The sequence below is a fragment of the Staphylococcus sp. Y174-1 genome (assembly GCF_049897865.1).
Lineage (GTDB): Bacteria > Bacillota > Bacilli > Staphylococcales > Staphylococcaceae > Staphylococcus > Staphylococcus saprophyticus.
The window spans coordinates 602,965-718,307 of record NZ_JAFCXB010000001.1 but is presented as its reverse complement, the minus strand read 5'-3'; the positions used below and the strand labels follow the sequence as shown (position 1 = coordinate 718,307).

100 protein-coding genes, 3 pseudogenes and 1 riboswitch (2 of these 104 only partly in view) are annotated in these 115,343 nt (G+C 32.6%); of the genes and pseudogenes, 93 read left to right on the top strand and 10 right to left on the bottom strand.

Annotated elements, in window-relative coordinates:
- The 8 genes and pseudogenes from ACP7BT_RS03525 to ACP7BT_RS03490 all read left to right on the top strand — a co-directional run.
- A protein-coding gene (locus ACP7BT_RS03525; RefSeq protein WP_426303729.1) for a phage tail protein crosses the window boundary here: on the top strand, positions 1-3,015 show its 3' portion. It extends 75 nt beyond the left edge of the window; only the last 3,015 of its 3,090 coding nucleotides appear in the window; its start codon lies beyond the left edge, outside the window; it ends in the stop codon at positions 3,013-3,015.
- A gap of 11 nt (positions 3,016-3,026) precedes the next feature.
- A complete protein-coding gene (locus ACP7BT_RS03520; protein ID WP_041080389.1) occupies positions 3,027-3,953 on the top strand; it encodes a phage tail domain-containing protein in 927 nt (308 codons plus the stop codon).
- A gap of 11 nt (positions 3,954-3,964) precedes the next feature.
- Positions 3,965-5,821, top strand: a complete 1,857-nt coding sequence (locus tag ACP7BT_RS03515; protein ID WP_041080391.1) for an SGNH/GDSL hydrolase family protein — start codon at positions 3,965-3,967, stop codon at positions 5,819-5,821.
- Between the two features lie 14 nt (positions 5,822-5,835).
- Complete coding sequence (locus tag ACP7BT_RS03510) at positions 5,836-7,743, top strand: hypothetical protein (RefSeq protein WP_080773302.1); 1,908 nt, start codon at positions 5,836-5,838, stop codon at positions 7,741-7,743.
- Positions 7,743-9,608, top strand: coding sequence for a phage baseplate upper protein (locus ACP7BT_RS03505; RefSeq protein ID WP_041080393.1), 1,866 nt, complete (start codon positions 7,743-7,745; stop codon positions 9,606-9,608). The genes ACP7BT_RS03510 and ACP7BT_RS03505 overlap by 1 nt, the downstream gene beginning before the upstream one ends.
- The gene (locus ACP7BT_RS03500; protein WP_041080394.1) at positions 9,608-9,940 is read left to right on the top strand and encodes a DUF2977 domain-containing protein; all 333 of its coding nucleotides are present in this window, start codon (positions 9,608-9,610) and stop codon (positions 9,938-9,940) included. Before ACP7BT_RS03505 ends, ACP7BT_RS03500 begins: the two co-directional genes overlap by 1 nt.
- Before the next feature lie 55 nt (positions 9,941-9,995).
- A pseudogene (locus ACP7BT_RS03495) lies at positions 9,996-11,882 on the top strand (glucosaminidase domain-containing protein).
- A 34-nt stretch (positions 11,883-11,916) separates the two neighbouring features.
- A complete protein-coding gene (locus ACP7BT_RS03490) occupies positions 11,917-12,204 on the top strand; it encodes a DUF7365 family protein (protein WP_041080395.1) in 288 nt (95 codons plus the stop codon).
- 248 nt (positions 12,205-12,452) lie between these two features.
- Here ACP7BT_RS03490 and ACP7BT_RS03485 read toward each other — a convergent pair whose 3' ends face one another.
- On the bottom strand, positions 12,453-12,551 hold the full coding sequence (locus ACP7BT_RS03485; RefSeq protein ID WP_104013924.1) for a hypothetical protein: 99 nt from the start codon (positions 12,549-12,551) through the stop codon (positions 12,453-12,455).
- Positions 12,552-12,604: 53 nt separating this feature from the next.
- Here ACP7BT_RS03485 and ACP7BT_RS03480 point away from each other — a divergent pair, with 53 nt between their 5' ends.
- From ACP7BT_RS03480 to ACP7BT_RS03425, 12 genes and pseudogenes are all read left to right on the top strand, one after another.
- Positions 12,605-12,862, top strand: a complete 258-nt coding sequence (locus ACP7BT_RS03480; RefSeq protein ID WP_041080397.1) for a phage holin — start codon at positions 12,605-12,607, stop codon at positions 12,860-12,862.
- 427 nt (positions 12,863-13,289) lie between these two features.
- Complete coding sequence (locus tag ACP7BT_RS03475; RefSeq protein ID WP_041080556.1) at positions 13,290-14,237, top strand: peptidoglycan recognition protein family protein; 948 nt, start codon at positions 13,290-13,292, stop codon at positions 14,235-14,237.
- 277 nt (positions 14,238-14,514) lie between these two features.
- The gene (locus ACP7BT_RS03470; RefSeq protein ID WP_041080399.1) at positions 14,515-15,597 is read left to right on the top strand and encodes a hypothetical protein; all 1,083 of its coding nucleotides are present in this window, start codon (positions 14,515-14,517) and stop codon (positions 15,595-15,597) included.
- Between the two features lie 18 nt (positions 15,598-15,615).
- Positions 15,616-16,413 carry a hypothetical protein gene (locus tag ACP7BT_RS03465; protein WP_041080400.1) on the top strand — a complete coding sequence of 266 codons (798 nt, stop codon included), beginning with the start codon at positions 15,616-15,618 and terminating at the stop codon, positions 16,411-16,413.
- Positions 16,414-16,644: 231 nt separating this feature from the next.
- Positions 16,645-17,109 (top strand): hypothetical protein, encoded by a 465-nt coding sequence (locus ACP7BT_RS03460; protein ID WP_041080401.1) that lies wholly within the window; start codon positions 16,645-16,647, stop codon positions 17,107-17,109.
- A 185-nt stretch (positions 17,110-17,294) separates the two neighbouring features.
- Positions 17,295-17,494 (top strand): annotated as a pseudogene (locus ACP7BT_RS03455) (hypothetical protein).
- 539 nt (positions 17,495-18,033) lie between these two features.
- On the top strand, positions 18,034-18,141 hold the full coding sequence (locus ACP7BT_RS03450; RefSeq protein WP_011303344.1) for a putative holin-like toxin: 108 nt from the start codon (positions 18,034-18,036) through the stop codon (positions 18,139-18,141).
- Positions 18,142-18,226: 85 nt separating this feature from the next.
- A complete protein-coding gene (locus ACP7BT_RS03445) occupies positions 18,227-18,910 on the top strand; it encodes a helix-turn-helix domain-containing protein (protein ID WP_002483560.1) in 684 nt (227 codons plus the stop codon).
- Positions 18,871-19,317: an IS3 family transposase gene (locus ACP7BT_RS03440; protein WP_152609427.1), complete on the top strand. Its 447-nt coding sequence runs from the start codon at positions 18,871-18,873 to the stop codon at positions 19,315-19,317. The genes ACP7BT_RS03445 and ACP7BT_RS03440 overlap by 40 nt, the downstream gene beginning before the upstream one ends.
- A 3-nt stretch (positions 19,318-19,320) precedes the next feature.
- A complete protein-coding gene (locus tag ACP7BT_RS03435) occupies positions 19,321-19,779 on the top strand; it encodes an IS3 family transposase (RefSeq protein WP_115340627.1) in 459 nt (152 codons plus the stop codon).
- A gap of 140 nt (positions 19,780-19,919) precedes the next feature.
- Positions 19,920-20,234: an ArsR/SmtB family transcription factor gene (locus tag ACP7BT_RS03430; protein ID WP_041080402.1), complete on the top strand. Its 315-nt coding sequence runs from the start codon at positions 19,920-19,922 to the stop codon at positions 20,232-20,234.
- 192 nt (positions 20,235-20,426) lie between these two features.
- Positions 20,427-22,784, top strand: coding sequence for a heavy metal translocating P-type ATPase (locus tag ACP7BT_RS03425; protein ID WP_256121637.1), 2,358 nt, complete (start codon positions 20,427-20,429; stop codon positions 22,782-22,784).
- 558 nt (positions 22,785-23,342) lie between these two features.
- Here the strand turns inward: ACP7BT_RS03425 and ACP7BT_RS03420 are convergent.
- A pseudogene (locus ACP7BT_RS03420) lies at positions 23,343-23,940 on the bottom strand (LysE family translocator).
- Positions 23,941-24,347: 407 nt separating this feature from the next.
- Between ACP7BT_RS03420 and ACP7BT_RS03415 the strand changes: the two are divergent.
- The 4 genes from ACP7BT_RS03415 (at position 24,348) to ACP7BT_RS03400 (ending at position 28,563) form a co-directional block, all read left to right on the top strand.
- Positions 24,348-24,851, top strand: a complete 504-nt coding sequence (locus ACP7BT_RS03415) for a DNA topology modulation protein (protein ID WP_002483555.1) — start codon at positions 24,348-24,350, stop codon at positions 24,849-24,851.
- A 277-nt stretch (positions 24,852-25,128) separates the two neighbouring features.
- On the top strand, positions 25,129-27,012 hold the full coding sequence (locus ACP7BT_RS03410; protein ID WP_041080404.1) for a glycosyltransferase family 2 protein: 1,884 nt from the start codon (positions 25,129-25,131) through the stop codon (positions 27,010-27,012).
- A gap of 598 nt (positions 27,013-27,610) precedes the next feature.
- The gene (locus tag ACP7BT_RS03405; RefSeq protein ID WP_002483553.1) at positions 27,611-27,745 is read left to right on the top strand and encodes a beta-class phenol-soluble modulin; all 135 of its coding nucleotides are present in this window, start codon (positions 27,611-27,613) and stop codon (positions 27,743-27,745) included.
- Positions 27,746-27,879: 134 nt separating this feature from the next.
- Entirely contained in the window at positions 27,880-28,563 is a 684-nt protein-coding gene (locus tag ACP7BT_RS03400) for a YjjG family noncanonical pyrimidine nucleotidase (protein ID WP_041080405.1), read from the top strand.
- A 114-nt stretch (positions 28,564-28,677) separates the two neighbouring features.
- Here ACP7BT_RS03400 and ACP7BT_RS03395 read toward each other — a convergent pair whose 3' ends face one another.
- Positions 28,678-29,118, bottom strand: a complete 441-nt coding sequence (locus ACP7BT_RS03395; RefSeq protein ID WP_037538588.1) for an N-acetyltransferase — start codon at positions 29,116-29,118, stop codon at positions 28,678-28,680.
- A gap of 263 nt (positions 29,119-29,381) precedes the next feature.
- On the opposite strand from ACP7BT_RS03395, the gene bshC reads away from it, so the two are divergent.
- The 31 genes from bshC to ACP7BT_RS03240 all read left to right on the top strand — a co-directional run bounded on the left by bshC (position 29,382) and on the right by ACP7BT_RS03240 (position 63,951).
- A complete protein-coding gene (gene bshC, locus ACP7BT_RS03390; RefSeq protein WP_041080406.1) occupies positions 29,382-30,995 on the top strand; it encodes a bacillithiol biosynthesis cysteine-adding enzyme BshC in 1,614 nt (537 codons plus the stop codon).
- A gap of 149 nt (positions 30,996-31,144) precedes the next feature.
- On the top strand, positions 31,145-31,576 hold the full coding sequence (gene mraZ / locus ACP7BT_RS03385; protein WP_011303330.1) for a division/cell wall cluster transcriptional repressor MraZ: 432 nt from the start codon (positions 31,145-31,147) through the stop codon (positions 31,574-31,576).
- Between the two features lie 14 nt (positions 31,577-31,590).
- Positions 31,591-32,526 carry a 16S rRNA (cytosine(1402)-N(4))-methyltransferase RsmH gene (rsmH, locus tag ACP7BT_RS03380; protein WP_041080408.1) on the top strand — a complete coding sequence of 312 codons (936 nt, stop codon included), beginning with the start codon at positions 31,591-31,593 and terminating at the stop codon, positions 32,524-32,526.
- Positions 32,527-32,540: 14 nt separating this feature from the next.
- Positions 32,541-32,933 (top strand): cell division protein FtsL, encoded by a 393-nt coding sequence (gene ftsL / locus ACP7BT_RS03375; protein ID WP_037538581.1) that lies wholly within the window; start codon positions 32,541-32,543, stop codon positions 32,931-32,933.
- Positions 32,914-35,148 (top strand): penicillin-binding protein, encoded by a 2,235-nt coding sequence (locus ACP7BT_RS03370; protein ID WP_041080410.1) that lies wholly within the window; start codon positions 32,914-32,916, stop codon positions 35,146-35,148. Before ftsL ends, ACP7BT_RS03370 begins: the two co-directional genes overlap by 20 nt.
- Positions 35,149-35,341: 193 nt before the next feature.
- Positions 35,342-36,307, top strand: coding sequence for a phospho-N-acetylmuramoyl-pentapeptide-transferase (mraY, locus tag ACP7BT_RS03365; protein ID WP_041080411.1), 966 nt, complete (start codon positions 35,342-35,344; stop codon positions 36,305-36,307).
- A 1-nt stretch (position 36,308) separates the two neighbouring features.
- The gene (gene murD, locus ACP7BT_RS03360; RefSeq protein WP_002483544.1) at positions 36,309-37,658 is read left to right on the top strand and encodes a UDP-N-acetylmuramoyl-L-alanine--D-glutamate ligase; all 1,350 of its coding nucleotides are present in this window, start codon (positions 36,309-36,311) and stop codon (positions 37,656-37,658) included.
- A 15-nt stretch (positions 37,659-37,673) separates the two neighbouring features.
- Positions 37,674-38,561, top strand: coding sequence for a cell division protein FtsQ/DivIB (locus ACP7BT_RS03355; RefSeq protein WP_002483543.1), 888 nt, complete (start codon positions 37,674-37,676; stop codon positions 38,559-38,561).
- Between the two features lie 104 nt (positions 38,562-38,665).
- On the top strand, positions 38,666-40,096 hold the full coding sequence (ftsA, locus tag ACP7BT_RS03350) for a cell division protein FtsA (RefSeq protein WP_037538572.1): 1,431 nt from the start codon (positions 38,666-38,668) through the stop codon (positions 40,094-40,096).
- A gap of 29 nt (positions 40,097-40,125) precedes the next feature.
- A complete protein-coding gene (gene ftsZ, locus ACP7BT_RS03345; protein WP_002483541.1) occupies positions 40,126-41,298 on the top strand; it encodes a cell division protein FtsZ in 1,173 nt (390 codons plus the stop codon).
- A gap of 435 nt (positions 41,299-41,733) precedes the next feature.
- The gene (gene pgeF, locus ACP7BT_RS03340) at positions 41,734-42,522 is read left to right on the top strand and encodes a peptidoglycan editing factor PgeF (RefSeq protein ID WP_041080412.1); all 789 of its coding nucleotides are present in this window, start codon (positions 41,734-41,736) and stop codon (positions 42,520-42,522) included.
- 17 nt (positions 42,523-42,539) lie between these two features.
- Entirely contained in the window at positions 42,540-43,214 is a 675-nt protein-coding gene (locus tag ACP7BT_RS03335) for a YggS family pyridoxal phosphate-dependent enzyme (protein WP_041080413.1), read from the top strand.
- 5 nt (positions 43,215-43,219) lie between these two features.
- The gene (locus ACP7BT_RS03330; RefSeq protein WP_041080414.1) at positions 43,220-43,825 is read left to right on the top strand and encodes a cell division protein SepF; all 606 of its coding nucleotides are present in this window, start codon (positions 43,220-43,222) and stop codon (positions 43,823-43,825) included.
- 13 nt (positions 43,826-43,838) lie between these two features.
- Positions 43,839-44,129, top strand: a complete 291-nt coding sequence (locus ACP7BT_RS03325; protein WP_002483537.1) for a YggT family protein — start codon at positions 43,839-43,841, stop codon at positions 44,127-44,129.
- A 56-nt stretch (positions 44,130-44,185) separates the two neighbouring features.
- Positions 44,186-45,016 carry an RNA-binding protein gene (locus ACP7BT_RS03320; protein WP_052463700.1) on the top strand — a complete coding sequence of 277 codons (831 nt, stop codon included), beginning with the start codon at positions 44,186-44,188 and terminating at the stop codon, positions 45,014-45,016.
- A 139-nt stretch (positions 45,017-45,155) separates the two neighbouring features.
- On the top strand, positions 45,156-45,758 hold the full coding sequence (locus ACP7BT_RS03315) for a DivIVA domain-containing protein (RefSeq protein ID WP_041080416.1): 603 nt from the start codon (positions 45,156-45,158) through the stop codon (positions 45,756-45,758).
- A 242-nt stretch (positions 45,759-46,000) separates the two neighbouring features.
- Complete coding sequence (ileS, locus tag ACP7BT_RS03310; RefSeq protein ID WP_041080417.1) at positions 46,001-48,751, top strand: isoleucine--tRNA ligase; 2,751 nt, start codon at positions 46,001-46,003, stop codon at positions 48,749-48,751.
- 251 nt (positions 48,752-49,002) lie between these two features.
- Positions 49,003-49,797: a VOC family protein gene (locus ACP7BT_RS03305; RefSeq protein ID WP_002483533.1), complete on the top strand. Its 795-nt coding sequence runs from the start codon at positions 49,003-49,005 to the stop codon at positions 49,795-49,797.
- A gap of 194 nt (positions 49,798-49,991) precedes the next feature.
- A complete protein-coding gene (lspA, locus tag ACP7BT_RS03300; protein ID WP_041080420.1) occupies positions 49,992-50,468 on the top strand; it encodes a signal peptidase II in 477 nt (158 codons plus the stop codon).
- A gap of 12 nt (positions 50,469-50,480) precedes the next feature.
- Complete coding sequence (locus tag ACP7BT_RS03295) at positions 50,481-51,398, top strand: RluA family pseudouridine synthase (protein WP_002483531.1); 918 nt, start codon at positions 50,481-50,483, stop codon at positions 51,396-51,398.
- Positions 51,399-51,882: 484 nt separating this feature from the next.
- Positions 51,883-52,410 carry a bifunctional pyr operon transcriptional regulator/uracil phosphoribosyltransferase PyrR gene (pyrR, locus tag ACP7BT_RS03290; protein ID WP_002483530.1) on the top strand — a complete coding sequence of 176 codons (528 nt, stop codon included), beginning with the start codon at positions 51,883-51,885 and terminating at the stop codon, positions 52,408-52,410.
- 273 nt (positions 52,411-52,683) lie between these two features.
- A complete protein-coding gene (locus tag ACP7BT_RS03285; RefSeq protein WP_002483529.1) occupies positions 52,684-53,991 on the top strand; it encodes a uracil-xanthine permease family protein in 1,308 nt (435 codons plus the stop codon).
- Between the two features lie 33 nt (positions 53,992-54,024).
- Complete coding sequence (locus ACP7BT_RS03280; RefSeq protein ID WP_041080422.1) at positions 54,025-54,927, top strand: aspartate carbamoyltransferase catalytic subunit; 903 nt, start codon at positions 54,025-54,027, stop codon at positions 54,925-54,927.
- Positions 54,924-56,198: a dihydroorotase gene (locus ACP7BT_RS03275; RefSeq protein ID WP_041080423.1), complete on the top strand. Its 1,275-nt coding sequence runs from the start codon at positions 54,924-54,926 to the stop codon at positions 56,196-56,198. The genes ACP7BT_RS03280 and ACP7BT_RS03275 overlap by 4 nt, the downstream gene beginning before the upstream one ends.
- On the top strand, positions 56,198-57,298 hold the full coding sequence (locus tag ACP7BT_RS03270; protein ID WP_002483526.1) for a carbamoyl phosphate synthase small subunit: 1,101 nt from the start codon (positions 56,198-56,200) through the stop codon (positions 57,296-57,298). The genes ACP7BT_RS03275 and ACP7BT_RS03270 overlap by 1 nt, the downstream gene beginning before the upstream one ends.
- Positions 57,291-60,464, top strand: a complete 3,174-nt coding sequence (gene carB, locus ACP7BT_RS03265) for a carbamoyl-phosphate synthase large subunit (protein WP_041080425.1) — start codon at positions 57,291-57,293, stop codon at positions 60,462-60,464. The genes ACP7BT_RS03270 and carB overlap by 8 nt, the downstream gene beginning before the upstream one ends.
- Before the next feature lie 97 nt (positions 60,465-60,561).
- The gene (pyrF, locus tag ACP7BT_RS03260) at positions 60,562-61,254 is read left to right on the top strand and encodes an orotidine-5'-phosphate decarboxylase (protein WP_002483524.1); all 693 of its coding nucleotides are present in this window, start codon (positions 60,562-60,564) and stop codon (positions 61,252-61,254) included.
- A gap of 1 nt (position 61,255) precedes the next feature.
- The gene (pyrE, locus tag ACP7BT_RS03255; protein WP_002483523.1) at positions 61,256-61,867 is read left to right on the top strand and encodes an orotate phosphoribosyltransferase; all 612 of its coding nucleotides are present in this window, start codon (positions 61,256-61,258) and stop codon (positions 61,865-61,867) included.
- Positions 61,868-61,889: 22 nt separating this feature from the next.
- The gene (locus ACP7BT_RS03250) at positions 61,890-62,075 is read left to right on the top strand and encodes a hypothetical protein (protein WP_002483522.1); all 186 of its coding nucleotides are present in this window, start codon (positions 61,890-61,892) and stop codon (positions 62,073-62,075) included.
- A 521-nt stretch (positions 62,076-62,596) separates the two neighbouring features.
- Positions 62,597-63,451 carry a YitT family protein gene (locus ACP7BT_RS03245; RefSeq protein ID WP_041080426.1) on the top strand — a complete coding sequence of 285 codons (855 nt, stop codon included), beginning with the start codon at positions 62,597-62,599 and terminating at the stop codon, positions 63,449-63,451.
- A gap of 92 nt (positions 63,452-63,543) precedes the next feature.
- Entirely contained in the window at positions 63,544-63,951 is a 408-nt protein-coding gene (locus ACP7BT_RS03240) for a VOC family protein (protein ID WP_011303306.1), read from the top strand.
- Between the two features lie 102 nt (positions 63,952-64,053).
- On the opposite strand, the gene ACP7BT_RS03235 is transcribed toward ACP7BT_RS03240, so the two are convergent.
- Positions 64,054-65,751, bottom strand: coding sequence for an Rqc2 family fibronectin-binding protein (locus tag ACP7BT_RS03235; RefSeq protein ID WP_011303305.1), 1,698 nt, complete (start codon positions 65,749-65,751; stop codon positions 64,054-64,056).
- A gap of 159 nt (positions 65,752-65,910) precedes the next feature.
- Here ACP7BT_RS03235 and gmk point away from each other — a divergent pair, with 159 nt between their 5' ends.
- From gmk to ACP7BT_RS03160, 15 genes are all read left to right on the top strand, one after another.
- A complete protein-coding gene (gmk, locus tag ACP7BT_RS03230; RefSeq protein WP_002483518.1) occupies positions 65,911-66,534 on the top strand; it encodes a guanylate kinase in 624 nt (207 codons plus the stop codon).
- On the top strand, positions 66,534-66,746 hold the full coding sequence (gene rpoZ, locus ACP7BT_RS03225) for a DNA-directed RNA polymerase subunit omega (protein WP_002483517.1): 213 nt from the start codon (positions 66,534-66,536) through the stop codon (positions 66,744-66,746). Before gmk ends, rpoZ begins: the two co-directional genes overlap by 1 nt.
- Before the next feature lie 236 nt (positions 66,747-66,982).
- Positions 66,983-68,191: a bifunctional phosphopantothenoylcysteine decarboxylase/phosphopantothenate--cysteine ligase CoaBC gene (gene coaBC / locus ACP7BT_RS03220; protein WP_041080427.1), complete on the top strand. Its 1,209-nt coding sequence runs from the start codon at positions 66,983-66,985 to the stop codon at positions 68,189-68,191.
- 1 nt (position 68,192) lies between these two features.
- Positions 68,193-70,601 carry a primosomal protein N' gene (gene priA / locus ACP7BT_RS03215; RefSeq protein ID WP_041080429.1) on the top strand — a complete coding sequence of 803 codons (2,409 nt, stop codon included), beginning with the start codon at positions 68,193-68,195 and terminating at the stop codon, positions 70,599-70,601.
- A gap of 376 nt (positions 70,602-70,977) precedes the next feature.
- Entirely contained in the window at positions 70,978-71,316 is a 339-nt protein-coding gene (locus ACP7BT_RS03210) for a hypothetical protein (RefSeq protein ID WP_228481169.1), read from the top strand.
- Complete coding sequence (locus ACP7BT_RS03205; RefSeq protein WP_002483513.1) at positions 71,241-71,936, top strand: GNAT family N-acetyltransferase; 696 nt, start codon at positions 71,241-71,243, stop codon at positions 71,934-71,936. Before ACP7BT_RS03210 ends, ACP7BT_RS03205 begins: the two co-directional genes overlap by 76 nt.
- Before the next feature lie 299 nt (positions 71,937-72,235).
- Positions 72,236-72,724 (top strand): peptide deformylase, encoded by a 489-nt coding sequence (locus ACP7BT_RS03200; protein ID WP_041080430.1) that lies wholly within the window; start codon positions 72,236-72,238, stop codon positions 72,722-72,724.
- Entirely contained in the window at positions 72,717-73,649 is a 933-nt protein-coding gene (gene fmt, locus ACP7BT_RS03195) for a methionyl-tRNA formyltransferase (RefSeq protein ID WP_002483511.1), read from the top strand. Before ACP7BT_RS03200 ends, fmt begins: the two co-directional genes overlap by 8 nt.
- 2 nt (positions 73,650-73,651) lie before the next feature.
- Entirely contained in the window at positions 73,652-74,959 is a 1,308-nt protein-coding gene (rsmB, locus tag ACP7BT_RS03190; protein ID WP_235304934.1) for a 16S rRNA (cytosine(967)-C(5))-methyltransferase RsmB, read from the top strand.
- Between the two features lie 3 nt (positions 74,960-74,962).
- Positions 74,963-76,057 carry a 23S rRNA (adenine(2503)-C(2))-methyltransferase RlmN gene (gene rlmN / locus ACP7BT_RS03185; protein WP_037538561.1) on the top strand — a complete coding sequence of 365 codons (1,095 nt, stop codon included), beginning with the start codon at positions 74,963-74,965 and terminating at the stop codon, positions 76,055-76,057.
- Positions 76,058-76,061: 4 nt separating this feature from the next.
- On the top strand, positions 76,062-76,805 hold the full coding sequence (locus ACP7BT_RS03180) for a Stp1/IreP family PP2C-type Ser/Thr phosphatase (RefSeq protein ID WP_002483508.1): 744 nt from the start codon (positions 76,062-76,064) through the stop codon (positions 76,803-76,805).
- On the top strand, positions 76,802-78,856 hold the full coding sequence (pknB, locus tag ACP7BT_RS03175) for a Stk1 family PASTA domain-containing Ser/Thr kinase (protein ID WP_002483507.1): 2,055 nt from the start codon (positions 76,802-76,804) through the stop codon (positions 78,854-78,856). Before ACP7BT_RS03180 ends, pknB begins: the two co-directional genes overlap by 4 nt.
- A 286-nt stretch (positions 78,857-79,142) precedes the next feature.
- A complete protein-coding gene (rsgA, locus tag ACP7BT_RS03170) occupies positions 79,143-80,018 on the top strand; it encodes a ribosome small subunit-dependent GTPase A (protein WP_002483506.1) in 876 nt (291 codons plus the stop codon).
- Positions 80,019-80,663 carry a ribulose-phosphate 3-epimerase gene (gene rpe / locus ACP7BT_RS03165; RefSeq protein ID WP_041080432.1) on the top strand — a complete coding sequence of 215 codons (645 nt, stop codon included), beginning with the start codon at positions 80,019-80,021 and terminating at the stop codon, positions 80,661-80,663. It begins immediately after the preceding gene.
- Between the two features lie 5 nt (positions 80,664-80,668).
- Complete coding sequence (locus tag ACP7BT_RS03160) at positions 80,669-81,304, top strand: thiamine diphosphokinase (RefSeq protein WP_037538558.1); 636 nt, start codon at positions 80,669-80,671, stop codon at positions 81,302-81,304.
- Between the two features lie 98 nt (positions 81,305-81,402).
- Here the strand turns inward: ACP7BT_RS03160 and rpmB are convergent, their stop codons facing one another.
- Positions 81,403-81,591, bottom strand: coding sequence for a 50S ribosomal protein L28 (gene rpmB, locus ACP7BT_RS03155; RefSeq protein ID WP_002483503.1), 189 nt, complete (start codon positions 81,589-81,591; stop codon positions 81,403-81,405).
- 250 nt (positions 81,592-81,841) lie between these two features.
- Here rpmB and ACP7BT_RS03150 point away from each other — a divergent pair, with 250 nt between their 5' ends.
- The 5 genes from ACP7BT_RS03150 to recG all read left to right on the top strand — a co-directional run bounded on the left by ACP7BT_RS03150 (position 81,842) and on the right by recG (position 87,815).
- Positions 81,842-82,213, top strand: coding sequence for an Asp23/Gls24 family envelope stress response protein (locus ACP7BT_RS03150; protein WP_002483502.1), 372 nt, complete (start codon positions 81,842-81,844; stop codon positions 82,211-82,213).
- Positions 82,214-82,227: 14 nt separating this feature from the next.
- Positions 82,228-83,886 carry a fatty acid kinase catalytic subunit FakA gene (gene fakA, locus ACP7BT_RS03145; RefSeq protein WP_002483501.1) on the top strand — a complete coding sequence of 553 codons (1,659 nt, stop codon included), beginning with the start codon at positions 82,228-82,230 and terminating at the stop codon, positions 83,884-83,886.
- 333 nt (positions 83,887-84,219) lie between these two features.
- Positions 84,220-84,885 carry an L-serine ammonia-lyase, iron-sulfur-dependent subunit beta gene (gene sdaAB / locus ACP7BT_RS03140; protein WP_002483500.1) on the top strand — a complete coding sequence of 222 codons (666 nt, stop codon included), beginning with the start codon at positions 84,220-84,222 and terminating at the stop codon, positions 84,883-84,885.
- A gap of 12 nt (positions 84,886-84,897) precedes the next feature.
- Complete coding sequence (sdaAA, locus tag ACP7BT_RS03135) at positions 84,898-85,767, top strand: L-serine ammonia-lyase, iron-sulfur-dependent, subunit alpha (RefSeq protein ID WP_041080433.1); 870 nt, start codon at positions 84,898-84,900, stop codon at positions 85,765-85,767.
- Positions 85,768-85,769: 2 nt separating this feature from the next.
- Complete coding sequence (recG, locus tag ACP7BT_RS03130; RefSeq protein WP_011303289.1) at positions 85,770-87,815, top strand: ATP-dependent DNA helicase RecG; 2,046 nt, start codon at positions 85,770-85,772, stop codon at positions 87,813-87,815.
- Positions 87,816-87,978: 163 nt separating this feature from the next.
- On the opposite strand, the gene ACP7BT_RS03125 is transcribed toward recG, so the two are convergent.
- On the bottom strand, positions 87,979-89,541 hold the full coding sequence (locus ACP7BT_RS03125; protein WP_041080434.1) for a M4 family metallopeptidase: 1,563 nt from the start codon (positions 89,539-89,541) through the stop codon (positions 87,979-87,981).
- Between the two features lie 356 nt (positions 89,542-89,897).
- Between ACP7BT_RS03125 and fapR the strand changes: the two genes are divergently transcribed.
- The 10 genes from fapR (at position 89,898) to ffh (ending at position 101,277) form a co-directional block, all read left to right on the top strand.
- Positions 89,898-90,467, top strand: coding sequence for a transcription factor FapR (gene fapR, locus ACP7BT_RS03120; protein WP_002483496.1), 570 nt, complete (start codon positions 89,898-89,900; stop codon positions 90,465-90,467).
- Complete coding sequence (plsX, locus tag ACP7BT_RS03115) at positions 90,460-91,446, top strand: phosphate acyltransferase PlsX (RefSeq protein WP_002483495.1); 987 nt, start codon at positions 90,460-90,462, stop codon at positions 91,444-91,446. Before fapR ends, plsX begins: the two co-directional genes overlap by 8 nt.
- Entirely contained in the window at positions 91,439-92,365 is a 927-nt protein-coding gene (gene fabD / locus ACP7BT_RS03110) for an ACP S-malonyltransferase (RefSeq protein ID WP_041080436.1), read from the top strand. Before plsX ends, fabD begins: the two co-directional genes overlap by 8 nt.
- Entirely contained in the window at positions 92,358-93,092 is a 735-nt protein-coding gene (gene fabG / locus ACP7BT_RS03105) for a 3-oxoacyl-[acyl-carrier-protein] reductase (protein WP_002483493.1), read from the top strand. The genes fabD and fabG overlap by 8 nt, the downstream gene beginning before the upstream one ends.
- A gap of 243 nt (positions 93,093-93,335) precedes the next feature.
- Positions 93,336-93,569 (top strand): acyl carrier protein, encoded by a 234-nt coding sequence (locus ACP7BT_RS03100; protein ID WP_002483492.1) that lies wholly within the window; start codon positions 93,336-93,338, stop codon positions 93,567-93,569.
- A gap of 227 nt (positions 93,570-93,796) precedes the next feature.
- The gene (gene rnc / locus ACP7BT_RS03095; protein WP_011303283.1) at positions 93,797-94,531 is read left to right on the top strand and encodes a ribonuclease III; all 735 of its coding nucleotides are present in this window, start codon (positions 93,797-93,799) and stop codon (positions 94,529-94,531) included.
- Positions 94,532-94,775: 244 nt separating this feature from the next.
- Entirely contained in the window at positions 94,776-98,345 is a 3,570-nt protein-coding gene (smc, locus tag ACP7BT_RS03090; protein WP_041080439.1) for a chromosome segregation protein SMC, read from the top strand.
- Complete coding sequence (ftsY, locus tag ACP7BT_RS03085; protein WP_002483489.1) at positions 98,342-99,562, top strand: signal recognition particle-docking protein FtsY; 1,221 nt, start codon at positions 98,342-98,344, stop codon at positions 99,560-99,562. The genes smc and ftsY overlap by 4 nt, the downstream gene beginning before the upstream one ends.
- Positions 99,549-99,881, top strand: coding sequence for a putative DNA-binding protein (locus tag ACP7BT_RS03080; RefSeq protein WP_011303280.1), 333 nt, complete (start codon positions 99,549-99,551; stop codon positions 99,879-99,881). Before ftsY ends, ACP7BT_RS03080 begins: the two co-directional genes overlap by 14 nt.
- Positions 99,882-99,909: 28 nt before the next feature.
- Entirely contained in the window at positions 99,910-101,277 is a 1,368-nt protein-coding gene (ffh, locus tag ACP7BT_RS03075; protein ID WP_041080441.1) for a signal recognition particle protein, read from the top strand.
- A 125-nt stretch (positions 101,278-101,402) separates the two neighbouring features.
- On the opposite strand, the gene ACP7BT_RS03070 is transcribed toward ffh, so the two are convergent.
- Both ACP7BT_RS03070 and ACP7BT_RS03065 read right to left on the bottom strand, forming a co-directional pair.
- Positions 101,403-102,701, bottom strand: a complete 1,299-nt coding sequence (locus ACP7BT_RS03070) for an LLM class flavin-dependent oxidoreductase (protein ID WP_041080442.1) — start codon at positions 102,699-102,701, stop codon at positions 101,403-101,405.
- Positions 102,702-102,722: 21 nt separating this feature from the next.
- Positions 102,723-103,475, bottom strand: a complete 753-nt coding sequence (locus tag ACP7BT_RS03065; RefSeq protein ID WP_041080443.1) for a 3-oxoacyl-ACP reductase — start codon at positions 103,473-103,475, stop codon at positions 102,723-102,725.
- A 106-nt stretch (positions 103,476-103,581) separates the two neighbouring features.
- A riboswitch (TPP riboswitch) is annotated at positions 103,582-103,680 on the bottom strand.
- A gap of 213 nt (positions 103,681-103,893) precedes the next feature.
- Here ACP7BT_RS03065 and rpsP point away from each other — a divergent pair.
- The 4 genes from rpsP to rplS all read left to right on the top strand — a co-directional run bounded on the left by rpsP (position 103,894) and on the right by rplS (position 106,083).
- Positions 103,894-104,160 (top strand): 30S ribosomal protein S16, encoded by a 267-nt coding sequence (gene rpsP / locus ACP7BT_RS03060; RefSeq protein WP_002483484.1) that lies wholly within the window; start codon positions 103,894-103,896, stop codon positions 104,158-104,160.
- Positions 104,161-104,385: 225 nt separating this feature from the next.
- Positions 104,386-104,892 carry a ribosome maturation factor RimM gene (gene rimM / locus ACP7BT_RS03055; RefSeq protein WP_002483483.1) on the top strand — a complete coding sequence of 169 codons (507 nt, stop codon included), beginning with the start codon at positions 104,386-104,388 and terminating at the stop codon, positions 104,890-104,892.
- On the top strand, positions 104,892-105,629 hold the full coding sequence (gene trmD, locus ACP7BT_RS03050) for a tRNA (guanosine(37)-N1)-methyltransferase TrmD (protein WP_002483482.1): 738 nt from the start codon (positions 104,892-104,894) through the stop codon (positions 105,627-105,629). Before rimM ends, trmD begins: the two co-directional genes overlap by 1 nt.
- A 103-nt stretch (positions 105,630-105,732) precedes the next feature.
- The gene (gene rplS, locus ACP7BT_RS03045) at positions 105,733-106,083 is read left to right on the top strand and encodes a 50S ribosomal protein L19 (protein ID WP_002483481.1); all 351 of its coding nucleotides are present in this window, start codon (positions 105,733-105,735) and stop codon (positions 106,081-106,083) included.
- A 139-nt stretch (positions 106,084-106,222) separates the two neighbouring features.
- On the opposite strand, the gene ACP7BT_RS03040 is transcribed toward rplS, so the two are convergent.
- Both ACP7BT_RS03040 and ACP7BT_RS03035 read right to left on the bottom strand, forming a co-directional pair.
- Complete coding sequence (locus tag ACP7BT_RS03040) at positions 106,223-108,844, bottom strand: YfhO family protein (protein ID WP_041080444.1); 2,622 nt, start codon at positions 108,842-108,844, stop codon at positions 106,223-106,225.
- A 42-nt stretch (positions 108,845-108,886) separates the two neighbouring features.
- Positions 108,887-111,466, bottom strand: coding sequence for a YfhO family protein (locus ACP7BT_RS03035; RefSeq protein WP_041080445.1), 2,580 nt, complete (start codon positions 111,464-111,466; stop codon positions 108,887-108,889).
- Positions 111,467-111,833: 367 nt separating this feature from the next.
- Between ACP7BT_RS03035 and ylqF the strand changes: the two genes are divergently transcribed.
- The 4 genes from ylqF to sucD form a co-directional block, all read left to right on the top strand.
- On the top strand, positions 111,834-112,694 hold the full coding sequence (gene ylqF, locus ACP7BT_RS03030) for a ribosome biogenesis GTPase YlqF (RefSeq protein WP_037538552.1): 861 nt from the start codon (positions 111,834-111,836) through the stop codon (positions 112,692-112,694).
- Positions 112,695-112,700: 6 nt separating this feature from the next.
- Complete coding sequence (locus tag ACP7BT_RS03025) at positions 112,701-113,471, top strand: ribonuclease HII (protein WP_041080446.1); 771 nt, start codon at positions 112,701-112,703, stop codon at positions 113,469-113,471.
- A gap of 107 nt (positions 113,472-113,578) precedes the next feature.
- Positions 113,579-114,745 carry an ADP-forming succinate--CoA ligase subunit beta gene (gene sucC, locus ACP7BT_RS03020; protein ID WP_002483476.1) on the top strand — a complete coding sequence of 389 codons (1,167 nt, stop codon included), beginning with the start codon at positions 113,579-113,581 and terminating at the stop codon, positions 114,743-114,745.
- 21 nt (positions 114,746-114,766) lie between these two features.
- Positions 114,767-115,343: the 5' portion of a succinate--CoA ligase subunit alpha gene (gene sucD, locus ACP7BT_RS03015; RefSeq protein ID WP_002483475.1), read on the top strand. 329 nt of this gene lie beyond the right edge of the window; 577 of the gene's 906 nt are visible here — the first part of the coding sequence; the start codon lies at positions 114,767-114,769; the stop codon falls past the right edge of the window.

Here is a 115,343-nt window from a genome sequence, read left to right as displayed (position 1 = left end):
TTGGCAAAAACTTCAGTACCTGATGAAATAAATGTAGATGTTACTGCTGATTTAAGAAAGCTGCAAAAAAAGTTAACTAGAGCTAAAGGGATACTTACTACCATCCCTCCTCGAAAAGAAATAGACATAGTCGCAAAAGTGAAAAAAGCTCAATACAACATAAAAAAGGTAACTCAAAATTTATATAGATTACCTAACAATAGAAATATTAATGTTGATGCACATATCACAAAGGCATTGATCAAATTAAAAAAAGTTACACAATCTTTGAGAATGATGCCTAAAAAGAAAACAATAAAAATTGATGCTGATACAACGTCTACTTCTAAATTACAACGTCTGTTTAGAAATGTTGAAACGCAAGTTAATCATTTCAAAAATAATGTAGATAGATTAGCTGGAGATATCAAATCATTTGGTATTGTTTTTTCACAAACTTTTAAAGGGATAATGTTAACGTCTATACAAGCATTAATACCTATTATAGCTGGATTAGTTCCAGCGCTATTTGCAGTATTAAATGCAGTTAAAGTATTAACTGGTGGCGTAGTAGCATTTGCTGGAGCGGGTGCTGTTGCTTTTGGTGGTTTTGTTGCATATGCAGGAATGGCAATAACAGCAATTAAAATGTTAGAAGATGGAACGATTGAAGCTAGTTCAGCTACACAAAAATACCAAACGGCTTTAGAATCAGTTAAAAGTACATGGCAAGATATAGTTAAACAAAACGCAAATGCAATATTTGAATCTATGGCTAATGGTTTAAATACAGTTAAAAGCGCTATGAAATCATTAACACCATTATTAAAAGGTGTGGCTGACGGTGTGAACGTTGCCAGTAAGAAAATGTTAGAATGGGCGGAAAATTCAAAAGTAGCACAAAAATTCTTTGAAATGATGAATACAACCGGGGTTTCAGTATTCAATAAATTATTAAGTGCATTGGGTCGCTTTGGTGACGCTATAATTAACGTATTTACACAATTAGCTCCTTTATTCCAATGGTCAGCTAATTGGTTTGATCGCTTAGGACAATCTTTTCAAAAATGGGCTAATAGCGCAAATGGTCAAAATAGTATTAAACAATTTATAGAATATACTAAAAAGAACTTACCTATTATCGGCAACATTTTTAAAAATGTGTTTGCCGGTATTTTTAATTTAATGAAAATATTTGGACAAAATTCAACTACTATTTTTGAATATTTAGATAAAATAAGTGCAAAATTCCGTAATTGGTCAGAAACCATTGGTAAATCGGAGGGCTTTAGAAAGTTCATTGATTATGTACAAAAAAATGGTCCAGTTATTATGCAGTTAATAGGTAATATCGTGAACTTATTAGTAGCCTTTGGTACAGCAATGGCACCAATTGCAAGCACACTTTTAAAAGTAATTACTCAAGTCATAGGGTTTACAGCTACTTTAATGGAAAATCACTCTTGGATTGCTCGATTGATTGGTATATCAGGAATATTATTAGGTGCGATTTGGTCATTAGCAGTTCCATTGATGGCAGTGAATAGCTTTTTAGGATTGTTCGGAACATCTTTATTAGATTTAGCACAGAAATTTATTACATCAGGTAATGCAAGTAAGATATTCACTGGGATAATTAATATTCTTAAAGGAGCAATAGGGTTTTTATTAAACCCAATCGAAAATATATTTAAACTTTTACCATTATTAGGCACTGCATTTACTGCACTAACAAGTCCTATTGGCATTGTAGTTGGCATCATAGCAGTTTTAGTTGGTTCTATTGTTTATTTATGGAAAACAAATGAAGATTTCAGAAATTTCGTCACTAAAATGTGGCAAGATTTGACTAATACTATCAGTGGTGCGATTCAAGGAATCATTTCATGGTTCCAAGAATTGTGGGCTAGTATTCAATCTACATTGCAACCAATTATGCCTATTTTAGAGGTTTTAGGCCAATTTTTTAATAAAATATTTGGTATTCAAATTATGTTGATAATTTCTCAAGTCATTACTGCGTTTCAAGGATTGTGGACTACCATTCAAATTGCGGCGCAATTAATAGGTGCGGCTATTTCAATAGCTGTAAATATAATCATCTCCTTATTTACAGCATTAATTCAACTTTTGACAGGCGATTTTAGCGGAGCCTGGGAGACTTTAAAGAATATGGTAACTACAAATTTACAGTTGATTTGGCAAACGATAGTGAATATTTGGGGAATCATTACTGGGTTTTTATCAAGTACACTAAATAGAATACTTGGAATTTTCGGTACAAGTTGGCAACAAATTTTTGCTACTGTCTCCTCAAAAGTCTCACAAATTTGGTCTAAAATAACTAGCGTATTTAGTGCATTGGTTACTGCGATTGCTGTTTATGTAGGTCAATGGTTAGCAAAAATTGTTAATGGATTTATTCAAATGGTGTCGCATGCTCAACAAGGTATGGGAAGATTTTTAGCTAAAATAGTAGGTGGATTTCTTCGAGTAGTATCTGCTGTTGGTCAAGGCGTATCTAATGCTGTATCAAAAGCGAGAAGTTTTATTTCAGATTTCGCTCAAGCTGGGGTTGATATGATTGCTGGTATGATTCAAGGCGTTATAGATAAAGCTAAAGATTTAGCGCAAGCGGCCTGGGACGCGGCTAAAGGGGCATTAAATGCTGCTAAAAGTGCGTTAGGCATAAAATCACCTTCAAGAGAGTTCAAATCTTTAGGTATGTATTCTATGGTTGGCTTAGGAAATGGAATTGCACAATATGCAAGTAAAGCGGCTAAAGAAAGCAGATTAGCGGCAATGAAAGTAATGGACGCATTTAAAGTAGATTTGTCACCTGGCATAACAGAAGGTTTAGGTGGTTCATTGAATGGTGATGTTAACGCGCATATGAGTAAAGATGTAAAACACAGCTTAGAAGAAAATAATAAGCCAATAGTAAATGTATTAGTTAGAAATGAAGGAGATTCCGAATGGATTAAATCGACTATTGAAGAATTAGGAGCTAGAGAAGCAATCGGAGATAACTTTTAAGGAGGTGGCATATGTTTATAGCACATGATGTAGAAATAAATAAAAATGGCGAATTGTATAGGATTAGTGATAACCCTATTACTGGCCAAAAACTAGAAGTAGTAGAATTCGATGTACAAGGTTCAGAAAAAGAATTGGATTTTAATGAAATTGAGAGAATTAATGGCAGATTTCTTAATTCTAGTGTTGAAAGATATAAAAAAGCAACAATGGTTGTTCGTTATAGTGTTAGTAAGATTGCATATGCATCTCACTTAAAAAATAGTATCCAAAATTTATTTTCTGGTGAATTTTATTTGAGAGAAATGGCAGCTAATGATATCGAGATACCCTTTCAGACTATGTTAGATCCTACGCATGAATTTGAGCTTAATTATGTAGATGGCAAACAGTTATTAGTCACATTGGTTTCTAATGTTTCTTTTGATACGACTAAAACAGAAGGGATTATAACATTAGAATTTGAAACAGTTGAATTACCTTATTATGAGTCCATTGGTTATAGTACGGATTTAGAAAGTGGAAATAATTTAGATTTATGGGGTATGACTAGTGGAATGACTTTCATCAGCAATAATAATCAAAGAAAGTTTACGTTTTATAATACAGATAATGATTTTGTTTATTATGCTGGTGACATACCGATAAATCAGTTCAATCAAAAGTTAACTGTTGAAATTATTATAGGTGAAAACACAAACCATTTTACATTTGACACTGGGTATAAGAGTGAAATGATGACCATAAAAAATATTGATTTAAAAGAAGGAGACGTCATTAAGTATGATGGTATACAAACATATAAAAATGGCATACCTATAAATGGAAAGAAATACGGCACAGGTAACCAACCATCACTAATCCCTGGTTATAATCAATTTCATTTTAACCAAGCTGTGAATAAAGTTGTTTTTAAATTCAAAATGTATTACAGATAGGGAGGTAAATTATGCCTATAATAATAAACAGTATAGTGGGGCGTAGTTTCCCATTATTTGTTAATACAACTACACAGGATAAAGTATCAGAAGAATCAGTATTATCTTTTGAAATTACAGAAGATAGATATAATTATGATTTAGTTACCAGTATTTCTACTATGTGGACAGTATCAAATGTAGGTGGAACTGATGATATTAATGAATATAAAATTATTTATATTAAAAAGAGTAGCATTGGCGAAAATCAGAAAGTATATGTTAAAGCTATTAAAAGAGAAATATTTGATTTGAAAGCTAAACGGATACATGAATCTTATACTGGTAGTTTTACTGGCGAAGAATATTTTAAACTTATTTTTAAAGGTAGTGGTTATAACTTTAAACTTTTAAGTAAAGTTTATGCTTCTAGGTTTGAAAATCTAGGTGAAGGAGATTCAAGACTAGAATTATTTAAAAAGGGTTTAAAACGTTATAATCTTGAATATTATTATGATGAAAAAACGAGAACATTTTATTTGCAAACGTCTGTAGGTAAGGAAGCAAAATATCGAATAGACACAAAGATTAATGCGAATAATGTACAATTAGAAGAAGATGCATCAGAACGTTTTACTTATATTAAAGGGTTTGGTGATTTTGAGGATGAAAAAGAATCGTATATGGAGGGGGTATTACAATTAACATACGTCCACCCAGTAGCAAAGGTAATTGGTGAAATACATGCACCACCTGTTATAGATGGCCGTATTAAACACGAAGATAAGTTGAAAGAGAAAATGGAAAAAGTCATTAACGATAGTATTAAAATTTCCGTTTCAACTGATTTTATACATCTTGAATCATATAAAGAAGCAAAGCCTATGCCTGGTGATATAACTGTATTGAAAGACTCAGTTAATAATATCAATGATGAAGTGAGAATTGTTGAAATTACGACTAAACGTGATGTGAACAATAATATTATTAATCAAGATGTAATACTTGGTGATTTTACATTAACAGAAAGAAATAAGAAAATGGCAAGAAAAGCTGCTAAATATGTAGCAAATTTAGATGTTTCATCTACTGAAACACCAGGTAAAAAAGAGCGTTTAAGAAATAATGATATAAATAGATCAATTAAAGCTATCAACTATTTAGTTGAGTTGAATAAACCAAAACCTGATTTAATTGGTAAAACGATAAAAACAAAAAATGGCACTATAATGATAGACTTTACATCTGTTTCAAGTATACGGAATGTGAAGTCTATTTATGTTATTGGAGATTCGGTAGCAAAAGGTTCTGGTGCAAAAGAAAACTTCGGACAAATGCTTGCTAAAAAAATAGGTGCAACAGTAACTAATGGTGCTGTAGGTGCTGCTACTATGTCTATTAATCGCGAACGAAGTATCTATGAACAAGCTTTAAAGATTAAAGATACCGACTTAATAATAATTCAAGGTACCGATGATGATTGGTTGTGTAACGGTGGCATACCTCTAGGTGAAGATAAAAACGATTTGAAAACTTATTATGGAGCTTTTTATCAAGCAGTAATTGCGATTAAGAAAAACAACCCAAATGGCAAAATTCTTTCTATGACTCCAACAAGACAATGTCCTGTTGATGGAACAAGAATAAGACGTAGAGATACTGATAAAAATAAACTTGGATTAGTTTTGGAAGATTATGTAAATACCCATATTTCAACTTGTACAGAATTGAATATCCCTGTTTATGATGCATATCATACTGATTTAATAGATCCATATAATCCAGCATATAGAGCTAAAAATATGGAAGATGGACTACATCCTAATGAGTTGGGACATGAAGTTATCATGTATGAGCTAATCAAAAATTATTATAACTTTTACGATTAAAGGAGGACTATTTAGTGGAAGAAAAATTAATCACAAGTTTGCATTCTGTGTTTAATGAAAAGTATATAAATCAACATGAATTTAACTATCAAAAGTTAAACCGTTTTATGCAAAACGTTAATTTATATATGTATGCACATGGTAAAACAGATAAGCAAGCACATAATGCCGACCAGATTATTTATCAAAGACAAAGTATTGCAGATTTTTATAAATATTTAGTAGCTAGATTAAACAATTTAGTTTTGGGGCATAATGGTGATGGTATTAATGAAGTTAAAGACGCAAGAGTTGATAATCAAGGTGTTGTTCATTCATCACTTCATGAACGATTAAGACACGAAAATCTATACTACACAAAGTTAATATCTGAACTAACCGAAGAAACAAAACAGAATCATGAAGAATTTTTAAATGCAGAATATCGTTTTGATCCACAGAATCAAGAAATACAATTTATAACTGATTTATCTCCAAGAACAAATGCCGTAATGCAAAGTTTTTGGATAGACTATAGAACACAAATTATTTATATGACACAAGCAAGACCAGGCGGGGATTATATGTTAAGTAGACTTAAACCTAATGGTCAATTTATAGATAGATTATTAGTAAAAAATGGAGGACATGGTACGCATAATGCATATCGATATATTAAAGGAGAGTTATGGATTTATTCTGCAGTTTTAAATACTAATAAAAAGAATAGATTCGTAAGATTTAAATATAAAACGGGTGAAATTAAGTACGAAGATGAAGAAATGCAAGATGTTATGCCTCGTGTATTTAATAATCTTTATACAACTGCTATATATAATTCTAAAGAAGAATTAATGATATTTAGAAGAGAGTATACACAGCAAGAATTTAAAGATAAGAATTCATTAAACTTTATTGAAATAAGAAGTATTAACGATATAGACAATAATGTAGATAAAATACTATATAAATTTGATATACCTGCTGAATATACAAGTGCTACACAACCAATGCAAGGCGTGACTTATGATGATGGTATTTTGTATTGGTACACAGGTGATAGTAATCCCAAAATTCCTAACTATTTACATGCTTTTGATGTCAAAAACGGTAAACATTTATGGCAACGTAAAGTTACTATTGGAGGAATTGATGGAAACTATGTAGGTGACTTCCAAGAAGCTGAAGGTATGGCAATGTACTATGATGAAGATACTGGTAAAAAGGCACTTTTACTTGGAGTAACAACTGGACCAGGTAACAATAGACATCATGAAATTCATTCAATTGCTCAAAGAGATTTAAATGATAGTTTAAAAAATAGAGCTACACCTGTTTTAATGACCGATACTGGAGGAAGAGTTAAACCATTACCTTCACAAGGATTTAGTAAATTAAGTAATGTTACTGACATTGGTCATTATTACTTGTATACAGGAGACACATTAAACATTAAAGATTTTCCTTTAAGTAAAGCTTGGCGTGGTTACGGATGGTTTTTTGATGTGTTACCAGGTGATATTAATGGAGTAGTAAGACAGGTTTTAACTAGATACTCTTTTGGACGAAATACAATGATTTTCACTAGAAACGTTGATGTATTTACTGGTAAAACTTCAGTGGGTTGGAGTTATGTTAAGACATATGGTGAGATGTGGGAAACACCACCAAAAAGTATTAATAAATTAGCTGATTTAAATATCCCAGGATTAGAGATTTATTTAACAGCTGAAGATACAAAACGTTTTGTTGATTTTCCAACTAAATATATAGGAGTAGCAGGTTTTGTATATTTAAGAGTTAAATTGTCCCAAAATCAATATAAAGAATTTTTGTTTAGAAATAACATAATCGCACCACCTGAAACATTAGAACGTACAACACAGGGACAGAAGAAATCTAAGTGGTTTTCTAATGCTGGTAGTTATAAGGAGGTTGGATAATGAGGGAAGAAGCATTTTTAAAAGATGATAATATAGTTCCTTTAGAAGTAACTTCGCAATATAAAAGGTTAACAGATACTAATATTAGATTTTTTAATACTGATAAAGGAACGTCTGTATTAAATTTTATAGTTACAAAGAATGATAAACCTTTTGAAATAGGCTCTAATAATGCTAAGGCTACAATTGATTTAAAAACAGAGAATTATGGTGCTGAAACTGGTGCTCACATATCAGATGATTTGACGTTCGTTGATCCAATCAATGGACGTCTTTCTTATACATTAACTGATGAATTATTAAGGTACACAGGTAGAGTTTTTGGACAAGTATTTTTCACTCAAAATGGTAGTAACAATATTATTGTAATGCGTGAATTTGCATTTAGAATTGATAATGATCAAATTAGTGATTTTGATGGTAAAACAAAGTTAGTTTATATTAAAACACTTAAAGATATAATGGCACAATTTAATGGAGATATTTCGAGATTTAATAAAGCATTAGGCGATTTCCCTACACTTGTAGAAGGCATTGAAAATAAAGTGAATGAAGGTATAAGTGCTATTAAACTTAAGTCTAATGAAGTAGAAACAAACTTAAATAAGATTTATAGTGAGCGAGAAAAAGATTTTGAAAATAAAACAAATGGTTTTGTAGAAAATGTCGTGGTTGTTAAAGAAGATATAAAATCCTATATAGACAATGCCAAGCAAGAAGCAAAAGAACTAGGTGTGTTGAAACAAGGCGATGTTGTAAACTATCAAAAATCAAAATTAACTGATGATTCAGGAGTAACCGAAGAATTAAACGATGTAACTATATATTCAATATTAGAAAATACTACAAGTACAAAATTTGTTCATATTAATAATGCTACCGATGCACCATCATCTAAGTTAGCAAATAATATAAGTGATTCTGAAGTATCAAATATAGATAATGGTAGAGTTGATTCAGAATATGACGAAAATCATGATGAAGAATTACCAGAACATCAAATACATTCTTCTATAGCATCAGGTTTATTAGTTGTATATAAATCCCAAAATACTGGTAGGGCTATTTGGTATCCAGATGATTCAAATGAAATATACACATGTTTTTATAAAGACAATATTTGGTTAAGTTGGCTGAAAGTTAATGATGAAACTATTACAAGAAACTATATTGAATCTTTTGTAGAATCCAAAACATCGGAAAATAAGCAGTTTATGGAAAATCAATTGAATATTGCTGCTATACAAAAACATAGGTTAACCGATTCAGAAGGTAATGCAATTAATATAGATTTAGATTTTTCTCAAAGTGAATTAGTTGAATTAAAAACAGCAAACTTTTACGCAGTTAAAGTACCCGATTTACCAATAGGAATTGAAAGTGCTGAGGGTTATTTACGCGTTACCGCAAAAGACACTGAGAATAAATTATATGAGTTTACACCTAAAGGAACATCAAAAAACTTAGTTAGAATTTTAAATAATTCAAATTTAAGTAGTTGGAGTACCTTTAATGAAGAAAGAAAAAAAGTTTTATTTGACGGTTCTGTAAATGGCGTAGGTAATGACATTGTTTTAACTGATGATTATACAAAATATGATTTCCTTATTGTTTCTGGCTTATATCCAGGAGGAACATTCAACGAGGTAAGTTTAGTATCAATGCCAGGAAGTATTATTGTTTCAAAAAATAATATTCCAGATTCTACTGGCGATGGTGGTGCTTCATATGAAGGTATTATTTCAAAAGTTAATAATAAAACTTTACGTATTGTTAATGATGTTTTTTGGGATTTAGGATTGCGAAAACCATCAGGAGCAAATGCTAATAAGTTTACAGTACAAAAAATAATGGGGTGGAGATAATGGAAATTGCTTTTAATGAATTTAAAGAAATAATTGGATATGCACGCATAGGACATATTGAAAATGCGATTGAAATTTCCGAAGAAGAGTTACCATATGATTTCTATGATAATTATGAACCAAGTAAATATATTTATGAGGAATATGAAGGTGTTATTATTAATCCTAATTATGAGCCACCTAATGAAATTGATTTTACAGAAAGTGCAACGGATGAGGTTAGGTTTAAGGAAGATAAAATTGAAGAATTAGAAAAAGAAAATGAGAAACTTAGAAAAGAATTTAACGAATTGAAAGAAAAAGTGGGAAAAGTGTTATCTACTGAAGCATAAAGACTTCAAATAAATTTTGTAGTCTTTTTATTATGCTATTAAAGGAGGTGAGAATATGGGGTTACCTTCACCTAGTAAACGTAAGCCAACTGTAAGTGAAGTAGTGGCATGGGCTTTGACTATTGCTAAAATAAAAAGAACTATAAATGTTGATGGAAAATGAGGCGGGCAGTGTTGGGACTTACCTAACTATATATTAAAAAAATACTGGGGATTCTTTACATGGGGAAATGCAAATGCAATGGCTCAAAAATCCAATTATCGTGGATACAATTTTAAAATTTATAGAAATACGAAGAATTTTGTACCTAAGCCTGGTGATTGGGCAGTATGGGCTAATCAAAACCCAGGACATGTATCTATCGTTGTTGGTAAGTCCACTAAAGATTATTTTTGGTCAGTAGATCAAAATTATTATACTGGTAATTGGTCTGGAAGCCCTCCATATAAAATAAAACATAAGTACACTGATGCTCCAGGTGGAGTTACACATTTTGTAAGGCCGCCATATCATCCTGAACCGAAGAAAGAAAATCCTAGTAAAGGAAATGAGTCAAGTAAGAATAATACACCAACAGAAACTAAAAAAGATAATATGCCAAGATTCAAAAATATTATTAATATTACCTATACAAGTTTCAGAGATGACAAAGAGAGAGAAAACGTTACACATTACATTGTTGATGGTAATAAGAGAACTTCGCCTATTAAGGGATTATATATCAAAGAAAGTATTATGTTTAGAAGTGTTAAAGATATTTATAAACAACGAAATAAATATAACAACGATATTATTTATCCTCATAGTTACGTAGACAAAGATATGACATGGCATTGCCGACATACTAAATTTCAAGTTGAAAGTTATTATGATTGGATTGTGTTAGAAGTGTGCGGTTCTGAGTCTGAAACGAAAGAAGAATATATGCGTACGTTAATTTATGCAATGATTCATGGTTTGAAAATGTTGGAATGGAACGACCTAAAGTTAAGTGAAAATTCTTTAAAATTGGATGAAAACATTTGGAGAATCATGAAAGATACTACTAACTATGACTTAATTTTAAAAGGTTATCCAGAATTAGAAAAATATCAACTTATTATTGAAAAATTAATAACGATGTATCGTAAAAAAGATGATTTACTTAAACAAGAAATTGTAACTAAAAAATCTAAAAAGAGAATTAAACTTAAACCAGCTACTAATAATGTACTTATCAAAAAACCTAATAATCCACCCACTCAAAATAAAGAGAAAAGTAAGGTAGATATTGAAATTAGTAAATACACGTTTACGCAAGCCTTAAATGCTCAAATGGCAAAGGGACTTCCAGTAGTTAATACTGGTGGTGGATGGTTTAATGCTAGTCGCGCAAAAGTAAGTGCTGCTATGGATCCAAATAAAATATGGAGTGATAGTAAGCAAAAATACCAAATGTTGAATTTAGGTAAATATCAAGGTGTATCTGTAGATAAACTTAATCAAATATTAAAAGGTAAAGGCAAGTTACACGGACAAGGTAAAGCATTTGCTGATTCTTGTAAAAAGCACAATGTTAATGAAATCTATCTAATTTCACATGCCTTTTTAGAAAGTGGATATGGTACATCGAATTTTGCTAGTGGTAGGTATGGTATATACAATTTCTTTGGTATTAATGCCTATGATAATAATCCAAATTTAGCAATTAGTTATGCTAAAAACAGAGGTTGGACAACACCAGCTAAGGGTATCTTAGGTGGTGCTAAATTTGTTAGAGAAAATTACTTTAATAAAGGTAAAAATACGTTATATCGTATGAGATGGAACCCACGAAACCCAGGTACTATGCAATATGCAACAGATATAAATTGGTGTAAACATCAAGCTAGTATGATTTATAGTCTGTATAAAGATGTGGGATTAGTAGGTCTATATTTCATAAGAGATAAATATAAATAGTCAAGATTAAATTGATTAGTTAAGGAGGGGAATAATGGATGAACCAAGTCTCATATACTGGATTTTTAGTATATTAATTCCAATTTTCATAAGTATTTCTACATTTTGGATGAAAATTAATAAGGATAAACGTGAAAATGAAAATAGACTGACATTAATTGAAAGTAGGGTAGATAACCATGATGAAAATTTGAAGGATATAAAAAAGGATTTGAAAAGCCAAAATGAGGATTTGAAGTTACTTCACAAACTCAATACGCAGAGTGATATGATGCTTAAAATGATGGACGAAATTAAACAAGATTTGAGGAAAGAAAATTAATATATATGGTAAAATATTAAAGTGAGCAAGTTGGATAGATGGTGGCTAATCTCTTTTGAATAAGGGGTGATGCCTATGAAATATGGTTTGACTCCTAGAAAGGAGTAACATTGACTGATTATGAAATGTTAATGATTGTCATGACAATCATTGGCTTAGTATTAGTTAGTAAAAATGACCATAAAAAATAACCATCTATAGCTTTGGCGAGCAGATGGTTAAAAGGTTTTATTAATATTTAATTATCTCTATGCCACCGTCTTTTTAACGGGCTCATTTGGGCGATACACATATGTGTGTTGCCCTTTTTCTATATATAAATTAACACAACATAAAAATATTATCAAATTCTATGAGTCGGCACAATCTGTCGGCTTTTTATTATGAGGAGGAAATTTATATGGATGTAAAAGTAACAGTAATTGTGAGAGTTTTAGGATTGGTTTTGGTATTAGTCAATCAATGCTTAGCAAACAAAGGTGTTAGTCCAATACCAGTTGATGAGTCAACGTTAATGACAATTGCAGTAGCATTAATTACGGCATGGAAAGATAACCCACTTACTAATGCAGCTAAAGAAAGTAATAAAGTAATGAAAGAACTAAAAACACAAAATAAATATGAAAAAGTTGTGATGCGAAGTGGCAAAGAAAAGTGATGCATTAAAATATGTTAATTCAAGAATAGGATATCAACATGATGAAGATGGTATATATCCAGGTCAATGTGCCGATTGGGTAATTCATGTATGCAAAAAATATTTTAATTGGCATTTTCAAGGTGATGCTAAAGATATTATTAATGCTAAAAATAGAGCAACTGCACCAAAAGGAACAAAGTTTTTACCAAACACACTAGACTTAGTTGTCCAACCATTAGATATTTGCGTATGGGTAGGTGGACAATATGGCCATGTTTCTATTGGTCTAGAAGGTAATTTAGAAACTTTTTATTCATTGGATCAAAACTGGGGAACATGGAATGGTTCTCCAGTTAAAAAAGTTCTACATGATTATGATAGCTACGGATTTTGGGGAGTCATACGACTCCCTTTTATTAATGATTTAGAAAATGGAGGGGAAAACATGGGCAAAAAAAGAATAGGTACATGGAATGGCGTACCCGTTTATACTGATTTTTTACCAATTGGCACGCGTCGAACAGGACAAAGATTAGAAAGTGGTAAACCACGATTTGCAGTTTTTCATGATACAGGTAATCGTGATTCAACAGCACAACAAAATGTTAACTATTATAGAAATACTTATAATATTGATTGGGCTAGAACAGCATCAGCTCACATTTTTGTAGACGATAGTGAATGTATTATTTGTATACCAGTTACGGAGAAAGCGTGGCATGTATTGTATGATACGCCAATTGATAATCAGTGGTATGGTGACGATGCAAATGATATTGCATTTGGACTTGAAGCTTGTTACTTCTCTAATCGTTCACGAACACTTAAATCACTAGATAATTCATGTCGTATTATGGCAGCATTATGTAATTCATGGGAAATTAACCCACGTAATGAAATGCCTGGACACCAACAAATACAATATGATAAACAAGATCCAGGTAATTTATTAGCAGCAGCAGGATATGGTAGAAATGATATTAGTGTGCTTGATAGTTTAGTTCTTAAACATATGAAAGGTGATTCACCAATACAAAAAGTAGCAAAAGATGTAAAAGAACCTATCAAAGCAAAACCACCTCGTACAGTTTGGGCGTGGAATGGTATATTCACATCTAGTAAAAATAATACGGAACCAATTGTTGTTAGACGTGCAATGGGATTAGATAAAGCGCAAGTAGATAGAGGTTCTTGGATTTATCCTGGGGAATATGTGAAATTCGACCAAGTTATCAAAGATAAGAAAAATGGTTTGTGGTGGATTAGATTTAAATACCAAGCAGATGGAGCAAACAAAAAAGATAATTTCTTTATGCCTATAGGTAAGATTACTGATAAAGAAGAGAAGTTATTAAAAGAAAAAGCATTATGGGGTAAATTAGAAGTTAAATAGAAAATGTATTTATAGTGATAATCTTATATAAGATTAAATAAATAATATATGACGCGAAATTGATTCGTGCTGGCGTGACCGGATGCTTAACTTTGTTCGGACCCACATTTTTATGATTGTATGATTGATCATCATATAATAAGTTTTGATTTAAACCACCCACACATGTCACTGGGTGGTATTTTTATATGTCTGCCTTGTTTTATATTTATCTATCTTTTTATATGAATATTTTGTATTATTATATTAATGAGATGTGAAATGAGGAGATATTTATATGCTAGACTTTAATAATTTAGTGATACCAAACGACTTATCCAAGTTTACTAAAAATGATTTGAGAGATTTAGCTACAGAGTTAAATGTTGCCAGCACTATTAATAATAAAGTAGATTTAGCTATTGCAGTTTATGATAAGTTTAATAAAAATGAAACTCATAACAATAAAGTTAAAGACATAATAAATAACAAGTTACTTGCTGGTAAAACGGCAGTTAAATGGTTTGAATTAGATGAAAACTTAAAATATGATGAGATAGTTAAAAATTTAACTTATATGAATAATAACTTGTTTGACAATATTTCAATCCCTAAAATTGAAGATTTAAGTACGGAACCAACTATTTTTGGTATGGTTTCGAATGATACTTCAAAAGAAATATATATCAGATTGATATATAAAAGTGGAGTTAAATCTGATATGTATGGTACTAATATCAATAAAACCCCAATACCAGCATATGCAACTATATATATTAACTTTAACGAAAAAATATTAGAATATCGTGGTGATGCTAAAAAAGCAAAAAAAACAGTGAATATTTTTATCGATAACATTAATAATACTACTATGCCAATAGTCATAAATGAAAAATTTGAATTTACTGTCGAAGAAGTTGCTGATAAATTACAAGGAGAACTTATTGATACGGTTTCTTTACCAGATATTAATATTGTTGATGACAATGATAAATTTAGTAATGTATCAAAAGTTTTAGACGCAATAGATGATTATTTTAAAGATACGAATATTGATAATTTAGAAGGTGCATTGTATGATGTGAATGAGCTATTTGATAATAACATAGACGAAAATATCATGCCTTTTTCTTCTCTTTTACTTTCAGGTTTAGAAACTGTTGGATTGGGAAGTAATAAAGAATTAAGAAATACGCCACTTTTCAAATACTTAAAAACAAATTTAACACAAACTACTGGTTTTATTAAGATTAAAGTAACTGAAGGTAACGTAATAAATGAATATACTATAAGGGTTGGTATTCAAACTAAAAGTATATTTTTTACTTCTGATGTTAGTGAACATGTAATTAATTATGTTAGGGATATATTATTCAAATAAAGAAAGTAGGGATCACTTATGACTGTCACTTTCATTACTCGAAAAAAATTCCAAGAGTTTTTAGAGAGTCTGTGTTATAGTTCTATAGAAAAGTTTACTGCTAGTAAGTTTGCAAAATACGCTAGTATAGGATTAGACGACTCATTTAAATTGTTAATTGAACATGTAGCTACTAAAGAATTAGAATTGAGTTGGGAACTTAGATGTCCTAATTGTAATAGAGTACTCTCGTTAAATAGCAATAAAGATTTGGAAGAATATGAATGTGATTTTTGTTGTGATATTTTTGATGTAGATGAAAATGATTTATTCCCTAAATTTCAAGTAACAAAAGAATTTAAGGATTATTTAATTGAATCAAATAAAGGTGGAAATTCCGTAAAAAAGACTGAAAAAGCTATTACTGATATTCCAGATAAAAATATACCAATTAGCGACATAATTATAGATGAAGAAACAAAAAAAATATTGCAAGAATTCACCCATCCAACTATAATAAATGTTTTTAATGGAGGTAGCCAAATGAATCAAATTAGTAATAGCTTCAATCACTCTAACCTTAATAATGCTAGTATTCAAAGCACACATAATAGTCAAATTCCAATTGTTCCAGAAGAACATGTTGTGGAATTGCAGGATTATATAAATAATATCGATGATGAAGTTTTACGAAATATGAATGATGAGCATTTAAAAAACTTTAAAGAATCTTTAAAACAACATGATAAAGAAATGGCTAAAAAATATTTATCTTTCATAGGTAAAACTATAGGCACAGTTTCAAGTATCTCAACTATAGCAGGATATTTAAATTAAAATATTCAACTCAATTTTGATACCAGTTAGATGATAAAGAACTTGGAAATAATATTATATATATCATATGTAGAAACTGTATTAAGTAAGGTCGTTTTATTATTTGCAGTGGAGATAATAGAAATACATTTACATTAAGAGGTTAATTTAAAATAGAACTATAAAAAATTACATGATAAAATATTGTGAATCAGTATTTAAAATGAATTTAAAATTGAGGTGTTAATGTATTTGGATGAAGAAACTTTCAAGAAATATATAGAAGAAAAAGAACTAGGAATTAAGTGTTTGAGTATTGTTTATATAATATTAATAACCGCTATATACATCTGTCTCTACTTATATATTAATTCAAATTCTTCAAAAGAAATAATTGGTATACAGTCTTTTTTATTACTTATAGTCACTACTATTTTAGGCAATTATAGTAAAGAGTTATATTTAAATCTGACTAATGTAATTCTTAATTACCAAGAGAAAATGATAACCTCATTAATCAGGAGTTATAAAATGTTTGTTACTGTATGGGTAAATTATATTACCGTAATATTATTATTATCTTATATGGGTAAAGTTATATTAGATTTAAATAATGTTTACTTTCATATAGTAGGTGTTTTATTTAGTATTCTTTTAATGTCAGTAGGAGTTATAACTATTTTTTTTAAAATATCATCCTATGAAGATCAAGAATAGTAACTATATACTATTTTCATAAACAAAACTGGGGATCCTAATTTGTAAAATTACAATATTACTCATTGGGATACAATGAAAATACAAATGAGTGTAAAAAAGCAACTAAGCAGGAAAAGAAAGAATTTGTGATTGGTCTATTTGTAATAGTAGCTATATTATTATTTGTAAAGTGGGTGTTTTAAATGAACGCGATCAATGAGGTGTATGATACAATTCAAAAATTGCTAGAATCAGACAAAACAGCTTATCAAATAGAAAAGATACTGGTATAAGTGGTGCAAAAATTGGTAGATTGAAAAACGGTAAAAACGATTTGAGTAATTTGAGTTTAGAAACTACAGGCAAACTATACGAATACGCAAAAGCCCACCTAAGTGAATAGGTGGGTATTTTTTAGGGCAAAAAAAGACAGATTATTTAAAAAAGTGCAGACGCTCATAGAAATATAACATTTTAAAAGTCTTTTAAAACAGTAATTCCACAAGTCCTTTTAAACATCAATATACAATCGTAAAAGTAATAACAAGAATCTGTCAAGGTGTTTAAAATTGCACAATAATAGATTTAGTAACGTTAAAGATAACGAACTAGTTTCTACCATTAAAATGTAAGAAATATATAATCAATATTTTTATGGCACTGGCATGTCACTAAAACGCTACAAACACTGATAATAAGGGCTGTATAGCAGCCCTCCCAGGACACTAAAAGAATAAATTACATATTATTCAATTAAGAATCTTGCGCTTGCAAGGTTCTTTTTTTATAGAATTAATGTAAGCGGGATAGTAAGCGAAATGGAAAGATTTGAAGAAAGCAGATTAAGGTGAGTAAGTTGGATAGATGGTGGCTAATCTCAGTATAAAGTGAGGTGGTGCTTATGAAAGTACCGACAAAATCTTTAGAAAGGAGACGCCTTGTTTGGTTTCAATTGTAGAAGTGCCGTACTTAATGTTAGGTTTCGGTACATTCATCGTTACCTTGTTAGGTATAGCAATCACAATTGTTAAATCAAGCCATAAAAAATAACCATCCCAACTTTTTTGATACACTCCCCTAAAAGTAGACACTTTAAATATAAAAAGTGAACTATAATTAGGGGAGTGTATTTTTTATGACTACAAATAAGATGCGTTTAGAAAAGCATATTAAAATAGTTGAAGATATAGTTGATGGAAATATATCAAGATATAGTACAGCAAAAAATAATGGAGTTTCTAGCGCTACATTACAAGAATGGGTAAGAAGATATAAAGCTTATGGTGTAGATGGATTAAAACCTTTTAGTAAAAGAAATAAATACTCTGCAGAGATTAAAGCAATAGCTATAGAAGATGTGTTAGAAAGGAATATTCCACTGTATAAAGTTGTTAACAAGTATAATATTAGCTCTATATCAGTTTTAAAATTGTGGTTAAGAAATTATAAAAAGGGAAAATCTAACAAGCACACAGGGAAAGGGTTTTCCACTATGAATAAATCAAGAAAAACAACTTTATCTGAACGTATTGAAATTACTGAAAATGTCATAGCTAAAAATTATAACTATCAAGAGGCTTCCGTGGAATATGGTGTTTCCTACCATCAAATATACCATTGGGTGAAGAGCTATAAAAAGAATGGTATAGATGGATTAAAAGATAAACGTGGAAAAAATAAAAAACAAGAATTATCTGAAATAGAACTAATAAAATTAGAAAATAAAAAACTAAAAACAAGAATAGAATACTTAGAAATGGATAAAGCAATCGTAAAAAAGTGGCAAGAGTTCAAGTATCGAAACAATCATTTTCATTAGGTCATAAAGAACATTTATATCAAATGATATTTGAGCTCAACAGAGAACAAAATTACAGTATTAAAATGTTATACGAGCGTCTAGAAGTCAGCCGTAGTGGTTATTATAAATGGTGTAATAAAGAAATTTCTAATAATGAAAAACGATCTAAATTAATTGCAAAAGAAATTAAGCGTATATTTAAGAACTCTAAAGAAACCTTCGGTGTAGTAAGGATACATTACGCTTTAAAAAGAGAGTGCAATTTAAATGTTAATATAAAATGTATTAGAAGAATTATGCGAATTTTAGGTTTACAAGCACAAATCAGAAAAAAACGTCCTAATTGGACTAGAATCAAACCACATTTCACAGCTGAAAATATATTGAATAGAAATTTTGAAGCCAATAAACCAAATCAAAAATAGTTTATAGATATTAGTTACTTAAATTATGGAAAAGGTCAAAAAGCTTATATTAGCGCTATAATTGATAGGTATGATTTAAGTATAATTGCTTATAAAGTGAGTAAGCGTAATGATTTAAAATTGGTTATGGACATATTGAAATTAGCCTTACAAAATAATGATGCATCTAATACAGTTTTACATAGTGACAGAGGTTTTCAATACACTTCTAAACATTACAAGAACTATTTAGATACACATAACGTAAAAATTAGTATGTCAAAAGCAGGAAGTTGTTTAGATAATCAACCGATAGAAGCTTTTTGGGGTACGTTAAAATCAGAATATTACTATAGAAATCAATTCAGCACATATGAAGATCTTGAAACAGGCATCAGTGAATATATTAATTATTATATGAATAAAAGATATGTTCCAAAATTTGATGGACTAACACCAAATGAATATAGGAACGTATCTTAAGAAAGAATAATTACAGACTAACTAATAAAATTAATTAGGACAAACGAAATTCTAATTAACATTATAAAAAGGATTGAATAACATATTACCAAATGGTAATATGTTATTTATATTAGTTTTAGGTAATATGAGGTGATTAAATGCATGATATTGAGTTAAAAGCACATTTTATACATGGTCTTTCTAATAAAGTACGTTTGATGATATTAGAGCTACTTAAATCGAAAGAAATGACTGTCAATGAGATTGTTAAACATTCTCAAATAAGTCAATCTAGTATTTCTCAACATTTATCTTGTCTCAAAGGGTGTGGTTTGGTTAATTCTAGACAAGAAGGTAAATACGTTTATTACCAAATAAAAAACAATCAAATTTTAGAACTGCTTAAACTTATTGATTCTGTAGTTGAAAATACTGAAGATGATATTCAAAGTTGCCAGTATCATACTATATAACGAAAGAAGATGACTTAAATGAGTACTAATTGCTGTAATAATAAAGCTGAATCTAATACTTGTTGTACAAGTAACTCAGTTAACGAAAATAAGTGTTGTAGTAATGAGCCTAAGGTAGCAAATCAAAATGACGAATGCTGTACAAATAACGGTGAAAGCATCGATTCAACTCATAACATTTCATGTAATGCTATGAGTAATAGTTCTGAAGAAGACGATGAAGTAGCCACCCCATTTTCAAATTATAATTTTAAAGTAACAGGTATGGATTGTAGTTCATGTGCAATAACCATTGAAAAAGCGTTAAGACCTTTAGACGATGTAACTAATCCTAAAGTTAATTTTTCTACAAGTAAATTAAGCGTTGGACTAAAATCTCAAAGTAGTATTAATCAAGTGACTCAAACACTAAAAAAATTGGGTTATGGTATCGAAGAAAATGATAGCAATCAAAACTATACAATATTTTCAATAGAAGGTATGGATTGTGGTAGTTGTGCTAAAAGTATTGAAAAACATTTGAACAATTTACCCTATGTAAATGACACACAAGTTAGTTTTTCAACTGGAAAAATGCAGATTGATTTTGAAGGCAATCAAACTAAAAATATTGAAAAAGAAGTTTCTAAAATCGGTTATTCTGCTACATTACAATCCAGTAATAAAAATAATAATACAAAGTGGCGTTTGTTTAGTAAGCCTATTATATCAACACTATTTCTTATCCTTGGTATTGTTTCATCTATGGTATCACTACCCATTTGGATAACTAATTTGATGTATATCATAGCTATTGTAGTCAGTGGTATAAAACCCTTAAAAAGTGCCTATTATGCTATTAAATCTAAGAGTTTAGATATGAATGTTTTAATGTCTGTAGCTGTTATTGGTGCCATATTAATTGGTGAGTTTTTTGAAGGCGCAATCGTCGTTTTACTATTTACTATTGGCACTTTATTACAAACTATTTCTATAGATAAAACAAGAAATTCTATTCAATCGTTAATGGATATTACACCAGCAGAAGCAAACGTTGTAACAGAGACGGGGATAATTTCAAAAAACTTAAAAGATATTAGTATTGGAGAAATTTTACTTGTAAAACCAGGCGATCGAGTACCACTAGATGGTACGATTATAGAAGGATATTCAAGTTTAAATCAGGCACCTATAACTGGTGAATCTATTCCTGTAGACAAAACGATAAATGAAGAAGCTTATGCAGGTTCTATTAATGAAAACGGGACTTTAAAAATACGTGTTTCAAGATTAGTTAAAGATACCACACTGTCTAAAATCATTCATATGGTTGAAGAAGCACAAGAAAACAAAGCACCTACACAAGCTTTTATCGACCGGTTTTCTGAAATTTATACACCCATTGTATTCATATTAGCATTATTAGTAATGGTAATCCCTCCTATTTTTTCTTTAGGAACATGGGGAGAATGGTTTTATAAAGGACTTGAACTACTTGTCATAGCATGTCCGTGTGCACTAGTTATTTCGACTCCTGTAGCTATTGTTACTGGGATTGGTAGCGCAGCAAAAAAAGGTGTACTTATCAAAGGTGGCAACCATTTGGAAGCTTTAGGTACACTTTCAGCTTTAGCTTTTGATAAAACTGGAACGCTGACTGAAGGACGCCCAAAAGTTTCAGAAATTAAAACAATCGAATCTGACAAAGAAATGTTTTTGAATATTGCGCTAAGTTTAGAATCATACTCAACGCATCCAATTAGCAATGCAATTGTTGATTATGTCTCACAATTTAAATCTATAACATACGATGTTACTGATTTTGAAAATATTGTTGGACGAGGTATTAAAGGTAAAATTGACCATAATATTATTTATGCAGGAAACATAAAGTTAATCGAATCTATAAATGAAAATATTGTAAATTATAAAGAAGAAATATATTCATATGAGCAACAAGGATATACAGTTATTATTATTGCAACAGCAGATAAAATCCATGGCTTTATTACTGTTGAAGACCCATTAAGGTCGGATATTAAGCAAACATTACAACAATTAAATGGAAGTAATATTAAAAATACTATAATGCTTACAGGTGATAATAAAGGAACTGCACATAAAATAGCGCAACTTTCAGGTATCAAAGAGGTTTATGCTGAGTTAATGCCTGAAGATAAATTATCAGCTATCAAAGATTTACAAAGCAAAGGCTATCGTGTAGGAATGATTGGTGATGGTATCAATGATGCCCCTGCTTTAGCACAAAGCGAAGTTGGTATTGCAATGGGCGTTATTGGTTCAGATACTGCAATGGAAACAGCAGATGTTGTATTAATGTCAGATAATGTACATCAACTAACAGACACTATCACTATTAGTAACAAAGCTAAGAATATAATTAAACAAAATATATATTTCTCTATTATTATTAAAATGATTGCTTTTATCTTAGTATTCCCTGGGTTACTAACACTTTGGTTAGCCGTATTAAGCGACACTGGCGCAGCGATATTAGTTATACTAAATTCATTGCGCTTATTAAGAACTAAGAAAAACAATTTATTATAAGTTTGTCCAACAGTTTGAATGAAATAATATTAACTAATACAAAAGCTAGAACAGTAAATGCTATTCTAGCTTTTGTATTTACTTCTATATTAAGTGAAATTATTATAAAAATAAAAGATACGTTCTGTAATTTCACAAATTATTGCCAAACTCTGGAACGTATCTAAATAATTAATTTTATATTTAAGGTGTCTACCTTGACGGTAGTGGTTTATTTGGCAGGTTGATGGTTATTTTTTAACTATAAATTTCAGGAACCGTCTTTTTAACGGGCTCAATTGGGCGATAAACTTATGTGTGTTGCCCTTTTTTCAATATACAAATTAAAACAACACAAAAATATCAACAAATTATATAAGCAAGCAGTTTTATAATATTTTAGTAATTCATTGAACACATAAATCATAGTGTGGTCATATATATGAAAATACTTAGTGGACAATCTACTATGAGTTTTTAAATTGTTTATAAGTTAAGCTATTTTGACTCTAAGACATTTATTTATATATAAGACTCGCAATAACCAAAAAGTAATTAACAAAAAGATATTGTAATCATTTAATGTTTTGTAGTTAATATCTTGAGGGATAATGCAATTAAAGTTGTACCAACGATATAATCGAAACACATTTTAACCTTAGGTTTTTCAAAGATGATTTTTATGTAATTAAAGACCAAAGTACATAAACTAAACCATGTGATTACAGTTATTATAAATAGGATTGAAAATATTGCTACTTGGATACTTTGGTTACTTTGATGGTTTATAAATTGAGGTAATATACTAATATAAAATAGAATTGCTTTTGGATTTAAAATCATAGTGATGAATCCTTGTTTATATGACTTAAATAAATCGGGTTTTTCTGTATTTAAGCCATCTGATTTATCATACTCAAATTTGTGCGCATTCAGTATGTTTTTCAAACCAAGATAAATAATGTAAGGCTGCACCTAATATTTTGATTAATAAAAATATAGTTTGTGAACTTACGAGTATAAAAATAAGTCCAAGTGTTGCTAATGTAGCGTAAATTAAATGGGCACTGGCGATACCTAATGTTGTGGAAATACCGCTTTTAATGCCACCATGTGTACTGTTTTTTATAACTGCAAAAAAACTAGGCCCCGGTACGATAAGTATGAGTAATGACATAATAATAAAGTTAATCCAATGATTCATATGAAATTCCCCCTTATATTGAATTTTAGAAATGAGTTACACCTTGTTTTCATGTTAATTTAATAATATGCAAAATCAAATAAATTAACAACTCATTCAAATAAATAGTTAGCTGTTTTTTAAATTGCGAAAATGGGCGAAATGGTTGGTTGGAAATAGTAAGGACAGAGAAACAATAAAAAATATTCAAAGGCTCTACGTTCTAATAAACGTAAAATATACAGATTTAGTGTTTGGCTATTGTTTCCATTACAGTGATATTTAGTATCATATTCTACAAAATGATTCACAATATATGCTTAATCGTATATGCTTAACGTTACTTACCACTCATATCATAATGTCTATAACTTTCAACATAGTTAAATGGAGGTAGAACGATGGATAAGGTAATGGTTGTTGGGTCTTCTGGATCAGGAAAATCAACGTTTTCACGTCAATTATCAAAGATACTTAAAGTCCCTGTTTATCATTTAGATATGTATTTTTGGAAACCAAATTGGCAGATGATGCATTATGATGAACAAATTAAGATACATAAGCAATTGATTCAAAATAATAAATGGATAATTGATGGCAATTATTCAGCGCTATTTGATGAAAGAATTAATGAAGCAGATACAATCATTTTTATAGATTTACCTAGAGTCGTTTGTTTTTACAGAGTGTTTAAAAGATATCTTTCAAATATAGGAAAAACACGTATAGATATGAGAGAAGGTTGTGAAGAAAGATTAACTTTCACATTCTTAAAATATATTTGGCGCTATCCAATTGATAGAAAACCACAAGTGCTAGAAAAAATTAAAATGCAAAGTAACCATAAACATGTATTTGTATTGAAGGGTCAAAAGCAAATTCGAAATTTTTTGAGGAATTGTTAATTTATATGACGCAATATGATTAAAATTCCAGATTTTTCATCTTATACTTAGAAGGTTGAAATATTGATTTTTCTATTAAATATATTCCTATAATATATTTAATGATTATATGTGTAGTATATGGTTATTGTATGTTAACGTAAGATAAGACTTTCTCAAAAATTAATTTTTAAGTATTCAATTATATCTACAACTTAGATTATAAAAGTGTTAGAAAACATTTAGCATTACCATATATAAGTATCAAACAGAATTTATTTAAAAGGGGATTCATGCAATGAAGAAATTGCTATCTATCATAGTACCTGTATACAACAAAGAGTTATTTTTAGAATCATGTGTAGAGTCTATTAATAATTTAAATATAAATAAAGAAGCCATTGAAGCAATTTTTGTAGATGATTGTTCTAATGATCAGTCTTTAGAAATAATAGAAGAATTTGTGGCTAAATACAATTTTATTAAATTGATTAAATTAAATGAAAATACAGGGAGCCCTTCGGAACCTAGAAATGTAGGGATAAACAATGCGCAAGGTGAGTATATTACGTTTTTGGATGCCGATGATTGGTTAGACGCAGAAGGATTGCCAACATTATTAAATCAAGCAGTGGATCATCATTCAGATGTTGCATTTGGTCAAAGTGTTAAACATACTGAAAAAGCAATTAAAAAATTAGGTAGGTTTAGCTCGTATAAAGTCGCCAATTATTTAGTTCCTTATGAAATTGAACGTATATTTAGAGCTGTAGGTCCACCTGGAAAGATCATAAAACGTCAAATTATTTTAGATAATAATATAAAATTCAAACATATGAAGTATGGAGAAGATAAGTTATTTTTTATAGATGCGATCTCAAGATGTCAAACGGCGTCGATGAATCCGAGTCCGGTATATCATGTTAACCGTTATTCTTATAACCAATCTTTAGTCGGCGAAACGAGCATTATTGAGAAAACACAATTAAACTTATCTGTTTTAGAAGAAGTACTAAAATTAGATATTCCTGAAAACGCTGAATATCAAGCGATTAGTAGAATTATTGAAATGGATTTTATGTCGCGTTTATTTAATAACAAGCGATTTTTAAATGCTGAAGATAAGCAAGCGTTTTATGATTTGTTTAATCAGATGGAGCGCACGCTAGAAACTCATAGTAAAAATTTAGAATACTATTTATTAAATGATAAATTTAGAAATATCTATCACTTTTTAAAACATGAGTCATATCAGGAATTATGTGATTTCATAAAATTGGTTATACAAGGTGGAAACGCTAAAAAGTATGTTAAAGATAACCAAATATATTTTTTAATGTCTGATAATTTAACAGAAGCGTTACCTATCAAAGAACCCCTTTTCGCAGTTTATGAAGGCACACACTTTATCGATAATGAAATGAAAGAGGTCGTTCGTTTATATAAAGATGATAAAAAGGTAATTAACAAGGTTGTAATGACTGAACTTAATAATGAAATCAATACAATAGATGTAGAATTTGAGGAAAAAAATCAATATATTTATTTTAGGACTGATGATTTGAAGCAATGTGATTTTGATTTCAATATTAGTATTATTTACGATGGTTATAAATTCGTAAACGTCAATATGAACTTACCCAATGCAAATACTACTATAAATCTTAAAAGACAAGGATTTAAAGCAGAGTTCATATCAACAACAAAACCGAAGTCCAAAAAAGTGGACGATAATAAATATTTAACATATAAACCTAAAGCGGTTTCTCTTGTGAAACAAGCCAAACTGTATGATGATGTTGAATTTAAACAACCTGCTCAAATAACCATTGAAATGGGGGAATTAATAAATATTAAATCATTGGTATATACGCGAAACGGGACACCAAGACTTCAGACAGAAAAAGGTCACTATTTAACTGCAAATAAGCAATTTATACAAGCAGTTAATAAATCGAAACAAGCCCAATATATTTATAATCAACCTCGAAGCGTTAACATCTTGAAAAAATGTAAGGAATACTCAAACAGAAAATTCGATGGAGAAGCAGTGAATGTATTATCTGTTAGCGATCATGTAGATATTCAAAAAATTGTATTATCACCTAAGGGGACGCCAAGACTCAAAACTTTTAAAGATACATTTATCACTGCTAATCGTGATTTTGTAGAGGAAAGTTAAGATCCAAGAGATTTAAATTTGGTCCATAAAACGAAAAGAAAAAAAACAAAGCGAGCGACAGAAATCGAATGGTCCAATAACGATTTCATAGTTCCATCTAGCCATTCACTGACTGGCTAAAAAGACTAAGCCATTTTTTATGTGCTTAGTCTTTTTTTGTAAATAATGATTAATCTCTAAAACACATTGCTGTTGATGTGCTTATACTGCATTGATTAGGGCATGGCATTTTACTTTATGGCCTCTATTTATCATACTTTTTAAATTAGCATCCATTTTGCGGTTAGATCATGAAAGTAATATTCAATTTCATACTTTAAAATACTAAACAAACTCAAAAGAAATATTTTGTTTACTTAATTTCGCAATATTAAATTGCATATAATATAGTTAGGCATGCGATACTGTTTTGAATTTGAGATAAAAGGACAGTTAAAGCCAATTTATGACTAAGTAAGAAAAATCGCACAATTAAATCACGTCATATCTTATAGTATATATATCGAACGATAGCTAGACGAAATAAGATTTTGTAAATATCGTTCACTACATTAAAAAAAGTCATAATCATCTAATTTTTTATCGAGGGGTGTTTATAATGGAAGGTTTATTCGAAGCAATCAAAAACACTGTACAAGCAGGCATCGCTGGAGACGGCGCGAAATTAGGTACAAGTATCGTAAGCATCGTAGAAAACGGTGTAGGCGTATTATCAAAATTATTCGGCTTCTAGTATTATTAATATCATAAACAATGGTCAGGGTGATAACCTTGGCCATTTTTGTGTTATATAAGAATAATATGGAGAAATTAAAGAATATGATATATTTGAAATAAATATATTTAAGCGTACTAGAGGGTGACAAAATGAGAACGAAAAGTTTACTTATAGATTTTGATGACACATTGGTGGATTTTGATGATGCAGAAGCATATGCATTTTATGAAATGACACAACAATTTCAAATAAAGACCAATCAAAATGATTTGCATACATTTAAAAAAATAAATCAGGCACATTGGGATGCTTTTCAAAAGAATGAATTAACTAAAGATGAAGTTTTAAGTAAACGTTTTGAGGCATACTTTCATTTACATCAAATGAAGATAGATGGTAAGTTAGCTGATCAAATCTTTAGAGATGAACTTGCGAATGCACCGATTAAACATTTTGATCAAACAATTGAAACTTTAAAACAATTAAAAGAACATCACGATTTGTATATAGTGACTAATGGTGTTTTAGAAACACAAGAAAGACGAATTGAAAAAACGAAGATAGGCCATTGGTTTAAAGATATTTTTGTTTCTGAACAAACAGGATACCAAAAACCGATGCCTGAATTTTTTGATTACGTATTTAATAAGATAGGTGAAGATAAACGAGGTTACGCAATGATTATAGGTGATTCTATGTCTTCTGATATTTTAGGTGGGAAAAATGCGAATATCGAGACATGTTGGTTTAATCCAAGAAATAAAATAAATGATACGGAAATTAAACCAGATTATGTAGTGAATTCGTTAAAAGAAGTAATCGCGTATGTTTAACCGTTAATTTAATTATTACTAAACGAATTCAAGTCATATAAAATGCCCTTCAAAGTTTTCATTTTTTAATGATTGCTTTGAAGGGCACTTTTCATTTTATTAGGACCCGTTTGATTATGGAGTCCAAACTAAAACATCATGACCATCTCTATTTGTTTCTTCTAAATCTGTAAAACCTTGTTTAATGAAAAAATCTTTAGATTGATTTCGTGCGATGACTTTGATTGGTAAGCCTTGATCTTTGGCAAAATCTAATAAAGATGTACCGTAACCACGATCTTGAAAATCACGTAGCACTTCTAATTTCCAAATCACGTTATAATCATCAAAGCCCGGGAAATGAGTTTCCTCAACTTCACCTTTACGATATAGTGCCATTCGAGCCCCTAAACGATCACCTACATAAATACCATAAAAAGGTGAATCTGAACTTGCATCAATCATTTCTCCTCGAAGTTCATCTACTAAATACAAATCTTTATTACCGAAGTTTCTGAAATCTTCGAATAGTTCGTCTGTTTTATAATTTATATCAAGACGCTTTACACTACTCATCGCATCTTCCCCCTTTGTTATCATTTATTCTATTATACCTTATTTTTATTGTTTTTTCACAAAAACGATAGTTTAAACATATATGTATAGTTGTTTATATTTATAAAAAATAGATACTGAAGTTTTTTGAAAAATGCAGTGATCCAAGTGTGTACTTATTATATAGGTTATTAAAAATTTGAAAATTATAAGCCGTTAAATTGTCAATGATGTATATAAACTTTATACTAATTAGGAATAGAGTATCATAAGGAGAATTACGCATGGATTGTATGATTACAAAACTTAATGAAAAAGATCAATTTATTTCTAAAATTAAAGATAGTGATTCAAAAATAGGACAGTTTTATCACTTTGATGCTATGCAAGAAAAGAGCTATAGTGAACGTTTATCAATGCCGAATAATGGCAGAGAAGTGGCATTAGCTCAAGTTATTAAAAATTACATGAGCGACTTAACATTAACAGAGAAGCAATTGCAAAATATTTCATTATTAAGCGAAGGCGCAAAAGTCATCATAGGTGGACAACAAGCTGGATTGTTTGGTGGGCCTTTATATACTTTTCATAAAATATTTTCTATTATAACGATGAGTGAAAAACTCTCAAAAGACTATAATACAAATGTAATACCAGTATTTTGGATTGCTGGTGAAGATCATGATTTTGATGAAGTAAATCATACTTATGCCTATAATGCTCAAAATGCAAAATTACAAAAAATAAAATATCATACAATGACGCCACCTGAAGCAAGCGTCTCAACATATTATCCTGATAAAGCGCAATTAAAAGACGCGTTGAAACTATTTTTTAAAGAAATGAATGAAACAACACATTCTAAGCAACTGATTGAAATGTGTACGAAGATTATTGATCAGTATGATAGCTGGACGGATATGTTTAAAGCGTTGTTGAACGAAGTGTTTAAAGCATATGGTTTATTATTGATTGACGCAAACAATACTGAATTACGTAAATTAGAACAACCATTTATCCAAAAAATTATTGAACATCATCAAGATGTAGATGCATCATTTAGAAATAATCAACAAAACACGATTGCTAGTGGATTAGAACAAATGATACAGACTGATACGAATGTACATTTATTTTTACATGAAGATAACATGAGACAGTTACTTACTTTTAAAGATAATCAATTTTACCTAAGTAAATCAGATAAATACATGACTAAAGAGGAATTATTACAAATACTTGAAGTTGAACCAGAACGTTTTTCAAATAACGTAGTCACACGACCAATAATGGAAGAATGGTTATTTAATACAGTTGCTTTTATTGGTGGTCCAAGTGAAATTAAATATTGGACGGAACTGAGTGAAGTTTTTAATACATTGGATGTATCGATGCCAATTGTATTACCACGATTAAGAATTAGTTACTTGTATCCACGAATTGAAAAATTACTTAGTCAATATCAATTAAAACAGCGTTCGATTATAGAACAAGGCATTGAAAAAGATAAGGAAAAATTCATACGTGCGCAAGCATCTCAAACATTTGTTGATAAAGTGGAAGAAATTAAGGTGCAACAAGAAAAATTGTATCAATCACTACTAACTGAAGTTGCTGGTAATAATGATAACCAGTTATTAGTAGAGAAAAACAATCATATACACCAAAAACAATATGAGTATCTAATTAATAGGTATTTATTGAATATTGAAAGAGAAAATGAAATAAGTATGAAGCACTTTAAAGAATTAAGTGAAACACTTCATCCGATGGGCGGATTGCAAGAAAGAATTTGGAATCCACTTCAAATAATGAACGATTTTGGGATAGATGTGTTCAGTCCCTCCACCTATCCCCCACTTTCTTATACATTTGATCATATTATTGTTAAACCCTAGATGTGAAAGGGATTTACCCGATTCATCAAATTGATGAATCGGGTATTTTTTTACGCTTTTTAAGAAAAATTAGTTAAATCTGTATAATTAGTGGAGGATAGTGGTGAGATGTGGTAAATTATATATATGAGAAGGTGAGGTGATTATAAATGTTCATGGGAGAATACGAGCACCAATTGGATACAAAAGGACGTATGATCGTTCCATCCAAGTTTCGCTATGACTTAAATGAGCGTTTTATAATCACTCGCGGCCTTGATAAATGTTTGTTTGGCTACACTTTAGAAGAATGGCAAGTCATCGAAGAGAAGATGAAGACATTACCAATGACTAAAAAAGACGCACGTAAATTTATGCGTATGTTCTTCTCTGGTGCTGTTGAAGTTGAGTTAGATAAACAAGGGCGTATTAATATTCCACAAAATTTACGCCAATACGCGAACTTAAGTAAGGAATGTACAGTAATAGGGGTTTCAAATCGCATTGAGATTTGGGACAGAGAAACTTGGAGCAGTTTCTATGATGAATCTGAAGAAAGTTTTGAAGATATTGCTGAAGACTTAATTGATTTTGATTTTTAAATGGAGGTGCTAAATTGTTTCATCATGTCAGTGTAATGCTTAAAGAGACCATTGATTATTTAAATATTAAGGAAGATGGCGTGTATGTCGACTGTACATTAGGTGGAGCAGGCCACGCACTCTATTTATTAAATCAACTCGGAGACGAAGGTAGACTTATTGCGATAGATCAAGATACAACAGCTATAGAAAACGCAAAAGAAGTATTGAAAGAACACTTACATAAAGTGACCTTCGTCCATAACAACTTTAGAAAAATAACTGAAATTTTAAATGATCTGAATATTGAAAAAGTAGATGGTATTTATTACGATCTTGGTGTTTCTAGTCCGCAACTGGACGTTCCTGAGCGAGGTTTTAGTTACCATCATGATGCAAAACTGGACATGCGTATGGATCAAACACAATCATTATCTGCTTTCGAAGTAGTAAATGAATGGGAATTCGAAAAATTAGTCAGAATATTTCATCGTTATGGCGAGGAAAAATTCTCTAAACAAATTGCCCGACGCATAGAACAAAATAGAGAGCAAAAGCCAATCGAAACGACATTAGAACTTGTAGATGTTATTAAAGAAGGTATTCCAGCTAAAGCAAGACGTAAAGGTGGACATCCAGCTAAAAGAATATTCCAAGCAATTAGAATTGCTGTAAATGACGAATTATCGGCATTTGAAGATTCATTAGAACAAGCAATTGATGCAGTAAAAGTGAATGGTAGAATTTCAGTCATCACATTCCATTCATTGGAAGATCGGTTATGTAAACAAATGTTTCAAGAGTACGAAAAGGGGCCAGATGTACCAAGGGGATTACCAGTAATACCTGAAGCATACACACCTAAATTGAAACGCGTTAACCGTAAACCTATTATCGCAACTGACGAAGATCTTGAAGAAAATAATCGAGCGCGTAGTGCGAAGTTACGTGTTGCAGAAATATTAAAATAAGGAGTGAATGTTGAGTGGCAGTAGAAAAGATATATCAACCTTATAACGACATAGAGACACAAATACCTGAGTCGCCACCGTCGACCCAGACCAAAACCGTAAAACGCAAGGTAGTAGTTCAACTTACAAAGTTTGAGAAGATGTTATACATAGGACTAATAACAGTAATTGCTTTAATAAGTATATATATGCTATCTTTAAAAATGGATGCGTATGATACTCGAGGAAAAATTGCAGATTTAGATACAAAAATCGAAAAACAATCAAGTGAAAACAGCGCAATAGAATCTGAAATTAAAAAGAACTCTTCATATGAACGCATTTACGATAAGGCTAAAAACGAAGGAATGAGCCTTAAGAACGACAATGTAAAGGTAGTGCGTAATAATGGCGAAGCGAAAAATTAGATTTAAAAAACCCAAATTTCAAATAAAACAAAGTAAAATAGGGGCAGTCCTACTCATCCTTGGATTCGGACTGCTCTTTTTTACGTTGGTTTTAAGATATTCATATATTATGTTGACCGGACATTCTTCTGGTGAAGACTTAATAATGAAGGCAAATGAGAAATACTTAGTAAACACCCAAGAACAACCAGAACGAGGGAAAATTTACGATCGAAACGGCAAGGTATTAGCTGAAGATGTTGAACGGTATAAAGTAGTTGCAATTGTTGATAAAAAAGCAAGTGAAGGTAGCGATAAACCTAAACATGTAACTGACAAAAAGAAAACTGCGAAAAAATTAGCTACCGTTGTTGATATGTCGGCTAAAGAAATTGAAGATAAATTAAATAATAAAAAAGCTTTCCAAGTTGAATTTGGTCAAAAAGGTACAGATTTGACTTATCAAGAAAAAGAAAAAATAGAAAAAATGAAACTTCCAGGTATCACACTATATCCTGAAACCGAAAGATTTTATCCTAATGGAAACTTTGCGTCTCATTTAATCGGTATGGCACAAAAGAATCCAGACAATGGAGAATTAAAAGGTGCTATGGGCGTAGAGAAAGTTTTTAATAGTTATTTATCTGGTCAAAAAGGTGCATTATCTTATATTCATGATATTTGGGGATATATAGCGCCAAATACTAAGAAAGAGCAAACACCTAAACGCGGTGATGATGTTCATCTTACACTCGATTCGAATATTCAAGTATTCGTTGAAGAAGCATTGGATGGCATGGTAGAACATTACAAACCAAAAGATTTATTTGCAGTAGTGATGGACGCACATACTGGAGAGATATTGGCGTATAGCCAAAGACCAACTTTTAATCCTGAAACTGGTAAAGATTTTGGTAAAAAATGGGCAAACGACTTGTATCAAAATACGTATGAACCGGGGTCTACTTTTAAATCATATGGTTTAGCAGCAGCTATTCAAGAGGGTAAATTTGATCCAGATAAAAAATATACAGCTGAACCAAGAGAAGTAATGGGTTCAAAAATTTCTGACTGGAATAAAGTGGGTTGGGGTAAAATCCCAATGTCGCTTGGTTTCACTTATTCTTCAAATACATTAATGATGCATTTGCAAGATTTAGTAGGTGCAGATAAAATGAAGGATTGGTACGAGAAATTTGGTTTCGGTAAGTCGACAAATGGTATGTTTGACGGTGAAGCTACAGGCGGCATTGCTTGGGATAATGAAGCTCAACAGAAAACATCTGCCTTTGGTCAATCTACAACAGTTACCCCAGTGCAAATGCTAAGAGCACAATCAGCATTCTTTAATGATGGTAATATGTTGAAACCATGGTATGTTAACAGTATTTCAAATCCAGTAAGCAAAGATACTTTCTTCAAAGGTAAGAAAGAATATGCAGGCAAACCGATAACTAAAGATACTGCTAAAAAAGTTCGTACTGAATTAGATAAAGTAGTTAATAGTGAGGATAGTCACGCGAAAAATTATCAAATTGATGGTTATGATGTAGCTGGTAAAACAGGTACCGCACAAGTAGCTGACTCAGATAACGGTGGTTATGTTAATGGAGAAAATCCTTATTTTGTTAGCTTTATTGGTGATGCACCTAAAGATGATCCAGAAGTGATTGTTTATGCTGGTATGAGTTTAGCTCAAAAAAATGATCAAGAGGCATACGAAATGGGTGTCAGTAAGGCGTTCAAACCAATTATGGAAAACACATTGAAATATCTAAATGTTGGAGATAAAGAATCTAAAGACAAGTCAGATGTTAAATATAGTGAAGTGCCTGAAGTTGAAGGTCAAGAAACTCAAAAAGCGCAAGATAAAATGAATAGCAAATCGTTAGAACCAATCGTTATTGGTGACGGTGAGAAAATTACAAAACAATCGGTAACTGCAAATAAAAAAGTATTACCAAACAGTAAAGTCTTGTTACTCACTGATGGCGATATAACAATGCCAGATATGTCAGGTTGGACAAAAGAAGAAGTGGTAGCATTTGAAAATCTTGCGAATGTGAAGATAACGACTAAAGGTAGTGGATTTGTTTCACAACAATCAACAACCAAAGGTCAGAAAGTAAGCAAAAATGATAAGATTGAAGTAACTTTATCTTCAGAAGCTATTGATGGTCAGTCCTCAGAGAAGCAAGATAGTGAAAAAGATTCGAAAGATAGTAAAGATTCATAGCACATAACGAATACGGTATTACATTGATATTATCATGCATACCGCTGTACTAAATTGAGGTTTTAAACAATAGTGCGAATATTTTAAAGTGGAGTCAACACTGTGGAATGTTCGCCTATGACCTCTATACATAGTTTTAAACACTCAGCATAACGACATAATCCAATTAATTAAGTATATAAAGGAGCATAATATGGTTTATCTACTCGCAATCATCGCACTTTTAATCACATTTATATTAGTCCCAGTATTAATACCGACATTGAAAAGGATGAAATTTGGGCAAAGCATCCGAGAAGAAGGTCCTCAGAGTCACATGAAAAAAACAGGTACACCAACAATGGGGGGACTCACTTTCCTAATTAGTATCATCATAACTTCAATTTTAGCGATTATTTTTATAGATAATTCTAATCCTATTATTTTATTGTTATTTGTAACAATTGGATTTGGTTTGATTGGCTTTATAGATGATTACATTATTGTTGTAAAGAAAAATAACCAAGGCTTAACTAGTAAACAAAAGTTCTTAGCTCAAATCGCGATAGCAGTTATATTCTTTATATTGAGCCAAGTGTTTAATTTAACGGACTTTTCAACAGGAATTCATATACCATTTATCAATTTTGAAATTCCTTTGTCAATTGCGTATGTAATTTTCATAGTTTTTTGGCAAGTTGGTTTTTCAAATGCAGTTAATTTAACAGATGGCTTAGATGGTTTAGCAACTGGACTATCAATTATTGGTTTCGTTATGTATGCAATTATGGCTTATTTCCAAGGTGCAACATCTATTGGTTTATTCTGTATTATCATGATTTTTGCATTATTAGGATTCTTACCATTTAACTTAAACCCTGCAAAAGTATTTATGGGTGACACAGGTAGTTTAGCCTTAGGTGGTATCTTTGCTACGATTTCTATTATGTTAAACCAAGAACTTTCATTGATATTTATTGGATTTGTATTCGTAGCTGAAACATTATCAGTGATGATACAAGTAACATCATTTAAATTAACAGGTAAACGTATTTTCAAAATGTCACCTTTACATCACCATTTCGAACTTGTCGGTTGGAATGAAACTAAAGTAGTAACGGTATTTTGGACAGTCGGTCTAATTACAGGACTAATTGGTTTATGGATTGGAGTGAGTTAACATGCTTAAATATAGAGGATTAGAAAATAAAAATGTTTTAGTCATTGGACTAGCAAAAAGTGGCTATGAGGCAGCGAAATTATTAAATAAACTTGGCGCAAATGTGATTGTGAATGATGGTAAAGATTTAAGTCAGGATGCACATGCAATTGATTTAGAAAATGAGGGTATTAAAGTCATTGGTGGAGAACATCCATTGTCTTTACTGGATAGTCATCCCATTATTGTGAAAAATCCGGGGATTCCTTATACAGTACCTTTGATAGAAGCGGCTGTTGAAAAAGGTTTAACTATTTTAACTGAAGTTGAATTGAGTTACTTAATATCGGAAGCACCAATTATAGGTGTAACGGGTACAAATGGTAAAACAACTGTGACTTCATTAATAGGAGATATGTTCCAAAAAAGTAGAGTGACTGGGAAATTGTCTGGTAACATTGGCTATGTGGCTTCTAAAGTAGCACAAGAAGTGACTGCTGACGATTACTTAGTGACTGAATTATCATCATTCCAGTTATTAGGCATTGATCAATATAAACCTCACATTGCTATTATTACAAATATCTATTCTGCGCATTTAGACTATCATGAAACTTTAGACAATTATCAAAATGCCAAAAAGCAAATTTATAAAAACCAAACTGAAAATGATTATTTAATATGTAATTATCATCAACGCCATTTAATTGAATCAGAGACACTAAGAGCAAAAACGTATTATTTTTCAACACAACAAGAAGTTGATGGGATATATGTTAAAGATGACTACATCGTTTTCAAAGGTTTTAGAATTATCCATAAAGACGATTTAGTATTACCAGGAGAGCATAATTTAGAAAATATTCTTGCTGCTGTATTGGCTGCGCTGCTTTCAGGTATATCCGTTAAAGCCATCATTGATAGTTTGACTTCTTTTTCTGGCATTGAGCATAGATTACAATATATTGGCACGAATAAAACAAATAAATATTATAATGACTCTAAAGCGACGAATACACTTGCGACACAATTTGCATTGGATTCGTTTAAACAACCAATAATTTGGTTATGTGGTGGCTTAGATAGAGGAAATGATTTTGATGAATTAATTCCTCATATGAAAAATGTCAGAATGATGGTCGCTTTCGGTGAAACGAAAGAAAAATTTATCAAATTAGGTGAAAGTCAAGGAAAGTATGTAATTACAGCAAACGACGTGCAAGATGCTGTTGATAAAATTCAGTCAGTTATAGAGCCAAACGATGTTGTGTTACTTTCTCCGGCTTGCGCAAGTTGGGATCAATACAATACTTTTGAAGAGCGAGGAAATAAGTTCATTAAAAGTTTCCAAGCAAATTTACCTTCTTTTTAAAGGGTGTGAAAATGAATGGCTGATAAAGTAAAAGAATTTGATTCGGATTATTTGAAAGAAAAAAGAGCAAAACGACGAAAAAGACAGAAACAAATTCAATATTCAATATTTGGTGTTTTGTTATTCATCATCATTTTAATCTTGATTTATATGTTTACACCCTTAAGCAAGGTTAATAGTGTGAAGATAGCTGGAAACGATAATGTTTCTAAAAGTACGATAGATAAAGCTATTAATGTAAAAAGCAGTTCACGAATGTATACGTATAGTACTACAAAAGCTAAAAACAATTTAGAAGACAATGAGCTTATCAAAAGTGCAGAAGTTAAAAAAGTTTTTCCAAATAAACTATCCGTTAAAGTGACTGAAAAGCAAATCGTTGCGATGGTTCAAAAGAAAGATAATTATGTGCCAATTTTAGAAGATGGATCAGAGTTAAAGAATTATGATGGAAATGCGACGGATGATGGTCCAATTCTTGAAGGGTTCGAAAAAGATAAAAAAGAAAAAATTATTCATGAATTATCAAGCATGCCAGCAAATGTGAGAAGCATGATTGCAGAAATTAAATACGATCCTCAAGAAAATGCGCAAAGCCAAATCAAATTATTTACAACAGATGAAATACAAATAGTAGGTAATTTAAATACAATTACTAATAAAATGAAGTATTATCCACAAATGTCGCAATCCTTAGAACGTGATGAATCTGGTAACTTGAAAAAATCAGGGTATATTGATTTATCAGTAGGTGCATCATTTATTCCATATAGTGATGGAGGTAGTACAAAATCTACGAGTGAGCAAAATGTACAGAAAAAAACAAGCGAAGAAAATGAAGCAAAAGATGAGTTGCAAAGTGCATTAAATAGAATTGCAGATAAGTCAAACGAAAATAATTAAAAATTTAGACAAATACATGTGTTTATAGTTCACAAGCGTTAAAACGTATTGTAAACTGTTAATAGTGTGAACTTGAATAAGTGATTGTCAGGAGGTGCCTATCTATGGAAGAGCATTATTATGTAAGTATAGATATCGGTTCATCAAGTGTTAAAACAATAGTGGGCGAAAAATTTCACAACGGAATAAATGTGATAGGTACAGGACAGACCTACACAAGTGGGATTAAAAATGGTCTTATTGATGACTTCGATATTGCGAAACAAGCGATAAAAGATACAATCAAAAAAGCCTCTATTGCTTCAGGAGTAGATATAAAGGAAGTCTTTTTAAAACTTCCAATAATCGGAACAGAAGTATTTGATGAGTCTAATGAAATAGAATTTTATGAAGATACTGAATTAAATGGTACGCACATTGAAAGTGTGCTTGAAAGTATTAGAGACAAAAATGATGTACCAGAAACTGAAATTATTAACGCATTTCCAATTAAATTTGTTGTTGATGGCGAAAATGAAGTTTCTGATCCGAAAGAACTGATTGCAAGACATAGTTTGAAAGTTGAAGCAGGCGTCATCGCAATTCAAAAATCAATTTTAATTAATATGATTAAATGTGTTGAGTCTTGTGGAGTAGATGTACTAGATGTTTATTCTGACGCATATAATTATGGCTCAGTGCTTTCTGCTACTGAAAAAGAATTAGGTGCTTGTGTAATTGATATTGGTGAAGACATCACACAACTTGCGTTTTATGAACGTGGAGAATTAGTTGATGCAGATGCTTTAGAAATGGCAGGTCGTGATATTACTGAAGATATAGCCAAAGGGTTAAATACTTCATTTGAGACTGCTGAAAAAGTTAAACACCAATATGGACACGCTTTCTTTGAATCTGCATCGGATCAAGATATCTTTACTGTTGATCAAGTAGATAGCGAAGAAGATGTTCAATTTACTCAAAAAGATTTAGCAGATATTATCGAAGCACGAGTTGAAGATATTTTCTTCAATGTATTTGAGGTTTTACAAGACTTAGGACTTACAAAAGTAAACGGCGGTTTCGTAGTTACTGGTGGTTCGGCTAATTTATTAGGAGTCAAAGAATTGTTGCAAGATATGGTGAGTGAGAAAGTTAGAATTCATACACCATCACAAATGGGAATTAGAAAGCCTGAATTCTCATCAGCAATTTCAACAATTTCTAGTAGCATTACTTTCGACGAATTGCTAGATTATGTTACAATTAGTAATCATGACAGTGAAGAATTCGAAGAGGAAGTCATCGAATCTGATGAAAGAGAACACAGTACAAAATCAAGCGGATTTGATTGGTTCAAGAAAAAATCGAACAAGCAAGATGATGAACTTCAAGCTACTTCTTCAGAATCAACTCGAACAAAAGAACCTGTTGTTGATGAAGAAGAACCAGAGGTATACGACGATGAAGTAAATGTCGACCACGATGAAGAACGTAAACCTCAGGAAAAAGAAGAAGGTAAATTTAAAAAACTTATGAAATCTCTATTCGATTGATTGGCCATTAAAACTAGGAGGAAATATAAATGTTAGAATTTGAACAAGGATTTAATCATTTAGCGACGTTAAAAGTCATCGGTGTAGGGGGCGGCGGTAATAACGCTGTAAACCGTATGATTGACCATGGTATGAATAATGTTGAGTTTATTTCTATTAATACGGATGGACAAGCTTTAAACTTATCTAAAGCTGAGTCAAAAATCCAAATTGGTGAAAAATTAACTCGTGGTTTAGGCGCTGGCGCTAACCCTGAAATTGGTAAAAAAGCAGCTGAAGAATCACGTGAACAAATCGAAGATGCAATCCAAGGTGCAGATATGGTATTCGTAACTGCTGGTATGGGTGGCGGTACAGGTACTGGTGCAGCACCTGTAGTAGCTAAAATTGCTAAAGAAATGGGTGCGTTAACAGTTGGTGTTGTAACACGTCCATTTGGTTTTGAAGGTCGTAAGCGTCAAACTCAAGCTGCAGCAGGTGTAGAAGCTATGAAAGCTGCTGTTGATACATTAATTGTTATTCCTAATGACCGTTTATTAGATATCGTTGATAAATCAACACCTATGATGGAAGCATTTAAAGAAGCCGATAATGTATTACGCCAAGGTGTTCAAGGTATTTCTGATTTAATCGCAGTATCAGGTGAAGTTAACCTTGACTTTGCAGACGTTAAAACAATTATGTCTAACCAAGGTTCAGCATTAATGGGTATCGGTGTTTCTTCTGGCGAAAATCGTGCTGTTGAAGCTGCTAAAAAAGCAATTTCATCACCATTATTAGAAACTTCAATCGTTGGTGCACAAGGTGTGCTTATGAATATTACAGGTGGAGAATCATTATCATTATTCGAAGCTCAAGAAGCAGCAGACATCGTACAAGATGCAGCTGACGAAGATGTTAATATGATATTTGGTACTGTAATTAATCCTGAACTACAAGATGAAATTGTTGTAACAGTAATCGCAACTGGTTTTGAAGATAAACCTTCATCACAAGGTCGCAAAGCTTCAAACACAGGATTTGGAAGCAGTGCTACAAGCAGCAATACAACTAAAGAAGACACATTCGCTTCAAACACAACGAATGCGTCTCAATCATCAGATAGTGCTAGTGAAGGTAGAGCACATACTACGAATGAAGATGACATTCCAAGCTTTATTAGAAATAGAGAAGAAAGACGTTCAAGAAGAACTAGACGTTAATTTAAAATCTTTTTGTAATATATGATTATAAATAAAAGTTGAGTCTGAGGCATAAACAATGCTTCAGGCTCTTTTCTGATATGATAAAGTATCGCTTATCCATAGAACTACTTTATAGAACTACTTTTTCATTTATGAATAATAGTAGTTCTTATACATGAGCTTTAGCTCATTTAATCCGTTTTCTTACTGTTTCTTTTTCAAATTTAAAGAAAATAAAATGAGTCTCGGCTTCTAATTACAAATGGATCTACTCATAGATTTACAAATGCTAGTATAAATAGAGATATTTTATTATAATTAAAGTGTGTCTGTAATGTGAATGACAAATGTTTTTCAGATAAGCAGAAAGTTGAAACTAGCCATTATTTTGGAAGGGCATGTTGATTCATAATATTAAAATTGAATAATATAAATTAATGGAGGTTCGTAGTGATGCAAGATAAATTTATTAAAAAGCGTCATATCTTGGAATATGAGGATAAACAATTAATAAATGTAAAACTGGGTATAACAACAAGAGAAGACGGTTTAAGTCCATATCCTCAAAATGCGTTTAATATGGCAAGATATATTGATGATTCTCAGCAAAACATTACGAAACATCAAGAAATGCTTGCAACAGTTATTGGATTTCCAAGAGAACAATGGGTCTTCCCTATCCAAACACATGAAAACAAAGTTGTTAAAGTAACTAGCAACGATAAAGGAACAAATATTGATGCCTTAAATGATGCATTGCATGGTGTAGACGCACTATATACTTATGAACCCAATCTATTACTTACAATGTGCTATGCAGATTGTGTCCCAATATATTTTTACAGTGAAAAACATCATTTTATTGGACTGGCGCATGCTGGTTGGAGAGGCACGGTTGGACAAATCGTGAATGCATTAATCTCAAATATTGATTTTGACTTAAATGATTTAAATGTTGTTATTGGACCTGCTACTTCGACATCATATGAAATTAATGATGATATTAAATCAAAATTTGAAACGCTTCCCATTGATATCAACCAATATATTGATACTAGAGGCACAGACAGACATGGTATTGATTTAAAACGCGCCAATGCATTATTACTTGAAAATGCGGGTGTCCCCAAAGATAATATATATATAACAAATTATGCGACATCTGAAGATTTATCTTTGTTCTTTTCCTATCGAGTTGAAAAGGGGAACACAGGTAGAATGTTAGCATTTATTGGTCAATAATGAAGAGGTGTTTAAAGTTGGATGTACAATATAATTTAGAAAAAATAAATGAAAAAATTGAAGCACATTGTAAAAAAGGTAATATTACAACGAAGCCAGACGTGATAGCAGTGACAAAGTATGTTACAATAGACCGAGCTAATGATGCATATAATGCTGGCATTAGACATTTCGGTGAAAATCGTTTAGAAGGCTTTCAACAAAAGAAAGTAGCTTTACCAGATGATGTTGTGATGCACTTTATTGGTTCATTGCAAACACGAAAAGTTAAAGATGTTATCAATGAAATAGATTATTTTCACGCGTTGGATCGGTTAAAATTGGCAAAAGAAATCAATAAACGTGCTGAACATAAAATTAAGTGTTTTGTTCAAGTCAATGTTTCAGGTGAATCATCGAAACAAGGTGTTTCATTATCTGAAGTAGAAACATTTATAAAAGAATTAAAGCAATATGAAAATATAGAAATTATAGGACTTATGACTATGGCGCCATTAATTGACGATGAGTCATATATTAAACGTTTATTTCAATTATTAAAATTAAAAAGAGATGAAATTAAAGCGCTCAATTTAAATTATGCACCATGTACTGAGTTGTCAATGGGAATGAGTAATGATTTCCATTTAGCGGCTGAAGAAGGTGCATCATTTGTGAGAATTGGGACTAAACTTGTAGGAAAAGAGGAGTGAGCCCCGTGGCTTTAAAAGATTTATTTAGTGGATTTTTCGTGGTTGAAGAGGAAGATGACGAATTAGAAGCACCACCAGAAGAAAATGAGCAACAAGAAAGACAACAACCTAAACAACAAGCGCAGTCTCAAAATCAATTTACAGAACAACCTAGAAATGTGAATTCAGAAAGACTGAGATCGATTCAATCCGTGCCCAAAAAGCAGTCAACTAGATTACAACAATCATCGGGTGAAAGGAAGTATCAAATGAATAACACTACATCAAAAAATAATGCTAGGAACGTTGTGAATATGAATAATCAAGAGCAAGAAAATTATGATTTTACACAAGAAAGTTCTAAAATGTGTTTATTTGAACCACGTGTTTTTTCAGATACACAAGATATAGCTGACGAATTAAAAAATCGTCGTGCAACATTAGTTAACTTACAACGTATCGATAAAGTATCAGCTAAACGCATCATAGACTTTTTAAGTGGTACTGTATATGCGATTGGTGGAGACATCCAACGCGTCGGATCAGATATATTCTTATGTACACCAGACAATGTTGAAGTTGCTGGCAGTATCACGGATCAAATAGAAAATATGGAATACCAAGGTGAATAGAGGTTAAAAATAAATGGATATAGGTTTATTAGCAAATATATTTAATTTTATTTTATTCTTGGTTCAAATTTATTATTATGGAATGATTGTTTATTTCTTTATGTCGTGGATTCCAAATGCACGAGAAAACAGATTTGGTCAATTTTTAGCCAAAATTTATGAACCATTTTTAGAACAATTCCGTAAGATTATTCCGCCGCTCGGAATGATTGATATTTCGTCAATTGTTGCCATCATTGTACTTGTATTATTCAGAAGTGGATTGGCAAGTATCTTCAATCTTATTTTGAGTAAATTAATGTAATGATTAAAGCAATAATTAATATTTAGAGTGAATTTAAAAAACTGCGTATAAAATAAATGATAAGCACCTACGTTCATAGACGCGAGGTGCTTTGTCATGTATTTGGGGTGAGCGTCATAGATATATATCAGCATTTCAGAAAAGAAGAGCATGAATTAATAGATCAACTTATAGATAAATGTAATCGGGCTAATGATCAATATTCGCCTATTTTAACGCCATTTTTAGATCCACGTGGTCAGTATATTATGAATGTGGTGGCTGGCAGTTTTGAAGATTTAGAAGTTACATTTTATGGTGGGCCATTCGCGGAAAGAAAAAGAGCGATGATTGCGCCAAGTTATTTTCAACCAGATGCAGAGGCATTTGAAATTGTATTAATTGAAATAGATTATCCTCAAAAATTTGTAACATTACAGCACCAACACATATTGGGTACAATCATGTCTTTAGGTATTGAAAGAGATCAACTAGGTGACATTGTTGTAGATGATCGAATTCAATTTACTTTGACAAAACAATTAGAATCTTATATTATATTGGAATTAACTAAAATCAAAGGTGCTTCAGTTAAACTTAATTCTATTCCTATAAAAGATATGATACAATCAAAAGAGCATTGGCAATCTTTTGAAACGACTGTTAGTGGTTTAAGATTAGATGTCGTATTAAAAGAGATGGTACGTAAATCACGCTCGATAGCTAAGCAACTTATTGATAAAAAGCGTGTTAAAGTCAACCATACAGTGATTGATGCTGCAGATTTCCAACTAGATAGTGGGGATTTGTTGTCTATCCAAGGATTTGGAAGAGCGATGATTACTGATATTGGTGGTAAAACAAAAAAAGATAAAATGCGCATTTCATATAAAACGCTGTTTAAATAATATGAAGTTTATGAAAGCGAATATAAACACTTTGCACAATTAACTAAATGATATATTATAAAAGAATATTGTAGGAAAAACACTATTTATCTTATTTAATCAAAGCTGATAATAGTGTATTATAGAAGGAGGATCATGTATGCCTTTTACACCAAGTGAAATAAAAAACAAAACATTTACTCAAGTAAAAAGTGGGTTTGAACCTAAAGAAGTTGAAGACTATTTAGAACAATTAAGTAATGAAATTGAACGTCTAAAAGAAGACAAAGCTCAGTTAGAAAAAGTCATTGAAGATAAAGAAACAAATATTCAATCTTACAAGGATGTACATCAATCCGTAAGTGATGCTTTAATTCAAGCAAAACATGCTGGTGAGGAAACTAAAGCAGCTGCTACAAAAGAAGCAGAAGCAACAGTAGCAAAAGCAAAAGCAGAAGCGGATAAAATTGTTAATGATGGTGTGGAAAAAGCACGTCGCTTATCTTTCCAAACAGAAGATATGAAACGTCAATCAAAAATTTTCAGATCGCGTTTCCGTATGCTAGTTGAAGCACAATTAGATTTACTTAAAAGTGAAGATTGGGATTACTTATTAAATTATGATTTGGATTCTGAACAAGTGACTCAAGAAAATATTAATCATTTGAATGAAAAGGATTTAACTGAAGAAAAAAAAGCTATGAAAGCAAAAGCAGAAGCAGATAATACTGCACAATCAAATGATGATTCGAATAAAGCATAAGGATAACAGACACGTTTGAAACGAAACACATATCAAAGCGAGTTAGGAATAGTGAGAGCCTTTCATATGTGCGTTTCTAATATCACTGTTGTCACAACTTATATAACATAAATGAGAGAACTCTAAGTTGAGTTAACCAGGGTGGTAACGCGGTCAATATCGTCCCTGTTAATTGAACTTAGGGTTCTTTTATTGTATAAAATGAACTAACTTAGAAAATCGGAAGAAGGAGTGTATTGAAAATGGATTATAAAGATACGTTGTTAATGCCAAAAACAGATTTCCCAATGCGTGGAGGTTTGCCAAATAAAGAGCCAAAAATACAAGAAGAATGGGATGCCAAAAATATTTATCAAAAAGTATTAGATAAAAATGAAGGTAATCCGTCATTTATTTTACATGATGGACCACCGTATGCGAATGGTAATTTACACATGGGCCATGCCTTAAATAAAATTCTTAAAGATATTATTACGAGATATAAATCCATGCGTGGTTACTATGCACCATACGTTCCAGGTTGGGATACACATGGTCTTCCAATTGAACAAGCATTGACTAAAAAGGGCGTTAAACGTAAAGAACTATCAATCGCTGAATTTAGAAAAAAATGTGAAGCATTTGCATTAGAACAAATCGACAACCAGAAAAAAGATTTTAAACGTTTAGGTGTTAAAGGTGATTTTAATAATCCATACATTACGCTTAAACCTGAATATGAAGCAGCTCAAATTCGTTTGTTTGGTGAAATGGCAGACAAAGGATTAATTTATAAAGGTAAAAAACCTGTTTATTGGTCACCATCAAGTGAATCGTCATTAGCTGAAGCTGAAATTGAATATCAAGATAAACGTTCACCGTCTATTTATGTAGCTTTTGATGTTATAGATGGTAAAGGTATTGTAGATGACGATGCACAATTCATCATCTGGACAACAACACCATGGACTTTACCTTCAAATGTTGCCATTACAGTACACCCAGATTTAACTTATGGTCAATATAATGTTAACGGCAAAAAATATATTATCGGTAAAGATTTAGCGAGTGATGTGGCTGAAGCGCTAGATTGGGACGAAGATACTTTAGAATTAGAAAAAGAATTCAAAGGTAAAGACTTAGAGTACATTAAAGCGCAACATCCATTCTTTGATCGTGAATCATTAGTTATCAACGGGTTACACGTAACTACTGATGCAGGTACGGGTTGTGTACACACAGCACCAGGTCATGGTGAAGATGACTATATTGTTGGTCAAAAATACAATTTACCTGTTATCAGTCCTGTTGATGATAAAGGTGTGTTCACTGATGAAGCAGGTCAATTTGAAGGCATGTTCTATGATAAAGCAAACAAAGAAATCACAGATTTATTAAAAGAAGATGGCTCATTATTAAAATTAGAATTTATTACACATAGTTACCCTCATGATTGGCGTACTAAGAAACCAGTGATCTTTAGAGCGACACCACAATGGTTTGCTTCTATTGATAAAGTACGTGAGGACATCTTAAGTGCAATAGACGATACGCAATTCAAAGTTGATTGGGGTAAAACACGTATCTATAATATGATTCGTGATCGTGGAGAATGGGTTATTTCTCGCCAACGTGTATGGGGTGTGCCATTACCAGTATTTTATGCAGAAAATGGTGACATCATCATGACAAGTGAGACCGTAAACCATGTTGCAGATTTATTTGAAGCAAATGGTTCAAATATTTGGTTTGAACGTGAAGCGAAAGATTTACTGCCAGAAGGTTTTACACATCCTGGTAGCCCTAACGGCGAATTCACAAAAGAAACGGATATCATGGATGTATGGTTTGATTCAGGTTCTTCACACCGCGGTGTATTAGAGGCACGTCCAGAATTATCATATCCTGCAGATTTATATCTTGAAGGTAGTGACCAGTATCGTGGTTGGTTTAACTCTTCAATAACAACTTCTGTAGCTACAAGGGGACAATCACCATATAAAATGTTACTTTCTCATGGCTTTGTCATGGATGGCGAAGGTAAAAAAATGAGTAAATCATTAGGAAATGTGATTGTTCCTGATCAAATCGTTAAACAAAAAGGTGCAGACATTGCACGTCTATGGGTAAGTAGTGTAGATTATTTAGCAGATGTTCGTATATCTGATGAAATCTTAAAACAATCTTCTGATGTATATCGTAAGATTAGAAATACGCTAAGATTTATGCTAGGAAATGTGAGTGATTATAACCCTGCCACAGACGCTATCGCAGAAAAAGATTTACTAGAAGTAGATAAATATATATTAAATAGATTACGTGAATTTACTGCAAACACATTAGATCACTATGATAACTATGATTATTTAGATATTTACCAAGAAGTTCAAAACTTTATCAATGTGGAATTAAGTAATTTCTATCTAGATTATGGTAAAGATATTCTATATATTGAAGAACGTGATTCACACAAACGTCGCAGCATGCAAACGGTGTTATACCAAATTGTAGTAGATATGACAAAACTACTTGCACCGATCTTAGTTCATACTGCTGAAGAAGTTTGGTCTCATATTCCACACGTAGAAGAAGAGAGTGTACATTTAACAAATATGCCAGAGCGCGTAGAAATTGATCAAGCGTTTGTTGATAGATGGAATACATTTATGAACTTACGTGATGATGTTAACCGTGCATTAGAAGTTGCACGTAATGAAAAAGTAATCGGTAAATCACTCGAAGCAAAAGTTGTGATTGGCTCTAATGAAAACTTCGATGCGACGACATTCTTACAACAATTCAAAGATTTACAACAACTATTTATCACTTCTCAAGCTGAAGTTGTCGATAAAGTAGATGACGGTGTTGCATATCAACATGGTGATATCCGTATCGAACATGCTCATGGAGAAAAATGTGAACGTTGTTGGAATTATAGTGAGGAATTAGGTTCAGTAGGTGAATTAGATAACTTATGTCCTCGTTGTCAAGCAGTTGTAAAAACACTTGTATAAGAATTAGAAAGTAAGTAAAAATGATTCAATAAGTTCAAAGGTTACTTATATTTGCATTAAGCAAATTAAGTAACCTTTTCTTATGGCAATAATTGTTGTTATAATTTAGTGAAAATAAAAAGCTAATGGCGCGGATGTACAGTAATATCAATAATGAAGGACGTATGAATTAGCATAGGTAGATAGATAAAAATTAAACGTAAAGTGTCATTTTAATGAATAAGAAATTGGCATTTGGAAAGGTGTTTGTCATGTTTCATAATCAAAGTGCGCATTTTGTAAATGGCATCACATTAAATGTAAGAGATAAAGAATCAATGAAGCATTTTTATCAAGACATATTAGGATTGAATGTAGTGAATGAATCACTATCTATTGTTCATTATGAAATAGGAAATATGAATCATTTTTTAACATTAAATCAAATAAATATGGGGAGAGAGCCATTAACATCGGAAGCTGGCTTATTTCATTTAGCTATAAAGTTACCTTCAAAGACAGACTTAGCAGATTTACTTGTACAGTTAAGTGAATATACAATTCCAGTTAACGGCGGTGAACACGAAACGGCTACCTCAATTTTTCTAGAGGATCCTGAAGGCAATGGACTTGAATTCTATGTCGATAATCCAATGGAAGATTGGTCTTTTGAAAATGGACAAGTTGTATTAGAGACCCAACCGATTAATGTGCCACATCTATTGACTTATGTATCAAATGAAAAGTGGCAAGGCATTCCAGATGAAAGTATTATTGGTTATATTAATCTAAAGACAATAGAGTTAAAACGTATTAAATTATATTACAAGCGATTTTTTGGTTTAGAACCATCCGCTTTAGAAACCAATCATTCAGTATATTTATCATCAAATGGTTATCATCAGCATATCGTTGTGAATAATTGGTACTCTAGTATCAAACGTATTGAAAATGAACGTACCTATGGTTTGGCTTGTGTAGATTACCATTATCCTGAATCGACTCATAAACGCTTAACTGGACCCGATGGGATTCAATTTAGATTCAATTTCTACAAAGTGATATAAAGAAGCGAAATAAAAAATGAAAAGCATAGTTAGAAATTTCCTGATTGCATCGGTATAATTTTAAACGTCAAAATTTCGTATAGGAAATGTAGTTTTTTTACAGATAATGAAACTGTAACTTTTTTTATAAGTTTGAGTAGGATATAATGAGAGTTGTTGTAAAAGCGACTGAACGTAGAATAGGAGGTACGGACATGAAACGTCAGTACTATATTGGTATTTCTTTATTCATAATAATCATTATATTAGTATTAGATCAAATCACAAAATTTATTATTGCTAGTTCAATGAAAGTGGGAGATTCATTTGAAGTTATTCCCAACTTTTTAAATATAACTTCGCATCGTAATGATGGTGCAGCTTGGGGAATTTTAAGTGGAAAGATGAGTTTTTTCTTTATTATCACAATCATTATACTGGTTGTACTCATCGTATTTTATATTAAAGAAGCGAAAAACAATTTATTGATGCAAATCGCAATTAGTTTATTGTTTGCTGGTGCATTAGGGAACTTCATCGATCGTGTGTTACATGGAGAAGTTGTAGACTTTGTAGATACATATATCTTTGGATATAATTTTCCAATATTTAATGTAGCTGACTCAAGTTTAACGATAGGCGTTTTATTAATTATTATCGCTTTGCTAACAGATATGAAGAAAGAAGAATAGGAGAGATATTGTATGGATATACATGAGTTTAAGATTGAAAATCCAGAAGATACAGGCCAACGTATCGATAAATTACTACCTGAATATCATTCGGAGTGGTCACGTACACAAATTCAAGACTGGATTAAAGCTTCTCTAGTAAAAGTAAACGATCAGGTCATTAAATCTAATTATAAGACAAAAATGAATGATCACATTGTTGTAACCGAAAAAGAAACCGTTGAAGCGGATATTCAACCAGAAAATTTAAATTTAGATATTTATTATGAAGATGATGATGTAGCGATTGTATATAAACCTAAAGGTATGGTTGTGCATCCATCTGCAGGTCATTATACCGGTACATTAGTGAATGGTCTAATGTATCAAATGAAAAATTTATCAGGTATTAATGGTGAAATACGTCCAGGTATTGTACATCGTATTGATAAAGATACCTCAGGCTTACTCATGGTTGCTAAAAATGATGTGGCACATCGTAGTTTAGTTGATCAACTCGTTAATAAAACCGTGACACGTAAATATGTCGCTTTGGTACATGGTAATATTCCTCATGATTATGGTACTGTTGATGCGCCGATTGGTAGAAATAAAAACGATCGTCAATCTATGGATGTTGTGGATGATGGTAAAGAGGCGGTTACACATTTTAATGTTTTAGAACATTTTAATAAATACACATTAATAGAGTGTCAATTAGAAACCGGACGTACCCACCAAATCCGTGTGCATATGAAATATATTGGTTATCCATTAGTTGGTGACCCCAAATATGGCCCTAAAAAAACATTAGATATAGGTGGCCAAGCGCTACACGCTGGAATTATTGGCTTTGAACATCCAGTTACACATGAGTATATTGAAAAATCAACTGCATTACCTGAAGATTTTGAACAGTTATTATCAGAATTACGTAGAAGTGATAAATAAAAATGATAAAATTTTATAAAATGGATTATTAAACATTCATAGTGCCTAATTTTTAATTAATCACACTGTCATTTCCACTAAAGATACACATTTTAAATTGAAACAAGCATACCGTTTTCTGTCTCACTACTGTGTTTATTTCTTAAGTGGCTTGCAAGTGAATGCGTTTCATGGTAGTATGGTGACAGTTTAATAAAGAGCGTACGTCTTTAATTGTAAGTCCAGAGAGGCTTCGAAGACATGTATTTATTAAAGGTAGACAAACAATATTTTTCTCATTTGAGAAAAATACCTGTTGTAGTTAGTATCATATAACGCAACGGAAGATACAGTCGTTAGTAAAAACACTGTAAAGAGAAATCAGCTTGGATAAGAAAGCATATGTCTCTTATACGTTTGTCATACACTTTAACAAACCTCATGTCTTAATAAAGACATGAGGTTTTCTTTATATCATCATCATTTTAAAAGGTAGGTGCCTAAGATGTCAGAACGCATTATTATGGATGAAGCGGCAATTCAACGTACTGTGACACGTATTGCACACGAAATTTTAGAATATAATAAAGGTACTGATAATTTAATCTTATTAGGTATTAAGACACGTGGCGCATTTTTAGCAAGAAGAATTCAACAAAAAATTGAGCAAATTGATGAAATTGCTGTGCCTACAGGTACAATCGATATAACACAATTTAGAGATGATTTGAAACAAACGATAAATCAAGTAGATGAAAGATCATATGAAATTGATGTAAACATTACTAATCAAGTAGTCATTATTATCGATGATGTCTTATATACTGGTAGAACTGTAAGAGCGTCACTAGATGCAGTGTTACAGTATGCTAGGCCGAAGAAGATTGGGCTAGCGACACTAGTAGATAGAGGGCATAGAGAGTTACCAATAAGAGCTGACTTTGTAGGTAAAAATATCCCGACAGCCAAGGAAGAAGATGTTTCAGTATATTTAGAAGAAATAGATGAAAGAAATGCAGTTGTAATTGAATAACACCTTTTAATTCGGTACGAGAGACTGAAAAAGGGAAGAGGGTTAAACGGATGCAATAATATCGATAAATGTTTTATTGTAATACATCCGTTTATAAATTAAACAATTAATGAAACAACCTCTTCAATTATCTAACTTTATTTTTAAAGCACATTAATATTATAGAAGTTACATAACTTTTTATATGTGCATGAGTAAATTAGATAATATACTTTTTAGTCTCTTTACATGAATTTAATGTAAAGAGATTTTTTTATGAGAGGAAGCATAACCATGGAAAATGAAACAATGTTTGAACGGACAGTCAAGCCAGTATTAGATGTACAAGATAAACCAAAAATTGGACAGTGGGCATTTTTAAGTACACAGCATTTATTCGCAATGTTTGGTTCGACCGTACTTGTACCATTTTTAACTGGATTACCCATATCATCAGCGCTTTTAGCATCAGGTATAGGAACATTGCTTTATATCCTAATAACAAAAGCTAAGATACCAGCATATTTAGGATCGAGCTTTGCATTTATCACACCGATTATAACAGGGTTAAATTCTCATAGCCTTGGTGATATGCTGATGGCACTCTTTATGAGCGGCGTGATGTACGTATTAATAGGCTTAGCAATTAGATTGAGTGGTACGGGCTGGCTTATGCATCTTTTGCCACCTGTTGTTGTAGGACCAGTGATTATGGTCATAGGATTGAGTTTAGCACCAACAGCAGTTAATATGGCCATGTTTGAGAACTCAGGGGACATGAAAGGTTACAACTTAAGTTACTTGATTGTAGCTATGATTACGTTATTAGTAACAATCATTGTTCAAGGTTATTTTAAAGGATTCTTATCACTCATTCCTGTTCTAATAGGAATCATAACAGGTTACATCGTTTCGGCTTGTATGGGATTAGTCAACTTTGCACCGATTGCTAAAGCGAAATGGCTACAGTTTCCAGAAGTCTACATACCATTTAAAGATTATACACCTTCGTTTCATCTAGGACTCATACTCGTCTTGATACCTATTGTATTTGTGACGGTAAGTGAACATATCGGGCACCAAATGGTTATCAATAAGATTGTAGGACGTAATTTTTTCAAGGATCCAGGCTTAGACAAATCAATCATTGGTGATGGTGTTTCAACGATGTTTGCAAGTATTATCGGTGGTCCTCCAAGTACAACATATGGTGAAAATATCGGCGTTTTAGCAATCACAAAAATTTATAGTGTTTATGTGATTGGTGGTGCAGCAGTCATTGCAATCATTTTAGGATTTGTCGGGAAATTTACAGCACTGGTTTCATCTATACCAACCCCAGTCATGGGTGGGGTATCCATCCTGTTATTTGGCATTATCGCAGCAAGTGGTTTGAGGATGTTAGTGGAAAGTGAAGTAGATTTTGCGAGCAATAGAAACCTAGTCATTGCATCGGTCATACTTGTTATTGGTATTGGCAATCTAGTATTCAATTTAAATGGATTAGGGATTAACTTAGAAATAGAAGGTATGGCATTAGCAGCGTTAGCAGGTATTATACTTAACTTGATTTTACCTAAAACAGCACCAACCAATAATTAAAAGAAATTCTGATGATGAGGGAGCTGAATAAAAATGGATAATTTACTTTCAATGGAATACTTAAATACGACTGAAATTTACGATCTAATACAACGTGCGAGCGCTTTTAAAAATGGTAACGCGCAGCCAGGATGTTTTGAAGATAAATTTGTCGCTAATCTATTCTTTGAAAATTCCACACGTACAAAAAGTAGTTTTTTAGTAGCGGAACAAAAATTAGGACTAAAGTTAATAGATTTTGAGACAAGTACATCATCCGTTCAAAAAGGTGAATCATTGTATGATACTTGTAAAACGCTGGAACAAATTGGCGCCAATGTGTTAGTTATTCGACATTCACAAACAACTTATTATGATGAATTAAAGCATTTAAATATACCTATCATCAATGCTGGAGATGGTAGCGGACAACATCCGACACAAAGTTTACTAGACCTCATGACAATTTATGAAGAATACAAGACTTTTGAAGGTTTGAATGTACTTATCTGTGGTGATGTCAAGAACTCACGTGTAGCGAAAAGTAATTACCAAAGTCTAACAGCATTAGGTGCGCATGTCATGTTCTCTAGTCCAAATGAATGGAAAGATGAAACATTAGAAGCACCTTATGTTGATATTGATGAAGTGATCGATCGAATCGATATTGTCATGTTGTTAAGAGTCCAACACGAGAGACATGAGGATAGTGAAGTTACTAGCTTTGAAGTGAGTCAATATCATGAAAATTTTGGTTTAACGCAATCACGTTATGATTTATTGAAAGATCGAGCAATTATCATGCATCCTGCACCAGTAAATCGCGGTGTAGAAATTGAAGATACATTAGTAGAAGCACCGAAATCACGTATTTTTAAACAAATGGAAAATGGTATGTATATACGTATGGCAGTTATAGATCATATCTTACAAACGGAAGGGGCAACAGCAAAATGAAATTATTAACAAATGCAAAAATCTTAAAAAATGGTGAATTAACGACGGTATCGATTTTAATTGAGGGACAACATATTAAAAAAATCGCACCACACATTGATGATACATCAGAGACTGAAGTCATAGACGTTAAAGGACAATTCGTTTCGCCAGGATTAGTTGATGTCCATGTCCATTTACGTGAACCAGGCGGTGAACACAAAGAAACAATAGAAACGGGTACGAAAGCAGCGGCGAGAGGTGGATTTACTACAGTATGTCCAATGCCGAATACGAAACCTGTGCCTGATTCAGAAGAAAATCTGAATCGCTTAAACCAATTAATTGAAGAAAATGCACAAGTAAGAGTATTGCCATATGCAGCAATCACAGTTAGACAGGCTGGGAAAGAACACGTGGATTTTGAAACACTTGCTAACAACGGTGCATTCGCATTTACAGATGATGGTGTTGGTGTACAACAAGCTAGCATGATGTACGAAGCTATGCAAGCGGCTGCAAAAGTAAATAAAGCAGTTGTTGCACATTGTGAAGATAACAGTTTAATATACGGCGGAGCGATGCACGAAGGTCAGCGTAGTGAAGCGTTAGGTATACCAGGTATTCCAAATATATGTGAAGCAGTACAAATCGCGAGAGATGTTTTACTGGCAGAAGCAGCAGGCGCACATTATCATGTATGTCACGTATCTACAAAGGAAAGTGTCAGAACAATTAGAGATGCTAAAAAGGCAGGCATTCATGTAACTGCTGAAGTCACACCACACCATTTATTATTAACAGAAGATGATGTACCAGGTGATGATGCTATTTATAAAATGAACCCGCCTTTAAGAAGTAAAGAGGATAGAGAGGCATTATTAGAAGGTTTATTAGATGGCACGATTGATTGTATAGCTACGGATCATGCACCACATGCAGCAGAAGAAAAGAATCAGCCAATGACGAAAGCACCATTTGGTATAGTTGGAAGTGAAACAGCGTTCCCATTACTATACACTCATTTCGTTAAAAATGGAGATTGGACACTTCAACAATTGGTAGATTATTTAACAATCAAACCTGCACAAACATTTGATTTACCTTTTGGAAGATTGGAAGAAGGTTATTTAGCAGATTTAACAGTCATTAACTTAGAAGAAGAAAGCGAAATTAAAGCAGAAGATTTTGCATCTAAAGGAACCAATACACCATTTATCGGTTACAAAGTTTACGGTACACCCGTATTAACAATGGTTGAAGGCGAAGTTAAATTTGAGGAGGAAAAATAATGTTGAAAAAACGTTATCTCGTATTAGAAGATGGTTCATATTATGAAGGTTATCCAATAGGTTCAGATCAATTAACATTAGGTGAAATTGTATTTAACACAGCTATGACTGGTTATCAAGAAACAATTTCAGATCCATCATATACTGGTCAAATTATTACATTTACTTATCCATTGATTGGTAATTATGGTATTAACAGAGATGATTTTGAAGCACTTGTTCCAACGTTAAATGGTGTTGTAGTGAAAGAAGCGAGTCGCCAACCAAGTAATTTCAGAAAGCAAAAGACATTCCATGAAGTATTACAAGAATATGATATACCAGGTATTTCAGGTGTAGATACACGTAGCATTACACGTAAAATAAGAAACCATGGTGTATTAAAAGCAGGTTTTACAGATGAAAAAAGTGAAATTGATTCAATGATTGCAAAGCTGCAATCCGTTGAATTGCCGCGAAATGAAGTCACAACTGTTTCTACTAAATCACCATATGTTTCTACAGGTTATGGACTTAGCGTCGTACTAGTAGATTTTGGAAAAAAACAAAACATAGTTAGAGAATTAAACGCGCGTGGTTGTAATGTAACTGTAGTGCCTTATGACACTTCAGCAGAAGCGATTATTCGTATGTCACCTGATGGTGTTATGCTGTCAAATGGCCCAGGTGACCCTGAAGAAGTCCATGTAGCTGTTGAAATGATTAAAGGCATTTTAGGGAAAATACCATTTTTTGGTATTTGTTTAGGACATCAATTATTTGCATTATCACAAGGTGCTACGTCATTTAAGATGAAATTTGGTCATAGAGGGGCTAACCATCCGGTTAAAGATTTAAAAACTGGAAAGATAGCTTTAACAAGTCAAAATCATGGTTATGCCATTGACAAAGCATCTCTAAAAAATACTGACCTAGAAGTGACACATATTGCAATTAATGATGATACGGTTGAGGGCTTGAGACATAAATCATTACCAGCTTTTTCAGTACAATATCATCCAGAAGCATGTCCAGGACCATCAGATTCAAACTACTTATTCGATGAATTTATAGACATGATAAATGAATATAAAACAAAGGAGCTTACAAATAATGCCTAAACGTCAAGATATAGAAACCATTTTAGTAATAGGATCAGGACCAATTATTATCGGTCAAGCTGCAGAGTTTGATTATGCTGGAACTCAAGCTTGTCTTGCGTTAAAAGAAGAAGGATACCGCGTCATTTTAGTGAATTCCAATCCTGCAACAATTATGACGGATAACGAAATTGCAGATAAAGTTTATATTGAGCCTTTAACACATGACTTCATCGCACGTATTATACGTAAAGAACAACCAGATGCATTATTACCTACACTTGGTGGCCAAACTGGTTTGAATATGGCGATTCAGTTGCATGATAGTGGTGAACTAGAAGCGAATAATGTAAAACTATTAGGTACTGAATTGGAATCAATTCAACAAGCGGAAGATAGAGAGTTATTTAGAACACTTATGAACGATTTAGGCGTACCAGTTCCTGAAAGTGATATCGTTAATACAGTTGAACAAGCTTTTGCTTTTAAAGAAGAAGTGGGTTATCCACTCATCGTTAGACCTGCATTCACAATGGGTGGCACAGGTGGCGGTATTTGTCACAATGATGCAGAATTCAAAGAAATTGTAACAAACGGTCTACATTATAGTCCGGCAACACAATGTCTAATTGAAAAATCAATTGCAGGATTTAAAGAAATAGAATATGAGGTTATGCGTGATAAAAACGATAACGCAATCGTAGTTTGTAATATGGAAAATATTGACCCTGTCGGCATACATACAGGTGATTCAATCGTTGTTGCACCAAGCCAAACACTATCAGATGTAGAGTATCAAATGTTACGTGATGTATCATTGAAAGTTATTCGAGCGCTCGGTATAGAAGGTGGATGTAATGTGCAATTAGCATTAGACCCACACTCATTAGATTATTATATTATTGAAGTGAATCCACGTGTTTCAAGATCATCTGCATTAGCTTCAAAAGCAACGGGCTATCCGATTGCTAAATTAGCAGCTAAAATCTCTATTGGTTTAACACTAGATGAAATGTTAAATCCGATAACAGAAACATCCTATGCAGCATTTGAGCCAACTTTAGATTATGTAATTTCTAAAATTCCTCGTTTCCCATTTGATAAATTCGAAAAAGGAGAACGTGTCTTAGGAACTCAAATGAAAGCAACTGGTGAAGTAATGGCAATTGGTAGAACATATGAAGAATCACTACTAAAAGCAATTCGTTCCTTAGAATATGGTGTACATCACTTAGGATTACCTAATGGTGAAACATTTGATTTAGGTTATATTAAAGAACGTATTCAAGACCAAGATGATGAACGTTTATTCTTTATAGGTGAGGCAATTCGCAGAGGTACTACATTAGAAGAAATACATGAAATGACAAAAATAGATTACTTCTTCTTAAATAAATTCCAACACATCATAGATATTGAACACGATTTGAAATCAAATAAAGGTGACATTGATTATTTAAAATTCGCAAAAAATTACGGTTTTAGTGATAGAGTAATCGCACATCGATTCGATATGACAGAAGAAGAAGTGTACGATTTAAGACAACAAAACGGCATTATACCAGTGTATAAAATGGTAGATACATGTGCTGCAGAATTTGAATCTGCTACGCCTTATTATTACGGCACGTATGAATATGAAAATGAATCTGTAGTCACAGAGAAAGAAAAAATTCTTGTCTTAGGTTCAGGACCTATTAGAATTGGACAAGGTGTAGAATTTGATTACGCCACTGTACATGCTGTATGGGCGATTCAACAAGCGGGCTACGAAGCGATTATAGTTAATAACAATCCAGAAACTGTTTCGACCGACTTTTCTATTTCGGATAAATTATACTTTGAACCATTAACTGAAGAAGATGTCATGAACATTATAGATTTAGAGCAACCTAAAGGTGCCGTTGTACAGTTTGGTGGGCAAACGGCCATTAACTTAGCCGATAAACTAGCGAAACATGACGTGAAGATTTTAGGAACATCATTAGAAGATTTAAATAGAGCAGAAGACCGTAAAGAGTTTGAAGCGTTATTACACACGATTGATGTACCACAACCTAATGGTAAAACTGCAACGTCACCACAAGAAGCATTAGAAAATGCACGCAGTATTGGCTATCCAGTCGTCGTCAGACCTTCTTATGTATTAGGTGGTCGCGCTATGGAAATCGTTAATAGTGATGCAGAATTAGAAGACTATATGAATCAAGCAGTTAAAGCAAGTCCAGACCATCCGGTATTAGTCGATAGATATTTGACAGGTAAAGAGATTGAAGTAGATGCGATTTCTGATGGTGAAACAGTGATTATACCAGGTATTATGGAACATATTGAAAGAGCGGGAGTCCATTCAGGTGATTCCATTGCTGTTTATCCACCACAAACGTTAACGCAAGAAGAAATGACAACATTAGAAGACTTTACGATTCGTTTAGCAAAAGGCTTAAACATTGTTGGTTTAATTAACATTCAATTTGTAATTGCGCATGATGGTGTATATGTATTAGAAGTGAATCCACGTTCGAGTCGTACAGTACCATTTTTAAGCAAGATTACGAATATTCAAATGGCACAGTTAGCTATGCGTGCAATCATAGGTGACAAGCTAGTGGACTTAGGATATCAACCAGGCATCCAACCGTATACAGAAGGTGTCTTTGTGAAAGCACCCGTATTTAGCTTTAACAAATTGAAAAACGTCGACATCACGTTAGGACCTGAAATGAAGTCAACAGGTGAAGTGATGGGTAAAGATGCAACTATGGAAAAAGCACTGTTTAAAGGTTTAACAGCTAGTGGGATGGAAGTTAAAGATCATGGTACGGTCTTGATGACAGTCAGCGATAAAGATAAAGATGAAATTGTCTCTATTGCACAACGATTAAATGAAGTAGGATATAGAATCTTAGCAACACAAGGTACTGCACGAAAATTAGCCGAGAATAATATACCTTCAGAAGTAGTAGGAAAAATTGGTGGCGAAGATGATTTACTGACGCGTATACAAAATGGAGAAGTACAAATCGTTGTGAATACGATGACCAAAGGTAAAGAATTCGAACGAGATGGTTTCCAAATTAGACGCGCCTCCGTAGAAAATGGCGTGCCTTGTCTAACATCATTAGATACGGTTGTTGCATTAACACGTGTAATTGAAAGCATGACATTTACAATGAAAAATATGTAGTAATGAATAAGGAGAGAAATGTCACAACAATGAACAATCATTGACTTTGTGATGGATTAGATAAGATGAAATAAAAAAGGTTAGGATGTAGAGCTAGATGAAAAACTTGCCAATTATTGCTTTAGATTTTGATTCAACAGAAGCTGTAGATCAGTTTTTAGACCAATTTAATGAACCACTATTCGTGAAAATTGGAATGGAACTCTTTTATCAAACTGGACCTCAACTGATTGCTTCAATAAAGGATAGAGGACATGACATTTTTCTTGATTTAAAATTGCATGATATTCCTAATACGGTTGGCAAAGCAATGGAAGGCTTAAGCAAATTAAATATCGATCTTGTGAATGTGCATGCGGCAGGTGGTACAGAAATGATGAAACAAGCCTTGAACGGTTTGCAAAAACACAACCCCGATATTAAATTAATTGCAGTTACTCAATTGACGTCAACAACTGAAACGATGTTGCACAAGGAACAAAACATTCAAACTTCAATTGAGGAGGCTGTTTTGAACTATGCAACTTTAGCACAATCATCAGGTTTGGATGGCATCGTATGTTCACCACTAGAAGCAGAATTAGTGAAAAATGAATTAGGTAATGACTTTTTAAAGGTAACACCTGGTATCAGACCAAAAGATGCTAGTTCAGACGACCAAAAACGTATTACAACACCAGAAGATGCTAAAGAATTAGGTTCAACACATATTGTTGTTGGAAGACCAATCACCAAAAGTGAAAACCCAGTAGCAAGTTATCATAAAATCAAAGAAAGTTGGTTAGGTTAATATGGCTAAAGCAATTGCAAAAGCATTATTAGAAATTGAAGCAGTATCACTATCCCCGAATGATCCATTTACTTGGAGTTCTGGTATAAAATCACCAATTTATTGTGATAATCGTGTAACACTTGGATATCCAGAAGTACGTCAACATATTAGAGATGGACTGTGTGACTTAATCGAAACATATTTTGGAGACGTGGAAATAGTTTCAGGTACTGCCACAGCTGGTATACCCCATGCTGCGTATGTTTCTGAAAAATTAGCTTTACCGATGAATTATGTTCGTTCTAAAAGTAAGAGTCATGGCAAACAAAATCAAATTGAAGGTGCTTTAAGTAAAGGAAAAAAAGTAGTTGTTATTGAAGATTTAATTTCAACGGGTGGTTCATCAATTACCGCAGTCGAAGCTTTAAGAGAAGCGGGGGCAGATGTTATTGGTGTCGTAGCTATCTTTACTTACGGTTTAAAAAAAGCAGATGAACAATTCAAACAAGCGCAAATGCCATTTTATACATTAAGCAATTACAATGAATTAATTGATGTTGCAAAAGAAAATGGAGAAATTTCTGATAATGATATTAGGTCTTTAGTTGATTGGAGAGACAACTTGTCATAATATACTAAGTGGAGGGGATGTTATGACAAAAGACCCGAAAGAAGCTTATAATCATTTCGCACATTTGAATAAATTTTTGAATAAAAATGAAGATTATAGAGACCAAAACACATCAGATATTGATTACGAAATGTTAAAGCAAAAATCAGAAGAAAATATATATAAAAAATCTAAATCAACTATAAAGCAAAAAGGGCATATTAAATAATAAGCCAAGCGAATAGACGATTTAAGTTAACAACATGTCAAATAAGTAGGGGCTAACCAAATTTATTTTATTAAATAAGTTTGATTAGCCCTATTTGAAATAAGAATGGGAACAACATTTATATTGATTATCATGAATTGTTGATTTCAATTATAGGTGCCCCGTACGTTATAAATTTTTTAATAGCGTATTAGCGGATCATTATTTTAATGATGATATAGCCTACAAGTAATACAAGGGCTGCAATAAGTAAAGGAATAATATAAAAAGACATGAACATTACCTCCAATGTAATTTAATTTCATTTTAACTATAGAAGTTAAAATGGTAAAAGAAAAAGCTATTAGTTTAAGTATAACAGTTAATAAGTATATTCATATGATATGCTTAGTTTACTAAAAAAAATTATTAAAGTATCAAATGATTTATAAACTATGTATTTAAGATCTATATACTTATTTTAAAATAAATTGTAAAAATAAGATATTAAAGCTTTGATATTTTGGTAAGAGGGGACTTGTATGCAAAAAATTCGACAGTTACTTAAAAACAATACAAAATATATGATCATTTGTCTTATTGGTTCTTTTATTAGTGCTATTGCAGTCAATTGCTTTATTCTAGGGTCAAATTTAGGTGATGGTGGCACCGTCGGCATGTCATTAGCGCTTAAGTACGCTTTCGGTTGGTCACCAGCACTTACATCTTTAATTATTAATACCCTCGTCATTATTGTTGGCTGGAAATTTTTAAGCACAAGAACGGCTATTTATACTGTGGTCGCTAATACTTCCATTTCTATATTTTTAGATTTAACTGAACATTGGAAGACAGGGGTAGATAATTTTGTAATTAATGCAACGTTTGGTGGTGTACTAGTCGGTGTGGGCATTGGGTTAGTTATTGCATCCGGTGGTGTTATAGGTGGTACATCAGTTATTGCAAAAATGCTTAATAAGTATTTTGATATTAAAACAGCACAGGGTATTTTTGTATTAGATGGTTTAGTCGTACTATCATTTTTATTTGTATTGCCACTCACGAACGTGCTATTTACAATTATAATGATTTTCATTACTGAGCGTGCAACCTCATTTATAATTGAAGGTTTTAATCCCAAAAAGGCAGTTACAGTCATTTCTAGTAAAAACGAAACGATTAGTGATAAAATCAACAGTTTCACAGGTAGAGGCTCTACGATACTAAACGGTAAAGGTGGTTATGGTAAACATGAGACAAGCATGTTATACGTTGTTGTGCCACAATCACAAGTAACAAGAGTTAAAAAGTTAGTAAATGAAGAAGACGAAAATGCATTTTTAGTGATTCATGATGTACGTGACGTACTTGGTAATGGATTTATTAACTTATCTTAAATTTAGAAATTTACGAACATAAAATGCATAAATTCGATTTTTGATAGTATATCTTTTATTCTAAAGTGTATAAAGGTTTAGGAGGTAGAATAATGGCAATACCTAAGATAACAACTTTTCTGATGTTTAACGGCAATGCAGAAGAAGCTATTAATTTATATGTTAATACATTTGAGGACGCTGAAATATTAGCGTTGGTAAGATATAGTGAAAGTGATGAAGAACCAACAGGCGCTGTTCAACATGCCATTTTTAGATTAAAAGATCAAGTATTTATGGCAATTGATAATATGAATGGGGTAGATATTGAGATGAACCCTGCAATGTCATTATACGTGACAGTTGATAGCGCAATTGAAATGGAGAGATTATTTAGTAAACTGAAAAGTGGTGGCGCCATTTTAATGCCAAAAACAGAAATGCCACCTTTTAGAGAATTTGCATGGATTCAAGATAAGTTTGGTGTTAATTTCCAATTAGCCTTACCTGAGAAAAATTAAATACTAATATAGAAGCGGGACGATGAAATCAACATTTCTAAAATTGATCTCATCGTCCCGCTTTTGTTTGTTATAGGATACAACCGTAATATTATATCGTATTTACTTTACTTTCATTTTTTGAATGTGATCATAATCGGGTGTTGCATAAAGTGTTTTTTGGTTATCATAAGTTACAAAACCTGGTTTTGCACCTGAAGGCTTATGCACGTGTTTAATTTCAGTAAAGTCAACTGGAATTTGAGCTGAACTACCTGCTTTTGAGAAGTAACCAGATAACATGGCCGCTTCTTTAATTGTTTCTTCACTCGGATCATCACTTAATATGACGACATGTGATCCGGGAATATCTTTCGTATGGAACCAAAGTTGATGTTTCTTAGCTAATTTATTCGTTAAATAATCATTTTGTTTATTGTTTTTACCAACCATGATTGTATCTCCATCTGTAGATACGTATTCTTGTAACTGCATAGTTTGTTTCTTTTTCTTCTTACTCTGTTTACGTTGTTTCATATACCCTTGCTCGGCTAATTCATCGCGAATGTCATCAATATCATTGACTGAAATATGAGCAAGTTGTTGTTCTATACTTTCAAAATAATTAATGTTTTCTTTGGTTAAATCGATTTGATGGTGCAATTCATGTTCTCTTGTCTTTAATTTATTATACTGTTTGTAATAATTTTGTGCATTCACTGCTGGTGCCTTTGTAGGGTTAAGCGGTATAGTGACTTCTTCACCAGTGTAATAATTTAAGGCTGTGACCGATTTGTCACCTTGTTTAATACGATAAATGTTAGCAGTGATAAGTTCCCCATACAATTGTTGTAATTCTTTTTCTTTTGTACCTTCTTGTTCATCAATCAATTTATTTAATTTATTTTGAAATTTATGCAATTGTTGTTGTACAAATTTCACTAAATCATTTGCACGTTGTTTTACACGCTCTCGCTCTCCACGTGCATCATAATAACGGTCTAATAAATCATGTAATGAGTCATATTCTGTTACATCATCATAAAATTGATTTAATTTCATAAAGTAAAAATCTTCTTTACCCGTCTCGTGATTTTTATGAAAAACGGGTGTAGGTGTATGGTTAATTTCATTGATGACTTCATCAAATGCTTCTGGTAACGTATCATTTGTCATAAATCGTTTGCGATTCACAATTTCATTTGTAATTAATGGACTAAAGCCTTCGAAATGATCAAGAAGTTGACGTGCAATTTTGCCCTTATTGAAATCGATATATTGTATGACTTTATTACCAGTTATTTCAAAAGGATTAATTTTATTTTGAGTTGGTGGTGTTTCATATTGAAAGCCAGGCATTACTGTGCGATATTGATTGGTATTCGGTGTTAAATGCTTAAAGCCTTCAATGATTTTACGCTGATCATCAACTAATATTAAGTTACTGTGTTTACCCATAATTTCTAAAATTATAGTTCTATATATTGTATCTCCAATTTCATCTTTGCTTTGAACATCAATTTCTACACGTCTATCATTCCCAATTTGTCTTACTGCTTTAACGATACCACCTTCTATATGTTTACGGAAAACGCGTGCAAACATGGGTGGATCAAATGGATTATCATATTTTTTATTTGTTAAATGCATTCTAGCAAAGCTAGGATGAATAGAAAGTAGAAGCTGATGATTTTTTCGGTTTTGTCGAATAACGACAAGAAGCGTGTCGTTTTCTGGTTGATTTATTTTATGGATTCTTCCGTCTACAAGAAATTGTAACGATTCCACCATTTTTCTTGTAAATAAACCATCATATGCCATTACTATCAGCCACCTTATTTTTAGTCATTCATCATATTGTAACATGGCATAAAGAAATGGTCATGACCAAAGTTTGTGCTGTTGGACGCTATACAACTAAATGAAAATTGTGGTATCATAGTTTAATAATAGAAGAATAGTTTAGAGAGGTAGTAAGTCATGGATAATGAGAAAGGTTTGTTGATTGTACTATCTGGACCTTCTGGCGTTGGGAAAGGTACAGTTAGAAAGAAAATATTTGATGACCCGTCCACATCTTATAAATATTCTATTTCGATGACGACACGTGATAAGCGTCAGGGTGAAGTCGATGGTGTTGATTATTTCTTCAAAGCAAAATCAGAGTTTGAAGAGTTAATAAAACAAGATCAATTTATAGAATATGCAGAGTACGTAGGAAATTATTATGGGACGCCTGTGCAATACGTTAAAGACACTATGGATCGTGGGCACGATGTATTTTTAGAAATTGAAGTAGAAGGTGCAAAACAGGTACGTAAAAAGTTCCCAGATGCATTGTTTATTTTTCTTGCGCCACCAAGTTTAGATCATTTACGTGAGCGCTTAGTAGGTCGTGGTACAGAATCCAGTGAAAAAATTCAAAGCCGAGTGCATGAAGCTCGTAAAGAAGTGGAAATGATGAATTTATATGATTATGTTGTAGTTAATGACGAAGTTGAGTTAGCTAAGCAACGTATTCAATCTATTGTTGAAGCTGAACATTTGAAGAGAGAACGTATAGAAGCAAAATATAGAAAAATGATACTGGAGGCAAAAAAATAATGTTACAACCACCATTAAACCAATTAACATCAAAAATTAATTCAAAATATTTAATTGCAACTACAGCTGCAAAACGTGCGCGTGAAATAGACGAGAAACCTGAAAGTGCATTATTAACAAAATACATTTCAGAAAAACCTGTTGGTAAAGCTTTAGAAGAAATTGCTGACGGTGAAGTTTTCCCAGACGAACTATTCTTAAAAACGTATTAATTAAAAAGCCTAGATATTGAATTTTATATAGCCATCTATGTGTTATTAAATGAATATCTTTCAAGTGCACACCATGCAGTCGCAAGGTGTGCTTTTTTTATTTAACTGATAAATTGTGTATAATGAACAGTAATCGAAAAGTTAATTTAATTATGAGGGACATACATTTTGATTTTCAATTATAAGAGACGTCACCCACGTCTGATCTAATTCAATCGAAGGAGAATGACTATATAATGAAACGAATATTACTTGCTGTTACAGGTGGTATAGCTGCATATAAAGCAATTGATTTAACGAGTAAACTGACGCAGGCTGGATTTGATGTCAGGGTCATGCTTACTGATCATGCTCAGGAATTTGTTACCCCACTAGCATTCCAAGCTATTGGGAGAAATCCCGTTTATACGAGTACATTTATAGAGCAAAATCCTCAAGAAATTCAACATGTTGCGCTGGGTGATTGGGCAGACGCAATTATCGTAGCGCCAGCAACTGCAAATACAATTGCTAAATTAGCAAATGGCATTGCAGATGATATGGTTACGTCAACGTTGTTAGCAACTGAAACGCCTAAATTTATTGCACCTGCAATGAACGTGCATATGTATGAAAATAAGAGGACACAACATAATTTAGCGACTTTAAGTTCAGATGGTTACTATTTTTTAGAACCTGGAGAAGGTTTTTTAGCATGTGGATATGTAGCGAAGGGGCGTATGGAAGAACCTTTACAAATTGTAGAGCGCATAAAGCAATACTTTAATGACATAAAACAAAAAGCTGTGCCAGCATCAAGTAGCTTTATTGGTAAACATGTATTAATTACTGCTGGACCCACTGTAGAAGAATTAGATCCAGTTCGTTTTTTATCAAATCGATCTTCAGGTAAGATTGGATACGCGCTTGCTGAATCTTTAGCTAAACGAGGTGCAGAAGTTACTTTAGTTTCAGGACCGACACATTTAACACCACCGAAGCATGTTGATGTAGTACACGTACAAAGTGCAGAAGAAATGTTCGAAGCGGTTCGAAGTCGTTTTGCTAAACAAGATATCGTTTTTAAAGCTGCTGCCGTGTCAGATTATGCGCCAGTAGAAATGTTGGACCATAAATTAAAAAAACAAGATGGTACTTTATCTGTAGAATTTAAACGTACACCAGATATTTTGAAATATTTAGGAGAACATAAAGAATCACAATACTTAGTTGGATTTGCAGCAGAAACACAAAATATTGAAGCTTATGCACAAAAAAAATTGCATAATAAAAATGCAGATGTGATTATTGCGAATAATGTTGGAGACCGTACGATTGGCTTTAGTTCCGATGACAATGATTATACGATGTATTATAAAAATGGAGACGCTATACCTTTAGGCAAACACAAAAAAGTCGAATTAGCTGAGCATATATTGAATAGTTTAGAAACAAGGTGGAAATAAAATGATAGCAAAAGTAATTGTTGATATACCTTCTAAGAGTGTTGATTTTACATTTGATTATATAATTCCTATAAGGTTACAATCAATGATTCAAATAGGTATGCGTGTCATTGTTCCATTTGGACCAAGAACAATTCAAGGTTATGTTATGAAGATAACAGACCAGCCTGATAGCAATATAGATATAAAAAAATTAAAAGAAATTAAAGAAATTCAAGATATAAAACCCGAATTGACTGAAGAATTAATTCAATTTACTGAGTGGTATAACAATTACTTCGTTACAAAACGTATTTCAATGCTTGAAGTTATGCTGCCAAGTGCAATTAAAGCAAAATATATCAAGGTCTTTTCTATTGAAGATACGAATGCACTGCCTGAAACTTTAGCAGGGAAATTTGACTCATCAGGACACTATGCATTTAAAGCAGCACAGCAAAATGATGATTTAACACAAATTGCGCCATTATTAAAACAAGGTATTGTATCTGAAGTAACCTTACTATCACAAAATGTAAATAAGAAAAAACAACGTGCCATATGTGTTGTTGAAGGATTTAACTATGATAGTGTGCTAAATTCATTAGAAAAATCTAAGAAGCAATATGAATTATATGCCTTTTTATTAGATGAACAACATCGCATCGTTTTACTTAAAGACATAGAAGCAATGGGTTATTCAAAATCTAGTGTAGATACATTAATTCGCAAGGGCTTTGTTGAAAAATATGATGCTGTCGTTGAACGTGATCCATTTGAGACTAGGGTCTTTGAACAAGATGTGAAACAACATCTGACTTCAGACCAACAACGTGCATTTGAAGCCATATCAGAAAAGATACATGCTCATGAACAATGTACCTATTTATTGCATGGTGTGACAGGATCAGGCAAAACAGAAGTGTATTTACAAACAATTGAAGAAGTACTAAATCTTAATAGACAAGCAATGATGTTAGTTCCAGAAATTGCCTTAACACCACAAATGGTATTAAGATTTAAACGTAGATTTGGAGACGAAGTTGCTGTACTACATTCTGGATTATCCAAAGGTGAACGCTATGATGAATGGCAAAAGATTAGAGACGGTAAAGCACGTGTGAGCGTAGGTGCACGTTCAAGCGTCTTTGCACCATTTAAAAATTTAGGGATGATTATTATAGATGAAGAACATGAATCTTCGTATAAGCAAGAAGATTATCCTAGATATCATGCAAGAGATATCGCGCAATGGCGTAGTGAGTATCATCAATGTCCTTTAATATTAGGCAGCGCGACACCAAGTTTAGAATCATTTGCACGAGCTGAAAAGGGTGTATATGAGTTACTATCGTTACCTAACAGAGTTAATCAACAAGCTTTACCTGAGGTAGAAATTGTAGATATGAGAGAAGAATTGAACTCTGGAAATCGCTCTATGTTCTCTAATCAATTACGAGATGCAATACAACAACGCTTAGATAATCAGGAACAAATTGTACTCTTTTTAAATCGACGCGGTTATGCTTCATTTATGTTGTGTAGAGATTGTGGGCATGTTCCACAGTGTCCGAATTGTGATATTTCATTGACTTATCACAAATCAACAGATCAATTGAAATGTCATTATTGTGGTCATCAAGAAGTACCACCTAATCAATGTCCTAATTGTGAAAGTGAGCATATTAGACAAATGGGTACTGGCACACAGAGAGTTGAAGAACTTTTACAAGAAGCGTTTCAAGAGGCTCGTATTATACGGATGGACGTGGATACTACTTCTAGAAAAGGGGCTCATGAAAAGTTATTAAATGATTTTGGTTCAGGAAAAGGGGATATCTTGTTAGGGACACAAATGATTGCTAAAGGATTGGATTTTCCTAATATTACGTTAGTAGGTGTTTTGAATGCTGACACAATGTTGAATTTGCCAGACTTTAGAGCAAGTGAGCGAACATACCAATTGTTAACGCAAGTTGCTGGTCGAGCTGGTCGTCATGAAAAAGAAGGACAGGTGCTTATTCAAACATACAATCCAGATCATTATGCTATTAAAGATGTCCAAGAAAATGATTACACAGCCTTTTTCCAAAAAGAAATGAATTATAGGAAAATTGGAAAGTACCCACCGTATTTCTTTTTAATTAATTTTACTATTGCGCATAAAGAAATGAAAAAAGTTATGGAAGCATCCAAGCATATTCATAAAATATTACTGCAACATTTAACAGACAAAGCACTTGTACTTGGCCCATCTCCGGCCGCATTATCAAGAATCAATAACGAATATCGCTTTCAAATATTAGTGAAATATAAACGAGAACCTGCATTACACGAAGCATTAAAATATTTAGACGATTATTATCATGATCAATATTTAAAAGAAAAATTATCTTTGAAAATAGATATCGCACCGCAAATGATGATGTAATATTAAGCACGTTATATAACGAAGCTAATGTATACTGACTTTTGTATAAAAATATTAGAAAAAAGAACAAATTGTTTTGCTAGGTAAATGATTAGCCATTAAAATAGTTTGTTCTTTATTTTTTAGACAAAAAAACATAAAAGTTAGATATAAATATGAAGTATAGTGATGGCGCTATGGATATAATCTTAACAATTAACTAATATTTATTAAAATTTATAAAAAATAATTTGCTACATTTTTTGCATTTAATATTAATTAAAGTTATATTAAAGAGTAACGAGTCACACATAAATGATTAGAGTACGTATTGAGAACGACAATAACGATTAAGAAAAGCAACCGACTAAGTGAGAAATGAGATCAATATCTTTTTATGTCTAATCTAAGTAGTACGCCTATGAGTTTAATTCGAAATAGAAAAGCAATTGGATTAAGTATCAATGAGTTGTCAAACAGAATTACGTCCCTTTACGATATCGTATTAAATCCAGAGATGATTAAGCAAATTGAACAACAACAATTAACACTCAATCAAAATGACGCTAAAATATTAGCTGTTTTTTTATTACGACTGCGGAAGATTTACTTTAGTATAGTAACGTTAGTTTATGCTTTAGGGAAAAAAGGAGTGTTCATGTGCGATATAATGAGTTTAAGCAACCCATTGGTGAAGAACAAAATGAGTTTAAACAAGCTCATTTACCCAATGTGAAAGTTTTAGAAGGGCAATATTGCAGATTAGAAAAGTTAGCGCAATGTCATATTCAAGATTTATTTAATTATTTTTCTGATGAAGCGGATGCGCCGAATTGGACATATTTACCTGATGAGCAACCTCACGACTTTCAAGCATTTGAAAATTATATAGATAAGAAAATCAATTCTACTGATCCATATTTTTTCGCCATTATTGATAAAGAAACATCTGAAGCAGTGGGCATTTTATCTTTACTTAGAATTGATCGCCATAATGGTTCAATTGAAGTTGGTCATATACATTACGCTAATGTCATGAAACAAACACGTATTGCCACGGAAGTGCAATTTTTATTAGCCAATTATGTATTTCAAACATTAGGTTATAGAAGATATGAATGGAAATGTGATGCTTTAAATGAACCGTCTATTAAAGCAGCTCAACGGCTAGGGTTTAAATTTGAAGGTATTTTTAGAAATCATAAAGTGTATAAAAATCGTAATCGTGACACATATTGGTTAGCAATGATTGATAAAGAGTGGCAGCAAAATAAACTTAAATTTGAAAGTTGGTTAGCAGCACAAAATTTCGATGAACTTGGTAATCAAGTGAATCGGTTAACGATTCTAGATTGATGAAAAACAATAAGCTTAAAGAACGATCAATGCTCAATATATAATGAAAAATGTAAAGGTTTGAAATATGTCTTGTATACTATGAACATCGTTTTAAAGTGCAGTATAGATAAAAAGCCCATTTAAATATGAGCAGATATCTATTTCTGCACTTTTTATATTTTATGAATATAGATTGAATGAAGACTTATCCTACTACTTACTCAATATGTTCAGTAAACTATTCTTTCAATGAATGGTGCAATTTCCACTAAAATAAGTTATAATAATATGATGAATTTTTATGAGGAGAAATCGATATGACAATCAAACAACTTGTAACAAGCAAACACCCTATTCTTAATAAGCCTATACCGGATGTGACAAAATATGATGAAAATTTAGAACAATTATTGTTAGATTTAGAAGATACAATGTATGATGTTGAAGCATCTGCGATATGTGCGCCGCAGATAGGTGTTGCACAAAAAGTAGCGATGATAGATATGGAAATGGATGGATTGTTACAACTGATTAATCCTCAAATTATAAGTGAATCGGATACAAAAGTGACTGATTTAGAAGGGTCTATCAGTATACCTAATGTTTATGGTGAAGTGGAAAGAAGTAAAATGATTGTCGTTAAGAGTAATGATAAAAAAGGTAATGAAGTTGAGATGACTGCATATGATGATATCGCGAGAATGATTTTACATATGATAGATCATTTTGAAGGAAGATTGTTTACTGAACGTGTAGAGAAATTTTTAAGTGAAAGTGAAATGGAGGCGTATTTTGATAATGAGTAAAGTCATTTTTATGGGAACACCAGATTTTTCAACAAAAGTGCTAGAAATGTTAATTGCTGAACATGATGTGATTGCAGTAGTCACGCAACCAGACAGACCAGTGGGTAGAAAACGTGTTTTAACACCTCCACCAGTGAAAGAAGTTGCAATTAAGCACGGTTTACCAGTATATCAACCAGAAAAATTAGCCCAATCATCAGAGTTAGAACAACTTATTGACTTAGAAGCAGATTTAATCGTAACTGCAGCCTTTGGGCAAATATTGCCTGAATCATTATTAAATGCGCCAAAGTTAGGGGCAATCAATGTCCACGCGTCGTTATTACCTAAATATAGAGGTGGAGCGCCGATTCATCAAGCTATCATGGATGGTCAAACAGAAACAGGTATTTCTATAATGTATATGGTTAAGAAATTAGATGCAGGAGATATCATTTCTCAACAAGCAATAGAAATTGAGCACCAAGATGATGTCGGTACCATGCATGATAAATTGAGCTTTTTAGGTGCAGAATTATTAAAAGAGACTTTACCTTCTATTATTAATGGTACAAATAACCGCATTACACAGAATGAAAGTGAAGCTAGTTTTGCTACTAATATAAGTAGAGAACAGGAAAAGATTGATTGGTACCAATCGGCTGAAGTTATTTACAACCATATAAGAGGTCTGTCACCATGGCCAGTAGCTTATACAGTTATGGATGATGGTAACATGAAAGTATATGCATCCCGAATTGAAAAAGGTAAAACAGGTGAACCAGGTACAATTATTGAAACAACGAAAAAAGCAATCATCGTTGCGACAGGTTCCGACGATGCAATTGCATTAACAGATATTCAAGTTGCAGGGAAAAAACGTATGTTAACTGCAAACTACTTAAGTGGCGTGCAAACTTCACTTGTTGGGAAGGTACTAACATGACAATAGAAACAAATGTGCGAGCGTTAGCATTTGAAACCATTCAAGATATTATAAATGATAAAGCCTATAGTAACATCATCATTAATGATGTGTTATCAAATAATGAATTAAATAGAGCAGATAAAGGATTATATACAGAATTAGTATATGGCACGTTAAAAAGAAAATATACTTTAGATTATTTGCTGAAACCTTTTGTTCAAACAAAGTTAAAAGGTTGGGTCAGACAGTTACTTTGGATGAGTATTTATCAATATGTCTATTTAGATAAAATACCTGAACACGCGATTATTAATGAAGCCGTTGAAATTGCTAAATATAAAGGCGGTCCGCATAATGGTAATGTTGTGAACGGTATACTAAGAAATATTATGCGCAGTGACTTACCAGATTTTACTGAAATTAAAGATGACAAAAAACGTATCGCGATTGAATACAGTTTACCCAAATGGTTGGTTGATCACTGGACAACGCATTTTGGTATTGAAAAAACAGAAACAATTGCGCAATCATTTTTAGATAAAGTAACTACAACCGTACGTGTTAACTTAACTCGTATTTCAGTAGACGATGCTATTAGAAGACTCACTGATGATGATTATATTGTAGAACAAGATAGAGAAATCGAAACTTGTCTACATATTAGTGGTAAGTCAATTATTGAATCTCGTATGTTTAAAGATGGACTGATATCTATTCAAGATAAGAGTTCAATGTTTATTGGTGAATTAATGGCATTAAAAGAAGGTGACCAAGTTTTAGATGCTTGTAGTGCACCTGGTGGAAAAGCTTGTCATATTGCTGAAATATTAAATGGTACTGGACATGTTGATGCGACGGACATTCATGAACATAAAATAGATTTAATAGATTTTAATATAAGAAAATTACGTTTATCTAACATTTCTGCATTTGAACACGATGCAACTGAAAAATATGATAAAGTGTATGATAAGATTTTAGTAGATGCGCCATGTAGTGGTTTAGGTGTTTTAAGACATAAACCAGAAATAAAATATGAACAATCGCAACATGCAATTGAATCTTTGGTTGAAATTCAATTGGAAATCTTAAATAATGTGAAATATAATGTGAAACCTGGTGGTACAATGATTTATTCAACTTGTACGATTGAGCAAATGGAAAATGAAAATGTTGTATATACATTTTTAAAAGAAAATAAAGATTTTGAATTCGATCAATTTGAACATCCAATAACTGGAGAAAAAGTAAAAACGATGCAAATTTTACCTCAAGATTTTAACTCTGATGGCTTTTTCATAACTAGGATAAGAAGAAAGGAAAATTAAAATATGATAACTGCAGAAAAGAAGAAAAAAAATAAGTTTCTTCCCAATTTTGAAAAGCAATCAATTTATTCATTAAGATACGATGAGATGCAAGATTGGTTGGTACAAAATGGTCAGCAAAAATTCAGAGCGAAACAAATTTTTGAGTGGCTTTACGAAAAACGCGTCGATGACATTGATGATATGACAAATTTATCTAAAGAATTAAGAGAAGTACTTAAAGATAATTTTACAATGACAACCATGACAACAGTTGTAAAACAAGAAAGTAAAGACGGTACAATTAAGTTTTTATTTGAATTACAAGATGGTTATACAATTGAAACGGTCCTTATGAGACATGAATACGGGAATTCTGTTTGTGTAACCACACAGGTTGGTTGCCGTATTGGTTGTACGTTTTGCGCTTCTACATTAGGCGGTTTAAAACGTAACTTAGAAGCTGGAGAAATTGTTTCTCAAGTATTAACAGTTCAAAAAGCTTTAGATGAAACAGAAGAGCGTGTATCACAAATCGTTATCATGGGTATTGGAGAACCATTTGAAAACTATGATGAAATGATGGATTTCTTAAAAATTGTTAATGATGATAATGGACTAAATATTGGAGCGCGTCATATTACAGTGTCAACTTCAGGAATTATTCCAAGAATATACGATTTCGCTGATGAAGATATTCAAATTAATTTTGCGGTTAGCTTACACGGTGCAAATGATGAAATTCGATCACGTTTGATGCCGATAAATAGAGCATATAATGTAGAAAAATTAATGGAAGCTATTCATTATTATCAAGAAAAAACAAATAGACGTATTACTTTTGAGTATGGTTTATTTGGTGGCGTCAACGACCAAATTGAACATGCTAGGGAATTAGCGCATTTAATTCAAAAATTGAATTGCCATGTTAACTTAATACCAGTGAATCACGTACCAGAAAGAAATTATGTGAAGACACCTAAAGAAGATATCTTTAAATTTGAAAAAGAATTGAAGCGTTTAGGGATAAATGCAACAATTAGACGTGAACAAGGTGCTGATATTGACGCTGCTTGTGGTCAATTAAGAGCTAAGGAACGAAAAGTAGAAACGAGGTAGGGACATGCTAAAAGCACAATTTTTTACTGACACGGGTCGATACCGTGATAAAAATGAAGATGCAGGTGGCGTATTTTATAATCGTACAGAGCAACAGCTATTAGTGCTTTGTGATGGTATGGGTGGTCACCTAGCAGGAGAAGTTGCGAGCCAATTTGTCACTGATGAGCTTCAACGTCGTTTTGAAGTGGAAAATCTTATCGAAGCTGATCAAGCTGAAAATTGGTTGAGAACAACTTTAAAAGCTATTAATCGTGAGTTATATGAAATGTCAGTAGAAAACCCAGAATATAAGGGTATGGGTACAACTTGTGTCTGTGCTTTAGTATTTGATAACTATATTGTAGTCGCAAATATTGGTGATTCACGAGCTTATTTAGTGAATAGTAGAGAGATTGAACAAATTACGAATGATCATTCGTTTGTTAATCATCTCATGATGATTGGGCAAATTACTGCTGAACAAGCATTTAATCATCCTCAACGAAATATCATTACCAAAGTGATGGGGACTGATAAGTTAGTGACGCCAGATATATTTGTGAAAAAAACGAATTTCTATGATTATTTAATGTTAAATTCTGATGGTTTAACCGATTTTGTACGTAACCATCAAATTCAAGAAACATTGGTACAAGCGAAAGAATTAGAGACACACGGTCAAGACTTAATAGAACTTGCACTATCTGAAGATACGAATGACAATGTAAGTATTGTATTGGCTGAGATTGAAGGTGATAAAGTATGATAGGCAAAATAATAAGTGAGCGCTACGAGGTCATTAAAAAACTCGGTGGTGGCGGAATGAGTACTGTCTATCTTGCCGAAGACACAATTCTCAATCGTAAAGTAGCGATCAAAGCAATTAGGATTCCTGCTGGTGAGAAAGAAGAAACTATTAAACGTTTCGAAAGAGAAGTACATAATTTAACACAACTATCACATAAAAATATAGTGAACGTGTTTGATGTTACGGAAGATGATGATAATTTCTATTTAGTAATGGAATATATAGAAGGACCGACATTATCTGAATACATTCAAAAAAACCAACCTTTGGAGACCACAACAGCACTCAACTTTACCAATCAAATTATTAATGGAATTAAACATGCTCATGATACTAAAATCGTACACCGTGATATTAAACCACAAAATATTTTAATAGATAAGCACCAGACTTTGAAGATTTTAGATTTTGGTATTGCGAAAGCTCTAAGCGAAACAACAATGACACAAACGAACCATGTATTAGGTACAGTTCAATATTTATCACCCGAACAAGCACGTGGTGAATCGACAGATAATGGTACCGATATTTATTCAATTGGTGTTGTATTGTATGAAATGCTTATTGGTAAACCACCGTTTTCTGGAGAAACAGCAGTAAGTATTGCAATTAAGCATATCCAAGATCCTATGCCTAATATTACTGATGAACGCTCGGATGTACCTCAAGCACTAAGTAATGTTGTACTGAAAGCAACGGAAAAAGATAAGACGGTGCGTTACCAATCAGTAAGAGATATGCAAAGTGATTTAGAAAATGTATTGTCTGAAAATCGTGAGAATGAAGCGAGGTATCAATCCGTTGAGGAGAATACCAAGACAATTCCTATAAATAAATCAGATATTGTCAACCAGACGAGAGATGAAGATAAAGGAAAAAACATAAAAGAAACAATGCAGATTCCTATCGTCAATCAACAACAATTTCAATCAAGTGAAGAACATATTTATGAGGTACCACAAAAAAAGCGTACAAAGAAAAAGAAGTTTTTCTATACACTTATAATCGTCTTATTGCTGTTTGGTTTATTTGGATTCATGGCAATGGGTATGTTTGGAAATAAATATTTAGAAACACCAGATTTATCAGGTAAGACAGAAAAAGAAGCAGAACATATTTTAAAAGAAAATAAATTACAAATGGGTAATATATCGCGTGAATATAGTGATAAATATCCAGAGAATAAAATTATAAAAACGACGCCTGAGAAAGGGGATCGTTTAGAACAACAAAGTAAAGTTGACATTGTTTTATCTAAAGGACCTGAATTGACGGAAATGCCAAATTTATTTGGTATGACAAAATCCGAAGCTTTAGATAAATTAAAAGATTTAGGCATCAAAGATTCAAAAGTGAAACAAGCGTACACGAAACAAAATATCGCTAAAGGTTTAATTGAATCACAAAATGTGAATCCTGGAGATAAAGTGAAAGTGAATGATAGTAATATAGAGCTTACTGAATCTTTAGGGACAAAACAAGTTTACGTTGATGACTATGAGAATAAAGCTTTTAAAACGGCAAAATCAGAGTTAGAGGCAAAAGGATTCAAGGTAGTTGTCACTCAGGAAACTGAGGACAAGAAAGTTAAAAAAGATAATGTTATCAGCCAATCACCAAAAGATGAAGAAATAGACGAAGGTTCAACAATTGAATTCACCGTTTCAAAAGGCGCTCCAAAATCTGATGATGATAAAGAAGATGAGGAAAAAGACGCTGACGATAAAGATAAAGATGACAAAGAATCTAAAGATGATGAACCAGCGACTAAAGATTATACAGAAACGTATGAAGTTCAATATACTGGTAAAGATGACGACAGCCAAGAAGTAAAAGTGTTTGTAAGAGACAAAAATGGCGAAGGGACATCACCTTCACAAACATTTAAAATAAAAGACAATAAAACCATTAAAATACCGATGACAATAGAAAAAGGTAAAACGGCTGGTTATACCGTTCGTGTAGATGGTAAAGTTGTTGCTGATAAAGATATACCTTATGATTTTTAGCGACACTTAGCGAGCGAAGAGAGCATAGTGTCGCTTATGCAAGAGCGAAAGCTCTAGCGAACCACAAATAGAAGATATAAAATGAGCACCAATTTAGTCGAATTTGGATTAAATTGGTGCTTTTAATTTATTATCTCAATGTCATTCATAGAATAATTAAGTGGAAAAGTATCGTTATCGATATTTACAACTGAAAATTTAGCCGAAATCGTTTCAAATCATATTTAAATCAAAAATGCTTTGCTATAATATAAATGGTAAAAGTATTTAAAAGAGGGGTGCCTAAGTGAAAACAGGACGCATCATAAAATCAATCAGTGGTGTTTACCGAGTTGATGTAGACGGTGAAATGTATGATACAAAACCACGTGGCCTTTTTAGAAAAAATAAATTTTCACCTATTGTAGGTGATGTCGTTGATTTTGAAGTAGAAAATGTAACGGAAGGTTATATACATCATGTACATGAACGAAAAAATGAAATAAAGCGACCGCCTGTTAGTAATGTCGACCATCTCATTCTTGTAATGAGTGCTGTAGAACCAGATTTTTCTACACAGTTACTAGATAGGTTTTTAGTAATTGCGCATTCTTATCATATGCGTCCGCGTATTCTTGTAACTAAAAAAGATTTGACATCTTTGGAAAAACAACACGATATTGAAAAATTGCTAGAAGTTTATGAGAATATGAGCTATAAAACACAATTCATAAGTATTAATGAAGATATTGAACAAGTCTTTTCAAGTTGGGGTGATGGTTTAGCTGTGTTGAGTGGTCAATCAGGTGTTGGTAAATCAACGTTATTGAATAAATATTTTCCTAATATAGAGATTGAAACACAACACATTTCTAAAGCGTTAAATCGTGGTCGTCATACAACACGTCATGTTGAATTGTTTGAGAGAGCTAAAGGCTTTATAGCAGATACGCCAGGCTTTAGTGCTTTGGATTATGATCATATACAAAAAGATGAAATCAAAAATTATTTCATGGAAATACATGAATATAGTGCGACATGTAAGTTCAGAGATTGTAACCATATTAATGAACCGAAATGTAATGTTAAAGCTGAATTGGAAAATGGCAATATTGCCCAGTTTAGATACGATCATTATTTACAGCTATTTAAAGAAATTTCAAATAGAAAGGAAAGATATTAAGTGGCAAAATTATATCCATCATTATTATCAGCAGATTTTTTGAATTTACAACAAGAGTTAACTGCTTTAGAAAAGGCAGGCGTTGATGGGGTACATTTTGACGTCATGGATGGACAATTTGTACCTAACATTTCAATCGGACTACCTATATTGGATTCAGTACGTAAAGGTACAGATTTACCTATTGATGTGCATCTTATGATAGAAGAACCTGAAAAATATGTTGAATTATTTGCTGAGCATGGCGCTGATATGATTTCAGTACATATTGAAGCAACACCCCATATTCACAGAGTGATTGAACAAATTAAGAATAAAAATGTAAAAGCTGGTGTGGTGATTAATCCTGGGACGCCAGTTGATTCAATTCGTCCGGTATTAAAAATGGTAGATTATGTATTGGTTATGACAGTAAACCCTGGTTTTGGTGGTCAAACATTTATAAATGATTGCGTAGAAAAACTGGATCAATTATCTGAAATCAAAAAAGCGCAAGGCTTAAACTTTGATATTGAAGTAGATGGTGGTATTAACAATAACACTGTTGAAACTGTAGTTAACCATGGTGCGACAATGTTAGTTGCAGGGTCATACTTTTTTAAACACGATGAATATCAAACGGTAACTAACACATTGAAAGGTTGACATAGATGAAAGCCAATTTATTATGTGGCAATAGAAATTTGCCCAAGCATATTTTAGTGGAACATAAACATGAACATTGGATTGGTATAGATAGAGGCACCTTGATCTTGCTAGAATCTGGGATTACACCTCAATTTGCAGTCGGTGATTTCGATTCTATTTCTGATTCAGAGAGGAACTTTATACAACAACAGATAGAGATAAATCCTTATAATTCTGAAAAAGATGACACAGATTTAGCTTTAGGCATTGATCAAGCAGTAAAGCGTGGCTATCGAAATATTGATGTTTATGGTGCGACGGGCGGTAGACTAGATCATTTCATGGGCGCCTTACAAATACTGGAAAAACCGGAATATACAAAAATGAATATCAACATTAAATTAATAGATGACACAAATGAAATTCAATTTATACAAAAAGGTCAGTTTAATGTGACATATAGTGAACAATTTCCATATATTTCATTTATACCAGTCATCTATCCAACTGTAATTTCATTGAAAGGCTTTAAATATAACTTACAAAATGAAACACTGAAACTTGGTTCAACGCTTACTATTTCAAATGAATTAAGTCAATCTTGTGGGAATATAGAAATAATTGAAGGCAGTGTATTGATGATTCGAAGTAAAGATTAAATGAGGATTTTTAAATATACGCTGATACCTAAAAGAAAATGAAATAAAAAAAGACCAATCCTCCACATAAGGATTGGTCTTTTCGTGCATTATATTTATTAAACTCTAGTTACTTTACCAGATTTTAAAGCACGTGCAGAAACCCAAACTTTTTTAGGTTTTCCGTCTACAAGAATTCTAACTTTTTGAAGGTTAGCATTCCATCTTCTTTTAGAAGAATTTAAAGCGTGAGAACGATTGTTTCCAGTTGAAGCTTTACGACCTGTTACGAAACATTGTTTGCCCATGAAAGTACCTCCTTTAATAAATATAAATACACGTATCTACTACATACTTGAATAATGTACCACAAATAAGTATAGATAGCAATAAAACGAGAAAAATTTTTCGTTTACATGAATAATACTTTTGTTAATATTAAATTATGGTATAATTGTAAACTGTGGATAAATATAGTATTTTTTTAATAAGATAATCAAGACGCATTGTTTATTATTGACGATTATGATATAACCATAAACTTAGGAGGCCCATTTTATGACATTAGAAATCACAAATGATTACGGTAGTATAGACATTTCAAACGAAGTAATATCTTCAGTTGTGGGTAGTAAAGCAGTAGAATGTTATGGAATTGTAGGCATGGCTTCTAGACAACAAGTTAGAGATGGCATTGCAGAAATACTCGGACATGAAAATTATGCTAAAGGTATCATTGTACGAGAAGATAATGGCGTTGTTGATGTAGATATGTACATTATTGTAAGCTTTGGAACAAAAATATCTGAAGTAGCTAGCAATGTACAATCAACTGTAAAATATACATTAGAACAAACATTAAAAATAAAAGTAAATTCAATCAATATATTTGTACAAGGTGTGCGCATTAATAATGGCACGAAAAACTAGGAGGACATTACGCAATGGTAAGCAAAATAGATGGTAAATTATTTGCCGAGATGATTATACAAGGGGCGCAAAATTTATCAAATCATGCAGACTTAGTTGATTCATTGAACGTTTATCCAGTACCAGATGGAGATACTGGGACGAATATGAATTTGACGATGACATCAGGGAGAGAAGCAGTCGAAAACAATTTATCTCAACAAATTGGTGAACTAGGTAAGACATTTTCTAAAGGTTTATTGATGGGTGCTAGAGGGAACTCTGGTGTGATTTTGTCACAATTATTTAGAGGGTTTAGTAAAAGTTTAGAAACATATGAAACAATTAATGCTAAACAATTTGCTGAAAGTTTTAAAGCAGGTGTAGATACAGCGTATAAAGCAATCATGAAACCAGTTGAGGGAACGATTTTAACAGTAGCAAGAGATGCAGCTGATGCAGCTATACAAAAGGCAGAAGAAACCGACGATTGTATTGAATTAATGGCTTACATTCTCGAAGAAGCAGAAGTCTCACTTGAAAACACACCGAATTTATTACCAGTATTAAAAGAAGTCGGTGTTGTAGATAGTGGAGGTAAAGGCTTAGCTATTGTTTACGCTGGATTTTTAAAAGCATTAAAAGGTGAAACGGTATCTGCACAGTCACCAAAATTAAATAAAGAGTCTTTAGTTAATGAAGAACATGATTTTCATGGCGTAATTAATACGGAAGATATCGTTTATGGCTATTGTACTGAAATGATGGTTCGTTTTGGAAAAAATAAAAAAACCTTTGATGAGCAGAGTTTTAGAGAAGACATGAGCCAGTTTGGGGATTCTTTATTAGTTATCAACGATGAGGAAATTGTTAAAGTACATGTGCATACAGAAAAACCAGGTGACGTATTTAACTATGGTCAACAGTATGGTGAATTAATTAAGTTAAAAGTCGAAAATATGCGTGAACAACATCGTGAAGTTGTGAAAAAAGAACATGACGGTGGCAAAGCAACATCTACAGAAGAAACGCAGGCAGTCGACACTGCAGTCATTGCAATCTCCATGGGTGAAGGTATTTCAGAGATTTTCAAGTCAATGGGTGCGACACACATGATTAGTGGTGGACAAACAATGAATCCATCAACAGAAGATATTGTCAAGATTATTGAACAATCACAATGTAAACGTGCAATCATTTTACCTAATAATAAAAACATTCTAATGGCTAGTGAACAAGCTGCTGAAATTGTAGAAGCTGATACTATAGTCATTCCGACCAAATCAATACCACAAGGCATTGCTGCGTTATTTAATTATGATGAAACTGATTCACTCGAATCTAATAAATCAAGAATGGTGGAATCTTTAGAAGCAGTACGTTCTGGTTCAGTGACATACGCTGTGAGAGATACTAAAATTGATGGTGTTGAAATTAAAAAAGACGCATTTATGGGCTTGATTGAGGATAAAATTGTAACAAGTCATGCTGATCAATTTGAAACGGTTAAGGGATTAATGGCAGAAATGATTAATGAAGATAGTGAAATCATTACGATGATCGTTGGTATGGATGCTGATAAAACAGTTACTTCAGACATTGAAGATTGGATGGAAGCAACATATCCAGACGTTGAATTAGAACAACATGATGGTCAACAACCTGTTTATCAATATTTGTTTTCTGTAGAATAATATAAATCACAGCATTAGAATCTTAAAAGAGTATCATTTATACAATAGTATATGACTTCAAAAGGAAAAACATCGACTATATCAGTCATGTTACAGATGGGAGTGAGAAAATCAGATTTTAAAATTTGATTAATTCTTACTTCCATATTTTTTTGAAATAATGACATTTTTTAAATGATTTTAAGGTTGTCAGCAATTTAATTTTGCATTTAATAAGAACAATACAACCAGTTTTGGTTTATAATGTTTATTGAACTTGTTATAATAAACAAGATGTTTAAGAATGAAAGCGCAACACTTTAGAAACATTAAAAATAAGAGTGGGGTATAATTATGAAATATAAAACAGTCTTCGATATAATTGGTCCTACAATGGTAGGCCCTTCGTCTTCTCATACTGCAGGCGCAGTGAGAATTGGTTTAGTAGCTAGAGACTTATTTAATCAATTACCGAAACAAGCTGATATATATCTTTATGGTTCATTTATGGAAACATATAAAGGACATGGCACTGATGTTGCTTTAGTCGGTGGCTTGTTAGGCTACGATACTGATGATGATCGTATACAAACAAGTTTGGAAACTGCTGAGGAAGCTGGGATGAAAGTCAACTTTATTGAAATGGCAGAAGAAAGATCACATCCGAACACGGCTATTATTAATATGCGTGATGGAGACAAAGAAATATCCGTTGAGGGTGTTTCAATTGGTGGCGGAAAAATTGAAGTAGTAGCAATCAATGGATTCAATATCGCGATTAGTGGTAATTACCCGGCATTACTTGTATTCCATAAAGATACGTTTGGTACTATTGGTCGTGTAGCCAATATACTGGGAGACTCAAGTATTAATGTAGGTAGTATGCAAGTATCTAGGAAGGAAAAAGGCGATCAAGCATTAATGACTTGTGAATTAGATGATGCAGTGAATGATGAAATAATAGAGAAAATTAAAAACGTCGATGGTGTAGTGACGGTTTCACTCATGGGAGACGCCTAATGGAGGTATTGCATGTTTAAAAGTGTGAAAGAATTAGTAGAAATATGTGAAGAGCAAAATAAAAAAATCCATGAAATTATGCTTGAACAAGAAATGGAAGTTACAGGACTATCTGAAGCAGATGTTTATGCACATATGGACAAAAACTTACAAACGATGGAGAATGCTTTAGACGAAGGTTTAGCAGGGGTTACATCTACAACAGGGCTCACTGGTGGAGATGCTGTACTAATTAAAGAATATTTGAAAACGGGGAAATCACTCGCAGGACCAACTTTGTTAGACGCAGTTAGTAAAGCTGTTGCGACAAATGAAGTCAATGCAGCTATGGGGAAAATTTGTGCAACACCTACAGCAGGTTCTGCAGGTGTTGTACCAGGCGTGTTATTTGGTCTTAAACCGCGTTTAGAACCATCAAGAAAAGATATGTTAAATTTCTTATTAACTTCAGGTGCATTTGGTTTTGTTGTTGCTAATAATGCATCTATTTCAGGTGCTGCTGGTGGTTGTCAAGCAGAAGTCGGTTCAGCTGCGGCGATGGCAGCTGGAGCAACTGTAGAACTTGCAGGTGGAACGCCGCAACAGTCAGCTGAAGCTTTTGCAATTTGTTTGAAAAATATGCTAGGTTTAGTATGTGATCCAGTAGCTGGTTTAGTAGAAGTACCTTGTGTTAAGAGAAATGCTGCAGGTGCATCAAACGCAATCGTATCTGCGGACATGGCTTTGGCAGGTGTGACTTCAAGAATTCCTACAGATGAAGTGATTGAAGCAATGTATAAAATCGGTCAAACGATGCCATCCGCTCTACGTGAAACAGGTCGTGGAGGTTTAGCAGGTACACCTACGGGTCAGCGCCTAAAACAAGAAATATTTGGTGATTAATTATGTCAAAAGTCAATTTAATTGAAAGTCCATTTCCATTATCTCAAATAAAAGGATTAGGTCCGAAACGCTTAGCAGTATTGAATGAATTAAATATTCATACTGTTGAAGATTTAATTCTATATTTACCAACACGTTACGAAGATAATACTGTAATTGACTTAAATGAAGCTGAAGATCAAGCGATAGTGACAGTGGTGGGTGAAGTTTATTCAACACCAACTGTCGCTTTTTTTGGTCGTAATAAATCTAAATTAACAGTACATATCATGGTCGACCAAATTGCTGTGAAATGCACATTTTTCAATCAGCCTTATTTAAAAAAGAAAATAGAATTACATGGAACCGTAACAGTCAAAGGAAAATGGAATAGAGCAAAGCAAGAAATCAACGGTAACAGAATGTTTTTTAGCCAACAAATGGATGAGAGCGGACAATATGAACCTGTATATCGCATTAAAGAAGGTATTAAACAAAAGCCTTTAAGAGATATGATTAGACAGGTACTAGATCAGGTGACGATTCAAGAATGGCTCTCTGAAGACTTAAGAAAAAAATACAAATTAGAAACTTTAGAAGATACAATTAAAGCTTTGCATTTTGCAACTGATAAAGCATCTTTACTGAAAGCACGTAGAACATATGCTTTCACAGAATTATTTATGTTTGAATTAAGAATGCAGTGGTTGAATCGTCTTGAAAAAACATCAGATGAAGCAATTGACGTAGACTATGATATTAATTTAGTTAAACATTTTATAGATAGTCTACCGTTTGAATTAACAGACGCTCAGAAACATAGCGTGAATGAAATATTCAGAGATTTGAAAGCACCCATTCGCATGCATCGTTTATTACAAGGCGATGTAGGTTCTGGTAAAACAGTTGTCGCTGCTATTTGTATGTATGCCTTGAAAACAGCAGGCTATCAGTCAGCTTTAATGGTTCCGACAGAAATATTAGCGGAGCAACATGCAGAAAGTTTAGTTGACCTATTTGGTGATAGAATGAACGTGGCTTTATTGACTGGCTCTGTTAAAGGAAAAAAACGGAAGCTGTTATTAGAACAACTGAATAATAATGAAATTGATTGTATCATTGGAACACATGCATTAATTCAGGATGATGTTAAGTTTAATAATGTGGGTCTTGTTATTACAGATGAACAACATCGTTTTGGTGTTAATCAGCGACAGTTGTTAAGAGAAAAAGGTGCTATGACCAATGTCTTATTTATGACAGCAACGCCGATACCAAGAACATTAGCCATTTCAGTATTCGGTGAAATGGATGTTTCTTCAATTAAACAATTGCCTAAAGGTAGAAAACCAATCATCACTTCTTGGTCTAAGCATGAGGCTTATGAAAGTGTATTAAATCAAATGACTTCAGAACTGAAGAAGGGTAGACAAGCTTATGTCATTTGCCCACTGATTGAAAGTTCAGAGCATCTTGAAGATGTACAAAATGTTGTTGAATTATATGAATCATTGCAATCATATTATGGAGTTGAAAAGGTTGGTCTGCTTCATGGTAAATTACATTCAGATGAGAAAGATGAAGTGATGCAACGATTTAGCAATCATGAAATTGATATATTAGTGTCAACAACGGTAGTTGAAGTAGGTGTGAACGTGCCAAATGCGACGTTTATGATGATATATGATGCTGATCGTTTTGGTTTGTCTACGTTACATCAATTGCGTGGACGAGTGGGGAGAAGTGAACAACAAAGTTACTGTGTATTAATCGCATCACCGAAAACAGAAACAGGTATTGAACGTATGAATATCATGACCCAGACTACAGATGGCTTTGAACTTAGTGAACGTGATTTAGAAATGAGGGGGCCAGGCGATTTCTTTGGTGTAAAGCAGAGCGGTTTACCTGATTTCTTGGTTGCAAATGTAGTGGAAGATTATAAAATGCTAGAAGTTGCTAGAGATGAAGCCGCCGAATTAATACAGTCGGGTGTCTTCTTTGAACCACAATATAATATATTAAAATCTTTTATTGAAGAAAATTTATTGTATATGAGTTTTGATTAAAAATTGTTGGTTTGTATTTCATGCAAATCCATTGTATACTTTCTATTATATTCTAAATAAAAATGACACTCGTAAATAATTTAATTATTTACGAATGCCATCCGAAGTTAGAATATGATTTATTGTGGGAGTCTGTTAGATAATTAATTATTTAACAGGCTTTTTAATTTACGCCAACTTCTGTCCAAGCCTTATCAATAGCGTCAGCTTCAGCGCTATTATCACCATAAAGTTTATTTGCGGCTTCTTTTAAAGCTGTTTTAGCATCTGAAAATTCTGAATTTTGCGTCAGATATTGAGTTAATGCAAGGTAGTAAATTTGTTCAGCTTTATCTTTTCCAATTTCATTAATTGTCAGATATGCAGCCTTGTTAGGAATACCACTATTTGTGTGTACACCACCATTATCCTGACTACCTGATTGATATTGATCCATGTGTGCCGGTTGATTATATCTTTCAGGGTCTTTTAAGCTTCTAAGACCATCTCCTTCAGTTCCAGGTGTATATACATCTTCACCCATTAACCAGTCATCTGGATCTACAAAATACCCAAATACATCTGAAAATGATTCATTCAAAGCGCCTGATTGATCTTGATATTTTAAGTTAGACGTACGCTCAGTTACGGCATGTGTTATTTCATGAGCGATGATATCATTGGCTCCTGATAATGCTTTGAAGGTTTGTCCATCACCATCACCGTATATCATATATTGCCCTGTCCACGCAGCATTATTGTAATCTTTATCATAGTGTACGACAGAGTCAATCTTTCCTCCGGCGTTATCATAACTATCACGATGATGTTTATCTAAATAATAGTTATACACTTCATTAGCATAATAATGTGCATCTACGCCAGCCTTGTGTTCTTCCTTGTCGAAATTATTACTATCGTTTGTGATTTCTGAAAAATCATCTGTAATATTATTAGCAGTTTGTGTATGCATTTCTGCATTTTGCGTTGTATCTTTTAATGTGTATTCACCATTATTCTCTGTTAAATTCAATGGTGACTTTTCATCATCGTTCACGCCTGTACCTTTTCCTGTTGCTGAGGCATTTTTGATGACATTTTCTTTATTCAATATTTCTCCAGTGCTAGCATCGACTTGAATTTTCCAATGAGCGGCCTTAGGTGAAATATAGTTTAATTCAACATCGTATACAAGTTTTTGACTGTCGCTGTTAATATCTAATTTGTTTTTATTTACGATATCATAGCCTTTGATATTGTTAACATCTGCCTTGTTTTTTCCTATAGCTTTAAATGCGTTATTTTCAGCATCAACTGCAGAAATTTTCACTTCGTTGTCAACCTTGACAGTTGGTTTATCAATGCTACCGTTTATTAAAGTGACATCACCTTGTTTGTTTACATGAACTTTTAATGCGCTATCTTCAGCAGTTATACCATTGACTTTGGGTTTCAAGGTATAATGAGTGATTCCAGTAGCGTCTTGTTGTTTATCTGTAATTTCATATTGCTCAAATGCATTATCTTGAACATTAGCATTTCCAGATTCTTTAGATTCCTTGATAATCTTTGATACATTATTTTGTAAATATGCTTTTACATCTTGATTATTATGAACTTTTGTATTTATGGGTTTCTTGAGACTTTCTGGTTTGATGCTATTGTTTTCTTGCGCATGTGCTTGTAATGATGTGACAGATATCAGTGAACATGTTACGAGTGTTGTGGTAATCAATTTCTTCATCATGTAATCCTCCTAATTATTAATCTTTTGGCTTTAGAAACAATTGCTTTTCATATAAATATTTATTTACATAAAATATCACACCCTTTTAAATTATTTTGAATTATACGTTCCAAATATTTTTATTTCAATAGTGCACTACAAATAACCTTTTAATTGTTACATTTGTAATAAAATAGTAATGTTAAAAGAGTTTTTTTGATACTATATAAAAAACTTATTATTAAACTGAGCTAATGCTAAAGCAAATTTAATTTAGCGACAGCATATGTTTTTTGTTGAGCAAATGAAATAGAAAGTGTTATGATATGTTAGGAATGTTTAAGACTTGGTACTAAAAACATGGGAGTTTGAATGCGATGAAATTAAAAAAACAAGAACGACGTAATGAAATAAAAAAAGAAATAGAGAAAAATCCTTTTATTACTGACTTAGATTTAAGTGTGTTGTTCTCGGTGAGTATTCAAACGATTAGACTTGATCGTACACATTTAAATATTCCTGAGCTAAGAACACGCATTAAAACTGTTGCAAAAGAAAATTACGAAAGTATTCGCTCTATAGAAGGTAGTGAAATTATTGGGGATGTAATCAATGTACAACCTGATCAAACTGCCACTTCAATTATAAGAATAGACGAAGAATCTGTGTTTACTAGAAATAAAATTGCTAGAGGACATGTATTGTTCGCACAAGCAAACTCCCTGTGTGTGGCACTGATACATAAACCAGTTGTTTTAACAAGAGATAGTAATGTAACATTTATAAAAACAGTAAAATTAAATGAAACGGTACGTGCTGATGCACAAACTATTGAAATTACAGATAAATTTTATACGATAAAAGTGCGATCATATGTAAAAGATACGCTCGTTTTTAAGGGAACTTTCAAAATGTATTATACAAGTGAGGATGAACAAAATGGTTAAATTAGCGATTGATATGATGGGTGGAGATGATGCACCTGGAATCGTTTTGGAAGCTGTTGAAAAAGCGGTTAATGATTTTAAAGATTTAGAAATAATTTTATTTGGAGATTCATCGCAATGTACATTAGAACATGATCGTGTAGAAGTGCGTCACTGTACGGAATCTATCACGATGGATGATGAACCAGTAAGAGCAATTAAACGTAAAAAAGACAGCTCTATGGCGCGTATGGCTGAAGCAGTTAAGTCGGGTGAAGCCGATGGATGTGTTTCTGCTGGTAATACTGGCGCACTGATGTCTGCTGGACTATTCATCGTTGGTCGTATTAAAGGTGTAGAACGACCTGCATTGGTTGTTACGCTACCGACTGTATCAGGTAAAGGTTTTGTATTTATGGATGTAGGTGCTAATGCTGATGCAAAAGCAGAACATTTATTGCAATATGCTCAGTTGGGTAATATTTACGCTCAAAAAATTAGAGGTATTGCTGAACCATCTGTAAGCTTGTTAAATATTGGTACAGAAGCAGCGAAAGGTAATAGTTTAACTAAGAAAGCATACCGTTTAATGGAAGATCAACATGATTTTAACTTTACAGGTAATGTCGAAGCGAAAGGTTTAATGAATGATGTTGCTGATGTTGTAGTCACTGATGGCTATACAGGTAATATGATTCTTAAAAATCTAGAAGGTGTTGCAAAAGCAATGGGTAAAATGTTTAAATCTACACTGTTAAGTAGTTTTAAAAATAAAATGGCAGCACTGATTTTACGCAAAGACTTGAACGGTTTAATGACAAAAATGGATTATGCAGAATATGGTGGTTCAGTATTGTTAGGATTAAATGGTACGGTAGTAAAAGCACATGGCAGTTCAAGTGCAAAAGCATTCTATTCTGCAATTCGTCAGGCAAAAATTGCTGGTGAACAAGAAATTGTGAAAACAATGAAAGAAACGGTGGGTACAGAAAATGAGTAAAACGGCAATTATCTTTCCAGGTCAAGGTTCTCAAAAAGTTGGTATGGCGAATGATTTATACGAACATAATGAAGCAGCGACTACAATTTTAAATCAAGCCCAAAATGCTGTGGATTTTGATATTTTAGAAACGATGTTTACAGATAAAGAAGCAAAGTTAGGCCAAACAGAAAATACGCAACCAGCTTTATTAACGCATAGTTCAGCTTTATTAAACGCCCTTAATGATTTAAATGCAGATTATACTATGGGACATAGTCTGGGGGAATATGTGAGTTTAGTTGCAAGTGGTGTATTGAAATTTGAAGATGCAGTAAAAATTGTAAGAAAACGTGGTCAACTTATGGCAGAAGCCTTTCCAGATGGTGTGGGTAGTATGGCAGCCGTACTTGGACTGGATTATGAAGCGGTTGACGCAATTTGTAAACAGCTTTCTACAGAGAGTGAAATTATTGAACCAGCTAATATCAATTCACCGGGTCAAATTGTTGTATCTGGCCATAAATCATTGATTGATCAGTTAGTTGAAGAAGGGAAATCGCTAGGTGCTAAACGTGTAATGCCATTAGCAGTTTCAGGTCCATTCCATTCATCAATGATGCAAGTTATCAAAGATGATTTTGCAGAGTTTATTGACCAGTTTGAGTGGTCTGATGCTCAATTCCCGGTTGTACAAAATGTGCATGCACAAGGTGAAACAGATGCAAATGTAATTAAAGCGCATATGATTGAACAATTATATTCACCAGTGCAATTTATTGATTCTACAGAGTGGTTAATTGAACAAGGTGTTGATCATTTCATCGAAATTGGTCCTGGTAAAGTACTTTCAGGATTAATTAGAAAAATTAATAAAAATGTAAAAGTTACCTCAATTCAAACATTAGAAGATGTGAAAGGTTGGAATGAAAATGACTAAAAGTGCATTGGTTACAGGTGCTTCAAGAGGAATAGGACGCAGTATTGCTATACAATTAGCGGAAGAAGGCTATAAAGTTGCAGTGAACTATGCTGGAAATAAAGAAAAAGCAGACGCTGTTGTGGAAGAAATCAAAGCTAAAGGCGTTGAAGCTTTTGCAATTCAAGCAAACGTTGCAAATGGTGACGAAGTTAAAGCGATGATTAAAGAAGTCGTTAGCCAATTTGGTTCAGTAGATGTGCTTGTTAATAATGCAGGTATCACACGCGATAATTTATTAATGAGAATGAAAGAACAAGAATGGGACGATGTCATTGATACAAATTTAAAAGGTGTATTTAATTGTATTCAAAAAGTAACACCACAAATGTTAAGACAAAAGAGTGGCTCAATTATTAACTTATCAAGTGTCGTGGGTGCAGTAGGTAATCCTGGACAAGCTAACTATGTTGCTACAAAAGCGGGTGTAATTGGATTGACTAAATCAGCAGCTAGAGAGTTAGCTTCTAGAAATATTACAGTGAATGCTGTAGCACCTGGTTTTATTGTTTCTGATATGACAGATGCTTTAAGTGAGGAACTCAAAGCACAAATGTTAGAACAAATTCCATTAGCTAAATTTGGTGAAGATTCTGATATAGCCAATACTGTAGCGTTTTTAGCTTCAGAGAAAGCAAAATATATTACTGGACAAACGATTCATGTCAATGGCGGCATGTACATGTAAGTTGATTTAGAAAAAATAATCATCGCTACAAGCTTTTAAACAATAGTGGTATGACTGATTATATTTTTTAAGTAAAATGTCATTTTGGATGTCTGACACATGCGTCATGATACGGTATAATTGTCAAATTTAGTAGATTATGTGTATTTCTAGTGTATCAATTGAAATACTACTTGTATTTCAATTGATAAAATGGGAAAATATAAAAGTCTATCAATAGACTTTTAAAGGAGGTGAATCGACGTGGAAAACTTCGACAAAGTAAAAGATATCATCGTTGACCGTTTAGGTGTTGACGCTGAAAAAGTAACTGAAGATGCATCTTTCAAAGATGATTTAGGCGCTGACTCACTTGATATCGCTGAATTAGTTATGGAATTAGAAGATGAATTTGGTACTGAAATTCCTGATGAAGAAGCTGAAAAAATCAACACAGTTGGTGACGCAGTTAAATTTATCAACAGTATTGAAAAATAATAAACAAATATCTGAGTCGTTGTCATTACGGCTCAGATTTTTTGTTTTTTTGATAGAATCAATGAATCTTAACGCATGATTTTTTGTACCTTCGATATTAACTACATCCATGACTTGTCGCTGTTTTACATGCGAAAAACAACAGTTTTTTCTTTAGTTTTGATGTGATTTCACGTAAAATATAAAGGTATACAGAATCCTAGCGCTATTTCTGAGGAGGAACTAGATTGACCAATCAAAAAAAGAAAGAAATGGTACAAACATTCCAAAATAAGTTTGAAAAAAAGATGCAAGAATTAAATTTAGATTTTAACCGAGTAGATTTATATCAACAAGCTTTTTCTCATTCAAGCTTTATCAATGACTTTAATATGAACAGGCTTGACCACAATGAGCGATTAGAATTTTTAGGAGATGCGGTATTAGAATTGACGGTTTCACGCTATTTATTTGATAAATACCCAGAATTGCCTGAAGGTAATTTGACTAAAATGCGTGCAACAATTGTTTGTGAGCCCTCACTTGTAATATTTGCGAATAAAATTCAGCTCAACGATTTAATTTTATTAGGTAAAGGCGAAGAAAAGACAGGTGGTAGAACACGACCTTCACTTGTATCCGATGCGTTTGAAGCATTTGTCGGAGCGTTGTATTTAGACCAAGGATTAGAGGCAGTCTGGCAATTTTCTGAACAAATCATTTTCCCATATGTGGAAGATGATGAATTGGACGGTGTTGTAGACTTTAAGACGCAATTTCAAGAATATGTGCATAGACAAAATAAGGGAGATGTCACATATCGTCTGATAAATGAAGAAGGACCGGCGCACCATCGTCTTTTTACTTCTGAAGTGATTCTAGAAGAAGATGCCGTAGCAGAAGGTAAAGGTAAAACAAAAAAAGAATCTGAACAAAAAGCTGCAGAACGTGCATATAAAATATTGAAAAATAAAAACGCTTAACATTGGATGCGTTTAAACATCATGATTCACTAGATGGAAATATCATAGTTATAAGTATGATTAATGATGACATAGCATTTATATAATTAAAAATTGCGTTTTTAAATATACAGCTAAGATTAAATAATTAAGTTAATCATAATAAGATGGAATAAGTGTTATGAATGGCGAATGAAGTTAAAATGAATTAGCCATTTCATTCCCGTGCTGTAGAACAGTCAGGAATATTTTAAAGGAGAATAGTATGGTTTATTTAAAATCTATAGATGCCTTTGGTTTTAAGTCATTTGCTGAACATACAAATGTCCAATTTGATGAAGGTGTAACAGCAATTGTTGGACCTAATGGTAGCGGTAAAAGTAATATTACTGATGCGATAAAATGGGTGTTAGGTGAACAGTCAGCTAAATCATTACGTGGCGCCAAAATGGAAGATATTATATTTTCAGGCGCCGAGCATAGAAAAGCTCAAAATTATGCAGAAGTAAAATTGAAATTAGAGAATAGTTCTGGAAAGTTACAAGTTGATTCAACTGAAGTAACAGTTACACGTCGTTTGTATCGAAGTGGCGAAAGTGAATATTATTTGAATAATGATAGAGCAAGATTGAAAGATATCATTGATTTATTTTTAGATTCAGGGTTAGGAAAAGAAGCGTTCAGTATTATTTCGCAAGGACGTGTAGACGAAATATTAAATGCTAAGCCTATAGATAGAAGGCAAATATTAGAAGAATCTGCTGGAGTTTTAAAATATAAAAAAAGAAAAGCAACTTCTGTTCAAAAATTGGATCAAACAGAAGATAATTTGTCACGCGTAGAAGATATACTTTATGACTTAGAAGGTCGTGTAGAACCATTACGTGAAGAAGCCGCGATTGCAAAAGAATACAAACACTTATCCAAAGAAATGGAAAAAAGTGACGTCTTAGTAACGGTCCATGATATAAAACAATATAGTGACAATATTAATGAATTAGATGATAATTTAAACCATTTAAAAAGTCAGCAGGCAACAAAGGATGCTGAAAAAGTACAACATACACAATCTTTAAATAAATATAAAGCTGAAAGACAACAATTAGATACACGCATCGAGTCATTAAATTTCGAGTTGGTCAAAGCAACTGAAGAAGTAGAAAAATTCACAGGACAGCTCAATGTATTGGAAGAACGAAAAAGAAATCAATCGGAAACGAATGCACGCTTTGAAGAAGAACAAGAAAGTCTATTAAATCAAGCTGAGAATTTAAATAAAGAGAAGACAGAAGTTCAGTTAGAAATCGATAGATTAAAAGCCCAACAAAAAGAATTAAATGAAAAAGTGCAATATTTAGAATCACAATTGTATGTTACTGATGAACAACATGATGAAAAACTTGAAACCATTAAAGATGAATATTATCAACTTATGTCTGAACAATCAGATGTAAATAATGATATTCGCTTTTTAGAACATACGATACAGGAAAATGAATCAAAACAATCACGTTTAGATTCAAGGTTAGTAGAGGCGTATGAACAATTAAAGCATATTCAATCTGATATTAATGAGGCAGAAAAGCAAAGCACAACAACGAAAAAAGAACTGAAAAACGCAGAACAACAATTGAATGAATACGAACGTAAATTAACACAACTAAAACAACAACGTAGTGAATATGAAGAAAAATTACATCAAGCATATCGTTTTAATGAAAAGTTAAAGTCTCGTATTGATAGTGCGGCAACACAACAAGAAGAATATAGTTACTTTTTTAATGGTGTAAAGCATATTCTGAAAGCTAAAAACAAACAACTTACAGGTATACGAGGGGCAGTTGCTGAAGTTATTCAAGTACCTTCTGATTTAACAAAAGCGATTGAAATAGCTTTAGGCGCCTCTTTACAACATGTAATAGTAGATTCTGAAAAAGATGGCAGACAAGCGATTCAATATCTTAAACAAAATGGATTGGGTAGAGCGACCTTTTTACCTTTAAATGTGATACAACCAAGACATATTGCGAATGATATTTTAAATTCTGCAAAAACGTCCCAAGGATTCATTAATATTGCATCAGAGGCTATCCAAGTCGATTCAGATTATCAGAATGTATTACAAAATTTATTAGGAAACACCATTATTGTCGATGAATTAAAAAATGCAAATGAGTTAGCAAGAAAAATTCGTTATCGCACTAGAATTGTTACGCTCGAGGGCGATATCGTTAACCCAGGTGGATCGATGACTGGTGGTGGTGATCGTAAAACTAAAAGCATATTGGCACAAAAAGATGATCTAGCTAAAATGCGAGCACAACTAGAAGACTATCAACAACAAACCATTGAATTCGAAAAGCAATTTCAAGCAATTAAAGAAGCGTCAGATCAAATTAGTGAAAATTATTTTGAAACAAGTCAACAATATAATTCTGCAAAACAAAGATTACATGATTTTGAATTAGAATTAGACCGTTTGAGAAAAAGTGAAGCACATTTGAAAGATGAACATGAAGAATTTGAATTCGAAAAAAATGATGGTTATCAAAGTGAAACAAGTAAGCAGACGTTAACAGAAAAGAAACAAAGACTTGACCAAATTAAAGCGCAATTACTTAAACTTGAAGAAGACATCAATCTTTACACTAAATTATCAAAAGAAGGTAAAGCAAGCACCACTCAAACCCAACAACAATTACATCAAAAACAGTCAGATTTAGCTGTCGTAAAAGAACGTTTAAATGCCCAAAAACAATCTCTTACAAAAATCACTAAACAATTGGAAAGTGTAGAGAAGCAACAAGAAAAATTGGATGAGCAAATTAAATTATTTAACTCAGATGAAATGACTGGGGAAAAAGCATTTGAAACGATTCAAAGTCATATTGAACAAAGTAAGGTTACTAAAGAAAAACTTACTGTTGATATAGAAGACGTTAAATCGCGCAGACTAGAATTGAATGATACAATTGAAGAGACAGATCAAAAACTTCAAGAGGCTAACCAAGATATATTATCTATTGAAAATCGCTATCAAGATATCAAGGCAGAACAGTCACGTTTGGATGTGTTAATCAATCATGCGATTGACCATTTGAGCGATGATTATCATTTAACTTATGAACGTGCAAGTGAATTATATGAATTAGATGAAGCGATTGATGTATTACGTAAAAAAGTAAAATTAACAAAAATGTCAATAGAAGAACTAGGGCCTGTTAATTTGAATGCAATTGAGCAATTTGAAGAAATTAATACGCGCTATACGTTTTTAGATGAACAACGTGCTGATTTAAGAGCAGCTAAATTAACTTTAGAACAATTGATTGATGAAATGGATCAAGAAGTAAAAGATCGTTTTAAAGAAACGTTCCATGCAGTACAAGGCCACTTTGCTGATGTGTTTAAATCTCTTTTTGGTGGCGGACAAGCAGAACTACGCCTTACTGATGATGATTATTTATCAGCGGGTGTGGATATTATTGTGCAACCACCTGGTAAAAAACTACAGCACTTATCGTTATTAAGTGGTGGGGAAAGAGCACTAAGTGCTATCGCATTATTATTTGCCATACTTAAAGTACGCTCAGCACCATTTGTAATTTTAGATGAAGTTGAAGCCGCTTTAGATGAAGCTAATGTAATACGTTACGCGCAATACTTAAAAGAATTATCAGATCAGACTCAATTTATAGTTATTACACATCGTAAAGGCACAATGGAATTTTCAGATAGATTATATGGTGTGACGATGCAAGAATCTGGCGTATCTAAATTAGTGAGTGTTAATTTAAATACAATTGATGAAGTCATTAAGGAGGAACAAGTATGAGCTTTTTCAAACGGTTAAAAGATAAATTTGCTTCTTCATCAGAAGCGGAAAATAAGCAAGAAGATTTAGAGCAATTACCTGAATTAGAACAACAAGATACGGATCAAACGAAAGAAGACGAACCAAAGAAAAAACCTAAAAAATTAAAAGAAGCCGATTTTGATGATGATGGTCTAATTTCTATAGAGGATTTTGAAGAGATAGAGGCACAACAATTAGGTGCGAAATTTAGAGCAGGTTTAGAAAAATCAAGAGAAAATTTCCAAGCACAACTAAACAACTTAATCGCACGTTACCGTAAAGTAGATGAAGAATTCTTTGAAGCATTAGAAGAAATGTTAATTACTGCAGATGTTGGTTTTAATACAGTTATGCAGTTAGTTGAAGAATTAAGAGAAGAAGCACAAAAACGTAATATATCCGAAACAGAAGATTTACGTGAGGTTATCGTAGAAAAAATTGTTGAAATATACCATCAAGATGATGAACACTCAGAAGTCATGAATATAGAAAACGAAGGTCTGAATGTTATTTTAATGGTTGGTGTAAATGGCGTAGGTAAAACAACTACAATTGGTAAGTTGGCTCATCGTTACCAAGCTGAAGGTAAAAAAGTTATGCTTGCTGCAGGTGACACTTTCAGAGCAGGCGCAATCCAACAGTTAAAAGTATGGGGAGAACGCGTTGGCGTTGATGTTATGAGTCAAAATGAAGGTTCAGATCCTGCTGCTGTGATGTACGATGCAATTAATGCAGCGAAAAGTAAAGGCATTGATATTTTAATTTGTGATACAGCGGGTCGTCTACAAAACAAATCTAATCTGATGAATGAATTAGAAAAAGTAAAACGTGTTATCAGCCGTGCAGTACCTGAAGCACCACATGAAGTACTGTTATGTTTAGACGCAACAACTGGACAAAATGCCTTATCACAAGCTAAATCGTTTAAAGAAGTGACTAATGTAACAGGGATTGTGTTAACTAAACTAGATGGAACTGCTAAAGGTGGTATTGTATTAGCGATACGTAATGAATTGCACATACCAGTTAAATATGTTGGCTTAGGTGAAAAATTAGATGACTTGCAACCATTCAATCCTGAAAGTTATGTATATGGTCTGTTTGCTGATATGATAGAGCAAAATGTAGAAGAAGTCGATGATGTAACTGATGAACAATCGAACGAAATTGAAGGTCAATCTGATGAGTCAAAATGATTTAATAAAAACAATTCGTATGAATTACTTGTTTGATTTTTATCAAGCCTTGCTCACTAAGAAGCAAAGAAATTATTTAGAATTATTTTACCTGCAAGACTATTCATTGAGTGAGATAGCTAATACATTTGATGTGAGTCGCCAAGCAGTGTATGATAACATAAGAAGAACTGGCGATTTAGTGGAAGATTATGAGGAAAAATTGGGATTATATCGAAATTTTGAACAAAGACAGAACTTATATGAACAAATAAAACAACATATTAATGATCCAGAACAAATAAAAAAATATATTCAAGCACTTGAAGATTTAGATTAATTAGAGAACAAAAAGGAGGGTATTTGATATGGCATTTGAAGGATTATCCGATCGTTTACAAGGAACGATGCAAAAAATCCGTGGTAAAGGTAAAGTGACAGAAGCAGACATTAAGCTAATGATGCGTGAAGTTAGACTCGCATTATTAGAAGCCGATGTTAACTTTAAAGTTGTAAAGGATTTTGTCAAAACTGTATCAGATAGAGCTTTAGGTTCAGATGTTATGAAATCATTAACACCTGGACAACAAGTGATTAAAATTGTTCAAGAAGAACTTACCCAATTAATGGGTGGGGAAAATTCAACAATTACGATGGCAAATAAACCACCTACTGTTGTGATGATGGTTGGTTTACAAGGTGCCGGAAAAACAACAACTGCAGGTAAACTCGCATTATTAATGCGTAAAAAATACAATAAAAAACCTATGCTGGTAGCTGCTGATATTTATCGTCCGGCTGCAATAGATCAATTGCAAACAGTTGGTAAACAGATTGATATACCAGTTTATAGCGAAGGTGACCAAGTCAAACCGCAGCAAATTGTAGAAAATGCAATTAAGCATGCTAAAGAAGAACATTTAGACTTTGTTATTATTGATACAGCAGGTCGTTTACACGTTGATGAAGCATTAATGCAAGAGTTAAGTGATGTTAAAGAAATCACAAAACCTCATGAAATCATGCTTGTCGTGGATGCAATGACAGGTCAAGATGCAGTTAATGTTGCACAATCCTTTGATGAACAATTAGAGGTATCTGGTGTAACGCTAACTAAACTCGATGGTGATACGCGCGGTGGTGCTGCGTTATCCATTAGATCCGTAACTCAAAAACCAATTAAATTTGTTGGTATGAGTGAAAAATTAGACGGTTTAGAACCATTCCACCCTGAACGTATGGCATCTCGCATTCTCGGTATGGGTGACGTACTAAGTCTAATAGAAAAAGCACAACAAGATGTAGATGAAGACAAAGCAAAAGATTTAGAAAAGAAAATGCGCACGTCTTCCTTCACTTTAGATGACTTTTTAGAACAACTTGATCAAGTGAAAAATCTTGGTCCTTTAGATGATATTATGAAAATGATACCGGGTATGAACAAGATGAAAGGTATCGATAAACTTAATATGAATGAAAAGCAAATCGATCATATTAAAGCAATTATACAATCCATGACACCAAGTGAACGTAACGATCCAGATACTTTAAATGTATCTCGAAAAAAACGTATCGCTAAAGGCTCAGGACGTTCAGTTCAAGAAGTTAACAGATTGATGAAACAATTCAATGATATGAAGAAAATGATGAAACAATTTTCCGGTGGCGGCAAAGGTAAAAAAGGAAAACGTAAACAGATGGAAAATATGATGAATGGTATGAATTTACCGTTTTAAAATGTGTTTCTTAAATTGAGTAATAATTAAAAAGTAGTAATCCACAGCAGAGTCGTGGATTACTACTTTTTTTGTGCTATATCCAATCTATAAACTAATAGAAAGCGTACGATGTTGAATCACTATTAAATTCCAATATTTTCTCTAAATGTTGTACCTTCGTATTCAGTACGATACAATCCACGTTTTTGTAATTCAGGCACAACATCATCGACAAAATCTTCTAAACTATTTGGAAATTCTGGAGGCATTAAGTTAAAACCATCCGCAACACCCGCGTCAAACCAGCGTTCCATTTCATCTACAATATCCTTTGGTGTTCCGATGAGTGTTAAATGCCCACCTCCAGCACTTAAATAACCTAATAACTCACGTAATGTTGGATTTTTATCTTTAATGATTTCTAGCACAGTTTGATAGCGTCCTTTAGGTCCTTTAAAAGATTCGACAGGTGATAATGGTGGTACCGGTTCATCCAAATCCCAGCTATGGCAATTTTGACGAATAAAAAAGGCTAATTGATTTAAAGCGGTATCAACTTCTAAAGATTCATCGAGTTTTTGTTTTTTTGCATAAGCTTCTTCATAAGTTTGTCCGACATATGTAACTAATCCAGGAAATACTTTCAAACTATCTATGGGCTTACCTTCTTGTATCAATTTTTGATTTAATTTGTTCTTGAAAGCGCTAGCTTGATTGAAATTCCAAGCAACAGCATAAACTGCATCAGCATATTTAGTTGCTAATGCGATACCAGGATCGGAGGCGCCCGCTTGCATTGCAATGGGTTTCTCTTGAGGGCTACTTGGGGTTGTTAAAGGTCCACGGACATTGAAATGTTCTCCTTCATGATTAATAGCGTTGATTGCTGATGGATTGATTAACTTATTATCTTCTTTATCGTGTAAAAAGTCATCCACTGACCATGATTCGAGTAAACGATTCATCACTTGTGCAAATTCATCTGCTTTTTTATAGCGTTCCTCGTGTTCAGGTAAATGGTCCATACTATGATTAGCAGCTTCCATATCAGTCATTGACGTTACTAAATTCCAACCAGCACGACCTTGACTCATATGGTCTAGACTGAGTAGTTGTCTAGCAGCTGTGAATGGATTGGAGAATGTACTAGATATCGTAGCAACTAGGCCCACATGTTGTGTAACTTGTGATATTGCTGCTAAATTAACGAGGGGATCAAACCAAAATGCAGGCATATCACTTTTCGAACTAGCTGGAAAAGATTGATTGTCAGCAAAAAATATGGCATCAAATAAGCCTTGTTCTGCAGTTCTTGCTAATGATTGATAATAAGTAATATCACCAATACGCTCAATGCTTGAATGTGGCATACGCCATGCAGCCTGATGATGGCCACAAGCATAGATAAGTACACCGATGTTTAAATGTTGTGCTTGTGTCATTGAATGACTCAGTCCTCCTTATTAGTTCATTGTTAAGCCACCGTCGACTGTAAAATTTTGACCTGTGATGCCATTTGCTTCATCTGATAAGAGATATGCAACCATATTAGCAACATCTTGTGGTGCGGTTACCTTTTTTATTGGAGTGGTTTGAGCAATTAAATCGAATACTTCAGTAGTGGTACTTGCACTTGCATCCGTTGTCTTTAATAAGCCGCCAGAAACGACATTAGACGTGATACCATATTGACCTAATTCTGCAGCTAAATTGCGTGAAAAACCAATCAAACCAGCTTTAGCTGTTGTATATTCATGATAAGGGACGACAGGATTTTGAAATAAATTTGTACCAATTGAAATGATATGGCCATTTTGTCTTTCGATGAATTGAGGTATAACACTTTGACACAAATTAAAAGCAGCTTTCAATGTACCATCAATTTGTTGTTGATAATCCTCCCATGTAAGGTCAACAAATGCTTGTTGTTGAACAGGGTCAAATTTAAAGCCAACAAGTGCATTATTGACTATAGCATCTATGTGACCAAAATATTGCGTAGCTTTCTCAACTAACGCGTCTATTTCATTGCGTTTTGTAACATCTGCTTGGATAGCGATTGATTGATGAGTTCCAATTTCATCTACAAGTTGTTGTGCAGCTTGTCTGCTGTTGTGATAGTTTATGACAACGTTATGTCCTTGTTGCGCTAATGTGTTCACGATTGTCGCACCTAATCCTCGACTGCTACCAGTTACAATTACAGTTTTTTTCATTTTATACACTCCTTATTTTCTATAAAAAAATACACAACGCTCCTGAAAGAAGGTTGTGTATAATGAATATAGACATATGTATCAAAGTACTTCAAAATATTGAAATATGCTAGACTTCACACTTTCCTCCGCTAGTTTAAACTAGATCAGGTTCAAAGGGTTTGAGTCAGACTCATCTCAGTTAGAAACACCCCTAGTGCATTTGTTATGTAATTTAAGTTAAATGTATATTTTTTAGTGAATTATGTCAAGTTAAGGGTGATTAAGGAGATGTGGCTTCCCAAGAATTAAAGTAGAAAAAGAATTTTGCGTAATAATGAAATTGGTAAAGAAGAAACTCTTTACAAATTATTGAATTACTGTTATTATTATTTCTTGTAGAAAATAAAAACTATGAAAACAAAAGGAGCGAATATAAATGGCAGTTAAATTACGTTTAACACGTTTAGGTTCAAAAAGAAATCCATTCTATCGTATCGTAGCAGCTGATGCTCGTGCACCACGTGACGGTCGTAATATCGAACAAATCGGTACTTACAACCCAAACAATGTGAATGCAGCTGAAGTTAAAATCGACGAAGAATTAGCACTTAAATGGTTAAAAAATGGTGCGAAACCAACTGATACAGTTCATAATATCTTATCAAGAGAAGGCATCTTGAAGAAATTTGACGATCAAAAATAGGATTTCGACAAATAAACAAATATATGATTTGTAAGGGTACCTTGAAGGGTACTCTTTTTTTATAGACATTATCGATAATAATATAAGCAAGTTGATATTTTAAAAATGTCATTACATGAATATTGTATTTGTGTCACTGCGTATAACTTCACATGTTATAATAATAAGACAAATCATAGCATACATAATCAATTTTAATAGATAAATAATAGTGGAGGCACGTATATGAAGGTAGAGATAGGTAAAATTGTTAATACACATGGTATTAAAGGAGAAATAAAAGTAAAATCAAATTCAGATTTTACAGAAACACGCTTTCAGCCTGGGGAGCTTGTAATTATTGAACGTAAAAATAAAGAGCCATTAGAATTCACAATTGCTTCTTATCGTATGCATAAAGGTCTTCATATGTTGACATTTGAAGGCATTAATAATATTAATGATATTGAATATTTAAAAGGTGAAACCATTATGCAAGAACGAGATCATGAAGAAATAGAACTCGGTGAACATGAATTTTATTATTCAGATATCATTGGTTGCACTGTATTTGATGACGATGATACACCAATTGGACGCGTTACAGAAATTTTCGAAACAGGCGCAAATGACGTGTGGGTAGTTAAAGGTGACAAAGAGTACTTGATTCCATATATCGCTGATGTTGTTAAGGATATTGATGTAGAGGGTAGACGTATTCAAATTACACCAATGGAAGGATTGTTGGATTAATGAAGATTGATTTTCTAACTTTATTTCCAGAAATGTTTAATGGTGTTTTAAACCAATCCATTTTAAAGCGTGCACAAGATAAAAATATGTTAACAGTCAATACAGTTGATTTTAGACATTTTGCAGAAAATAAACATAATCAAGTGGATGATTATCCTTTTGGTGGTGGTCAAGGCATGGTATTAAAGCCTGAACCCATTTTTAATGCAATGGAAAGTATTGAAAAAACAGATGACACAAGAGTGATTTTAATGTGTCCGCAAGGCAAACCATTTACACAAGCGATAGCAAATGAACTAAGCCAATCAGAACATGTAGTGTTTATTTGTGGTCATTACGAAGGCTATGACGAAAGAATACGTGAACACTTAGTTACAGACGAGATTTCTATGGGAGACTATGTATTAACGGGAGGCGAATTACCTGCAATGGTGATGACAGACGCCATAGTGAGATTATTACCAGGTGTTTTAGGTAACCAACAATCTCATGAAGATGATTCATTCCAAGATGGCTTATTAGAATTCCCACAATATACAAGACCACGAGAATATAAAGGGATGAGTGTACCGGATGTATTACTTTCAGGTAATCATGCTCATATTGATCGATGGCGACATGAACAAAAAATTCTACGTACATTTGTAAAACGACCAGATTTATTAGAACGGTATCCAATGACAGTTGAAGAAAAAGATATTGTAGAAAGATACAAAAAGCAATTGAAAAAAGACTAGCAATGTGCTAACATATTTTAAGTGTGCGACACACGAAAAATCACTATGATCCGCTGCTATATTTTGTCGAGGCAAGAACATAGGTTGAAGGAGAGAAAAAATAATGAGTAATCACAAATTAATCGAAGCAGTAACTCAATCGCAATTACGCACAGATTTACCTTCATTCCGTCCAGGTGACACTTTAAAAGTGCACGTACGTATTATTGAAGGTACACGTGAACGTATCCAAGTATTCGAAGGTGTAGTAATCAAACGCCGTGGTGGAGGTATTTCAGAAACTTTCACTGTTCGTAAGATTTCTTCAGGTGTAGGTGTGGAACGTACTTTCCCATTACACACACCAAAAATCGAAAAAATCGAAGTTCCACGTCGTGGTAAAGTTCGTCGTGCTAAATTATACTACCTACGTGAATTACGTGGTAAAGCTGCTAGAATTAAAGAAATTCGTTAATCAGCATATTAAGCATATAAAAAGCGGTTCTCATTATGAGAATCGCTTTTTTTATTTAAATATATAGCCCACGACGATTAGTAAATGGCAAAGTCGTGGGCTTTTAATATGACCAAATAGGGACTAAAAAAATATGTCCTTAAATTTCTCTTTTTGAAGATTTTGAAATGCGCTTTGTAAAAATAATATTTGAGATGATACCTATCACCGTCAAAATAATTAATGTTTTATGGTAAGGTGGTGCATATTTGAGTTTGATTATTTCTTGTCCTTTATCAACAGGAATGACAGTCATTATACCATTACCTTGCTTTACAGTGACTTTTTTATCTCCTTCATAGGCTTGCATCCCATCTCTATACGCCATTGGCAAGACTAAGTAGCCTGCATCATTTTTATGCTTATGAATCGTATAGCCATTACGTTGTTGTGTGACTTTAACAGCGTCTAATGAACTAGATGCATGGCGCAAGGTATGATAATCTTCGCCATATATGCCTTTAACATTCACTCGATACTTACCTTTAGACAATTTAAGATTAAGTTTTTCGTTTGCTTTAACCCTCATTGTGACTGGTGTTACAAAACGTCTATATTTATAAGATAACTCATTACGATGTTGATTGTATTCGTTAATACCAACGTCATGTTCCTTATCTGGAGAAAGTAATTCAACATCCATTTCAACGTACATATCTTTATATTTATTAGCAATAGACGAAGGCAATTGGTAACTTATACCACCATTGTCTTTTTCTATAATCAGTTGATGATTATCTAATCTATGTGCATCTTTTAGTGTTGCAGAAGTATCGGATAATAAGTTTTTATTCGGCTTGAACGATTGATTGGCTTCTGTATTATTGTCAAAAACGACACCTTGTAGCATGGCTTGTTCTTTATCTAAGGGTGATTTTAAATCATTCGCATTATAAACCTTATTAGTAATGTGTGCACTTGGATAATGGATTTGATTAACTGAATGTATAAATGATTCTTTTTTAGAATGATGAACTATATCTTTCTGTGTAAATCCATAGGGCATATTTAAATCATCAGGCCGACGAATACGGTCCTCTACATGCCATAAAGCCATTAAGTTGGCGCGATTAGATAATAAACGATACGTGCTGTTTTTATCTGTATGCATATTGATTTGTAGTGTTTTATCATAATATTTTAAAATATCGCCATCGAAAATACTTGAATATAAAGCAATGCCATTAAAATGGTAAATCATTGGTGAATTTAATCCATATTGAGACATATAATCGATACGATGTAATGGATCATCTTGCTGGTGGTTGATTGCATTTATTTTTTTGGCTAAAGCTGGGCTATGATAATCAGAGTCCTGTATGGCTTGTTTTGTAGATTCATATCTTTTCACATTATTATAGTAATCATTAGATAATATGAATGCTTGTTGAATTACAAATAAAACTATTATGGATACCTTAAACCAATGATTTTGTAATAAGTTTTTCTTAAATAATAATAAAGCGATAAATACCATAAGTATGAAACAAATAATCATCCATGACATTTTTTGATCTGTAACGATAATATTCATGACTAGCATGATGATACATACTGGAATGCAGGTTAAGATATAGGGTTTCAGAGTTAATTCCGATAGGTGCTGGATAAATAGGGCGATTAAGCCAGCAGACATGATTGCAAATATGTATACCCATCTACGTTCTGGAGTTGAAAATCCATTGAATATGCTATCGAAATGTGGTGTAAGTGACCCAATCAACATGATCCACGTAGCAATTGCAAATAATCTATAATAATAATGTTTGTATAGTTTAAAAGATAATAAAGCGACCACAGTTATTATAGACACTGTAATATAAAAACCATTTGTGAAAAAATGCTTTTGACGTGCGAAATCAGTGAACAGTGGAATTTTAAAATACGGGTTACTAACTCGATCGTTATTGAAAAATGAAGTAACGCCCGTATAAAAGCCCCAGATGCCTATTAAAGTACTTAAAATAACTGCAATAGGAATCAAAATAAGTTGTTGTTTCCGAGAAACCAAATCAGTTGGATGTGGAAAGATAAACCTATAAGCGACGTATGCTAGGAGGACAATCGCTTCGTAATAACTAAAATAAAAATTTGAAAATAAGGTTAGTGCAATGGCGAATATGAATAAACCAATTTTCTTTTCTTTATAAAATCGTTCAACACCTAGTAATGATAAAGGAAGGAAAATAAGTAAATCACCGTAATACGACCAAGTGAAATTAAAATAAATCACAGTCGTTGATGAAGCATAAAGCATTGCAGCAAGCAACGTAGCATAATTTTTAAATTTTAAATATCTAAAAAAGTAAAATGAAATGACAAACGTGACAACACCTTTGACAAAAGCAACAATAATTTGATTGCTTGCCCAATAACTTATTTGGTTAGGATGACTATTAAATAAAATCTCTGAAAACCAAACAAAAATGAAGTTAATCCATGTTAAAGGTGAGGTCGAATAATAATATGATAAGTCTTTAACATAATCGCCACCTAGCCCAAATGAGTGATCATAAAATTGTTTGAATTGGCTAAAGTGTTCATAAAGGTACATTTGAAAGGGCATCATTTGTCTAAAACCGTCACCTGATCCACTAAATACATTACCTTGCGTTATATATCGATAGATGTACGGTGTAAATGTTAATAGTGCAACTAAAATGCCCATTGCTATAATACAAAATAATCTTGAAACTTTGTGAGACCAAAGTTTACGAAACATGGTTATACCTCATCTCCGACAAACTCCTTTTAAATTATGAATTTATTTGTTTTTATATCTCTTTCTCATAAACCATGATAGCGATCCTATAATGAAAATAATTGAAATAGCAGTAACCGTATACCAATATTTTGGACGATATTTGATTATGATTTCTTTGCTATCTTTTGAAACTGGCACGCCAGTCATCATATAATTCACATTTAATGGTTTAATTTTTTTGTTGTCGACATATGCAGTCATGCCTTCACGATACGGTATATTAATCGTAGCGATTCCTTTTTCGTGAGGACCTAACTTAACCTTCACGCCATTTTTAATATCTGTATAATGTCCATCGTTATTTTGCTTTGCATATGCTGATTTTAAATGATTGTAGTTTTCACCATGCAAACTTTGAATATCTAGATAGTAATTACCTGTTGGGCTTAGCCCAACATTTATATTACCATTTTTATCAGGTTGTGTTCTATAAAGTTGTGTATCCACACCTGTTCGATAAGTCGAATTGTTGTACAAGCGGTTATTTGTATAGTTATTTATTTGGACTGAAAAATTACTATCTGGTAGACCACGTTTGACTTTAATCGTTAAATAAAAGTCATGATAACGTTGTCTTAAATGTTTAGGTATATGAATTTGTACATGGCTATCGTTTTTAGAAGCATGTATTTGATGATTGCGTTTGTTATCTATATCTTTGTACGTGATACGAGTTTGATTTAATAAATTTGGTGCCTTTGCCGTATAAGATGCACCTTTATTATTTAAAATAACGCCATCCATCATTGCATGTTCTTTATCAATAGGGTTATGTAAATCATTTGAATTATACTTTTTATTAGAAACACGTACAGATGGTAAATTTAAAGTGTTTTCATAAATTTCATATTGACCATCGTTTTTAATCTTTTTGAAGTATGCAGGAATATTATGTTGATAGCGCTTGACCATTAGATATTTAATAGAAAATAAACTGCTCATATTTTGACGCCCATTGGTTGATTGATATCTACTCACTGATTCTTCTTGCATATTGATTTTTAGCTCATCATAGTAAAAATCTAATATGTTATGATCAAATATACTAGAATAGATACTGAGTCCTTTAAATTGTTGATACATCGGCGTATTGTCTTGTTCATTGACACGCCAATCTATGCGCTCATCTTCAAGTTTATGTGTATTCATATCTTTAACTAATTGCTGTTGTAATGGTGTGTTAAAAAGGCTTGCATTCACAAAATAAGCATTAGCACGTTTGACATGGTCTTCAAAATAAATTTGATTTCGTATAAATACAGTAGAAACTAAGACTGTTAAAATCATTATTGATAAAACAAATAAATGTGTAAGTTTAAGTTTGATATGAGATTCATTGATTAATAGAATTAAAAAGCCAATTAAACTCACTATGGGTGCGAACCAAACCCATGCTACAACATCATCATAATACCATGCACTTAAGCCAATAATACTTAATGAGATAACGGATGAAAAAATATAGTTTGGTATAGAAATTGTCCGAAAATATTTTACATATAAGCCAATTAAAACTGCAGAATTAAATGCTATTAAATAATGCCAACGTTTTTGTGGCGCTGAAAAGCCATTAAATATCTGATCGATAAAAGGAACAAAACTAGCACAAATTAATATAAGCGTAGAAATTGCAAATAATTTGAAATAATAATGTTTGTATAATTTGAATGATAATAACGCCTGACCAGTGATAAATAATATTACGATTAAATAATTATCATAAAAAACATTGGTATTTTGATTGAATGGCTCAAATAAATCTACATTACCGTCAAAAGGTGTGCGTCTATTATTAAAGAAACTTTGAATTGCTGGGAAAAAGAATGGAAGACTACATCCTAATCCAATAACTGATGCAATAAATAAAGACATGAAAGACTTGAACCTAGGAATGATATCAGCTTGATGTCTAAACACTAGTCTGATAGTTAAATAAATTAATCCAGTTAATAATTGATAATATGCAAAATAAAAATTATTGATTAATGTAATGGCTACTATAATGATAAAGAAACCAATCTTCCCACTTTTTAAAAAACGTTCGATTGACCAAAATAACAACGGTAACCAAATAAAAACATCACTGAAAAATGGCCAATATACTGTGAACCTGAAATAGATTGGTGAAATTACAAAAATGAACGCAGCTAGAACGGCAATTTTTTTATTTAAAGCTATATAAAGGACATATAGATAAGTCGCAAGCATTGCAATCGCAGATTTAAAAATAGAAACAATGAGTGCATTGGTCATCCAAAACATAATATGAGTAGTATCCAGTGTTATAAACGTCTTTAATAAAACAATTACAATCACATTTATGATAAAAATAATATTTGTGGAGAAGTAATAGCTTAAGTCACTAAAAAAATCACCACCGAGTCCAAAATCTGAAGCATAAAAGAAATTACCATGATGCCAGTTATCAAATAGATACATTTGTATCGGCACCATTTGTTCCATACCATCATTAGGACCCGTGAATAAAACACCATCATGAATAAATCTATATATGATGTAACTATGGCCAACGACTGCCAATGTTACGAATAAACAAAGATATAATAATTTTTGTTTCATAGGCAATCTCCTATTTATTTGTTTAATATAATTCTATTGTATCTACATTTTTAGTATTTAGATAAAAATAACTATTATTATTTAGAAAAATTTTAATTTTGAATGTTAGGTTTTTAATTTTTACAAAGAAAGGTTAGAAATTCAAGTTATTGTTTAATGAATCATTGGTATTGTAAATAAAAATGAAAATATCATGCACTTGCTGTTTTTTTTGTTGTAAAATTAAGAATGAACAGTGATTATCTAATTAATTTGTTTATAACACATGCACCAACGTGTTATGATGCTAAAGCAAACTAAACGGTATGAACGAATAAAATAATAAACAAAATTGATAAAAGTCATAAGTAATAGAAGGGTGAGATATATGGTAATTCAGTGGTATCCAGGTCATATGGCCAAAGCAAAAAGAGAAGTTTCAGAGCAATTAAAAAAAGTAGATGTTGTATTTGAACTTGTAGATGCGCGCATACCTTATAGTTCTAGAAATCCAATGATTGATGAGGTTATACAACAAAAGCCTAGAGTCGTTATTTTAAATAAAAAAGATATGGCAAATTTAAAAGAATTAGAGAAATGGGAATCATATTTTAAAGAAAAAGGCTTTTATCCAGTTGCAATTGATGCGAAGCATGGTAAAGGTCTAAAACAAGTTGAACAAACTGCTATCAAAGCAACCAAAGAAAAATTTGAAAAAGAAAAACAAAAAGGATTAAAACCACGTGCGATTAGAGCAATGATAGTAGGGATACCCAATGTAGGTAAATCAACATTGATTAATAAATTAGCTAATAAATCAATTGCAAAAACGGGTAACACGCCTGGTGTTACAAAGCAACAACAGTGGATTAAAGTAGGTCAATCGCTACAATTATTAGACACACCAGGTATATTATGGCCAAAATTTGAGGATCAATTGGTTGGAAAAAAACTAAGTGTTACGGGTGCAATCAAAGATAGTATTGTTCACTTAGATGAAGTGGCAATCTATGCGTTAGACTTTATGAAAGCACATGATTATGACGGTTTAATACAGCACTATAAAACAGATGTTTCAAAAGAAGCAGAAAATATAGAGTGGTTTGATGCGATAGGCCGTAGAAGAGGATTGTTAAGACGAGGTAATGAAATTGATTACGAAGCGGTCATAGATTTAATTATACACGAAGTGAGAAACGCTAAAATCGGTACGTATACATTTGATATTATTTCCGAAATGGACGTGTAATGGATTATGAGCGAAACGATAAAGGACATTAAAAGTAAGTTACAGCATATGCTGTCAATAAGTGAATTAGAGCGAAGTGAATATAATAATGATGCACGCAAAGGTGTGCAAAATGCAATGATACAAAGACGTAAACAATTAGAAAAAGAACAAGTGTTATTAGATAATTATGTGAAAATGACAGAATTTGAAAATAGCATCTTAGCAGAAAATCCAGACGCGCTTATTTGTGGTATAGATGAGGTGGGGCGTGGTCCATTAGCAGGTCCAGTTGTTACATGTGCAGTTATTTTAAATAAAAATCATCATTTCACAGGGTTAAATGATTCTAAAAAACTTTCAGCAAAACAAAGGCATTCAATCGAAGGTCAATTACTGAATGATGTGTATGCTTATGCATATGGATATGCTTCGGTGGAAGAAATAGATGAAATAAATATTTATGAGGCAACGAAATTAGCAATGCACAGAGCGATTGAAGGATTGAGAATTAAACCAACACATCTACTTGTAGATGCTATGACATTGGATATTGATATACCGCAAACATCTTTAATTAAAGGTGACGCTAGAAGTGTTTCGATAGCTGCTGCTAGTGTCTTAGCTAAAGAACACAGAGATCAATATATGCGAGATTTAGGTAGAAAATATCCAGGTTATGGTTTTGAAAACAATGTTGGATATGGTACGCAACAACATTTAGATGGAATTAAAAAATATGGCATTTTAAATGAACATCGAAAAACATTTGAACCAATTAAATCTTTGGTAAATTAATAGTTAAAATAAAATAATTGGATTAAGTAGGATAAATGAGTTTACAATAGCGCTTTCATTTCTTATAATTGAATATGAACTTAACCTAAGAAACAGGAGGATGGAGAATGAATATCCACGAGTATCAAGGTAAAGCAATATTTCGTTCTATGGGCGTTGCTGTCCCAGAAGGACGCGTAGCATATACTGCTGAAGAAGCAGTAGAAAAAGCAAAAGAATTAGATTCAAAAGTTTACGTGGTTAAAGCACAGATTCACGCAGGGGGCAGAGGGAAAGCAGGCGGTGTTAAAATCGCTAAATCTCTTTCTGAAGTTGAAACTTATGCTAAAGAATTGTTAGGTAAAACACTTGTTACACATCAAACTGGTCCAGAAGGTAAAGAAATTAAACGCCTTTACATAGAAGAGGGCTGCGATATTCAAAAAGAATATTATGTTGGTTTTGTCATCGATCGTGCGACAGATAGAGTTACTTTGATGGCTTCAGAAGAAGGCGGTACTGAAATTGAAGAGGTTGCTGCTAAAACACCTGAAAAAATATTCAAAGAAACAATTGATCCTGTTGTAGGATTGGCACCATATCAAGCTAGAAGAATTGCTTTTAACATTAATATTCCTAAAGAATCTATAAATAAAGCAGCTAAATTTTTAGTATCACTTTATAATGTTTTCATCGAAAAAGATTGCTCAATCGTTGAAATCAACCCACTTGTTACTACGGGTGAGGGTGAAGTTTTAGCATTAGATGCTAAAGTTAATTTTGATGATAACGCATTATTTAAACATAAAGATATTCAAGAATTACGTGATTTAGAAGAAGAAGATCCAAAAGAAACCGAAGCTTCTAAATACGATTTATCATATATCGCTTTAGATGGTGATATTGGTTGTATGGTTAACGGCGCTGGTTTAGCAATGGCAACTATGGATACAATCAATCACTTTGGCGGTAATCCGGCTAACTTCCTTGACGTAGGGGGCGGCGCAACTAAAGAAAAAGTTACTGAAGCATTTAAAATTATCTTAGGTGATGAAAATGTAAAAGGTATCTTTGTAAATATCTTTGGTGGCATTATGAAATGTGACATTATCGCTGAAGGTATTGTTGCTGCAGTTAAAGAAGTCGAGCTTACTTTACCACTTGTCGTACGTTTAGAAGGTACAAATGTTGAAAGAGGTAAAGAAATTCTTAAAGAATCTGGATTAGCAATTGAACCAGCAGCTACAATGGCTGAAGGCGCACAAAAAATCGTAAAACTTGTTAAAGAAGCATAAGGAAAGGATGGGAGCACGAAGATGAGCGTATTTATTGATAAAAATACAAAAGTAATTGTACAAGGTATCACAGGGTCAACTGCCCTTTTCCATACAAAACAAATGCTTGAATATGGTACACAAATTGTTGCTGGGGTAACTCCAGGTAAAGGCGGACAAGTTGTTGAAGGCGTTCCAGTATTCAATACAGTTGAAGAAGCACAAAAAGAAACAGGTGCAACAGTATCAGTTATTTATGTACCAGCACCATTTGCTGCTGATGCAATTTTAGAATGTATCGAAGCTGAACTAGATTTAGCTATTTGTATCACAGAACATATTCCTGTAATTGATATGGTTAAAGTAAAACGTTATTCAGAAGGTAAGAAAACACGTGTAGTAGGACCTAACTGTCCAGGTGTCATTACTGCTGATGAATGTAAAATTGGTATTATGCCAGGATACATCCATAAAAAAGGTCATGTAGGCGTTGTATCACGCTCTGGTACATTAACATATGAAGCGGTACATCAATTAACTGAAGAAGGTATCGGTCAAACGACTGCGGTTGGTATTGGTGGCGACCCAGTTAATGGTACAAACTTTATAGATGTATTAA

Coding starts and splice junctions, on each gene's coding strand:
- pyrF (WP_002483524.1), top strand. CDS start 60,562: ATGAAAAACTTGCCAATTATTGCTTTAGATTTTGATTCAACAGAAGCT.
- ACP7BT_RS03395 (WP_037538588.1), bottom strand. CDS start 29,118: ATGAGTAGTGTAAAGCGTCTTGATATAAATTATAAAACAGACGAACTA.
- ACP7BT_RS03065 (WP_041080443.1), bottom strand. CDS start 103,475: ATGAAAAAAACTGTAATTGTAACTGGTAGCAGTCGAGGATTAGGTGCG.
- ACP7BT_RS03025 (WP_041080446.1), top strand. CDS start 112,701: ATGAGCGAAACGATAAAGGACATTAAAAGTAAGTTACAGCATATGCTG.
- ACP7BT_RS03430 (WP_041080402.1), top strand. CDS start 19,920: ATGCATGATATTGAGTTAAAAGCACATTTTATACATGGTCTTTCTAAT.
- ACP7BT_RS03475 (WP_041080556.1), top strand. CDS start 13,290: ATGGGCAAAAAAAGAATAGGTACATGGAATGGCGTACCCGTTTATACT.
- smc (WP_041080439.1), top strand. CDS start 94,776: ATGGTTTATTTAAAATCTATAGATGCCTTTGGTTTTAAGTCATTTGCT.
- ffh (WP_041080441.1), top strand. CDS start 99,910: ATGGCATTTGAAGGATTATCCGATCGTTTACAAGGAACGATGCAAAAA.
- fapR (WP_002483496.1), top strand. CDS start 89,898: ATGAAATTAAAAAAACAAGAACGACGTAATGAAATAAAAAAAGAAATA.
- ACP7BT_RS03490 (WP_041080395.1), top strand. CDS start 11,917: ATGGATGAACCAAGTCTCATATACTGGATTTTTAGTATATTAATTCCA.
- rpoZ (WP_002483517.1), top strand. CDS start 66,534: ATGTTACAACCACCATTAAACCAATTAACATCAAAAATTAATTCAAAA.
- ACP7BT_RS03370 (WP_041080410.1), top strand. CDS start 32,914: ATGGCGAAGCGAAAAATTAGATTTAAAAAACCCAAATTTCAAATAAAA.
- ACP7BT_RS03160 (WP_037538558.1), top strand. CDS start 80,669: ATGAAAGCCAATTTATTATGTGGCAATAGAAATTTGCCCAAGCATATT.
- sucC (WP_002483476.1), top strand. CDS start 113,579: ATGAATATCCACGAGTATCAAGGTAAAGCAATATTTCGTTCTATGGGC.
- ACP7BT_RS03480 (WP_041080397.1), top strand. CDS start 12,605: ATGGATGTAAAAGTAACAGTAATTGTGAGAGTTTTAGGATTGGTTTTG.
- ACP7BT_RS03235 (WP_011303305.1), bottom strand. CDS start 65,751: ATGGCATATGATGGTTTATTTACAAGAAAAATGGTGGAATCGTTACAA.
- ACP7BT_RS03295 (WP_002483531.1), top strand. CDS start 50,481: ATGGATATACATGAGTTTAAGATTGAAAATCCAGAAGATACAGGCCAA.
- ftsZ (WP_002483541.1), top strand. CDS start 40,126: ATGTTAGAATTTGAACAAGGATTTAATCATTTAGCGACGTTAAAAGTC.
- sdaAA (WP_041080433.1), top strand. CDS start 84,898: ATGTTTAAAAGTGTGAAAGAATTAGTAGAAATATGTGAAGAGCAAAAT.
- ACP7BT_RS03210 (WP_228481169.1), top strand. CDS start 70,978: ATGTCTAATCTAAGTAGTACGCCTATGAGTTTAATTCGAAATAGAAAA.
- rimM (WP_002483483.1), top strand. CDS start 104,386: ATGAAGGTAGAGATAGGTAAAATTGTTAATACACATGGTATTAAAGGA.
- trmD (WP_002483482.1), top strand. CDS start 104,892: ATGAAGATTGATTTTCTAACTTTATTTCCAGAAATGTTTAATGGTGTT.
- ftsA (WP_037538572.1), top strand. CDS start 38,666: ATGGAAGAGCATTATTATGTAAGTATAGATATCGGTTCATCAAGTGTT.
- ACP7BT_RS03400 (WP_041080405.1), top strand. CDS start 27,880: ATGAGAACGAAAAGTTTACTTATAGATTTTGATGACACATTGGTGGAT.
- ACP7BT_RS03305 (WP_002483533.1), top strand. CDS start 49,003: ATGTTTCATAATCAAAGTGCGCATTTTGTAAATGGCATCACATTAAAT.
- bshC (WP_041080406.1), top strand. CDS start 29,382: ATGGATTGTATGATTACAAAACTTAATGAAAAAGATCAATTTATTTCT.
- murD (WP_002483544.1), top strand. CDS start 36,309: ATGCTTAAATATAGAGGATTAGAAAATAAAAATGTTTTAGTCATTGGA.
- ileS (WP_041080417.1), top strand. CDS start 46,001: ATGGATTATAAAGATACGTTGTTAATGCCAAAAACAGATTTCCCAATG.
- ACP7BT_RS03285 (WP_002483529.1), top strand. CDS start 52,684: ATGGAAAATGAAACAATGTTTGAACGGACAGTCAAGCCAGTATTAGAT.
- ACP7BT_RS03245 (WP_041080426.1), top strand. CDS start 62,597: ATGCAAAAAATTCGACAGTTACTTAAAAACAATACAAAATATATGATC.
- rlmN (WP_037538561.1), top strand. CDS start 74,963: ATGATAACTGCAGAAAAGAAGAAAAAAAATAAGTTTCTTCCCAATTTT.
- coaBC (WP_041080427.1), top strand. CDS start 66,983: ATGAAACGAATATTACTTGCTGTTACAGGTGGTATAGCTGCATATAAA.
- ACP7BT_RS03080 (WP_011303280.1), top strand. CDS start 99,549: ATGAGTCAAAATGATTTAATAAAAACAATTCGTATGAATTACTTGTTT.
- ACP7BT_RS03180 (WP_002483508.1), top strand. CDS start 76,062: ATGCTAAAAGCACAATTTTTTACTGACACGGGTCGATACCGTGATAAA.
- rplS (WP_002483481.1), top strand. CDS start 105,733: ATGAGTAATCACAAATTAATCGAAGCAGTAACTCAATCGCAATTACGC.
- mraZ (WP_011303330.1), top strand. CDS start 31,145: ATGTTCATGGGAGAATACGAGCACCAATTGGATACAAAAGGACGTATG.
- pyrE (WP_002483523.1), top strand. CDS start 61,256: ATGGCTAAAGCAATTGCAAAAGCATTATTAGAAATTGAAGCAGTATCA.
- rpsP (WP_002483484.1), top strand. CDS start 103,894: ATGGCAGTTAAATTACGTTTAACACGTTTAGGTTCAAAAAGAAATCCA.
- fmt (WP_002483511.1), top strand. CDS start 72,717: ATGAGTAAAGTCATTTTTATGGGAACACCAGATTTTTCAACAAAAGTG.
- ACP7BT_RS03070 (WP_041080442.1), bottom strand. CDS start 102,701: ATGACACAAGCACAACATTTAAACATCGGTGTACTTATCTATGCTTGT.
- ACP7BT_RS03320 (WP_052463700.1), top strand. CDS start 44,186: ATGATAAGCACCTACGTTCATAGACGCGAGGTGCTTTGTCATGTATTT.
- ACP7BT_RS03035 (WP_041080445.1), bottom strand. CDS start 111,466: ATGAAACAAAAATTATTATATCTTTGTTTATTCGTAACATTGGCAGTC.
- pgeF (WP_041080412.1), top strand. CDS start 41,734: ATGCAAGATAAATTTATTAAAAAGCGTCATATCTTGGAATATGAGGAT.
- ACP7BT_RS03240 (WP_011303306.1), top strand. CDS start 63,544: ATGGCAATACCTAAGATAACAACTTTTCTGATGTTTAACGGCAATGCA.
- ACP7BT_RS03445 (WP_002483560.1), top strand. CDS start 18,227: ATGACTACAAATAAGATGCGTTTAGAAAAGCATATTAAAATAGTTGAA.
- ACP7BT_RS03355 (WP_002483543.1), top strand. CDS start 37,674: ATGGCTGATAAAGTAAAAGAATTTGATTCGGATTATTTGAAAGAAAAA.
- gmk (WP_002483518.1), top strand. CDS start 65,911: ATGGATAATGAGAAAGGTTTGTTGATTGTACTATCTGGACCTTCTGGC.
- ACP7BT_RS03425 (WP_256121637.1), top strand. CDS start 20,427: ATGAGTAATAGTTCTGAAGAAGACGATGAAGTAGCCACCCCATTTTCA.
- ACP7BT_RS03415 (WP_002483555.1), top strand. CDS start 24,348: ATGGATAAGGTAATGGTTGTTGGGTCTTCTGGATCAGGAAAATCAACG.
- ACP7BT_RS03280 (WP_041080422.1), top strand. CDS start 54,025: ATGGATAATTTACTTTCAATGGAATACTTAAATACGACTGAAATTTAC.
- ACP7BT_RS03315 (WP_041080416.1), top strand. CDS start 45,156: ATGCCTTTTACACCAAGTGAAATAAAAAACAAAACATTTACTCAAGTA.
- ACP7BT_RS03270 (WP_002483526.1), top strand. CDS start 56,198: ATGTTGAAAAAACGTTATCTCGTATTAGAAGATGGTTCATATTATGAA.
- ACP7BT_RS03250 (WP_002483522.1), top strand. CDS start 61,890: ATGACAAAAGACCCGAAAGAAGCTTATAATCATTTCGCACATTTGAAT.
- ACP7BT_RS03150 (WP_002483502.1), top strand. CDS start 81,842: ATGACATTAGAAATCACAAATGATTACGGTAGTATAGACATTTCAAAC.
- ACP7BT_RS03040 (WP_041080444.1), bottom strand. CDS start 108,844: ATGTTTCGTAAACTTTGGTCTCACAAAGTTTCAAGATTATTTTGTATT.
- ACP7BT_RS03405 (WP_002483553.1), top strand. CDS start 27,611: ATGGAAGGTTTATTCGAAGCAATCAAAAACACTGTACAAGCAGGCATC.
- lspA (WP_041080420.1), top strand. CDS start 49,992: ATGAAACGTCAGTACTATATTGGTATTTCTTTATTCATAATAATCATT.
- ACP7BT_RS03200 (WP_041080430.1), top strand. CDS start 72,236: ATGACAATCAAACAACTTGTAACAAGCAAACACCCTATTCTTAATAAG.
- mraY (WP_041080411.1), top strand. CDS start 35,342: ATGGTTTATCTACTCGCAATCATCGCACTTTTAATCACATTTATATTA.
- ACP7BT_RS03505 (WP_041080393.1), top strand. CDS start 7,743: ATGAGGGAAGAAGCATTTTTAAAAGATGATAATATAGTTCCTTTAGAA.
- ACP7BT_RS03500 (WP_041080394.1), top strand. CDS start 9,608: ATGGAAATTGCTTTTAATGAATTTAAAGAAATAATTGGATATGCACGC.
- ACP7BT_RS03275 (WP_041080423.1), top strand. CDS start 54,924: ATGAAATTATTAACAAATGCAAAAATCTTAAAAAATGGTGAATTAACG.
- ACP7BT_RS03520 (WP_041080389.1), top strand. CDS start 3,027: ATGTTTATAGCACATGATGTAGAAATAAATAAAAATGGCGAATTGTAT.
- fabG (WP_002483493.1), top strand. CDS start 92,358: ATGACTAAAAGTGCATTGGTTACAGGTGCTTCAAGAGGAATAGGACGC.
- ACP7BT_RS03410 (WP_041080404.1), top strand. CDS start 25,129: ATGAAGAAATTGCTATCTATCATAGTACCTGTATACAACAAAGAGTTA.
- ACP7BT_RS03325 (WP_002483537.1), top strand. CDS start 43,839: ATGGATATAGGTTTATTAGCAAATATATTTAATTTTATTTTATTCTTG.
- recG (WP_011303289.1), top strand. CDS start 85,770: ATGTCAAAAGTCAATTTAATTGAAAGTCCATTTCCATTATCTCAAATA.
- carB (WP_041080425.1), top strand. CDS start 57,291: ATGCCTAAACGTCAAGATATAGAAACCATTTTAGTAATAGGATCAGGA.
- ACP7BT_RS03470 (WP_041080399.1), top strand. CDS start 14,515: ATGCTAGACTTTAATAATTTAGTGATACCAAACGACTTATCCAAGTTT.
- pknB (WP_002483507.1), top strand. CDS start 76,802: ATGATAGGCAAAATAATAAGTGAGCGCTACGAGGTCATTAAAAAACTC.
- rpmB (WP_002483503.1), bottom strand. CDS start 81,591: ATGGGCAAACAATGTTTCGTAACAGGTCGTAAAGCTTCAACTGGAAAC.
- ACP7BT_RS03125 (WP_041080434.1), bottom strand. CDS start 89,541: ATGATGAAGAAATTGATTACCACAACACTCGTAACATGTTCACTGATA.
- ACP7BT_RS03515 (WP_041080391.1), top strand. CDS start 3,965: ATGCCTATAATAATAAACAGTATAGTGGGGCGTAGTTTCCCATTATTT.
- pyrR (WP_002483530.1), top strand. CDS start 51,883: ATGTCAGAACGCATTATTATGGATGAAGCGGCAATTCAACGTACTGTG.
- fakA (WP_002483501.1), top strand. CDS start 82,228: ATGGTAAGCAAAATAGATGGTAAATTATTTGCCGAGATGATTATACAA.
- ACP7BT_RS03465 (WP_041080400.1), top strand. CDS start 15,616: ATGACTGTCACTTTCATTACTCGAAAAAAATTCCAAGAGTTTTTAGAG.
- fabD (WP_041080436.1), top strand. CDS start 91,439: ATGAGTAAAACGGCAATTATCTTTCCAGGTCAAGGTTCTCAAAAAGTT.
- priA (WP_041080429.1), top strand. CDS start 68,193: ATGATAGCAAAAGTAATTGTTGATATACCTTCTAAGAGTGTTGATTTT.
- sdaAB (WP_002483500.1), top strand. CDS start 84,220: ATGAAATATAAAACAGTCTTCGATATAATTGGTCCTACAATGGTAGGC.
- plsX (WP_002483495.1), top strand. CDS start 90,460: ATGGTTAAATTAGCGATTGATATGATGGGTGGAGATGATGCACCTGGA.
- ylqF (WP_037538552.1), top strand. CDS start 111,834: ATGGTAATTCAGTGGTATCCAGGTCATATGGCCAAAGCAAAAAGAGAA.
- ftsY (WP_002483489.1), top strand. CDS start 98,342: ATGAGCTTTTTCAAACGGTTAAAAGATAAATTTGCTTCTTCATCAGAA.